Source organism: Billgrantia pellis (genome assembly GCF_008297955.1).
GTDB lineage: Bacteria > Pseudomonadota > Gammaproteobacteria > Pseudomonadales > Halomonadaceae > Halomonas > Halomonas pellis.
Genome location: NZ_VTPY01000001.1, coordinates 223865 through 339207 on the forward strand (window position 1 = coordinate 223865; position 115343 = coordinate 339207).

Below are 115343 nucleotides of genomic sequence, written 5' to 3' on the forward strand. Positions count from 1 at the left end.
ATCACCTCGACGAACTGGCGGTCGAGGATGGCGCGGGCGGTGTCGGCGTCAAGCGGAACATTGAAGGCGATGATGCCGCCGAAGGCGCTGGTGGGATCCGTGGCAAAGGCTTTGTCGTAAGCTTCACGAGGCGTGGCGCCGACCGCCACGCCACAGGGGTTGGCGTGCTTGACGATCACGCAGGCCGTTTCGGTGAAGCTCTTGACGCATTCGAAGGCGGCATCGGTATCGGCCACGTTGTTGAACGACAGGTCCTTGCCCTGCAGCTGGCGCGCAGTGGCGACACTGGCCTCGCGGGCGTCGGCCTCGACGTAGAAGGCTGCGCTCTGGTGTGGGTTCTCGCCGTAGCGCATGGCCTGCTTCTTGACGAACTGCACGTTGTAGGTGCGCGGGAAGCCGTCCTCGCCGCCGGAGACTTGGCTGCCCAAGTAGTCGGCGATGGCGGCGTCATAGCCTGCGGTGTGCTCGAAGGCCTTCACTGCCAGGTCGAAGCGGGTCTCGGCACTGACGGCGCCATTGTGCGCATCGAGGTCGGCCACCACCCGCGCGTAGTCGCCGGCACTGACCACGATGGTGGTGTACGCATGATTCTTGGCGCAGGCGCGTACCATGGTCGGGCCGCCGATATCGATGTTCTCGATGGCGTTCTCGAGCGTGCAATCCGGGCGAGCCACGGTCTGGGCGAAGGGATAAAGATTGACCACCACCATGTCGATCGGAGCAATACCATGCGCGATCATGACGTCGTCGTCCTGACCGCGACGGCCGAGAATGCCGCCATGAATCTTGGGATGCAGCGTCTTGACCCGGCCATCCATGATTTCGGGAAAACCGGTGTGCTCGGAGACTTCCGTCACGTCGATACCGTTTTCCTGCAATAGCCGGAAGGTACCGCCGGTGGAGAGCAGTTCGATTCCCCGAGCCTGGAGGCTGCGGGCGAAGTCCACGACACCTGACTTGTCGGAAACGCTGATCAGGGTGCGGCGAACCGGTTGGGGAGCGGAAGTGTCGGCCATGGTGGGGAGCCACTCTGTATCGAAGTTGAAAGGAAAGGGTGACCGATGCGCATGACGCATCGGTGGGCTGCGTTAGATCAGGTCGTGCTGCTTCAGCTTCTTGCGCAGCGTGCCTCGGTTGAGGCCCAGGATCTCGGCGGCTCGGGTCTGATTGCCCTGGGTATGGTCCATGACGGCGGTCAGCAGCGGCGCCTCGACCTCGGCCATCACCATGGCGTAGAGGTCGGTCACGGTACCCCCGTCGAGGTGGGCGAAATAGCGTCGCATGGCGGCATCCACAGCGGCACGCAACGGCTGCTCCGCCAGGCTGGAAGGCGTGACGCCGGGCAGTGGCTCAGCCCCGCCGAGGTCCGACATTTCGCTGCAGGGTCCGCTGTCGAGACCCGACAGGTCGGCATTCGGGTTGAAGACTTCTCGGTTCATGCGGCACTGTTTCCATTGGTTGCCCACGGCGAGGGAACATCGCTCCCGGGGCGGAAAAGATCGTCGATGAAGTGATATTGATCGTCCGGTCGTTCCAAGGCGTTGAAGGCTGCCCTAAGCTCGCGCTGTCGGCCAGCATCGAAACGGCTGTCGGAAGCGAGATACCAGCCGAGATGCTTGCGTGCGATTCGCACCCCCATGTAGGCGCCGTAGAACGCATGGAGTTCGTGCAGGTGACCCTGCAGCACGTCGGCTCGTTCACTGGCATTGGGTGGGGAGCAGGGCCTGCCGTGGCGCAGATAGTGGTCGATCTCGCGAAAAATCCAGGGATTGCCTTGGGCGCCGCGGCCGATCATCACCGCATCCGCACCAGTATAGTCCAGAACCCGGGCGGCCTTCTGCGGCGAATCGATGTCGCCGTTGGCAAAGACCGGGATATTCACCGCCTGCTTGATGGCAGCGATAGTGTCGTACTCGGCCTCGCCGGAGTAGCGCTGCTGCCGGTGGCGGCCATGCACCGCCAGAGCCTGGATACCGGCCAACTCGGCGAGTCGGGCCACCCGCACGCCATTGTTGCTCTGCGCACACCAGCCGGTGCGGATCTTGAGCGTGACGGGAACCCCCACGGCGGCCACTACCGCTTCGAGAATGTCTGCCACCAGCGATTCGTCACGCAATAGCGCCGATCCGGCGGCCTTGTTGCAGACCTTCTTGGCCGGACACCCCATGTTGATATCGATGATCTCGGCGCCCTGTGCGACGTTGAGCCGGGCCGCCTCGGCCAGCATGGCAGCATCCCCGCCAGCGATCTGCACCGACCGTGGGCCGGGCTCGCCCCGGTGATCCATGCGCTGGCGCGATTTGCGCGTATGCCATAGCGCGGGGTCCGACGTCACCATTTCGCCCACCACCAGGCCTGCGCCCAACCGTCGGCAGAGCTGGCGAAAGGGGCGATCGGTGACGCCGGCCATGGGGGCCAGGATGACCCGGTTGGGCAGGCGGTGACGGCCGATCTGTGGCAGCGGGCGGCTATCGGGCATAGGGCGGACTAGTGGGTTCGGGGCTGCATATCATACGCCCCCATGGCAGTGGGGTGAAGGTATCCATTGGCGTGGTTCAGGCAGGCGGACGACGGCCGCTGAGCCGGACCCAGCCCTCGCGCGTCTCGGGCTCGTCCATGATCATGCCCAGGGCGCGGTAGGCCTCCAGCACCTCATCGGCCTGACGCTCGAGAATGCCGGAGAGCGCCAGGTGGCCGCCCGGCGCCACGTGGCCGGCGATCATCGAGGCCAGCTCGATCAGCGGACCCGCGAGAATGTTGGCCACCACGACGGGGAAGACATGCCCGGCCTCGAGCTGCTCGGGATAGCAGAGCGTGAAGGCGCTCTCGTCGATCCCGTTGCGTTCGGCGTTGTCGCGGCTGGCCTGTAGCGCCTGGGGATCGATGTCGGTGCCGGTGGCGTGGCTCGCTCCCAGTTTCAGAGCGGCAATAGCAAGAATGCCCGAGCCACAGCCGACGTCGAGGACTTCGCAGCCGGTCAGCCCATCCGTCAAGGCCAGAGCATCGAGCCATTCGAGGCACAGCGCCGTGGTGGGGTGGGTGCCGGTGCCGAAGGCCAGTCCCGGGTCCAGGTGCAGGTTGATCGCGTCGGGCTCGGGTGGGCGGTGCCAACTGGGCACGATCCACAGACGCTGGCCCATGCGCAGCGGCTGAAAGTCCTCCATCCACTCGCGCTCCCAGTCGCGATCGGCAAGCAGCTCGTGCTGGATCTCGGGGCACGGCTCGCCCGGCAGCGTTTCGGCCCAGGCCGCCGCCAGGCGCTCGAGCATGCCCTCCAGTCCTTCCAGGTCGTCATACAGGCCGGTCAGGATCGTTTCGTTCCATAGCGGCGTGGTGCCTCGCTCGGGCTCGAATACCGGATCATCGTGGGCGTCCTGTAGCGTGATGGCGGTGGCGCCTTCGGCCAGCAGCAGCTCCTCAAGCAGCTCGGCCTGCTCGGGGATGATGCGTGCCGTGAGTTGCAGCCAGGGCATGGAAACCTCCGTGCGAACGCAGACGGGGTGGCCGTGGCCACCCCGCCGGGAGCGAAACTCGGCTCAGGAGCCGAGCTTTTTCTCCAGGTAGTGAATGTTGACCCCGCCCTGCTGGAAGTGCCCGTCACGAACCAGATCCTTGTGCAGGTCGGTGTTGGTCTTGATGCCTTCCACCAGCAGCTCGTCGAGGCCGTTGCGCATGCGCGTCAGCGCAATGTCACGGCTGTCGCCCCAAGTGATCAGCTTGCCGATCAGCGAGTCGTAGTGGGGCGGTACCGTATAGCCGGTGTAGAGGTGCGAGTCCATGCGTACGCCGAGACCGCCTGGCGGGTGGTAGAGGGTGACCTTGCCGGGAGAGGGCATGAAGGTGCGTGAATCCTCGGCGTTGATGCGGCACTCGAAAGCATGGCCGTTGAGCTTGATGTCCTCCTGGCGAAGCGCCAGGGGCAAGCCCGAAGCGATACGCAGCTGCTCGCGTACGATATCCACGCCGGTGACCATTTCAGTGACGGGATGCTCCACCTGAACGCGGGTGTTCATCTCGATGAAGAAGTACTGACCGTCTTCGTAGAGAAACTCGAAGGTACCGGCACCGCGGTAGTCGATCTCGATACAGGCTTCGCGACACGCTTCGAGCACCTTGGCCCGGGCTTCCGGATCGATGCCCGGAGCCGGTGCCTCTTCCAACACCTTCTGGTGGCGCCGCTGCAGCGAGCAGTCGCGATCGTAGAGATGAATGGCATTGCCCTGACCGTCTGCCAGCACCTGAACTTCGACGTGGCGCGGGCGCTCCAGGAACTTCTCCATGTACACCGTACCGTCACCGAAGGAAGCGTGCGCCTCGGTCCGGGTCACGTTGATCGCCGACAGCAGATGCCCCTCGGTATGCACCACACGCATGCCGCGGCCGCCACCGCCGGCAGCGGCCTTGATGATGACCGGATAGCCGATGCGCCGGGCGATGGCGATGTTCTCGTTCTCGTCATCCCCGAGAGGGCCATCCGAGCCGGGCACGGTGGGTACGCCGGCCTTTTTCATCGCTTCGATGGCGCTGACCTTGTCGCCCATCAGACGAATGGTTTCAGCACGTGGGCCAATGAAGACGAAGCCGGAGCGTTCCACCTGCTCGGCGAAGTTGGCATTCTCCGAAAGAAAGCCATAGCCAGGATGAATGGCACTGGAATCGGTGACTTCCGCTGCGCTGATCAGCGCGGGGATATTGAGGTAGGACTGGGCCGAGGGCGCCGGTCCGATGCATACGGCCTCGTCGGCCAGGCGCACGTGCATCAGCTCACGGTCGGCCTTGGAGTGAACCGCGACGGTCTTGATGCCCAGTTCCTTGCAGGCGCGCAGGATTCGCAGGGCGATCTCGCCGCGATTGGCGATGAGAACCTTGTCCAGCATAGGGAGTCCGCCAGTGTCGGGTGAAAGATCAGGTGATGATGAGCATCGGCTGGTCGAATTCGACCGGCTCGCCGTCCTCGACCAGTATCGCCTCGATCACGCCATCACGGTCGGCCTCGATCTGGTTCATCATCTTCATCGCTTCGACGATGCACACCGTCTCGCCCTTCTTGACGCTCTGTCCCACTTCGACGAAGGGCTTCGAGCCGGGCGCCGGGCTACGGTAGAAGGTACCGACCATGGGCGAGGTCAGTGCATGGCCCTGGAAGCTTGACGGGGCCTCCTCGGGCTCAGCGGCCGAGGCCGGCGCCGGCTGGCTCGGGGCAGGCGGTGGCGTGGCATATTGGGGCATGGGGGCTTGTGGCCAGCTCACTCCGTTGGGATGCCGGCTGATGCGCACCGATTCTTCGCCTTCCTGAATCTCGATTTCGCTGATATTGGATTCTTCGAGCAGCTCGATCAGTTTCTTGACCTTGCGGATATCCATGTTACGTCTCGATCGGTGGGTAGAGGGCGATGGTCCGGGCGCTGTCAACCCGGACCAACTTCAGATAGATCACGGCAAGATGACGAACATTGCCGACGCTATCGGCCTTGATAGGCGTTGTTGGCGGAGTGTGCCTAAAAACCCGGGGGATGTCCAGCCGGTCGAGAACGGTGTTCGAGCCGGTCAGGAGCGGGCCAGCGTGGCGATGTCCGCCTCGCTTGGCGCTTCGGTCTCGAACCAGTCGAGCAGGCGATGCAGATGGTCGGCGAACTCGGTAGCACCGACCTCGCCCTGGATGCGAGCCTCACGGATCTCCTCTTCACCGCTGAAGAATAGCAGGCTCGGCGGACCGAACAGGCCGAAGTGATCGAGCAGCTCACGAGTGGCGGCGTCGGTGCGCGTGACGTCGACATTGATGCGTGCGAAGCGCTGCAATGGCTCGGCCACCTGGGGGGCGGGATAGACCTGGCGCTCCAGTTGCTTGCACGAGACGCACCACTCGGCGGTGAAATGGACGAAGGTGGGGCGTTGCCCATCGGCTTCACGCAGTGCGGCACGTAGTGCCTCGAGGTTGGCGACGGTGGTGATCTCGCTGGCCTCGGGGGCTACCGAGCGGGTCAGGCCGGGAGCCAGGGGGCGCAACGGATCGCTGCCGCCCATCGCAGCCCCGATGACCAGGGTGATGCCCCAGGTCAGCAGCATCAGGCCGACAGCCTGGCGTAGCCGGGGCCAGCCCTGGCCCAGGTTGAACGACAGTGCATCCAGGGTCAGGGCGCTGCCGATCGTCAGCGCCGCCCACAGCAACAGGCTCACGGAAGGAGGTAGCAAGCGCTCGACCAGCCATACCGCCACGCCGAGCAGCAGGATGCCGAAGGCGATCTTGACGCCATTCATCCAGGCACCGGAACGCGGCAGGGCGGTAGCGCCGAAGGTGCCGACCAGCAGCAGCGGCACTCCCATGCCGATTCCCAGGGCGAGCAGCGCGGCGCCGCCCATCAGAGCGTCGCCGGTGGAAGAGATAAACACCAGGGCGCCCGCCAGCGGGGCCGACACGCACGGCGAGACGACCAGTACCGAGAGCGCCCCGGCACCGGCCAGGCCGAACGGACCGCTGCGCTGGGCACGAGCCTGCCAGGTGTCGACGTGTGCGGCCAGGCGCGGCGACAGACGCAGGTTGAAGGCGCCGAACATGACCAGCGCGAACAGAACGAAGAGCAGGGCGAAGGCGATCAGCACCGGCGGCGCCTGCAGGTGCGCCTGCAGGTTCAGCCCCGCGCCGAACAGACCCATCAGGACGCCGGTCAGCGCATACGTCAGCGCCATGCCGGCAACGTAACTGGTCGAGAGGGCGAAGGCGCGCGGTCGAGTCGGGTTCTGGCCGACGATGATCGAGGACAGGATCGGCACCATCGGCAGAACGCAGGGGGTGAAGGTCAACCCCAATCCGGCGAGGAAGAACAGGCCCAGCGCCAGCGGAAGACTGGCCTCGTCGATCAGTCTACTGAAGCGGCCGTCTTCGCTCTGCGGGGCCGAGGAGGCGATACCGGAGGCGGCCAGCGCCGAACCCGCTTCCGTGTCTTCGCTCTGCCCATTCGGCTCGTCGGAGAAGGCCGTCGGTGCCGCCCCCTCGGGAGCCTGGAGCGCTACTTGCTCCGGCGGGTAGCAGAGCCCGGCATCGGCGCAGCCTTGGAAACGGACCGATACGTCGAGCGGTCCCTCGGCGCCCTTGACGAGCGGTGTCTCGAAGACCACGCGATCGTAGAAGACATAGACGTCACCGAGAAACTCGTCGCGCTTGAAATGGCCTTCGGGCAGGATGGGGTCGCCCAGTTCGACGCCTCCGTCGTGACTCTGGACATTGAATTGGTGGCGGTAGAGGTAGTACCCCTCGGCGTTCTCGAAGCCGACGTAGAGCGTCTCGCCATCGTGCCAGGCGCTGGGCTGGAAGGCTTCGTGCACCGGCAGAAACGTGTCCGGCTGGTTCGAAGAGGAGAACCACTGGGCCTGGGCCGCCATGGGCAGCCACAGCAGCAGGGCGAGCAGCAGTCGACGGGCGAAGCGGAGGTGGGTCAATGCAGTCATCCCTCTGACGAGCGAGAGCGCCTCCCGATGGACCGGCTGCGACGTCCCGGGTTCCGAGTGGGGTAGGCGACACCCGGGTTTGTGCTAGCGTACCTCAGGTGCAGGGAGGGGTGAACCGGCAGGCGTGGGCAGGGCTGCGCCGCTTTGTCGCATGACCAGCCTGGCCTTGGGCGTTGTTGGGGGGCGGACCGCATGAAGCGGCCCGCGGCGGGATCTCAGGCTTTGTCGTAGGCGGACACGGCTTTTTCGATGGCCTTGCGGGCGGCTTCGACGCCCTCCCAGGATTCCACCTTGACCCACTTGCCCTTCTCGAGATCCTTGTAGTTCTCGAAGAAGTGGGCGATCTGCTGACGCAGCAGCTCCGGCAGATCGGTCACTTCCTGTACCTCGTCGTAGAGCGTGGTCAGCTTGGCATGGGGCACGCAAACCAGCTTGGCATCCTCGCCGGCCTCGTCGGTCATGTTCAGGATACCGACCGGGCGGGCACGGATGACGCTACCGGGCTGGACCGGATAGGGTGTGACCACCAGCGCGTCGAGCGGATCGCCATCATCGGCCAAGGTGTGCGGAATGAAACCGTAGTTGGCCGGATAGAACATCGGGGTGGCCATGAAGCGATCTACCAGTAGCGCCCCCATGTCCTTGTCGATCTCGTACTTGATCGGTGCGTGATTGGCGGGGATCTCGATGGCGACGTAGACGTCGTTGGGAAGGTCCTTGCCGGCGGGGATATGGTCGAAATTCATCGTCGCTTCCTTCGTTGGCCAAAAGTGGAATCACCGCAAAATGCGCCGAATTATACGGAGCCGGTCGGATGTTTACCAATGCGACATAGGTGACGGGCGCCGAGGCTGGTGCAACCGTCGACGCGGTTTTGGCTTTGGTTGACAGGTGGCGTGTCCGACAACCGTGTATGATGGCCGACGCCAGAGTGTTCGACCAGCCAACCGGAGCGAGTGGGTGATCAGCGGCGAAATCATTAAGGAGCGTGTCTTGCCATCCAACCGACTGTCGTTGAGTGTCGGCCAGGCCTTCGTGGCGCCGGATCGTTGCAACCATCGCAGCTCCATGTCGGTTCGCGTGGCCGAGGAACCGGGGCAGCTCGCCGCCAAGGGCGCCTGTGCGCTGATCAGCGATACCAGCTCGCGCAATGCCATCGCCAAGCAGGCCGGCGATCTCAGTGTGCGCGGTTTTCTGGCCGACTATTTCTCGACTCCCGATCACTGGGACGTCAAGACCTCCGCGACGCGAGTGCTGCGCGCCCTCAACGGCTGGTGCTACAGCCAGAGCACCTTCGTCGAGAACGGTAGCTACGTGGCATCGCTCTCCGCCATGGTCTATCGCGGTCGCGAAGCGCATTTGTTCCACATGGGCGATACCCTGGTGTTCCGCCTGCGCGGTGCGGAATTCGAGCAACTCTCGCGCGATCATATCACCGACCTGGGTGGCTATCGCTACCCGTCACGTGCACTGGGCCTGGATGGCAGTATCGATATCGATTACTTGTGTCTGCCGCTGAAACAGGGCGATATCTTCTTGTTCACCACCCAGGCGGTGCGCGGCACGTTGATGCCCTCCGATTACGTGCGATTGATTCGCCAGGACGCCAGCGATCTCGACGCGGCCTGCGAGCGGCTCGCCGCGGCGGCCCGTGAGCGGGCGCAGGAGCGAGGCTACGGCGCCGACCAGTTCTGCTTCCAGCTGGTTCGCATCGACCAATTGCCGGAAGAGGAGCGCGATCACCCGGGCCGCATCTACGGCGACCTACCGATTCCGCCCGAGCTGTCGCCAGGGGAGCGAATCGATGGGCTGGAGGTGCAGGAGGTGCTTTCGCGCACCGCGCAATCGAGGGTCTATCGGGTGCGCGACACGCACAGTGAGCGTGAGATGGTAATGAAGGCGCCAAGCCCCGAACTATCCCATCGCAACGCCTATATGGAGCATTTCCTGCTGCAGCAATGGGTGGTGGAGCGAGTCAAGTCGCCATTCGTCGCCCGCGTCATGGAGCCTTCGCGTCCGCGCCGTTACCTTTATTACCTGATGGCCTACGTCGAGGGCGTCACGCTGACCGAGTGGGCCCGTCGCCATCCCCAGGCCAGCCTGGCCCAGCGGCTGGACATTGCCGCCCAACTGGGCAAGGCGGTACAGGCGCTGCACCATCGCGATCTGCTGCATCAGCGCATCCACCCCGACAACATCCTGATCGACCTGCACGGCCAGGTGGTGCTGACCGACTTCAGCGCCTGTGGCATGCGTGATCTGGAAGGACATCGCCGATCGCGTGAACTGGCACGTCAGACCGGGCTTTCCGAGCACAGCGCCCCGGAATACGCGCTGGACGACAGCGTCGGGCGGCGCAGCGATCAATATTCGCTGGCGTCGACCATCTACTGGCTGGTGACTGGCGAGCTGCCCTACGAGCTGACACCGGATCGCCTGCGTAGCCACACCGACCTCGAACGACTGAGCTATCGCAGTGCACGCCTGTTCAATCCCGAAGTCTCACCGCAGCTAGACGATACCTTGCGGCGTGCGCTCGATCCTCAGCGTTCGCTGCGTTTCCGACGCATGACGGAGTTGCTCTACGCACTGCGCCAGGATAGCCGCCCCGCTGCCGTACGCCGTGATCCTCGGCGCCTGCTGCGCGAACCGGCCAACTTCTGGCAGGGCGTGGCAGCCATTCTCCTGTTGTTGCTCGTGCTTTCCTGGCTGTTGAGATGAGAACGGGCGTCCTTGCAAACGAGAAGCCCGGCCATGGCCGGGCTTCTCGTTCAATCGCGCAGTGCGTCAGATCTTGAAATCCGGCAGCTTGCGTTCGACCTTGGTCAGCTTCAGGCGGGCAACCCGGGGCAGTCCATTCTCGAAAGGCGGAAACTCTTCGCCTTGGATCAGCGGGGCGAGGTAGCGGCGGCAGGCATCGGTAATGCCGAAACCGTCCTCGCGGATGTAGTCGCGGGGCATGAATTTCTCGCGGTTGGCCACCTCGGCCAGCGGCGCGGGCTCGATACGCCATTCGTAGGGCGTGTCGCTGACGCGCCTGATGGCCGGCATCATGGCGTTCTGGCCGGCAACGGCCAGTTCCACGGCGTGCTGGCCGACGGCATAGGCCTGTTCCACATCGGTGCGTGATGCCAGATGACGTGCGGCTCGCTGCAGGTAGTCGGCCACCGCCCAGTGGTACTTGTAACCGAGGTCCTGCTTGACCATGCCGGCCAATGTCGGCGCCACGCCACCCAACTGGCGGTGGCCGAAGGCGTCGGTATTGCCCGAGTCGGCGAGGAAGGTGCCGTCTTCGTAGCGGGCGCCTTCGGAAACCACGATCACGCAGTAGCCGTAGCGCTCCACGCACTCCTCGACGCGCGCCATGACCTTGGTCCGCTCGAACGGTACCTCGGGAAAGATCACCAGATGAGGCGGTTCGCCTTCGCCGCTTCCGGCCAAGGCGCCCGCGGCGGCGATCCAGCCGGCATGGCGACCCATCACCTCGAGCACGAACACCTTGGTCGAGGTGGCACACATGGAGGCGATATCCAACGAGGCCTCGAGGGTGGAGGTGGCGATGTACTTGGCGACGCTGCCGAAGCCCGGCGAGTTGTCGGTGATCGGCAGGTCGTTGTCGACGGTCTTGGGCACATGGATGGCGGTCAGGGGATAGCCCATCTTCTCGGAGAGCTGGGAAACCTTGAGGCAGGTGTCGGCACTATCGCCGCCGCCATTATAGAAAAAGTAGCGGATGTCGTGGGCCTTGAAGACCTCGATCAAGCGCTCGTACTGGGCGCGGTGGCTCTCGATGTCCTTGAGCTTGTAGCGGCACGAACCGAAGGCGCCACCGGGAGTATGGCGCAGGGCGGCGATGGCCTCGTCCGATTCCTGGCTGACGTCGATCAGGTCCTCGGTCAGGGCACCGATGATGCCGTTGTGTCCGGCATAGACCTTGCCGATATGATCGGCGTGTTGACGGCAGGCTTCGATCACGCCGCAGGCGCTGGCATTGATCACGGCGGTGACACCGCCAGACTGGGCGTAGAAGGCGTTATGCTGGGCCATGGGGCTTGCGTGCTCCTGGTCTCGTGCGGGGGAAGGTTCCGTTTCAAACTTCACGACAAGGCGAAATATTTTAGCCGAAAGGCGGCGAGCCTGCACGCCGCTGGAGGGCCGCCACCGGGCCGTGCTAGTCTGCCGCTTTCTCGGCGGCGGGCGGCAAACGCCTGCATTACCTGGTGAAAGGGTCGAAATTTCATGCACCTTCACATTCTCGGCATCTGCGGCACTTTCATGGGCAGCCTGGCGCTGCTGGCGCGAGACCTGGGGCACACCGTCACCGGGTCGGATACGGGTGTCTATCCGCCGATGAGCACCCAGCTCGCGGAGGCCGGTATCGACTTGTGCGATGGCTACCGTGCCGACAATCTGTCGTCGCGCCCCGATCTGGTAGTGGTGGGTAATGCCCTATCGCGCGGCAATCCGGAGGTAGAGGCGGTGCTCGACATGGGGCTGCCCTATGTTTCCGGCCCCCAGTGGCTGGCCGAGCATGTTCTGCCGGGCAGGCGGGTCATCGCCGTGGCGGGCACCCACGGCAAGACCACCACGGCGAGCCTCACTGCCTGGCTGCTGGAGTCGGCGGGTCGGGCACCGGGCTTTTTGATCGGGGGCGTGCCGCGCAATTTCGGCGTTTCGGCGCGTCTCGGTGCGCCTGGGTCGCCGTTCGTGATCGAGGCCGACGAGTACGACACGGCATTCTTCGACAAGCGCTCCAAGTTCGTCCATTACCGCCCTGAGATCGCGGTGCTGGGCAATCTCGAATTCGACCATGCCGATATCTTTGATAACCTGGCGGCCATCGAGCGGCAATTTCATCATCTGGTGCGCACCGTGCCGGGCCGGGGGCGGTTGTTGGTCGCCGATGCCGAGCCGGCCCTCGAGCGGGTGCTGGCCATGGGTAGCTGGACGCCGGTGGAGCGCTTCGGCAGCGAGGCGGCGAGCCCGTGGCGCATCGAACTCGAGCGCGACGACGCCTCACGTTTCCGGGTCATTCATCAGCGGGGCGAGGTAAACGAAGACGCTGTGGTCGACTGGAGCCTGACAGGAGCCTACAACGCGCGCAACGCGCTGGCCGCGCTGGCGGCGGCGCATGCCTGTGGAGTCGACCTGGCGCGTGGCTGTGCGTCAGCGTCCCGCTTCGAGACGCCGCGGCGACGCCAGGAGCTGCGCGGCGAGGTGGCCGGCATTCAGGTGATCGACGATTTCGCTCATCATCCCACCGCAATTGCCGCCACCCTGGAGGGGCTGCGCGCCGCCACGCCACGCGGCCGGCTGCTGGCGGTCATCGAGCCGCGCTCCAACACCATGCGCCTAGGCACGCTGCGCGACAGGCTCGCGTCGAGCGTGAGCGCCGCCGATACGGCATTCTGGTACCAGCCGCCGGGGCTCGACTGGTCGCTCGATCCGGTGCTCGAGGCGAGCCCGGTACCGGCCAGGCTCGAGCAGGACATCGGCGCCCTGGTGGCGGCGCTGGTGGCCGAGGCGCGCCCCCTTGACCGCATCGTGATCATGTCCAACGGCGGCTTTGGCGGCATACATGCAAAATTGCTCGCCGCGCTAGAGGTGGCGCATGGCTGAGGCGAGTTCCGGGCCGATGGGCGAGACGGTCTTCCAGCCGCCGGTTACGGTGGCGATCACCGGCGCCTCCGGTGCTCAATACGGGCTGCGTCTGATCGAGGCGCTGGTGGCTGCTGACCATGCGGTATGGGTGATGATCTCGAAGGCCGCCCATCTGGTGATCGACACCGAGACCGATGCCGCCTTGCCGGCCCGTCCCGAGCGGCTGGCCGTGGCGCTGGCGGAGCGCTGCGGTGCGCGCGCCGGGCAGATCCGCTGTTTCGGGCGCGAGGACTGGATGGCACCGGTGGCATCCGGGTCCGGGGCGCCATCGTCCATGGTGATCTGCCCCTGCAGTACCGGCACACTCTCGGCGGTTGCGACAGGGGCCAGTAACAACTTGATCGAACGAGCCGCCGACGTGGCGCTCAAGGAGCGGCGCCAGCTGATCCTGGTGCCACGCGAGACGCCGCTATCGGCGATCCATCTCGAGCATATGCTTGCGCTGACCCGTATGGGAGCGGTGATCCTGCCGGCGGCGCCGGGCTTCTATCATCGGCCGGCGACGGTGAACGACCTCATCGACTTCATTGTGGCGCGCATTCTCAATCAGCTCACCATCGAGCACCGGCTCTTGCCGCGTTGGGGGGAGTGAGGGCGGCGATGCTCGCAAAAGGTGTCATACCTCTCTCATCGCATCCTGGCAGGCTCGGCGGACACGAACGAGGCCAACCCGCATGATCAAGCTATCGCTGATGTCGGTCTTCGTGCCGACATTCCTGTTCGTCTCGCTGACGCCCGGTATGTGCATGACGTTGTCCATGGTGCTGGGCATGACGCAAGGCGTACGTCGTACCTTGTGGATGATGGCGGGTGAGTTGGTCGGGGTGGGCTTGGTGGCCGCTGCCGCCGGTGCCGGCGTGGCCACGCTGATGTTGCGCCAGCCCGAGCTCTTCGCCCTGTTCAAGTGGGTGGGCGGCGCCTACCTGGCCTATCTGGGCGTGATGATGTGGCGTTCACGTGGACGCATGGCGATCCCGCTTGAGCGTATGGAGCTGGCGCCGGCGTCGCGCGGTCAACTGGCGCTGCAAGGGTTCGTCACCGCCGTGGCCAATCCCAAGGGGTGGGCATTCTTCGTTGCGTTGTTGCCGCCCTTCCTCGACCCCGCGCAGCCTCTGAGCGGTCAGCTCGCAATGCTGATCGCGGTGATCCTCTCCATCGAATTCGCATGCCTTCTGCTGTATGCCGCCGGCGGGCGAGGCCTGCGCCGTCTGCTGGGCGAGAGCGACAACGTGCGGTTGCTCAACCGCCTTGCCGGCTCGCTGATGCTCGGCGTTGGCGTCTGGCTGGCCTTTGGCTGATCGGAGTCGACACGGCTAGATCGGCGGCAGCCAGATCACGCGGGCACTCAGCAGTGTCAGCGAGGTGACGCTCAATAACCGCCAAGGGCAGGGGGAGAGCGGCGTGCGCGGCTTGCTTTGCCAGGCCAGACGCACGAGGGCACAGACCACCAGCCCGAGCAGGCCGCCGCCGATGAGGTCGGTGAGCCAATGCACGCCGATGACCAGACGCGACAGCGCCATGGGAAGAATCAAGGCGATGGCCAGCCAGTAAGCCCAGACTCGTCTCTGCTGGGGGAGTTCGCTCGCGATGAAGGCTGCTGCGAGGCCATACACCACCACCGCCGATGAGGCGTGGGCACTGGGATAGGCCAATGAGCCGAGCAGATAGTCCGGCGTGTCGGGGCGAGGGCGCGCGATGAGAGCCTTGCCCAGGATATTGAGCACGGCGATGGCCCCGAGCCCGGTGGCGATATGGACGAAGGCGGCTAAATGACCTCGAGCCAGGAGCCATGCGCCCCAGGGCAGGACCAGGGCAAGGATGCCGGCGAGGTCGCCGACCTTGGCCAGCAGTTGGCCGGCTTCAGGCAGCAACGGCACGATGAGCGCCGTGAACAGGGCATACACATGCAGATCGATGGGAAAGGGGCCATCCTGCCGAATCACTGCGATGGTCAGCCCCGAGAGGCCGCCCAGCGAGAAAATCAACAGCAACCAGCTCGCCAGAGGCACTTCCCCCTGACCGCGCCAGCTCTGGTTCAACCATAGCCGCCGGAGCAGGGGGCGCTGGCGCGCGCTTCGGGCCAGCAGGCGATAGATACGTCCGCTGCGGCTGACCTGATAGCGTAGCCAGGAGAAAGCCACGATCAACGCTACGATCAACAACGCCAGCACCACGAGCAGTTCCTCGAGCCCGGAGGGAACGTCGAGCAGCTGCTGCCAGGTCTGGCCCAGCAAGTAGCCGGGCAGCACATAGGCGGGCGCCCATAGCGCGGCCGATATCAGGTTCGCCCACAGGAAGGAGCGTGGCGCCATGTGCAGCATTCCCGCCGTCAGAGGCACGATCGGCCGCACGGGACCGACGAAGCGGCCGAGGAAAACCGACAGGCCGCCGTACCGCTGAAAGAATCGGGCGCCACGGGCCAGCCATTCGGGGTGACGCGAGAGCGGCCATATCCGGCTCACTCGCTCTCGCTGGGTATAGCCCAGGGCGAAGCTGATGCCATCGCCCAGCACGGCGCCGACGAATGCCGCCAGGAGCAAACCGGTCAGCGCCATATCCTGGTGGCCGGCGAGGGAAGCGACTGCCGTGATCAGCACCACACCGGGCAGCAGCAAACCGATCAGTGCCAGCGATTCGACCAGGGCGATGGCAGCGATGAGCAGCAACAGCGTCTCGGGCGTGGGGGCGAGCTGCTGAAGAAACTCGGTAGGGCTCAAGCATCGACTCCTTGTATATGCAGCGTGCCGTCAGGGTTCGCTGAGCTGCCGGGTCAGGGCCAGCAGGCGCTGCTCGAAGCGCGGCCAGCTCTCGCCCGCCAGGCGTTGGCATAGCGCGCTGGGCACGCGTAGCGGGCCGGTATCGACGAGCACTGTCGTCTCGACGGTCTGGCCGATGCGCTGCTGCACCATCTGGGCTCCGCTCTCGCTGGTGTCCGGCAGCACCAGCCAGAAGGTGGCCGGACTCTGCCGGCCGAGGAAATCGTGGCGCCTCGAGCAACGGCTGACCGATTGGCAGAGAGCGTCGAGCAAGGCTTGGCGTGCCCGGCTCCCGAACTGTTCGCTGGCCATTTCCAACTGCGGCAGGTGGAGCACCAGTACGGCAAGCGGCTGGTCCAGCTTCTGTGTGCGCTGGTATTCGCTGGCCAGCAATTCATGCAGCGCTTCACGGACCAGCGCGTTGCAGTGCGGATCGCGGGGGTCGGTGGCGTTGAGCAGCGCTCGCTGGCGTTTTTGCTCCCAGGGTATCAGGGCGGCCACCAGCGTCATGGCCAGATAGCTGATCGTCAGGTGACTGTCCACCGTGGTCTCGCCAAGCAGTACCAGCCACACGGGGGCCAACAGCAGGTTGAGCAGCATGGCTGAGGCCAGCGGCAGCAACAGGACGGTCAGCAATGGCGGCAGTCCGAGCCACATGATGCCCGATTCGTCCAGACGAGGCAGCTCCAGCGCCAGCATCAGGTAGCCTGCGATCAGAGCCAGATAGGACGACAGGCGGGCCTGGCTGGCGCTCGATAGGCGCAACAGGCAGGCCACCAACATGACCAGGGCCAGAGCGGCGGGCGGCAGGATACGATCGTACTCGCCCATCAGATAGTGCCAGGCCGCATAGCCACCCAACAGCAGGGCAGCGATGGCGTAGGCAACGATGAAGCGCATCGCGCGGTCGCGGCTGTCATCCATGCGCACTCTCCGCTTCGATTTCGAAATCGCTGGATTGACGCTCGAATCGCTTCAACAACTCGCCGAGCGCCCCGACCGCATTCAGCGCGGTGAAGCGTACCTTGGCGCTGGGGCGCAATCCCTTGAGCAGAGCGCGACGGCGTTTCTGCGCCTGGTGAACGTCGCGGCTGAGCAGCAGTACCGCCAGGGTGCGGTGGTCGAGGCGGTAGCAGTTCTCGAACTGATGGGTCAGGCGACACAGGTCCTGGGCCAGCGTCCAGAACTGATGGCGCGGCGCGCGCAGCAGCATCAGTTCGCCATACACGCCCTCACGGCGACAGCGGGCGCGTTCTCGGCGCAAGTCGATCGCGAGCCGCTGGGCGCTCCACAGCGGCAGACCGGGGATTAGGCGTACACGTTGACGTGCCGCCGCACGGGCCGGCAACAAGTGCCGATTGCGAGCCAGGCCGAGCAGCATCAACGACAGCAGCACAAGGCCCGAGAAGAGCGTCTGCTCGATGCCGAGCAAGTCCGCCAGTGACCACCAGGTGATGCCGGCCAGTACGCAGGAAAGGGTGAGGATCCAGCCAGGCTGGGGCAGCATCAGCAGCGCCGGCCAGGCCCATAGCCAGAGGGCGTGGCGCTCCGGATCCACCCAGAGCAGCCCTGCCAGCAGCAGGCTCGGTAATATTTGCCAGGGCACCGTGGCGGGGCGCCGATGACTGAACTCCAGCAGGGCCGCGGTGAGCGCCAGCCAGGCGCTGGCCAGCCCCAGCAGCAGCGCGCTGGAGAGCGGCTCCGAGAGATAGGCCAGCAGGGCCAGCAGCGCCGCCGCGGCCCATAGGTTCAGGCGCATCAGCCTGACTTTGTACTTGCTCTGCATGGTGCCTTACTATGAGGGTTCGACGCGGTGTCGCGCCAGTATAACGTTCGCAGCGCCATGTGGCGCTCAGTCCAGGAGACTCTCGTTCCGCATGATCGCTAACGCCTCCCGTACCGAACGCGCCGATGCGCATGACATCGGCGACGTCGCCGCCTACATGACCACGCTGGGTCAGGCGGCCCGCGCCGCCGCCACGCAAATGCGGCGTGCCAGTACTTCCGACAAGAACCGCGCCCTGCTGGCCATGGCCGATCACCTGGCGCGTCGCCGGGACGAGGTGTTGGCCGCCAATGCCGCCGACCTCGTTCGCGGTCGCGAGACTGGCCTCGATACTGCCTTGCTGGATCGCCTGGCACTCGACGAAGCCCGCTTCGACGCCATGATCGAGGGGCTGCATCAAGTCGCGGGGCTGCCCGACCCCGTCGGCGAAATCGATGGCTTGCGGTCACGCCCCAGCGGCATCCAGGTGGGCCAGATGCGAGTGCCGCTGGGCGTGATCGGCATCGTCTACGAATCGCGGCCCAATGTGACCCTCGAGGCCGCCAGCCTCTGCCTCAAGTCCGGCAATGCCTGCATTCTGCGCGGCGGCTCCGAGGCGCGCGACGCCAACGCTGCGATCGCCACGTGCATTCGCGAGGGACTGCTGGAGGCCGGCCTGCCCGGCGCGGCGGTGCAGGTGGTGGCCACCACCGATCGAGCTGCCGTGGGTCACCTGATCTCCATGCCGGAGTATGTCGACGTGATCATTCCGCGCGGCGGCAAGTCGCTGATAGAGCGGATATCCCGCGAGGCGCGCGTGCCGGTGATCAAACACCTCGATGGCGTATGTCATGTCTATGTCGATGCCACGGCCGACTTCGACAAGGCACTGGCCATTGCGGTCAATGCCAAGACCCAGCGCTACGGCACCTGCAACACCATGGAAACGCTGTTGCTCGATGCGCCGGTTGCCGACACCTTGCTGCCGAAGCTGGCCGCGGCCTATGCCGAGCATGGCGTCGCGCTGCGCGGCTGCGAGCGTACCCAAGCCATCCTAGGCGGTATCGCCGCCGCCACCGAGGAGGACTGGCATGCCGAATACCTGGCGCCGATTCTGGCGATTCGCGTGGTCGATGGCATCGAGGCGGCCATCGAGCACATCGAGCGCTATGGTTCGCACCACACCGATGCCATCGTCACCGAGCACTACGGGCTGGCGCGGCGCTTCATGGCCGAGGTCGACTCCAGCTCGGTGATGGTCAATGCCTCGACACGCTTCGCCGACGGTTTCGAGTACGGCCTGGGCGCGGAGATAGGCATTTCCACCGACAAGCTTCACGCTCGCGGCCCGGTGGGGCTCGAGGGGCTGACCACGCGCAAGTACATCGTGCTGGGCGATGGTCAGGTTCGGCAGTGAGCGAAGCGCCCGGACGCGGCTCGCCAGCGCCGAACCGGCCGCCGCGCATCGCCATGCTCGGCGGCACCTTCGATCCGGTGCATCTCGGTCATCTGCGCAGCGCCGTGGAACTGCGCGAGGCCTTGGGGCTCGATCGCGTGCACATGGTGCCCGCCAAGGCTCCGCCCCTGCGTGGGCAGCCTCGTGTGTCGCCCCGGGAACGTCTCGCGCTGCTACGCCTCGGGATTGGCGACACGCCGGGGCTGGTTGCCGATCCGCGCGAACTCGAGCGCGACGGACCGTCCTACAGCGCCGACACCCTGACGGATCTGCGCCATGAGTATGGCCCCGAGGCACGCCTGGTCATGGCGCTGGGGCACGACGCCTTTCTACGCCTGGCCGATTGGCATTCGCCGACGCGACTCTTCGAACTGGCACATCTGGTGGTCATCGACCGCCCCGATTTCGACGCCCCGCTGTCGCCGCCGCTGGGTGAACTCATTGCAGGGCGCGAGGTCGATAGCGGCGACATGTTGTGGCGGCGGCCCGCCGGGAGCTTGCTACGCCTCGCTCTGCCCACCCGGATGGCGATTTCGGCCACGGAGGTGCGGCGTCGGCTGGCGGAAGGGAGCAGCGTTCGATACCTCCTGCCCGAAGCGGTGGAGGCACGTCTTCTTGCCGATTCACTGTATCGGCGCAGCTAGGCATGTTTGGCGCCGGCAGGCGCGACGCTACCGCCGTGAGGCGCTACAATGGCAGCGACCAAGACTTCCCGTTGACGAGGGGCTATGCACAACGATTCGCTCAAGACTCTGGTGGTGGACGCTCTGGAGGATCTCAAGGCCAAGGACGTGGCTCTGCTCGACGTATCCCGGTTGACCAGCGTGACCGACCTGATGGTTGTGGCCAGCGGCACATCCACTCGGCACGTGACCGCTCTTGCCGACAGTGTCATCGAGAAAGCCAAGGCCAACGACATCCAGCCGCTGGGGGTGGAGGGGCAATCGGGCTCCGACTGGGTGTTGGTGGATCTCGGCGATATCGTGGTACATGTCATGCTTCCCGAGACGCGCCAACTCTACGATCTTGAGCGGCTGTGGGCCGACCTGCCCAGCGACAGCGAGCTGCAGCAAGGGCATAGCGGCGCATGAAGGTCCGCCTGATGGCGGTCGGTACGCGCATGCCCGGCTGGGTGAGCGAAGGAGTCGAAGAGTACCGCAAGCGGCTACCGCGCGATTTTTCCCTGGAGGTCGAAGAGATCGCTCCCGGACAGCGCGGCAAGAATGCGGATGTCGCACGTGCCGTGGCTCTCGAGGCGCAGCGTATCCGGGAACGTCTCCGCGGTGACGAGATCACGGTGGCATTGGAAGTCGAAGGGCAGGCCTGGAGCACCCGGCGCCTGGCTCGGGAAGCCGAGGAGTGGCGGCTTGCGGGGCGTGATGTGGCCCTTCTGATTGGCGGCCCCGATGGCCTCTGTCCCCAGCTCTCGGCCAGCGCCGACAGGCGCTGGTCGCTATCGCCTCTTACCCTGCCGCACCCGCTGGTGCGGGTGATCCTGGCCGAGCAGCTTTATCGCGCCTGGACACTGCTGGTGGGGCACCCCTATCACCGCTGAGTGGCGGCTACACAAGAACCAGCGAGATCATTGCCGGCATGCGAGATCGCCGTGACACCCTCAAGAATCCTGAGCAAGAACTGCGTATCTTTCGTATGCGGGCGCTGCTGGCGGCGTTGATCGTCCTGCTCCTGACCGGACTGCTGGTGGGGCGCCTCGGCTACCTGCAGATCGTTCAGCATGAGGTCTACAGTACGCGCTCCGAGAAGAATCGCGTGCGCGTGGAGCCGCTTCCGCCCACCCGGGGACTGATCTACGATCGCAACGGCGTGCTACTGGCCGAGAATCGACCCACCTACAACCTGACCCTGATCCGCGAACGCGTCGAGGATCTCGACGCGACCCTCGATTTGCTCGAGGAGTTGCTCGAACTCTCGGAGGAGGAGGCCGAGGGGTTTCGCCTCCGGGCCCGCCAGCCGCAGCGGCCGTTCCAGCCGTCGCTGCTGATGAGTGAACTCGACGAGAGGCAAATTGCAAGGCTGGCGATCAATCGTCATCGTCTGCCCGGTGTCGAAGTCGAAGCGCAACTGCTGCGCTATTATCCCGATGCCGACATCATGGCGCATGCCCTGGGTTATGTGGGGCGGATCAATGCCGAGGAACTCAAGAACCTCGATCCGGGGCGCTATGCCGGTACCCATTTCATCGGCAAGACCGGCGTCGAGCGCTTCTACGAGGACGTATTGCATGGCCAGGCAGGCCTGCGCCAGGTGGAAACCAATGCCCGCGGGCGCGTTCTGCGCGAACTGGGGCGTACCGACCCGATACCGGGACGGAATCTGACACTGACGCTCGACAAGGAACTGCAGGCGCTGGCCTACGAGCTACTCGACGGCCGCCGCGGCTCCATCGTCGCCATCGCACCCAAGACCGGCGAGATCCTGGCCATGGTGTCGGCACCCGGGTTCGACAGCAACAGGTTCGTCACCGGTATCGACTTCGCCTCCTACCGTGCCCTACAGGAGGATATCGACCTGCCGTTGTTCAACCGCGCTATTCGGGGTCAGTATCCGCCGGGCTCGACGATCAAGCCGTTCCTGGCCCTCGCCGGGCTTGCGGAAGGGGTCATCACGCCCGAGCGAACCATTAACGATCCAGGCTTCTATCAATTACCCAACGATAGCCGCCGCTACCGCAACTGGCTGCGTTGGGGGCATGGGCGCGTCGACATGGAGCGCTCCATCGCGGTCTCCAACAACACCTACTATTACTCGCTGGCCCATGACATGGGCATCGACCGGCTACATGCGCAGATGAGTGCATTCGGTTTCGGTCAACGCGTCGGTCACGACGTGTTCGGCGAGAGTGCTGCGCTGATGCCCTCAAGGGAGTGGAAACGCGGCCGCTTCAACCAGCCCTGGTACCCGGGCGAGACGCTTTCGGTCGGTATCGGTCAGGGGTACTGGCAGGTTACGCCGCTGCAGCTCGCGACCGCCACGGCGGTGCTGGCCAATCGTGGAGAGTGGGTCAAGCCGCGCCTGGCACGGCGGATCGACGACGAGCCGGTTCCGCAGGAACTTCCCGATACGCCCGACGATATCACCATCGCCAACGATGCCTGGTGGGATCGCATCTTCTCGGGCATGGAAAAGGTTCTCAGCGGCAGCGAGGGTACTGCCCGGCGTACCGGGGTGGGACTGGAATATCGCATGGGAGGGAAATCCGGCACCGCCCAGGTCTTCTCCTTGGGACAGGATCAAAAGTACAACGCCGAGGAGCTCGCCGAGCGGCTGCGGGATCATGCGCTATTCATGGCATTCGCTCCGTTGGAGGACCCGCAGATCGCCGTGTCCGTGATCGTCGAGAACGCTGGCGGCGGCAGCACGCATGCGGCGCACCTGGCGCGAGCGATTACCGATGCCTGGCTGCTTGAGGAGGAGGCACCCGACGTCGAGGAAGTTCGCGAGACGCTGGAAAATGACACCGGCACCGTGGCGGGGAACTGAGCGATGGCCATGAATGGATTGACCCGGGCCCTGCGGGGCCGACCTACGCGAGCCCCGGAGAGCGGGATATCGCGGCGCAAGGGTATTTGGGAGAGGGTGCATCTCGACCCCTGGCTGCTGCTGCTGCTGCTGGTACTGTTGATGGCGGGGCTTGGAGTGCTCTACAGCGCCAGCGGCCAGCGCATCGAGGTCGTTATCGCCCAGGGCACACGCTTCCTGGTGGCTCTCGCTACCATGCTGGTGCTGGCGCAAGTGCCTCCCGCCACGCTAATACGGTGGGCGCCGCCAATTTATGGCATCGGCGTGCTGATGCTGGTGGCGGTCGAGTTGGTGGGCGACATGGGCATGGGCGCGCAGCGCTGGCTCGAGATACCCGGCGTGATCCGCTTCCAGCCGTCGGAACTGATGAAGTTGGCCATGCCGCTGATGCTGGCGGCATGGCTGAGTCGGCGACAATTGCCGCCGCGCTGGAAGGATCTGCTGATGTGTGCCGCGCTGTTGGGACTGCCGGTGGTACTGATCGCCAAGCAACCCGACCTGGGGACTTCCCTGCTGGTCGCTTGTGCAGGCATTTTCGTGGTACTGCTGGCGGGGCTCTCCTGGCGCTTTATCGTCTTTCTTCTCGTCGCTGCGGCCGCAGCGCTACCGCTTTTGTGGATTAACCTGCACAACTACCAACGCCAGCGGGTGCTGACCTTCCTCAATCCCGAAAGCGATCCGCTGGGCTCTGGCTGGAATATCATTCAATCGACCACGGCGATCGGCAGCGGCGGTTTATGGGGCAAGGGGTGGTTGCAGGGCACCCAATCCCAGTTGGAATTCCTGCCCGAACGGCATACCGATTTCATCGTCGCGGTACTGGGCGAAGAACTCGGGCTGGTGGGCATGTTGGTGCTGCTGCTGCTCTATCTGCTGATCATCCTGCGTGGCTTGTGGTTGTCGATGGCCGCTCATGACACCTTTGGTCGCTTGCTCGGCGGTAGCATCATCCTCACGTTCTTCATTTACGTTTTCGTCAATGTGGGCATGGTCAGCGGCATCCTCCCGGTGGTCGGCGTCCCCTTGCCATTGGTCAGCTATGGAGGGACCTCCAGCGTGACCTTGCTGGCGGGATTCGGTATTCTCATGTCCATTCATGGGCACCGTCGTCTGCTGCCGCGTTGACGTACGGCGACGCACGGCCCAGGCGAAGAGGCCCCAAGTAGGGAGTGCATGATGCCATCGAAGAAGTGGATGGGGGCCGGCGGTGCCGCGTTGACGGTGGCGGCCCTTTGGTGGCCGACGCCGGGATTGCATGCTGCGGATTTCGACCCGTCCCGGCACGAGGAGGCGCGAGCGCTGGTGGAAGAGCTTGCCGAGCGCGAAGTGCCACGTGACTGGCTGGAGGCGGCGCTGCGCGATGCGGATTTCCAGCAGGGGGTGCTCGATGCCATGGCGGGAGCGGCCGAGCGGCACCTGCGCTGGGACCAGTATCGCGATATCTTTCTCAAGCCCGAGCGTATCAGCCGCGGAGTTGCCTTCATCGAAGCCCACGCCGACGCTTTCGCACGTGCCGAGGAGAGGTTCGGCGTGCCGGCAGAGGTGATTGCCGCGATCATCGGCGTCGAGACCAGCTATGGTCGCTATACCGGCAGGCATCGTGTGCTCGATTCCCTGGCGACACTGGCCTTTCATCATCCCGAACGCGGCGGTTTCTTCCGTGGCGAGCTGGCCGCTTTTCTCGAGATTGCCCACGAGCAGGGAGTGGTTCCCGGTAGCCTGAAGGGCTCCTACGCCGGTGCCATGGGCTACCCGCAATTCATTCCCACCAGCTATCGTGCCTACGCCGTGGATTTCGACGGTGACGGGCTGCGCGATCTCTGGGCCAATCCGGTAGACGCCATCGGCAGTGTGGGCAATTACTTCGCCGAGCATGGCTGGCGCCGGGGCGAGCCCACCTACCACGAGGCCACCGGCCCCGAGACACCTCCCGACGTTATCGCCTTCAACCGCACGCAACGGCCCTATGCGACCCTGGGCGAACTGGCTGCAGCGGAGGTGCATGTCGAAACCCCGCTCGACGAGGCAACCAAAGTGATTCCGCTGGCGCTGGAACGGGACGAGCAGGCTTGGCGCTATCGAGTCGGTCATGACAATTTCTACGTCATCACGCGCTACAACCATAGCCATCTCTATGCCATGGCCGTGACGGAGCTGGCCGAGGCGATCGCCGAGATGCGTGAACTCGAGCCTTTTCCGCTGGCCTCGCGGGGCGATGGGGCGGAGGACGAATCATGAGGAGGCTGTTGGTGGTATTGGTGGCGTTCGCGCTGCTGACGGGATGTGCCGGCAGTGGCTCCGGCACGTCGGGACAGCGCGAAGCCTCGTCGCAGGCACCTTCCGGTGGCGGGGCGCGCTACGCCTTGAGCGGTGACGCCTACCCGCAGGATCCGCCCGACGTCAGCGAGATTCCCGATGCGGTGCCACGTATCGAAGAGCCATCGCGTGGCGGCAATCGGCCGGTCTATGAGGTCTGGGGCAAGAGCTACCGCGTGTTGCCCGACGCCAGAGGTTACGTGCGCCAGGGAACCGCTTCCTGGTACGGCGAAAAGTTTCACGGCTACGCCACGTCCAATGGCGAAATTTATGACATGTACAAGATGAGCGCCGCGCATCGCTCCCTGCCGCTACCGACGTTTGCCCGGGTGACCAACCTGGACAACGGACGTTCGGTCATCGTGCGGGTCAATGATCGTGGACCCTTCCACAACGACCGCGAGATCGATCTCTCCTATGCCGCGGCGGCGCGTCTGGACATACTTGATCGCGGTACCGGCCGGGTGAAAGTCGAAGCGATCGACCCCGAGGCATGGTTGGCCGAGAATGGGCGTGGCGGGGCGAACCAAGAGGTATCGCGTGCTGCTCAACCGGCGCCCGCGGAGGCCGCCGCAAGACCGGCTCCTCGCACTGAGAGCGCGGCTATAACCGAGCCTTCAGCGTCGCCTCGCGTCGCTTCGGCCGGAAGCGGTGCTACCGACGGCCAACCCATTTACCTGCAGATCGCGGCGCTGGGGTCTGCCGACAATGCGCGTGCGCTCAAAGCGCGGCTGGAGAGCGAGTTGTCGCATCCCGTGCGTGTCTCGGATGCCACCGGCATGTACCGTGTCCAGGTCGGCCCCCTGGCTCATGCGGGGCAGGTGGAACCCGTGCGCGACGAGCTCAGGCGGGCCGGCTTCGACCAGGCCTTTATCGTCAACGGCGCCGACTGATCGGCGCCTTCCCTTGATCCTCTCGACGTAGCGATGACATCCATGCCCATGCAAGTGCTATTCCGTTGTTTCCCTCTACGATTGATGCCGGCGTTATTGACGTGCCTGCTGCTGTTCGTTTCCCAGGCCCTGGCCCAGTCGGCACCGACACCGCAGGCCATCGTACCCTCGCCGCCGCAGATCGCCGCCAAGTCGTGGATACTCATGGATGCCAACAGTGGCAAGGTGTTGACGGAGCACAACGCCGATGAGCGCCTGCCGCCTGCCAGCCTGACCAAGTTGATGACCGCCTACTTGGTCGAGCGCGAACTGGACCGAGGCAACATCGCGCTGGACGACATGGTGCCGGTCAGCGAGAACGCCTGGCGGACGGGAGGCTCCAAGATGTTCATCGAGGTGGGCAAGCAGGTATCGATTCGCGACCTGCTCTACGGCATCATCATCCAGTCCGGCAACGATGCCAGCGTCGCCGTGGCCGAGCATCTGGCTGGCGGCGAGGGCCCCTTCGCCGACATGATGAACCAACACGCTTCCCGGCTCGGCCTGAACAATACCCACTTCGTCAACGCCACGGGCCTGCCGCATCCTGAGCACTATTCCTCGGCTCGGGATCTGGCGCTGTTGTCCCAATACATCATCGGCGACTATCCCGAGCACTACGCCATCTACGCAGAGAAATACTTCACTTTCAACGATATCAGGCAACCGAACCGAAACCGGCTGCTTTGGCGCGATGCGTCGGTGGATGGTTTGAAGACCGGCCATACCGACGAGGCGGGGTATTGCCTGGTGGCATCGGCCGAACGCGATGGCATGCGTCTGATCTCGGTGGTGATGGGAACCAGTTCCGAGGAGGCGCGTGCCCAGGAGACCCAAAAGCTGCTCAGCTACGGTTTTCGCTACTACGAGACGATGAAACTCTACGATCAGGGAGCGGTGCTCAATTCGCCCCGCGTCTGGGGCGGAGAGAAGAACGAACTGCGCCTGGGGGTCGACCAGGAGGTCTACATGACCCTGCCGCGGTCGCGCAGTGAAGAGTTGAACGCACGGCTCGACATCCGACCGGACCTAACGGCACCGATCAATCTCGGTGAGCGCGTGGGCACCCTGGAAGTGCGTCTGGGTGAAGAAGTGGTCGGCGAGCAGCCCCTGGTGGCGTTGGAGGCGATCGAGGAGGGCGGCCTGTTCAAGCGGCTGTTCGACCAGGTGCGCCGCTTTTTCGCCAACCTGTTGGGCGGTTGGTTTTAAAGCGCTCTGAATCTCTACGTTCGTCGCCTCGTGCAACAACCCGGCGATCGCCTTGGTTGCCGGGGAAAGGTTGAGTAGAATACTCGGAAATTGCCTTCGGCAGAGAATCATGAGCGACAAGACACTGCGTGACATGCGACAGACGAGGGCCGCGCGGACCGTCGGCCCTGCCCCTACGATCACCTTCCCCTGCGATTATTCGATCAAAGTGGTGGGGGATGCCGCCGATGACTTTCCCGCCACCGTGTGCCAGGTGGTATCGCGCCACGATGCCGACTTCGATGCCACTCGCCTGGAGGTGGTTGCGAGCCGCAACGGGCGTTTCCAGTCGGTGCGGCTGACGCTACGAGCCACGGGCGAGGCTCAGCTCAAGGCACTGTTTGCCGAACTCAAGGCCACTGGCCGCGTGCATATGGTGGTCTGATGGGCGCCGCCTCGCTCGCACCGATCGTGCTCCATCGCCTGGGACAGCGTGATTATATGCCCGTCTGGCAGGCCATGCGCACGTTCACCGATAACCGCGATACCGGCACCTCCGATCAGTTCTGGCTAGTGGAGCATTATCCGGTGTTCACCCAGGGGCAGGCGGGCAAGCCCGAGCACCTACTGTTGCCGGGCGATATTCCGGTGGTGCAGACCGATCGGGGAGGGCAGGTAACCTATCATGGGCCCGGCCAGGTGGTGCTCTATCCGCTGCTCGACGTGCGTCGCGCACGTCTCGGCGTTCGCGAACTGGTCACCGCTCTGGAAAATGCGGTGGTCGTGCTGCTGGGCAAGTATGGCGTTCGCGCTCATGCGCGTTCCGATGCACCCGGCGTCTATGTGGGCGAGACCAAAATCGCCTCGCTGGGATTACGCATTCGCCGAGGGGCGAGCTTTCACGGTGTGGCGCTCAACGTAAACGGTGACCTGGCTCCGTTTTCGCGGATCAATCCCTGCGGTTATGCCGGCATGACGATGACGCGGCTCGCCGATCTGATCGTTGACTGTCCCGGCGTCGAGACGGTGGGGGCTCGGCTAGCGCACTGCCTGGCCCGCGAGCTGGGGCGTGTGCTGGTCGAAGCCGATACCGCACACCCGCACGCGATAGGCGAGACATCGATCTCTTGAGCGTGGTGGCGAACAACCGGTAGGCGGGATTCGATAACGCAAGAGGCGGCCGCGAACGGGTCGCCTCTTGCGCTGGGGCTGAGTGGGTCGATCAGCCGACGTTGATGGCGTCGATGCGGTTGGGATCGGGGGTCTGTCCCGGTATGTCAGCGGGAGCGGCGAGGCCCAGGTTGTTCTTCTCGAACACCCGATCGGCACGGTAGCTGGAACGTACCAGCGGGCCCGAGGCCACTTCCATGAAGCCCTTCTCCAGACCCAGGCGACGATAGCGCTCGAATTCCTCGGGCGTGACCCAGCGCTCCACCGGCAGGTGGTTTCGGGTGGGGCGCAGGTACTGGCCGAGGGTGACGATATCGACGCCGATCTCGCGCAGGTCGTCTAAGGTGGCCAGTATTTCCTCGTCGGTTTCGCCGAGCCCCAACATCAGGCTGGTCTTGGTCAGCACCCCGGGCTTGTGGCGCTTGGCGTGGGCCAGGACATTCAGCGTCTTGCGATAACCGGCGCGCGGGTCGCGCACGGTGTGCGTCAGACGTTCCACCGTTTCGACGTTCTGGGCGAAGACTTCCAGCCCCGAATCGACCACGCGCTCGATGGCCGTCGGGTCGGCATCGAAGTCGGGAGTCAGCGCCTCGACGACGACCGCCGGCGTATTGGACTTGATCGCACGAATGCAATCGGCGTAATGGCCGGCGCCGCCGTCGGGCAGATCATCCCGATCGACCGAAGTCAACACGACGTAGCGCAGCCCCATCAGCTCGACCGACTTGGCCGTGTTGGCCGGCTCCTCGTGGTCGAGCCAGCCGCGCGGATTGCCGGTATCGACCGCGCAGAAGCGACAGGCGCGTGTGCATACCGAGCCCATCAACATGATGGTAGCGGTGCCGTTGCTCCAGCACTCGCCCATGTTGGGACAGTGGGACTCGGCACAGACGGTGCTCAGCCGGTGCTCGTTGACGTTACGCTTCACCGCCTCGAAGCGGTCGCCTCCGGGGATCTGGGCGCGCAGCCATTGCGGTTTGCGGTGCGTCTCCGGACGCTCCTCGACCTGCTTGCGCTGCTTGATGCCATCCTTGATCACGGCCATGCCGTGTTCGTTGCGGAATTTTTCCCCGCTCGGCACACGTTTTGAGGCGTTGTCGCTCATAGGGTGTGAGCCCCTCCACTCGGCGCTGCCAGACCATGTCGCCTTGCCCGAGGCGTCCGAGACGGCCACATGGTATGCAGATTGATACGTTGGTCGCAGGCCATTAATCTACCATACCCCGTTCACCGGGGGACAGACGACCACGCCCTATGCGGGCGGTATCGGCAGGCAGATCACGCCATGATCGGGCATCGGCTGCGGCGGCGCCCGAAAGTGGGCGTCGATTTCGCCGAGTCGCTCACGCACGAAGCGCAGGAACAGTTCGGTCACCGGGGTGGGAAAGCGATCGCGGGGGTAGACCGTGCACCAAGAGCGGCGCAACGGGAATCCCGGCAGCGCCAGCTCGGCCAGCAGCCCCGCACCGAGCTCCAGACGCACGGCCAGTCGCGGCAGAACCGCGACGCCGAGGTGGGCCATTACGCCCTGCTTGATGGCCTCGTTGGTACCGAGCTCCATGGTGTGGTGAAGCGCGACATCCTGCTCGGCGGCTAGCTGTTCGAAGGCGGTGCGCACGCCCGAGCCCGGCTCGCGCATCAGGACATAGTGGCGAGCCAGATCCTCCAGTGTCGGCGAGCGTGCCTCGAGCAGCGGGTGACCGGGCCAGACCACCGGGATTAGCTCGTTGTCGAGGAACGGCATGAAGACGAGGTTGTCGTCGTCCTCGGGCACCATGGCCATGATCACCAGATCGTCGCGGCGGGCGGCAAGGCGCTCGAGTGCCTGGCTGCGGTTGCAGACTTGCAGCCGTACCTGCACGTTGGGATAGCGGGCCCGAAAAAGTGCTATCAGGTGAGGTACCACATACTGGGCGGTGGAAACGGCTGCCAGGTTGAGCTCGCCCGAGATGGTTCCGGACATGTCCGACAAGGCCATCTGAAGGTTCGAAAGTTGGCCGAAAATGGCTTGTGTCGAAGCGGCCATGGCGTCGGCGGCAGGCAATACATGAAGCGTCTTGCCGGCATATTTGAACAGCGGCTGCCCCAGTGCCTGTTCGAGCTGACGAATCTGGGCGCTGACCGCCGGCTGGGTCAGGCCCAGTTGTTCGGCCGCTCGCGAATAGGACTGCTGGCGGTGTACGGCCTGGAAAACCTGGAGCTGGCGAAAGGTCAGGCGATTCAACAGCCTTGGCGTCGTCATCGGTCGATCCGCTGAAGGGCGCAGCGCGCCCGGTGGAGGCAACTCACTTCATGCTATCACCGCCGCCGGCCGTGGTCATGCCGAGCGCCGCGGTGGCAAGGAGACTGGCGGCATGCAAGCCGACGATAACGATTCGGGACATGTCTTGGGTTGGCAGCGCGTGATGCTGGCCGGAAACGGCCTGGCAACCCTGCGCGCGGAGCAGGCCTGTACGGAGCTCGGCCTGGCCTGGCGCAACGCCGTGGATGGCGAGGAGCTCGTGGAGCGCGCCCTACGGCTCGGCTGCAGGGCAGTGCATCCCGGCGAGGAGGCGACCGAAGCTCAGTGGCACCTGGCACGCGCCTGCCGCCTGGCCGGCCTGGCCTTTGTCGGCCCACGAGAATCGCTGATCGCCGCCATGTGCGACGAGGCCGCCAGCCGACAACTGATGCGCGAGGCAGGGCTGCCGTTGGGTGACTCCCGCTATCGGGCACCCTGCGTGCATTTGCCGGTATTGGCCGATACCCGAGGGCAGGCACTGGCGCTGATCGAACATGAGGTGCTCGATGATACCCTTGCCGTCGCCCCCAGCGAGCGGCTCACGCCGGAGCAGCGCGCCTATCTCGGGCAGCTTGCCATCCAGGGGGCGCGTGCCGTGGGGCTGGTGGGGCTGGCGACGCTGAGCTTCACTCTGGTCGGTAATCGTCTCGGTTTCGTTGCCATGCGGCCGGGGCTGACCGGCTTTGAAGGGCTCGCCGAAGTGCTGACCGGCCTCGACCTGTCGATCGAGCTGATGCGGCTGGTGGCGGGGGAGCGCCTGAAACGGCCCCGGGTCGGGCCGATGGGGCATGGCCCGGGCCGCCCCGGTCAGGCGCGCTGGCGACGACTCGTTCACGGTGCGGGACAGTTGGGAGGCGGTCCGGGCGTCAGGCTGGATCGACCCGTATCCGCCGTGGCAACCGAAGCGCGGCTACTGGTCTGGGGGCGTGATGTCGCCGAGGCGAGGCGACGAGAGCGGCGCGCGCTGGTGGAATGGGGTGGCGAGTTGGGAACGACCGCTAACCCAGGCGACCCTCGGGAATGAACGCCGCCATAGCGACAGACACAAAAAAACCACAAAAACGGCTGCGTCCTAACGGCGCAGGGCGTACTATGCTTGTTGCAGCGCAGCAAAACAGTGTCTTCCCGATGTCGAAACGCTCGACGTCGGCGAACCTTTGGAGTCGAACATGAACTCACTGATGCCGACACCGCCTACCGAGGCGCTCAGTTTCCTTGATCCTTTCGGTATCGGCCGTGCCGCCTTCGACTATTGGCGCGATGCCGTCGAACGCAGTGTGCTTTACATGGACGTGATGCGTGAGCGGGGCAACCAGTATCTCGAACACATCGAGAAGACCAAGCCCAATGTACTCGGTTTCGACGCCGAAGTCGTAATGGATGGCCGCGCGTTGCCGCGGCCGGTCAATTACGAGCTGATGAAGATTCTTCCCCCGGCGGGAGTCGAGATCGACCCCCGGTCGCGCCCCTTCGTCGTGGTTGATCCGCGAGCCGGCCACGGGCCGGGCATCGGCGGCTTCAAGCCGGACAGCGAGATTGGTGTCGCTCTGCGCGCCGGCCATCCCTGTTATTTCATCGGTTTCTTGCCTTACCCCGAGCCGGGGCAGACCGTCGAAGACGTGGTCGAGGCGGAAATCGCCTTTCTGCGTCGTGTCGTCGAGCTGCATCCGGAATCCTGCGAGAAACCCATGGTCGTGGGCAATTGTCAGGCCGGCTGGCAGATCATGATGGCGGCCTCGCTGGAGCCCGATGCGTTCGGGCCGATCCTGATTGCCGGCGCGCCGCTCTCCTACTGGGCCGGCGAGCGGGGGCGTGCGCCGATGCGCTACACCGGCGGCATGACCGGCGGTAGCTGGATGACGACGCTGGCCAGCGATCTGGGCAGCGGGCTGTTCGACGGTGCGCTGCTGGTTCAGAACTTCGAACGCCTCAATCCGGCCAATACGTGGTGGGACAAGCAGTATCGGCTCTATGCGAACGTGGATAGCGAAGCGGAGCGCTACCTGAATTTCGAACGCTGGTGGGGCGGTCATGTGGTGCTGGGCGGCGAAGAAATCCAGTACATCGTGGACAACCTGTTCATCGGCAATCGACTCTCGACCGCCCAACTGGTCACCTCCGACGGCCGCCGCATCGACCTGCGCAACGTGCGATCGCCGGTGGTGGTGTTCTGCTCCCAGGGAGACGACATCACGCCGCCTCCCCAGGCGCTGGGCTGGGTGCGCGACCTTTACGATGGCATCGACGACATCATCGCCAACGAACAGACCATCGTCTACTGCGTGCACGACAGCACCGGTCACTTGGGCATCTTCGTGTCGAGCAGCGTATCGCGCAAGGAGCATGCCGAATTCACCGCCAACATCGATTATATCGATGTGCTGCCGCCGGGACTCTACGAGACCTCTGTGACCAGTGCCGCCGAGCGCGACGACGCCGAGCTCCTGGAGCGGGATTACCTGCTCGAATTCAAGCCACGATCGATCGAGGGGCTCAATCGCGACGTTCTGCATCACCGCGAGGACGATGACACTCGCTTTGCCACGGTGGCACGAATCTCGGAGATCAATCTGGGACTCTACCGCCTGTTCTGGCAACCCTGGATTCGTGCCGTGATGACTTCCGAGGCATCCCGCCTGATACGCCGTCTCCATCCGATTCGCCTCGGCTACAAGCTGCTTTCCGATCGCAATCCACTGTCGGTTCCGCTCCCGGTGCTGGCGGACTGGGTGCGCCAGGACCGCCATCCGATCGACGAAAACAACCTCTTCCGCACGCTGGAGAAAACCGTTTCGTCGCAGATCAGCCATGGACTGGATACGTGGCGCGAGATACGCGACCAAAGCATCGAGCAGGCATTCCTCACCGTGTATGGACAGCCTCTGCTGCAAACGATGGTGGGGTTGGGCGGTGACGCTCATGTGCATCGTCGCCGTCCGGGCAGCGAACCGGAGCATCGCCGCTTCATCGAGCGGCGTCAGGACGAGTTGCGCCATCGCGTGGCGGAAGGGGGTAGCCATGAGGCGGTAATGCGTTCGGTCATCCATGTGCTGGGCGGTTCGCCCACGACGGACGAGCGCAACTTCAAGCGTCTTCGTGCATCCCGCGCCGAGCTGGAGCCCAGCAGCAGCCTTGCGGATTTCAAACACTTGGTGCGTGAACAATTCTTCATTCTCAAGCTTCATCGCGAGGAGGCGCTCGATGCCATTCCCGCCCTGTTGAAAGGGGAGAGTGCAGAGGCGATCCGCGACTATCTCGCCCATATCGACCATGTGCTGGCCGCCAGTGGAGAGCTATCCGAACGATCCAGCAAGCGCTACGAGCATATCCGGGCGCTGTTCGCGCAGGCGATCGAGCGAGCCGATCCGGCGGAGCGTCGCCAGGCCTTGGCCGATCTGCACGATCGGGTCGAGCGCGGGGCCAAAGCCGAGGTCGCGGCACGCGATGAGGTCGAGAGGCTGCTGGCCGCACCGCCGGCCCGAAAGAGCGCCGCCGAATCGAAGGAGCACCAGCCGCGGCGCAACGGCGGCAAGCGGACCTCGCGCCGATCTGGCAAGAAAGACTGATTCCACGCTGGCCCGACCCCTCCGCGCCCCCGCCGGTCCCTCCGGCGGGGGCGTAACCGTTCGGAACGCTGGCATTGGCCCGACGCGCCTATGACGCTACCTTGATGCTACGTTCTCGATGTGGGATTGACTCCGCCGCAGCGGTCGTGACTGGCGCGAAGCAGGTGGCTGGGGTAGGGTAAGCGGATTTTTCACCCCGCGAGGATCGTCCGCCGAAGCACCGGTGGACCGGAACCGTTCAGGTGGGGCTCAGAACCCCGCCGTGCAGAATGTGGAGCACTATGGGCAAGTCATTGGTCATCGTCGAGTCGCCGGCCAAGGCCAAGACGATCAACAAGTACCTCGGCAGCGAGTTCATCGTGAAGTCGAGCGTGGGTCATATCCGTGACCTGCCGACCAGCGGCTCGGGCAAGGCGGCTTCCGATCCCAAGGAGCGCGCGCGACAGGCGGCGGCGACACGCAAGATGTCGCCCGAAGAGAAGGCCGAGTACAAGAAGCACAAGGCCAAGGATCAGCTCATCCGACGCATGGGCATCGACCCGGAGCATGGCTGGAAGGCTCACTACGAGATTCTGCCCGGCAAGGAGAAAGTGGTTGCCGAGTTGCAGAAGCTGGCCGAAAAGGCCGATGCCGTCTATCTCGCCACCGATCTGGACCGTGAGGGGGAGGCCATCGCCTGGCACCTCAAGGAAACCATCGGTGGCGATGACGGACGCTATCGCCGCGTGGTGTTCAACGAGATCACCAAGAACGCGATCAAGGAGGCGTTCAAGGAACCCAGCAGTCTCAATATTCCCCGTGTCGAGGCCCAGCAGGCGCGGCGTTTCCTCGACCGCGTGGTGGGGTTCATGCTGTCGCCCCTGCTGTGGGCGAAGATCGCCCGCGGTCTTTCGGCCGGCCGGGTGCAGTCGGTAGCGGTGCGCCTGATCGTCGAGCGTGAGCGCGAGATTCGCGCCTTCGTGCCCGAAGAGTTCTGGGACGTTCATGCCGATCTCGTCTCGAGCGATGGCGAGCCGGTGCGCTTCGAGCTGGTGCGGCAGGACGGCAAGCCCTTCCGCCCCACTTCGGAAGCCGAGACACTCGAGCGTATCGAACGCCTGCGCAAGGCAAGCCTTGCCATCACGGCGCGGGAGGACAAGCCCACCCGTTCGAAGCCGAATGCGCCCTTCATCACCTCGACCCTGCAGCAGGCCGCCAGCGGGCGACTCGGCTTCTCGGTAAAGAAGACCATGACACTGGCCCAGCGCCTCTACGAGGCGGGCTACATCACTTACATGCGTACCGACTCCACCAACCTGTCCCAGGATGCGGTGGCCATGGCGCGCGACCATATCGAACGGGAGTACGGCAAGCGCTACCTGCCCGAGTCGCCCAATCGCTACTCGAGCAAGGAGGGCGCCCAGGAGGCGCACGAAGCGATCCGTCCTTCCGATGTCAATCGCATGGCCTCCGACCTGGCGGGTATGGAGCGTGACGCCGAGCGCCTGTACGAGCTGATCTGGCGCCAGTTCGTAGCCTGCCAGATGACCCCGGCCGAATACCTCTCCAGCACACTCACCGTGGAAGCCGACGGTTATGAGCTCAAGGCCAAGGGGCGGGTGCTCAAGTTCGACGGCTATACCCGGATCATGAAGCCGGCCGGCAAGAACGAGGACCAGGCCTTGCCGGATCTCGCCGAAGGCACGCCGATGCGTCTCGAGGCGCTCGATCCGCAGCAGCACTTCACCAAGCCGCCTGCGCGCTACACCGAGGCGAGCCTGGTCAAGGAGCTGGAAAAGCGCGGCATCGGTCGTCCCTCCACTTATGCCTCGATCATCTCCACCATCCAGGATCGCGGCTACGTCAAGCTCGAGAACCGGCGCTTCTACGCCGAGAAACTCGGCGACATCGTCACCGAGCGGCTCAAGGAATCCTTCCCCGACCTGATGGATTTCTCCTTCACCGCGCGCATGGAAGATAGTCTCGACGAGGTCGCCGAGGGCGAGCGCAACTGGCGTGAACTGCTGGATGCGTTCTATGCGGAGTTTCGCGAAGAACTCGAAGCGGCCGAAAGCGAGGAGGGCATGCGGCCCAACCAGCCGGTGCCCACGGATATCGACTGCCCCACATGCGGGCGCAAGATGCAGATCCGCACGGCCTCCACCGGGGTCTTCCTGGGCTGTTCGGGCTACAACCTGCCCCCCAAGGAGCGTTGCAAGACCACCATCGACCTGCTGCCCGGCGACGAGGCGGTACCTGCCGATGCCGGTGAGGAGGCCGAGACCCAGGCGCTGCGCGCCAAGCACCGCTGCCCCAAGTGTGGCACGGCGATGGACAGCTACCTGATCGACGAGACGCGCAAACTGCATATTTGCGGCAACAGTCCCGACTGCGAAGGCTACGAGATCGAGCCCGGCAAGTTCCGCATCAAGGGCTACGACGGGCCGACCATCGAGTGCGACAAGTGCGGCAGCGAGATGCAGCTCAAGTCTGGGCGTTTCGGCAAGTACTTCGGCTGCACCAACGAGGCGTGCAAGAACACCCGCAAGCTGCTGCGCAACGGCGAGGTGGCCCCGCCCAAGATGGACCCTATTCCGATGCCGGAGCTGACCTGCCAGAAGGTGGAAGACCACTATGTGCTGCGCGACGGTGCCAGCGGCCTGTTCCTTGCCGCCAGCAAGTTCCCGCGCAATCGCGAGACGCGCCCGCCCTTGGTGCGCGAATTGCGGGCGCACGCCGACGAGCTGCCCGAAAAGTATCGCTACCTGCTTGATGCGCCCAGCGAGGATCCGGAAGGTCGCCCGGCGCAGATCCGCTTCTCGCGCAAACAGAAGGAGCAGTTCGTGATGACCGAAGAGGAGGGCAAGGCGACCGGGTGGAAGGCGTCCTACGCTAACGGTAGGTGGCAGATAGAGGACAAGCGCAAGTGAGCCCGCGAGCCCGTACCAACCAGTTGCTCTATCAGGCAGAGCTGATCCTCGATACCGCGCCGGGCGACGACGAACATGCCGAAGCCCGGCGCATGGCCGCCGAAGAGGCCGCACTGGCCCTGACCGAGCTGGCGCTGGAGTCGTTGCTGCGTGAAGTCACCGAACATGCGCGCTTCGCACGTCACGAATGGCGAGAGCTGCTTGGTCCGGAAGGGGCCGGCATCGCTGAACTGCATCGTCTGCGCGAGCTGGCGACGCGCCCCGGGAGTTGGTTGGCCTGGCTGCTCGTACGCATCGAGGCCCTGCATGGCAGTGACGGCGTGGCACGCCGGAAGAACGCTGCCCAGCCGGGACTCATCGCGGTGGGCAGTGGCGCGGCGTTGAGCGAAGAGATGCGGGCCTGCCTGCAGGAGGCCAAGCGTGAGATTGCCACACTGCGCGAAACCAGCCAAGAATGGTGAGGGGGCCTGGTCTCGATCCGGTAGCGGGAGCGGACCTAACGCATGCCAATTGCCAGGCGGTCGCTCGAAGGTCGTGGCGTTTATGTGCCAGACTGCAGTAGGTGACTCAGAGCAAGGAGACCGCCATGCCGGAAAGATCCACGATGAGCGATAGCTCCAGTGTCTTTCTTTCTCCCGAAATGCTTGGCTATTGGGATGAGGATTCATTGCGCGAGGTACCGGATGACGCCGGTATCTACTGCGTTTTTCGTGCGACCCGGGGTTCTGAATCGCAGGAAAGGGAGGTGAAGCAACTTCTCTATGTGGGCGAACACCGCAATGTACGCTACGCCCTGCAGCACCACCCCGACAAGGAGACGTGGCGTGACGTCCTCGAGCCGGGCGAGACGCTCTGGTACTCGATGGGGCTTTGCAGCCATGCGAACCGTGAGCGCCTGCTGGCGGCCATGATCCATGCGCACAAGCCGCGCTTCAACGGTACGAGCGAATACCTGGATCGCTTCCCGTTCCCCGAAACGTCGGTACATCTCTACGGCAAGAAGGACAAGCTGTTAAACATTTTTACCGTCGAACAGAAGGAATAGGCGGTAAAGGCTGGGCTAGACTGCTTCCATCGACCACGCTTCGGTCCGCCGGAGCGTGGATTCTTCACGGAGGAAGCGATATGCCCGATAGCCAAGACACCTACCGCTCCCACCTGATGCCGGCATTGCGCCCGCTGCTCGAAGCGGCGCCGGCCCCCGGCAGCAATGCCCTGGAAGCCCACGCATTGCTCGACGATGCCCTGCGGGCCAGGGCGACCGATGTCCATCTCGACCCCCTCCATGACGGCTACCGTATTCGCCTGCGCATCGATGGACGCATCGTCGATGCGCTGCGCATCGAGTCCGGCCAGGGGGCGCGCCTGGTCAACCAGTTCAAGGTGCTGTCGGGGCTCAATCCGGTGCCTTCGCTGGCCACCGCCGAGGGCAGCTTCAGCTGGGCATTCGAGCCAGGGACAGAAGCGCTCTACATGCGGGTCACGGCGGTGCACTGCGTGGCGGGAGAGAAACTTGCGGTGCGTTTCCTGGCGCCGCCGCAGACCTTCGACGATACCGCCTCACTGGGCATCGGTGAGGAAGGGGCGATGGGGATACGCCGTTGGATGGATGCCACCGGCAGCATGCTGCTGGTGGCCGGACCCACCGGAGCCGGCAAGACCACGACGCTCTACACATTGCTCAACCAACTGCGGCTGACCGACAGTCACGTGGTGACTCTGGAGAATCCCGTGGAATACGGGATATCGGGTATCAACCAAGTCCAGGTGGACAAGGATCATGGGTTGAATTTCGAAAGCGGGACCCGCTCGCTTCTGCGCCTGGACCCTGACTACGTGCTGATTGGCGAGATCCGCGACGTCGAGTCGGCCCGTGCGGCGCTGAGCGTGACCAGCAGCGGTCGCTCGCTGATGGGCACCCTGCATAGTCGCGATGCCGTGGGCGTCGTCACGTCAATGCGCCAACTGGGACTTTCCGACAGCGAGATCGGAGCCAATCTCGGGCTGGTGATCGCTCAGCGCCTGGTGCGTCGCCTGTGTCAACACTGCCGTGTTCGGCAGCCGCCGGAACGTTCCGACAGCGAGTGGCTGCAGGCCATCGGGCTGTCGATGCCGGAGCTGACCTGGAGCGCTCCGGGCTGCACGCAGTGCGACGGCCTGGGTTACCGCGGCAGGATCGGGGTATTCGAGATCTGGCAGCTCACCCCGGAGGACTATGCTCGAATACTGCGCCATGCCGACGAGTCCGAGCTTCGCCGCGCCTTGCTCGAGCGGGGCGAGGCGCTGATGCTGTCCGACGGTCTGTCCAAGGCAGGGGCGGGCATCACCTCGCTGCGCGAGGTGTTCCGCATGGGGGCGATTCTCACGGCATGAAGACATCCAAACCTCCGGAATGAAAATCGCAAAGGCATGTCCGACGCGGAGTTACGCCAAGACGACAGACATGGGAGGCTGGAATGCGTTATAACTCGCCGAGCCTCGTATCGATTCAGTCCGCATGAGGAGCCGATGATCTCCATCACCCGCCGTCGCTTCGGCCAGCTTGCGCTGCTTACCCCTTTCACACTGCTCCTTGCCGAGCGGGCCAACGCCAACCTGATCGAGACGCTACTGGCGCGCGCCGATACTCCGCGTCACGCCGACGAAGTCTGGGTGCTCGTCGATGACGTCGAGGCGTCATTGAGTGTCTATCGCGGCAATCTCCGCCTCGAGCGATTCGCGCCGATCTCGCTGGGGCGGGGCGGGGCCAGCGTAGAGCGCACCGAAGGAGGCAATGTCACGCCGAAGGGGGAATTTCGTGTCAACCGATTCAACTGGGAGAGTCAGTGGCGTACCTTCATCGGGCTCGACTACCCGACGCCATTGCATGCGCGCATGGCATTGAAATCAGGGCTTTACACGGAGCAAGATTACGATGATTATTTCGCCTACTACCGGCGCCATGGTTATCCACCCCAGCGCACCGTGCTGGGAGGCTATATCGGTATCCATGGCCTCGGTAGGGCAGACCCGGAAGTACATGCCAACTATCACTGGACTCAGGGTTGCGTGGCGGTGACGGATTCGCAGATCGACAGGCTTTCCGAGCTAATCGGCATTGGCACTCGCGTCGTCATCCGCTAGGCTCTAGATACGCAAGGGACGTTTCGAGCTATGGACAAGCGCCGTAGGGTATTATAAAACAGCGTTTGACTCCTGTGCTTGGCAGCAGTCGCTGCAAGAATCCTGCATTGAGCAGGATAGCCTGATCTCAGGCTTCATTAACGCCGCTGTACCAACGTGTGCAGTACCAAGGAAGACTCAAGGAGAACACCATGACTCTGAAGACCACCCTGAAGCTGACCGCCGCTGCTGCTTCCCTGGCCATCCTGGCCGGTTGTGCCTCCAACGCTGCGCTGGACGAAGTCCGCCAGACTGCCGAAGCGGCTCAGGCCGACGCTGCCGAAGCACGCAGCATCGCGACTCAGGCGCAGAACACAGCCAACCAGGCGCAGCGTGACGCCCAGGCGGCTCTGCAGATGTCCGAGCAGAACCGCGAAGAAATGAACCGCATGTTCCAGCGTTCCATGCAGAAGTAATTCTGCCGGAACGCCGCATTGCCTTAGTGGCAGTAGCGGTTCTGCAACAGGAAAACCCCGCCTAGGCGGGGTTTTCTCGTTGGTTCGGATCGAGGCTCACCACAGCGGAGAATGGCAGGACGTCGTCCGCCGTGGCGGCAGCCAGGTCAGAGGTGGCTGACCTCGAGTTCCGAGAACAGCTCCGGCTGCTGGCTGATTTCCAGTTCGGAGAACAAGCCGCCGCCGAGCGCTTCCTCGCTTCCCTCCGAGAGAGGCTCCTCCTCGGCCACCCGGAGCAGCGAAATCAGGCGGCCGTCGGGCTGTTCCACCACTTGGCGCAGTTGGCCGTAATCGATCGGCGCGGGGTCCTCTCCGAAGGAGCCGGCCACGATTTCCATGGCGTTGAGGATCGGCTCGAAGGTGCCGAGGTTTTCCTCGAGCTGGGGGAACGATTGCGCGTAAAGAATCCCGTCGGCGGACCAGGCAACCTTGAACGGCTGGTCGATGATGTTCACCGGGGTGCCGCTCGGGACGCGCTCGTAGAGCGACTCGATATCCTCGGGGAACATGCGGATGCAGCCGCGGCTGGCACGCATGCCGACGCCGTCGGGACGGTTGGTGCCGTGGATCAGATAGCTTGGCAGACCGAGCAGGATGGCATGACGACCCAGTGGGTTGTCGGGGCCAGGCGGTACGATGGAGGGGGCCGGTTCGCCGCGTGCGGCGGCTTCCTCACGCATCGAGCGCGGTGGAGACCAGTGGGGGTCCTTCACCTTGACCGTGGTCCGGGTGACTCCGACCGGCGTGGCATAGCCGTCGCGACCGATGCTGATCGGATACGTCTCGACGATGCCCGGGCGTGAGTAGTAGTACAGACGCAGCTCGGAGAGATTGACCACGATGCCTTCGCGCGGGGCATCGGGTAGGATGTGCTGCGAGGGGATGACCACCTCGGTACCCGGACGAGGGGCCCAGATGCTGACCTCGGGGTTGGCCATGCGCATTCCCTCGTAGCCAACGTTGTGTCGGCGTCCGATATCGAGCAGCGTTTCGCCTTCCTCGACGGTCACGGTATAGACCTCGCCGATCACGTTGCCCTCTTCCGGCAAATGATAGTGGCCACGGGGCAGGGAGGCGCGCTCTTCGGCGCCTTCCTCGGCGATGGCGGGAGAGGCTAGCAGAGTCACCAGGCCCAGCAGGGCGGCACCAAGGCCGTGTCGCACGGCCAGTGTCGGATTCTTCATCAACGTTGCTTTCTCGTCATTGGGTCGTCTGCCGGAGGGACGCTTCCTGGCATCCGGTACCGTTCAGCACGACGATCAAGCGCCACTGCAAGGTGGCGCCGGGTGTGTCGATCTGCGATAAGACATTTGCGCATAGTATAGCGTTCTGCGGCGCGGGGGGAGCCCCGGCACCGATGAGACCGGTCAGGCGGCCTCGGTCTTGCGGTTTAACGTATCGAGGAGCTCCTCGACGACATGGAAGCGGGCCTCCTCGTTGCCCATGTCGGCCTCGAAGCGAAGCGTATCGGCACCGTCGAGGCGATAACGCTTTGGGGCCCCCTGGATCAACTTGACCAGGACCAGCGGATCGACGCGAGTCTGGGTGCCGAAGATCACGCGTCCGCGTTCGGTGCCGGCCTCGAGGCGCACGATTCCGAGCCGCTCGGCGCGCTGACGCAGCCGAGTCTGGCGCATCAGGGTCTTGACCGGTGCGGGCAGCAGGCCAAAGCGATCGATCATTTCCACCTGCAGCTCCTTGAGTTCTGCCTCGTCGCTGGCGCTGGCGATGCGCTTGTACATCACCAGGCGTTGCTGTACGTCGGGCAGATAATCGTCGGGAATCAGCGCCGGCAAATTGAGGCTGACTTCGACGCCCTCGTTGAGCGGCGCCTCGATGTTGGGCATCTTGCCGGCACGAATGGCGGCCACGGCGCGGTCGAGCATTTCCATGTAAAGGGTATAGCCGATGGCCTCCATCTGGCCGCTCTGCTCTTCGCCAAGCAGCTCGCCGGCGCCACGTATCTCCATGTCATGGCTGGCCAGGGTGAAGCCGGCGCCGAGATCCTCGGCGGCGCCGATCGCCTCAAGGCGCTTGACGGCGTCCTTGGTGATCGCCCGCGGCGGCGGGGCGAGCAAGTAGGCATAGGCCTGATGATGGCTGCGCCCTACGCGACCGCGCAGCTGGTGCAACTGGGCCAGGCCGAACTTGTCGGCACGCTCGATGATGATGGTATTGGCGCTGGGGATGTCGATGCCGGTCTCGATGATGGTAGAGCAGACCAGCACGTTGTAACGCTTGTGGTAGAAGTCCGACATGACCCGCTCAAGCGCCCGTTCGGGTAACTGGCCGTGGGCGACCGCCACTCGCGCTTCCGGCACCAACGCGCGGACCGTCTCGGCAGCCGTCTCGATGGTCTTGACTTCGTTGTGCAGGTAGTAGACTTGACCGCCACGCAGAATTTCGCGAAGGATCGCCTCCTTGATGATCGATTCGTCGCGCTGCTGGACAAAGGTCTTCACCGACAGGCGGCGGGCCGGCGGCGTGGCGATGATCGAAAGGTCGCGGATACCGCTCATGGCCATGTTGAGCGTACGTGGAATCGGCGTGGCGGTGAGGGTGAGGATGTCCACCTCGGCGCGTAGTTCCTTGAGACGCTCCTTCTGGGCGACGCCGAACCGGTGCTCTTCGTCGATGATGAGAAGTCCCATCTTGGATAGCTTCATTGATTTCGAGAGCAGCTTGTGGGTGCCGATCACGATGTCGGCCTGGCCGCTCTCGATGCGCTTGAGCGACTCCGCCTGGCCCTTGCCGGCGGTGAAACGCGAAACCAGCTCGATCTGCACCGCGGTATCGGCGAACCGGTCGCGAAAATTCTCGTAGTGCTGTCGGGCGAGCAGGGTGGTCGGTACGAGTACCACCACTTGGCGTCCTGAATGCACGGCGAGAAAGGCGGCGCGCATGGCGACTTCGGTCTTGCCGAAACCGACATCGCCGCAGACGACGCGATCCATGGGGCGCGGTGCGGTCATGTCACCGATCACCGCGGCGATGGCGGCGCGCTGATCCGGGGTTTCCTCGAACGGAAAACGGGCGGCGAAGCGGGCATACTCTTCGTCTGGCGGTGGGCAGGCGAAACCCTCGCGCGCTTCGCGGCGTGCGTAGACGTCGAGCAGTTCGGCGGCGGTATCGCGAATCTTCTCGGCGGCGCGTCGCCGGGCCTTGTCCCACTGTTCGGATCCGAGGCGATGCAGCGGGGCGAGCTCGTCGTCGGTACCGGCATAGCGTGAAATGAGATGCAGATTATCCACCGGCACGTAGAGCTTGGCGCCCTCGGCGTACTCGAGCGCCACGAATTCCGCAGCCTGGCCGCCGGCCTCGAGTCGCTCCAGGCCTCGGTATCGCCCCACACCGTGGGTCTGGTGGACTACCGGCGCTCCCGGGCGCAGTTCCGAGAGATGGCGGATCGCCAGTTCGCCAAGGTCCGTCGCCTTCTCCCGGCGTCGACTCTGGCGCACCACGTCACCGAAAAGTTCCGTCTCGCTGATGACGACGAGCTTGGGGTCCTCCAACCATAAACCGGCGTCGATCTCGCCTTCGGTGATGGCCAGGCGCATGTCGCCGGCGAGGAAGGTGGCGAAATCTTCGACGTGGGGGAGGGTCAAGGGCAGTGGGGCGAGGGTTTCCTCCAGGGCCTCGCGGCGCCCTCGCGATTCGGCGACGAAAAGCACTCGGGTCTCGCCGTGTTCTTCCAGAAAGCGCGCCAAAGTTGCCAGTGGCTGCTTCGCACGGGCGTTCACCGCCACGTCGGGCAATGCGCGGGCGGCAGGTATCTGGGCATGGCGCCGTTCCGGGTCGGCGACCAGTTCGACGCGGGGATGGCGCTTGATGGCGCCGAAGGCTTCGGCCACCGGCACGAAGGCGCGGTGCGGTGGCAGCAGCGGCCGGGTGGGATCGACGCCGAGATTCTCGTAGCGGCTCTCGATGGCCGCCCAATGATGCTCGGCGGCGGGATAGGTCTCGGGAAGCAGTGCGACCCGAGTGCCTTCGGCCAGATGGTCGAATAACGTCGCCGTCTCTTCGAAGAACAGGGGTAGGTACTGCTCCAGGCCGGGGGAGGGAATGCCCTTGAGGGCGTCCACGTAGAGCGGGCATTGGCGCGGGTCGACGTCGAACAACGTCTCGAAGCCCTCACGGAAGCAGGCAATGGCCGAGCGCGACAGCGAATATTCGTGGGCGGGCAGCAGCTCCACGCGCTCGACCTTATCCTGGCTGCGCTGGGTATCGGGGTCGAAGCGGCGCAGGCTGTCGATTTCGTCGTCGAACAGGTCGATGCGCAGTGGGCCGTCGCTGCCCATCGGAAAAAGATCGATCAGTGCCCCACGCAGAGCGTACTCGCCTGGTTCGTAGACGGTCTCCACGGCGCGATAGCCGGCCCGGGAAAGGCTTCCGCGGAATCCTTCGCGATCCAGCGATTGTCCCACCTCGAGCGTCATCACGCGCCCGGCGATATAGTCGACTGGGGGGAGTCGTTGCATCAGGGTATTGATCGGCACCAGCACGATGCCATGCTCGCCATTCTGTAGCCGGCGCAGCGTGCGCAGGCGCTCCGAGACAATGTCCTGATGCGGCGAGAAGCTGTCGTAGGGCAGGGTTTCCCAATCGGGAAACGGCAGAACCGGCACCGTGGCGAAGAAACGCAGGTCGTTCTCGAGACGCTGGGCGGTCGCGGTGTCGGGAGTGACCACCAGCAGCGGCGCATCGTCGGCGAGATGGGCCAACGCCAGGGCGGCTGCGCTGCCGGGCGGCATGTGCCAGTAGAGCGTGTCACGGACGCCCTGGGGGCGTGGCGGTTCGAGTGGCGAAAAGTTGGGCATGGTGTCGTCAGGCCATGTCGTGTGTCGTGGAATGCGGGCCGTCGGGGCCGGTTGCGCCGCCGGTCGAAGAGCATCTGCGCAGAGTGGAATGGCATCATACCAGCCCCACACGACGCTTGTAGTCAAACTCTGTTTCCTGTAATCCCCCTACAGCGCGTGCGACTATCCTTCGATTGCCCCACCGAAGCGCGGACGGGATAATGATAGGGAATTCCCGACTATGAGAGAGGCTTCACGTGAGTCAGCAACCCCTCGAGACCGTCTTCCAGGAGTGGCACGACAACCAGGCGCTCGCCGAGCAAATGATCCCGCTGATCGGCAGCCTCTACCGCCACAATAACGTGGTGACCACGCTCTACGGGCGCTCGCTCTTCAACCGCTCGGTGATTCGCATCCTGAAGGATCACCGCTTCGTCAGGAAGGTCGAGGGAACCGAGCTCTCCGTACGGGATACCCTGCCGCTGGTCCAGGCCATGACCGAGCTGAACCTGGGGCCGGCCCATGTCGACGTAGGGAAGCTGGGCGTGGCGTTCAAGAAACGCGGGGATGGCGACGTCAAGGCCTTCCTGCGTGAAGAACTCGCCGAGATCGTCGATGCGCACGATCCGAACGGTAACAACGGCCGGTCCAAGGACGTGGTGCTTTACGGTTTCGGCCGAATCGGCCGTCTGCTGGCCCGGGTGCTGGTGGAGAAGGCCGGTGGCGGCAACCTGCTGCGCCTGCGTGCGATCGTGGTGCGCGGCCGTGGCGACATCGCCAAGGATCTCGAGAAACGGGCCAGCCTGCTGCGCCGCGATTCCGTACACGGCCCCTTCGACGGCACCATCCACGTCGATACCGAAGCGCGTACCATTACCGCCAACGGCAACGTCATTCATGTCATTTATGCCGACAAACCCAGCGACATCGACTATACCGCGTACGGTATCGACAATGCCGTCGTGGTCGACAACACCGGCATCTGGCGTGACGAAGAGGGCCTCGGCCAGCATCTGCAGTGCAGGGGCGTGTCCAAAGCGCTCCTGACCGCTCCGGGCAAGGGTGGCATCAAGAACATCGTCTTCGGCATCAACCACGGCGATATCGAAGAGAACGACACCATCCTCTCGGCGGCGTCATGTACCACCAACGCCATCGTGCCGGTGCTCAAGGTACTCAACGACGAGTATGGCATCGAGTGCGGGCACGTGGAAACGGTGCACGCCTACACCAACGACCAGAACCTGATCGACAATTACCACAAGGGCGACCGCCGCGGCCGCAGTGCGCCGCTCAACATGGTGCTGACCGAGACCGGGGCGGCCAAGGCGGTGGCCAAAGCGTTGCCGGAGCTGACCGGCAAGCTGACCGGTAACGCCATCCGCGTGCCGATCCCCAACGTGTCCATGGCCATCCTCAACCTGACCCTAGGGCACGAGACCGACGCTGCGTCGCTTAACGACTACCTGCGTCGCATGTCGATCGATTCCGCCTACCAGAAGCAGATCGACTTCGTCGATTCGCCCGAGGTGGTCTCGTCCGATTTCGTGGGCAACCGGCATGCCGGCATCGTCGACGCCAAGGCGACCATCGCCAGTGGCAAGCAGGCCGTGCTCTACGTATGGTACGACAATGAGTTCGGTTACAGCTGCCAGGTGGTGCGTATTCTGCAGCACATCTCCAACGTGAACTTTCTGAAGTTGCCCCGCGCTCAGGGCTAGCTGCGAGGCAGCGTACGTTTCCGACCCGGCAGGGTCGGAAATGGCGGATCCAAGCATCTTCACGCTATCCGGGCCGACGTCTTCGGACGGTCGGCCCGCTCCATCGAGGCCTTCCCAACCCCTGAAACGAGTGCCTTTCAACGCCTATTGAACCCAGCCGAAGCCGCTTGACAGGCGGTTTTCTACCCCTTATTGCGACCTTAGGCCGTGTGGTCTTTGGTCGCGCTTGTCTTTATAATACTGTGGATTTTTTCGGGGTGGCCCGAAACGTTTCGGGCCTGACTGGTAACGTACTGACTCAACAAGAATTCGAATCCATTCGAACCCCTTTCCTTCGTATATCCGATCCATCAACTGGGCGAGACTATGATCGAAGTCAAGAAAGGCCTGGATCTCCCCATCATGGGGGCGCCCGAGCCGAGCATCGACGATGCCCGGCCCGTGCGTCACGTGGCTATCCTGGGCACCGACTACGTCGGTATGAAACCGACCATGGAGGTCCGGGAAGGGGACAAGGTGAAACTGGGCCAACTCCTCTTCACCGACAAGAAGAACGAAGGCGTGCGCTTCACGGCTCCGGCGGCCGGTGAAATCGTCGCCATCAACCGTGGCGAGAAGCGCAAGTTGCTCTCGGTCGTCGTCAAGGTCGACGAGAACGAGGAGGCGGTGGAGTTCACCGCTCATGGTCGCGACAAGCTTGAAAGCCTCGAGCGCCAGGTGGTCGTCGAACAACTGGTCGAGTCCGGCCTGTGGACGGCGCTGCGCACGCGCCCTTATTCACGCACGCCGGCAATCGACAGCGAGCCGGCGGACATCTTCGTCACGGCCATCGACACCCACCCCTTGAGTGCCAATCCCGCCGACGTCATCGCCGAGCAGCCCGAGGCGTTCGAGGACGGCCTCAAGGTGCTCGCGCGGCTGACCCAGGGCAAGGTCTTCCTGTGCACCGCACCCAACGCACCCATTCCCGGCGGCAACGTGGCGGGTGTGCAGCTCGAGACCTTTGCCGGTCCGCACCCGGCAGGCCTGGTCGGCACGCACATTCACTTCCTGTCGCCGGTCGCCCTGCACAAGCATGTCTGGCACATCGGCTACCAGGACGTGATCGCCTTCGGCAGGCTGTTCACCGAAGGCAAGCTCGATATGTCGCGAATCGTCGCCGTGGGAGGGCCGCGTGCCGAGAAACCGCGCCTGTTGCGAACGCGGATCGGCGCCAGCACCGAGGAACTGTTGGCGGGGGAAATCCTCCAACCCGAAGATACGCGCGTGATCTCCGGTTCGGTGTTCTCGGGATTCACCGCGGAGGGCAGCCTGCGTTATCTGGGGCGCTTCCACAACCAGTTCAGCCTGCTCGAAGAGGGCAACAAGCGGAGCTTCCTGGGCTGGTTGTCGCCGGGCAACAATCGCCACTCCGTGCTTGGCATCTACCTGTCGAGGTTCATGGGGCTCAACAACTATGCACCCAACACCTCTACCAACGGCTCCGAGCGCGCCATGGTGCCGGTGGGCGTTTATGAGGAAGTGATGCCGTTGGACATTCTGCCGACCCAGCTGCTGCGCACGCTGATCGTCGGTGACATCGAGGTGGCTATGCAGCTCGGATGCCTGGAGCTGGATGAAGAGGACCTGGCGCTGTGCACCTACGTGTGCCCGGGCAAGTACGAATACGGTCCCATCCTGCGTGAAAACCTCACCATGATCGAGAAAGAGGCCTGATGATGGGTATCCGACAGACACTCGACAATCTCGAACCTCATTTCCACAAGGGGGGGAAGTACGAGAAGTGGTATCCGCTCTTTGAAGCGGTCGACACCATCTTCTATTCGCCGCCCAGCGTGACCAAGACAACGGCTCATGTACGCGACGGCATCGACCTGAAGCGCATCATGATCACCGTGTGGCTATGTACCTTCCCGGCCATGTTCTTCGGCATGTGGAATGCCGGCTGGTTGGCCAACATGGCGATCGCCGACGGCTACGAGGCGCTGGGCGGGTGGCGCGAAGCCGTGGTGATGCTACTCGCGGGTAGCCACGATCCGGGCAGCATGTGGGCCAATTTCGTGCTTGGCGCCACCTACTTCCTGCCGATCTATCTGGTGACCTTCGTCGTCGGTGGCTTCTGGGAGGTGCTGTTCGCCATCAAGCGCGGCCACGAGGTCAACGAGGGCTTCTTCGTCACTTCCGTTCTGTATGCCCTGATCCTGCCTGCGACCATTCCGCTGTGGCAGGTGGCGCTGGGCATCACGTTCGGTGTCGTGATCGGCAAGGAAATCTTCGGCGGCACCGGCAAGAACTTCCTCAACCCGGCACTGACTGGCCGCGCCTTCCTCTACTTCGCCTATCCGGCGCAGATATCGGGCGACGAGGTGTGGGTGGCGGCCGATGGCTATACCGGCGCGACGCCTCTCTCCATCGCTTTCCAGGAAGGCATGGTGGAACTGACCTCCCAGTACAGCTGGTGGGATGCCTTCATTGGCTACCTGCCCGGCTCCGTCGGTGAGGTCTCGACCTTGGCCATCTTCATCGGCGCCGCGGTGCTGCTGTGGACCAAGATCGCCTCCTGGCGAATCATGCTGGGATGCCTGCTCGGCATGGTGGGGACGAGCCTGCTGTTCAATTTGGTCGGCTCCGAGAGCAACCCGATGTTCGCCATGCCCTGGTACTGGCACCTTGTCATCGGCGGCTTCGCCTTCGGCATGGTCTTCATGGCGACCGATCCGGTGTCTGCCTCGATGACGAACCCCGGTCGCCTGATCTTCGGCATCCTGATCGGTGTGATGACCGTACTGATCCGCGTAGTGAACCCGGCGTTCCCGGAAGGCATCATGCTGGCGATCCTGTTCGCCAACCTATTCGCTCCGCTGATCGACCACTTCTTTGTTCAGGCCAACATCAAGCGCCGCATGCGGCGTGTGGGTGTGCCGGCCGAGGAGACTGCCTGATGGCACAGAGCAATAACTCCATCAAGAAGATTCTCACGGTGGCGTTCGCACTCTGCATCGTGTGTTCGGTCATCGTGTCGACCGCGGCGGTGGCGCTGCGACCCAAGCAACAGCTCAACCAGGAGCTTGATCGCAAGACGAATATCCTGAGCGTGGCCAACCTGTACGAGCCGGGCATGGACGTCGAGGAAGCATTCCGCGAGGTGACGCCACGCGTGGTCGACATGCGCACGGGCGAGTACACCGATGAATTCGATCCGGAAACTTTCGACCACTTCCAGGCGGCACGCGATCCGGCCATGGGGCGTACCCTGTCGGGCGATCGCGACATCGCCGGTCTGAGCCGCGTCGAGAACTTCGCCACCGTCTATCTGGTCGGTGACCCCGAGGATCCGGATCAGGTCATCCTGCCGATCCGCGGCCAAGGGCTGTGGGGGTTGATGCGTGGCTTCATGTCGGTGGAAGGTGACGGAAACACCATCGTCGGTATCACCTATTACGAACACAGCGAGACGCCAGGGCTGGGTGCCGAGGTCAACAATCCACGCTGGCAGGCTCAGTGGGAAGGCAAGAAGATCTTCGCCGACGAGGAAGATCTGGCCCCGGCCATCCATCTGACCAAGGGCGGTGCCAGCGGCGAGACCGAAATCGATGCCCTGTCCGGCGCTACCCTGACCAGCAACGGCGTCACCAACATGCTGCAGTTCTGGTTGAGTCCGGAGGGGTTCGGCACCTACTTGGCACGCTTCCGTAGCGGAGTCGACCAGGAACAGGTGCAGGAAACCGACGTCGAACTCGAAGCTGAAGCTTAAGGAGCCTGAACATGTCCGCTGCGACTCCCAAGGGCGTCCTGATGACCCCGATCTTCAACAACAACCCCATCGCCTTGCAGGTCCTCGGTATCTGCTCGGCGCTGGCGGTGACGACCAGCATGAGCGTTTCGCTGGTCATGGCGCTGGCCGTTATTTCGGTAACGGCATTCTCCAACCTGTTCGTGTCGCTGATTCGCCACCATATTCCGTCCTCGATTCGCATCATCGTGCAGATGACCATCATCGCCTCGCTGGTGATCGTGGTGGATCAGGTGCTCAAGGCGTTCGCCTACGAGATGTCCAAGCAGCTCTCGGTGTTCGTCGGCCTGATCATCACCAACTGCATCGTGATGGGGCGTGCCGAAGGCTTCGCCATGCAGAACACGCCTGGCCTTTCCTTCTTGGACGGTGTCGGCAACGGGCTGGGCTACGGCTTCATCCTGATGACCGTGGGCTTCGTTCGTGAACTGCTCGGTTCGGGAAGCATCTTCGGTTTCACCGTGCTGCAAACGGTGCAGGATGGCGGCTGGTATGTGCCCAACGGCCTGTTGCTGCTGCCGCCGTCGGCGTTCTTCATCATCGGCCTGATCATCTGGGCGCTGCGCGAGACGCATCCGGAGCAGGTCGAGAGGAACGAGTTCGTGATGAGAAAGAACAGCATGCCGAAGGAGGCCGTGTAACATGGAGCACTACATCAGCCTTTTCGTTGCCTCGGTGTTCGTCGAAAACCTGGCGCTGGCGTTCTTCCTGGGCATGTGTACCTTCCTGGCGGTATCCAAGAAGGTGTCGGCCGCCATTGGTCTCGGTATTGCGGTGATCGTGGTGTTGACCATCTCCGTGCCGGTCAACAACGTCATCTTCAATGCGCTGTTGGCGGAAGGCGCCTTGACCTGGACCGGTATCGAAGGTGCCGAGAACATCGATCTGTCGTTCCTGGGTCTGCTCTCCTATATCGGTGTCATCGCCGCCCTGGTGCAGATTCTCGAGATGTTCCTCGACAAGTACGTCCCGGCGCTTTACAACGCGCTGGGCGTGTTCCTGCCGCTGATCACCGTGAACTGCGCCATCCTCGGTGGCGTGCTGTTCATGGTCGAGCGTAACTACGGTTTCGGCGAATCCGTGGTCTACGGGCTGGGCTCCGGCGTGGGCTGGGCCTTGGCCATCACCGCGCTGGCGGGGATTCGCGAGAGGCTCAAGTACAGTGACGTGCCGGCTGGTCTGCAGGGCCTGGGGATCACCTTCATCACCGTGGGGTTGATGTCGCTGGGCTTCATGTCCTTCTCGGGCATACAGCTCTGAGCCAGGGCACGTTTCCGGCGGCGTTCGCGCCGCCGGAAAACAGGTTACACAGCAAATAGGAAACCGACATGGTTGGAACATCTATCATCTTGCTCGGTGTGTTCATGTTCACCGTGGTCGTCATCGGCCTCGTCGTGGTAATCCTGGCGGCCCGCAGCAAGCTCGTCAGCACCGGCGACGTATCCATCGAGATCAACGGCGACCCGGAGCACACCATTACCACCCAGGCTGGCGGCAAGCTGCTCAACACGCTGGCGGCCAATGGCATCTTCCTCTCCTCCGCCTGCGGCGGCGGCGGTTCCTGCGCTCAGTGCAAGTGCCGGGTGGAAGAGGGGGGCGGCTCCATTCTGCCGACCGAAGAGTCCCATTTCACCCTGCGCGAGAAGAAGGAGGGGTGGCGCCTCTCCTGCCAGGTGCCGGTGAAGCAGGACATGAAGATTGAAGTGCCGGAGGAGGTTTTCGGCGTCAAGAAGTGGGAGTGCGAGGTCATCGCCAACCCCAATGTCGCCACCTTCATCAAGGAGCTGAACCTGCGCCTTCCCGAGGGCGAGGAAGTGGCCTTTCGTGCGGGCGGTTACGTCCAGCTGGTAGCGCCGCCCTACGACATCACGTTTTCCGACTTCGATATCGAGGAGGAGTATCGCGGCGACTGGGAGAAGTTCGATCTGTTCAAGATCTCCCACAAGAACGACGAGGAAGTCATTCGCGCCTACTCCATGGCGAACTACCCCGAAGAGAAGGGGATTCTCAAGTTCAACATCCGTATCGCCACGCCGCCTCCGGGTACCAGCCATCCGCCGGGCCTGATGTCGACCTATGTCTTCAACCTGAAGCCGGGCGACAAGGTGACCGTGATGGGCCCGTTCGGCGAGTTCTTCGCCAAGGACACCGACGCCGAGATGGTCTTCATCGGCGGTGGTGCGGGGATGGCGCCGATGCGCAGCCATATCTTCGATCAGCTCAAGCGTCTCGACTCCAAGCGCAAGATCAGCTTCTGGTACGGTGCGCGCTCCTGGCGCGAGACCTTCTACAATGAAGAGTACGACAAGCTGGCCGAGGAGCATCCCAACTTCGAGTGGCATCTGGCTCTTTCCGACCCGCAGCCGGAGGACAACTGGACCGGGCCGACCGGATTCATCCACAACGTGCTGTACGAGAATTACCTCAAGGACCATCCGGCTCCCGAGGATTGCGAGTACTACATGTGCGGACCGCCGATGATGAACGCCTCGGTGATCAAGATGCTGCTCGATCTTGGGGTAGAGCCAGAGAATATTCTGCTGGATGACTTCGGCGGATGATACCCCTCGCCCCAGGGCGATTTTCAGGGCTGACCCGCATCGGGTCGGCCCTGTTCATGTTCGTCGTAGTGCTGCCCATGGCACTGAGCGCCTGTCGCCATCCATTCGGCGAGCACCATCTCCAGGGCGCGGCCCTGGGAACGGGATACCATATCACCCTGTATGCCGATCTGGATGACGCCTCGCTCCTGGCGCTGGAGACCGGCATACAAGGTGAACTGGAACGCCTGCAACGCAAGCGCGGGCTCTACGTACGCGCGCTCAATGCCGCTTTCGCTCGGGTTGGGATGCCGGCGCCGGCCGTCTTGTTGGGTGAGATGGATCGCGTGGTTCATGCCCTGGCCGTTGACCGCGTGACCGAGTGGTTGGACGCCCACGAGGAGATCGCTGCGTTGGTCGAGATGGGCGGCGTAATGCGCGCGGCGGGGGCTCCACCGGATGGCGGTTGGCGCCTGTCACTGGAGCGCGCTGGACTGCCCAAGCGAGTCGAAGAGCGTTACCTCTACCTGCATGATGCCGCGCTGGTGCATCGTTTCACGGAACTGGAGGCGTCTCCGCTGATATCGCTCCCAACGCCACTGGGCGTCAGCGTCGTGGCCGATACGGCGAGCGAGGCCATGCGGCAAGCCAACCGGATGATGCTTGCCAGGCCGGACGACGCCATGGCTTATGCCGAGCGCACGGATAGAGCGGCCAGGCTTGTTGTCAAGACACCACAAGGAATCGTCATTCATCAAACGGCGGCGCTCGAACCTTGGTTCGAGAAATAGCCGCAAGGAGCATCTCCATGACCACTTTCCTCGTCGTTCTGGGTTTCATGCTGCTGATCATGGCCGCCATGGCGATCGGCGTGATCGCAGGACGCAAGCCCATCGCCGGTTCGTGTGGCGGCCTCAACAAGCTCGGCCTCAAGGAAGGCTGCGATATCTGTGGCGGCAAGGACGAAGTTTGCGAGGAGGAGAGCCGCAAGCGCAACGAGTCCAGCGCTCGCCGTCGCAGCGACGAGAGCCGCGGCGCCGATCTTGGCTATGACGCCACCAAGCGCTGAGCGCAGGAGCCCCGACGACGACATCACAAGGGATAGGAGACGCGAGAGCCCATGGCAGTGCACAACTACGACGTGGTGGTGATTGGTACCGGACCGGCCGGCGAGAGCGCCGCGATCAACGCCGCCAAACATGGCAAGCGAGTGGCAGTCGTCGAGAAGCAGCCGGTACTTGGCGGCAACTGCACGCACTGGGGCACGATTCCCTCCAAGGCGCTTCGCCACCAAGTCAAGCAGATCATGCAGTTCAATACCAACCGCATGTTCCGCGATATCGGGGAGCCTCGCTGGTTCTCCTTTCCCAGGGTGATGGATCGTTCGCGCATGACCATCGACCAGCAGGTCGAGATGCGCACCAAGTTCTATGCACGCAACCGCATCGACCTGTTCAGCGGTGTGGCTCGCTTCAAGGACGAGCATACGTTGCTGGTACGTGACCGGCAGGAGGCGCTGGAAGAACTGGTGGCCCAGAAGGTCATCATCGCCACCGGTTCACGCCCTTATCGGCCGGCCGACATCAATTTTCGACATCCACGCATCTATGACTCCGATACCATCCTCAGCCTGTCGCATACGCCACGTACCCTGATCATCTTCGGCGCCGGTGTGATCGGCTGTGAGTACGCCTCGATCTTCTCGGGGCTTGGCGTCAAGGTCGATCTCATCAACAGCCGGGATCGGTTACTGTCTTTCCTGGACGATGAAATCTCCGATGCGCTCTCCTATCATTTGCGCAAGCATGGTGTGCTGATTCGCCACAACGAGGAGTACGAGCGCGTAGAAGGCGATGAATCCGGGGTCGTGGTCTACCTCAAGTCGGGCAAGAAGCTGCGCGCCGACGCCTTCCTATGGGCCAACGGGCGCACCGGTAACACTGATGAGCTCGGGCTCGAAAACATCGGTCTCGAGGCCAACGGCCGCGGCCAGCTGCAGGTCGACGATCACTACCGCACAGGGCTTCCGCACATTTATGCTGCTGGTGACGTGATCGGCTGGCCAAGCTTGGCGAGTGCCGCATACGACCAAGGGCTCAATGCATGTGACGAACTGCTCGATCGCGATTACCGCTTCGTCAGCGAAGTACCGACAGGCATCTATACCATTCCCGAGATCAGTTCTTTCGGCCGCACAGAGCGTGAGCTGACCGAGGCCAAGGTGCCCTATGAGGTCGCTCAGGCCTTCTTCAAGGATACCGCCCGTGCCCAGATCACCGGCGATACGGTGGGCATGCTCAAGATTCTCTTCCATCAGGATACGCTGGAGATCTTCGGTATTCATTGCTTCGGCGACCAGGCCTCGGAGATCGTCCACATCGGTCAAGCGATCATGCAGCAAAAAGGCGAGGCCAATACGCTCAAATATTTTGTCAATACCACGTTCAACTATCCCACCATGGCCGAGGCCTATCGGGTCGCTGCTCAGAATGGTCTGAATCGGGTGTTCTGAGCTCTTCCTTTCTTCGTTCGCTTCATTGCCGATGTACCATGACCTGCTCTCGTAAGAGAGCAGGTTTTTTCTGTATCCAGCTTAATTGCGATAAGCCGTCCAAGACGTTATTCCGTAAGAAAGACTAATAGCAAAGTAGTAGATTTTTAATCGGATCAGGAAACCCCTTCCGGCAGGATGAGGCTGCATGAAAACAGGGTATGGCAAAAACCAACTACGCAAACAGTAAGTACGTTTAGTAACATGCCGAAGGAAAACATAACAATGGAAGCAATCCTACTGGAACGGAAAAGGAGATCCACCATGAACTCCTCTGGCGGTAGCGTGGCCTGGAATAATCCACCCTGAAATTTTTTTACTAACGTTTGATATAAAAGAGCGAGGTGTCTATGACACGCATTTTAGTTTAAATAATTCGCATCGAGGGCACAATGACGACTCACTATAGGCCTGAGGTCGATGGGCTAAGAGCCGTGGCCGTTATACCCGTTATACTATTTCATGCTGGTTTCGAAAGCTTCAGTGGCGGGTATGTTGGCGTCGATATATTCTTCGTAATAAGTGGATATTTAATTACTGGAATAATCTATAACGAAATAGTCGAAGGAAAATTTTCGATCGCGAATTTCTACGAACGGCGTGCGAGGCGGATTCTTCCGGCACTTTTTTTCGTCAGTATCGTTTGCATGGCCGTGGCATGGGTGTGGATGCTTCCGGATGAGTTCGCGAGTCTGAGCCAGAGCTTGATTGCCGTCAATTTGTTCATTTCCAATATCCATTTCTGGCAGGATATGGACTATTTTGCCGGTCCGGCAGAAATGAAGCCTTTTCTGCATACCTGGAGCCTGGCCGTAGAAGAACAGTTCTATCTGTTTTTTCCTCTTTTCATGCTATTGGCGGGCTGGATTCGGAAAGGGGTACTCATAAGTGTTTTGGCGCTGGGCTTCTTCGCCAGCCTGGCCCTTTCGGAATACGCTTCCACGCATCACCCCTCAGCCAACTTCTATCTGCTGCCGACCCGGGCCTGGGAGCTGCTGGCTGGGGCCATTGTTGCCGTTTATCTACATCGGCACAGAGCGCAGCCCCCTCTATGGGTGAGTCACTTGGGAGGAGTGGCTGGAATGGCGCTACTCCTCTATGCGATTTTCACCTTCGACCAGAGTATCCCTTTCCCCGGCCTGTGGGCGCTGATACCTGTGCTTGGAACCGTTCTGATCATACTCGTTGCCGGCGAGAAAGACATTGCAGGAAGAGTCCTGTCCCTTAAGCCAATGGTCGGGATCGGTCTGATCAGTTATAGCGCCTATCTTTGGCACCAGCCGGTATTTGCCTTCGCCAGGGAGCGTAGCTTTGGGCCTATCTCCGATGTCGACTTCATCTTGTTAAGTATACTCTCCCTGCTGCTGGCCTGGTTCTCCTGGCACTATATCGAACTACCGTTCCGAAACCGAAATCAGTTCACTCGGCCTCAAATCTTCAAGGGGGCCCTGGCTATGTCTTGCCTGATGATAGGCGTCGGTTTCTACGGTACTTACTCTCAGGGTATTCCCTGGCGCTTCAATGGCGAGATTGAAAACCTGGTGATGGTGCGTTCTCAAAAGCACATTAATTCGACCTGCCAGAGCACGCCGGGAAACATGCGACCACTTGAAGAAGCGTGCGTATACAACGAAAGCGGGGATAGGACGGTTGTGGTATGGGGGGATAGCCAGGCAACGCCATTGGTCGGCCCGGTAGCCGAGCGAGTCGATGCGCTAGGTATGAAAGTCAAACAATTCGTTTACACCAATTGTCTGCCTATCGCGGGTTATACCCGAAGCGACGAGCCGGAATGTGGCCGCCATAACAATCAGGTTCTGGAGTACATACTGGAAGATGACAGTGTTGAAATGGTCATCATGCTGGGCCGTTATCCGCTTCAATTTGAGGGTGTTTCGTTCAACAACGGCGAAGGGGGCGTCGAGCACGACGAAGCCGTGCGTGCCGTTCCCATGGACCGCCTCGATATTGAGGATGAAGAACTTCGCATAGACGTGGTTGGGTCGCTGCTTCAGGAAACCGTCGAAAAAATGGCCAACGCGGGAAAGCGGGTCATCCTGATCTATCCGGTGCCCGAGGTGGGATGGGATGTGCCCTATTTGCTGGTCAAGGAAAAAATATTTGGTATCGAACGATTCGCCCCTCTCTCGACCAGCTACGATATCTTCAAGCAGCGCGCGGCAACGGCCTACGAACAAATTTCCAGGATCGTCGAGCACGATAATCTATTGAAAATCGAGCCAGCCAGCATTTTCTGCGATACCTACTTGCCCAGTCGGTGCGCAACCCAGATCGAAGATGAACTTCTCTATTATGACAATAACCACTTGAGCGTATCCGGAGCCTCGATGCTGGTTGCGAGAATATTTGAAGAGATGGAAAGCAAAGGGTGGATGAGCGAGGAGGAGCTTAAGCTGAGCATGCTGAGCGGCGGTTCACATGCAATACAACATGACGAATCTGAATTTCTGCAAAGGGAGGCGAGATAATGAGAATATTGATCATGGGGAACATGGGGTATGTTGGGCCCGCCGTCGTAAAGGAGCTAAAGCGGCAACATCCTGAGTCAGTGTTGCATGGCTACGACAATGCCTATTTTGCTCATTGCCTGACGGGAGTAGAGCGAGTTCCGGAAAGTTACCTGGAAAGGCAATACTATGGAGACATTCGCCATCTTCCAGATGGCATGCTGGAAGGCTATAACGCTGTGGTACAGCTTGCGGCCGTTTCCAATGACCCCATGGGCAATCGCTTCGAGACCGTTACCCAAGAAATCAACCAGCAAGCTACCGTAAGCATTGCCAGACAGGCGGCGCAGTCCGGCGTGAGCCATTTCGTTTTCGCGTCGAGTTGTAGCGTGTATGGGCTCGCTAGCGGGGAACCCCGCAAGGAGGCCGACCCTCTCGCGCCGATGACCGCTTATGCCAGGTCAAAGATCGGTGCCGAAGATGCGCTTGCTGGCATCGAAGGGGAAATGGTCATCACCAATCTGCGGTTTGCGACCGCCTGTGGCATGTCGGCACGCCTTCGTCTGGATCTGGTGTTGAATGACTTCGTTGCCTGTGCCCTCTCACAGAAAAAAATCACCGTGCTCAGCGATGGAACACCGTGGCGGCCTTTGATTGATGTCCGTGACATGGCGAGAGCGATCGACTGGGCCGTTCAGCGGCAGGTGAGCAACGGGGGGCGCATTCTCAGCGTCAATACCGGTTCCAATCGCCGCAATCACCAAGTGCGCGACCTGGCTGAGGCCGTCGCAGGTGCGATTCTCGGGACGACCGTGCACATCAATGAGACAGAAGCCGTCGATAGCCGCTCTTACAAGGTGGACTTTAGCCTTTTCGAGGAATTGGCCCCTGACCATCAACCCCAGATGACTCTTCAGAATTCCATCCAAGGCTTAGTGGAAGGGTTATCTCGCATGCGCTTCTCGGATGTAAAGTTCCGGGATTCCCATCTAATGAGGCTGAAAATCTTGCAAGCTCATGTCGAGCAGGGACGCCTGACAGAGAACCTGGAGTGGACAGGGAAATAGAACGCAGCTTGAGCACTTACCATAAGAAACAATTGAGTGTCTAGAGGGAGAGTTTTTATGAAAGTCGTAATTCTTGCTGGTGGCTTCGGAACCCGCCTGAGTGAGGAAACATCCATCCGTCCCAAGCCAATGGTAGAGGTGGGTGGGCGACCCATCCTTTGGCACATTATGAAACTTTATTCCCATTATGGGTTCAAGGATTTTGTGATTCTAGGCGGTTATAAAGTTGACTACATTCGTAATTATTTTCTCAATTATCGTGGCAGGCAGACCGATTACACGATCGATTTGAAAACGGGGCGCGTCGAATGGCTAAACGGCGTAAGTGAGGACTGGAACGTGACGGTCCTAGACACCGGCGCAGACTCGCTGACGGGGGGCAGGATAAAGCGGGCCAAACATCTCATCGACGGTGAAACTTTCTGCCTGACGTATGGAGATGGTGTCAGCGATGTGGATATCGGAAAACTGGTCGAAAGCCACAAGACTTCAGGTTGCTGGTGCACGCTGACGGCGGTTACCCAGCCGGGACGCTATGGTGCACTCAGGTTGGACGAGAGCAGCAATCACGTCATGGCATTCCGTGAAAAGGGAGCCGTGGACGGAGGCTTGATCAACGGTGGTTTCTTCGTCTGCGAGCCCGAAGTGCTGGATTTGATCGACGATGATCGAACGACCTGGGAGAACGAGCCCATGGAGCGCATGGTTCAGATGGGAAAGTTGGGTTACTACCATCATGAGGGCTACTGGCAAAGCATGGACTCGCTGCGTGACAAGATGGTACTCGAGGCGGCATGGGCCGACACGCCTCCGTGGAAAGTTTGGAAAGACTGATCGGACAGTTTTCCTAAGCGTCTTCAACCATCAGCCAGGATGCAAAAAGACCGATGATCATCGTAGATACGGCTTTAGCCAAACGAGAAGCAGACAACAAACCGATACGTGTCGGCATGATCGGCGCGGGTTTCCAGGGAAAGGGCATCGGGTTGCAGATCCTGACCGCGACACCTGGCATGACCCTCTGCGCCATCGCGAATCGGCACATCGAATCGGCCGTCAGGGTATACGAGCAGGTAGGGATCGACCCTGAGCGATGCGATACGACGGCGAGTATCGAATCGGCAATCGCCAGAGGCCAGCCCGTAGTGACGGAAGATGCCAAGGCAATGGCCGCTTCGGATGGCCTGGATGCCATCATCGAGGTCACGGGCTCTATCGAATATGCGGCCGAGGCCGTGTTGACTGCCATCGCCAGCGGCAAACACGTCATCCAGATGAATGCGGAGCTCGATGGAACGATCGGTCCCATCTTGAAGCGCAAGGCAGAACAAGCCGGTGTGATCTATACCTTTTCGGACGGTGACCAGCCGGGGGTACAGATGAACCTGCTTCGGTTCACTGAAGGACTGGGGATCAAGCCTGTGCTGTGCGGGAACATCAAGGGATTGCATGATCCGTACCGTAATCCCGAAACGCAACGTGCGTTTGCGGAGCGATGGGGCCAAAAGCCTGCGATGGTCGCCTCCTTCGCTGATGGCACGAAGATTTCATTCGAACAGGCGATCGTGGCGAATGGGACGGGAATGCAAGTCGCGCGCCGCGGTATGCTCGGCCCCGATTTCTCGAATGGCGATCCTGGCTCACCGCTGGTCCCCATCGAAGAGACGCTATCCCGCTTCGAGCCTTACCTGGATGCCTCGGGACCCGGGCTCGTCGACTACGTGGTGGGCGCGCGGCCAGGCCCAGGCGTCTTCGTCATCGGAACCGTGTCCGATCCGCGAAAGCAGCACTATCTCGAACTCTACAAGCTGGGAAAGGGGCCTTACTACTGCTTCTATACACCCTACCACCTCTGTCATTTCGAAGTGCCGACCTCGGTCGCACGAGCCGTGTTGTTCAATGATCCAGTACTCACCCCGCGTGGCGCACCGACGGTCGGAGTGATAGCCATGGCGAAGAAGGATCTCAAGGAGGGAGCACACATTGGGGAGTTTGGCGGTTTCGAAGTGTACGGAGTCGCCGAGAACATGGACGTCATCCGCAGAGAGAGGCTTTTGCCCATTGGCCTGGCACTCGATTGCGTAGTAAGGAAGCGCATAGAAAAGGATGCGCCGTTGACTGTCGATGATGTCCAGTTCCCCGAGGGGCGCCTAATTGACCGGTTGTATCGCGAGCAGGAACATATTTTCTTTGGGAATAGCGGAGAAGAAAGGGGGAAGTTATGAGGTTTATCCCGACAGACCTCAAGGATGCCTACCTGGTGGAACTTGAGCCTCGTGGTGACGATAGGGGTTTCTTTGCAAGAACCATGTGCCGAGAAGAATTTTCCGTGATTGGGATTGAAAGTGATTTCGTTCAGCAAAACATCTCCTACTCGGCCCAGCGAGGCACGCTTCGTGGCTTACACTTTCAAAAATCTCCGCATGGGGAGGATAAGCTGATTCGTTGCATCAGCGGAGCCATCGTTGATGTTATCGTCGACATCCGGCAGGATTCTCCCACTTATATGCAGCACCAAATGTTCGAACTGACCAGTAGGAATAGGCTGCAGCTTTTTGTGCCCAAGGGGTTTGCTCACTCTTTCATGACACTGGAAGAAAACGTCGAAGTCAGTTATCTCGTAACAACTCGCTATACACCTTCATCCGAAGACGGACTAAGGTATGATGACGAGGCCCTCGGTATCGAATGGCCTCTGCCGGTTTCGGTCATCTCTGACAAGGATGCCAATTGGCCATTGATAAGCCAGCGTGACGGTCGGCTTTATTAAGGAAAACAAATTTAAAGCGATGATCGCAGGGAGAACATCATGGCAAGCAAAGTGATCGGCGTTATCCTTACGTATAATCGAAAGGAGCTGCTCGAACTCTGTCTCAAGGCCGTTCACTCCCAGACCCGTCCTTGTGACATGGTCCTGGTCATCAATAACGCCAGCACCGATGAAACGCTGGAGTTCCTGAAAAGCGGTAAGTACCCGGACATTAAAGTTTACACTCTAAAGCGAAATGTGGGTGCGGCAGGAGGTTTCAACGCTGGATTTCGGTTGGCCTACGATAATGGCGCAGACCATGTCTGGATGATGGATGATGACGTTATACCTGAACCAGAGGCACTGGAGAAGTTACTGAATGCTGATGAATTTCTTGAAAAAAGAGGTATGAGAAGGAGCTACCTGCTTTCCACTGCCTATACAGAACATGGCCAGATAACCAATACGCCACAGGTCAGCAGCGCAAAGAACAGGGCAGGCTATTTTGATTGGCCTGAGCAATTGGAGAATGGCTTGGTAGCAGTCGGAAGCGGTACCTTCGTCTCAATTCTTGTTCCTCGAACTACATTGGAGAAATACGGACTTCCCATCTCGTCGATGTATATTTGGGGGGAAGACGCCGAATTCACCTTGCGGATTACCCGCGAAGATCCAGGATATCTGGTAGGCACCAGTCATGTTGTTCACTTACGACATGGAGGTGGCACGATAAGTATTGTTACCGAGTCTAACCCTACGAGGATAGGGTATTACAAGAATTTCATTAGAAATAATTTGTATATATCTAAGAATTACAAGACGAAGCGCAGGACAATCTCTATTTTCTTCAATAATTTCGTGCTTGCCTTGAAGATGTTGGTTAAGAAGCGACCCTACAAGGCATGGGTCATCATGCTGGGGCTGATGAAAAGTTTTGGTTTTAAACCAAAAGTGGAATACGTGGACAGTGATTACGACTATTCAAATGTCGAGGTGTCATTTCCTGAAATTAGCCTTGATGCGTCTAATAGTACAAAAAAAGTTCGTATGGAAGATATTTCTCAGTTGGGATATGTGCGACCAACTTAACGATTGCTAGCGAAAAGGTAAGGGCAAGGAGATACGCCGCGGCTAAAGACACGCTCAATGTCTAAATTGGAGCCGCTTATTGTAGCAAACGGCATAAAGGAATAACTCATGCTGAGAAGGCTAAAGGATCTGTACTTATTATTGACGAAAGAGCAGCGTAAAAAGCTTCTTAAGCTGCAGGGACTTATTATTGTAATGTCCTTTGCCGAGATAGCAGGCGTCATGTCAATTGGACCCTTCATGGCATTAGTCGGTGACATGACCTTACTGGAAAAATCCGAGGGTATCGCCTCGACGTTGTATCGTATGAGTGGCGTTGAATCCCCTAGAGACTTCCTTTTCTGGCTGGGTATCATGGTCCTGGTAGTGCTGGCAGCGGCTTCCTTCGTTTCGATGTTTACGGTCTGGCGATTGTCGCTTTACGGAGCCAAAGTGGGCGCAGAGTTGGGGAACAGACTATATCGTTTTTATATGTATCAACCTTGGCTGTATCATGCAAATACTAGCAGTAGTCATCTTACCAAGCAGATTTCTCAAGAAACCTTGAGGATGACGAACTTCGTTATTAACCCATTGCTGCATATGAATGCCAAGTTGGTCATGGCTTTTTTAATGGCTGTGGTTATTTTCCTCTACGACCCCATGGTAGCCATAATCGGTATCTCTATTTTCGTGGCTTCTTACTATCTTCTCTTCGTGACGGTGCGACGGCGGCTCGTCCAGAACGGCAAGGCAATTTCCGAGACGCAATCACAGCGTTTCAAGCTGATGGCCGAGGGATTTGGCGGGATCAAGGACGCGCTGTTGCTGGGCCACCAAAAAACATTTATCGATCGATTCGAGAAACCCAGCCTGCAGTTTGCACAAGCGGCTGGCAGCAACCAAGCCATCAGTCAAGTCCCGCGATATGCCATGGAACTCGTAGCCTTTTCCAGTGTGATCTTTCTGGTGCTGTATTTGCTGGCCACACACAATGGCAACCTGGGAACCATTCTGCCGGTACTTTCCATATACGCGATGGCGGGTTTCAAGATCTTGCCAGCGCTGCAGAAGGTCTATTCCAGCATGTCGCAGATACGCGGCAACCTGGCGTCCTTCGAAGCCGTGAGGGACGATCTTTATGAAAGCTCTGAGCCAAGGGAACAGGAGCGGGGGCTGGTCGTAAGAGAATCTATGGAGGAAAATCTCATCCCCCATGATGTCATTCGACTCGATAATATCGTATTCAGCTATCCTGGTACCCGCGAATTCGCACTTAATGGCGTCGACATGGAGATTCCTGCGAATCGCATGATTGGGATCGTAGGCGCCTCGGGATCGGGTAAATCTACCATCATTGATATTCTGCTTGGTCTCATCGATCCGGATCAGGGAGAAATCAGCATCGATGGTGTCAGTGTCGAAAAGCATAATAAACGACAGTGGCAGAATACCCTCGGATTTGTGCCGCAGAGCATCTTTCTCGCGGATGCCAGCATTCGGGAAAACATTGCTTTTGGCGTAGCGCCTGAAGATATCGACGAAGATGGCGTCAGGCGCGCCGCCGGCATGGCAAACCTCCATGAGCTTCTCGAGGAGCTGCCCAATGGCCTAGAGACTTGCGTAGGCGAGAGAGGCGTTCAGCTTTCAGGGGGACAGCGCCAACGTATTGGTATCGCCCGGGCCCTTTACCATGATGCTGAAGTCCTCATTCTGGACGAAGCAACCAGTGCTCTGGATGGTATTACAGAAAAACTGATCATGGAAGGCATTCACGAGATCATGGGTAAGAAAACGATCATCATGATTGCGCATCGACTCGCAACGGTTCGCCAATGCAATCGAATCTATCTTATGAAGGAGGGGAGGGTGATTGATTCGGGAAGCTATAGCGAGTTATCCAATCGCAATGAAATCTTCCAGCGCATGGCGGCACATAGCTGACCCCGCTGGGTAAATGAAGGAGGTCGGTGCATGTCACTTGGATCAGTTGGAGACGTATCCCATCCTTTTCAAGCTACCTCGGCCGCTGGCAGGCGAGCCGCAGCCAATGACAGAACAGGCAGCATGTCCCGGAGAGCCAAGTGCAGACCCGGCAGCATCACGACCAGCGAAATGGACATGGCACCTTCGGGCGACCCCATCCGTGACCAGCAGCAGCTTCAGACTTTCCTGGATAACATCGCCACTGATGGCATCGTCGGTATTATCGAGGCGGGCCATTGGTTTCTTTACCGAAAACTGCGCTTGCATGACGGAACTCGGCTCTGTGGGCAAGGCATGGAAAGAACCCTTCTAGAAGCTCGGCTCGAAGACTGGCGTCAGGACGATTATGTCGCCATGCACTTGGACGTTAGTGATAGCCTCCACCCGCATGGTGTTTTCCTGTCGGACTTTTGCGTGATCGGCGCTGACAAGCATGCCACCGACAACGGCCCGCTGATTCGCCTCGAGGGGATGTCGGATTTCTTGATTGAACGAGTCAGAACTGAGGACGCATCGAGTTATGGAATCTTCGTGACGGGATATGGTATCGGCCGCTTCACCAACGATATACGTAGTAGCTTCTGGAATTCGACTCATCGAGGCATTATCCGTCAGTGTCGCGCTCTACGAGGGCAAGTCGGAATAGGATGCGAAGGAGGGGCTCAAAATATTCTGATCATGGGTAATCACACTGATGGTCAGGTGCTCCATGGGTTCCGCCTCGCCTCGGCCTATGACACTCAGCTCATAGGAAATAGTGCGAGAAATACAAGAAACGCTTACTGGATCGACCGGCATCGAGGCATTCACGTTCTGCATAATACGGCAGACCAAGTTGAGAGAGGGTGTGTCTACGGGGGATTTCACAAAACTCGTGACGGTGAAATTTCGACTGGCTTATGGATAATGGGAAATCAATTCAAAACATCCAAGTCGGCAATAACAGATGCCTATCAGGGGAAAGCGGACAAATTTACCCGAATCGTGAAGATTAAGGACAATTACCTCCAAGGTGGCAATATCCGTCTTCTTTGGTCACGGCAGGTTGATGTACAAGGAAACGACGGCGATGGCGGCAATGCTATCGTAACCTCTCATGAGGTCACAGGCATGATAGGCAACAATTTCATGCGGCTAATTAACAGGGCAGACGGAATCGAAGATATTGGAAGGAATCTATCACTCGAATCATCGTGATCTCTTGCGGTCGCTATAGGGATTGTTGCGCAGAATTTTTGCCGAACGTCATCACCTGGTTCGAGCTAGTTAATTACCGGAAGATCCATCCAACCTGGCGTCTTCCTTTATCGGCTCACCTTGTTCCCATTAGCCATGCTGAGGAAGCCCTTGCCGCTGGTGAGTGCCTATTGCCTAATCTGCGAAACAAAAGCAATATACTACCGTCGCAGGATAAATAATAATGACTTATAGAAAAGATATAGATGGCCTAAGAGCTTTTGCGGTACTTTCAGTAATCGCTTTTCATACGGGGCTGGCTGTTTTTCCGGGTGGATATGTAGGAGTTGATATTTTCTTTGTTATCAGTGGCTATATTATAACTACAATGATTTGTAGTGAAATTAAGGATAAAAAATTTAGCTACCTGAGTTTTTACAAGAGAAGGATTGCCAGGCTTCTTCCATCCTTGATTATCACGCTTTTGATAGTCGCTTCCTTTGGTTTCTATTTTTACACTAATAAATCATTCGATAAGCTTGGAAAGGAGATGTTTTTTTCTTCCATTGGGGCGGCCAATATATTGTTTGCTCAAGGTGTGGACTATTTCGCTGAAGATGCTGCTTACCAGCCTTTGATGCATTTATGGTCACTTGGAGTCGAAGAGCAATTTTATCTTATCTGGCCTGCTTTTTTGCTGATTGCATTCAAGATGTCGCATGGTTCGGTGATACCCCTGACTGCCATGGCTCTTGTTACGACAACCATAATAGCCATCTCGGTAGTTAATAATGATGGTAGCAAAGCATACTTTTTGCTTCAATATCGGGCAAATGAGCTTTTGATCGGCTCCCTCACGGCACTGATATTGACGAAAGCCAGCAGTGAGAACGTGAGAGAGGAAGTCAAGAAAAGTATAAGTTACTTTGGTTTGGTGCTTATGGCTGCGCCAGTTTTTCTTTATGATGAAAATACGGTTTTCCCAGGATATAATGCACTATTCCCCTGTCTTGGTGTTGCGCTCATTATTGCATTCCCTAACACCGGGTGGGTTACAAGACTTTTGTCCCACAGAACGCTGGTCTTCGTAGGGTTAATTTCATACCCTTTATACTTATATCATCAACCGATCGTGTCGTTCATCTCTTACTTTGACTTTAAGCTTCCAGCCAGTGCGTTATTCATGACTGTAGCTTTGTTATCTTCCCTCTTGGCTTTGGTAACGTACCAGTATGTCGAGAAACCCATCAGAAATATTGCACGTATCGCTTCAAGAAAATCTATTGTGACAGTGGGCCTGCTCTGTTTTTCGATCCCTGCCTTAGCGGCCGCTGGTGCGGTTATCGCTAAAACCAATGGCTTGCCAGAGAGGTTTGAATTGTTAAATCCTTTTGCGTTGGAGGTAAGTGCGTCACACGCCTCCTCGTTTCATAAGCACTATGAACGTGGATTTGAAGTTTCAGAAAGTGAAAGCAGCAAGGCATTGTTTGTTGGTGACTCTGTATTGCAACAATACGTTTTGCCAATTAGTATTGCCCTCGACTTCGATGTAGACGAGGTGGATACAGTAACAAGGGGTGGCTGTGTACTTTTAAAAGGGGTGGATTTCAATGACAAATACGCAGACATATCGTGCAATGATATAAGGAATGATTTATATAACTCAGCTAAGACTTACGATTATGTCGTGATTTCTCAAGCCTGGGAATCGTATGAGGATTCGGTCACGAATTTCCCTGCTGGTGAAAATGTTTATGAAAGATGGTCTGGCTTCTTGAACCAGACGGTAGAGCACTTTTTACGATATTCAGAAAAAGTCGTTATAGTCGGCCCTCATCCAAGAGTTGCTGGAGTTAAGGGATTGCAACCTTCTATAAGGCTTACGAAAGAAACTTATCTGTTCGGCTTGCGGAAGCTGGAAGTAATTAATAACGAAAGCTTGAATTCAGCAGTTTCGGTTTTTAATGCGCTGGAAAAAAATCGCCGGATCATAGTGTTGGAGCCTCGCGAAATATTTTGTTCAGTCAGGTGTGTTCTTAGTAACGAAACGTGGTCTTATTACAGTGATGGTCAACATCTAACGAGCGCAGCCACGAGCTTTGTTGCCGAGCGAATCAGTAATATTCTCTCATTGAGAGCTAATATCTCCCCTTAAAGTCGTTGAGTATTGTTGATGGCAGGCTTATGAAGAAGTAGGAGGAATGAGTTGTCGAGATGAATGCGCTCGCTGAGCCCAACAATGCTCGATAGCTTATTTTTTTCATACTGGCGGGACAATGCAGCCGGCAAACTGGCGAAGGCAAGTCTGCAGTGAACGTGCGAAACGCGCGGGATCGTCTTTCAGCCGGTAGAAAATCTTGAAATAACAAAAACTTGTTCAAGTACCGCATGAATGGTCGCAAGTACGGGGTTTACCTCGACTCAACCTTCATGGATGAAAAAATCCATGCTCTTTCAGATTCGTATTCTATGTAATGTTGTGTAAGTATGATTTTATTCCTGTAACTTGGTGCTGGTCGGTTAGTGACCCAGGCTATCAGCTGGCGAAGGGGAGCAGGAAAAGGATACGGATCTAGCCATGCAGTAACCCTAGAGTCCGTCTGCTATCAGGGGATCGCATGCGTTAGGAAAAATCGGAAAGAGCACGCGGAATGTCTCGAAAGCAAGGGAGTAAATAATGAACAAGTTGACACGTGGTACCTGCTTCGCTGTTGCGCTGCTGCCATTGGGAGTGATAGGTGGGTGTGCCCTTGCGCCTGGGGGACATATAGATTATGAAGCCCAGGAAGTGTCCTTGGATGAGCAAGTGGACATCGTGTCGATCACCCCCGAACTGATATCGACATATCGCACGGACAACGGCACCAGCAAGGCACAAGGGGTCACACCGGAGTTAGCCAATGAACTTGAAAATTATGAGTATCGTGTCGGCCCTGGTGACGTACTGAATATTGTTGTCTACGAGCATCCAGAACTTACCATTCCGGCGGGTGGGGAGCGTAGCGCAGAAGAGTCAGGCAACATCGTTCATTCGGACGGAACCATCTACTACCCCTATATCGGTAACTTGAAGGTCGAGGGGCGTACTGTCGGCGAAATCCGGCAAATGATTACCAGCCGTCTAGCAACCTACGTCACAGAACCTCAAGTTGAGGTCAGAGTCGCTGCGTTTCACTCCAAGAAAGTCTACGTGAGCGGTGAGGTCAATGCGCCAGGGGCTCAGCCTATCACGAATGTTCCGCTGACTATCCTGGATGCGATCAGTGCGGCTGGCGGAGCAACGGAAAATGCGAACTGGCATAATATCACGCTAACACGCAACGGTCAGGAAAGAACTCTTTCACTTTACGAAATGCTTAAGAGAGGGGACCTTACACACAACTCTCTCCTACAGCCAGGTGATGTGCTTCATGTGGCCTCCGCCGAAAATCAAAATATATCGGTAATGGGTCAGGTAAGAAATCCAGGTAATATTACAACCGGCAGGGAGCGTATGAGTCTTACTGATGCTCTCGGGCGCGCGGGTGGTGTTGTCGAATCCAGGGCGGAGCCTTCAGGAATATTCGTGATTCGTGGTAATCCCCCGGGAAGTGAGAAGATGGCTACCGTCTACCAGCTCGACATTTCAAACGCCGTAGCGCTCAATATGGGCTCCTATTTCCCTCTCGAACCGCATGATGTGGTTTACGTAACATCGGCACCGCTGGCACGTTGGAACAATGTCATTAGCCTGCTTCTGCCATCCATCTCGTTGCCCGGTAATGTGGCGTCGACCTCCAACGAGGTTGGCGATCTCTAAACTGTCGGAGCTCTTGTCATTGGCGGGCACATTTCTTGAGCTGCTTAAGAAATTGTTGCCCGCCATGATTGAGGCATGAGTGAGAGTTAATCAACGCGCGTGTTCAGAGGGATGACTGACGATGAATAGCTTGAGTGCAAATAGTCCGGTAATGAATACCGGATCTGGCTCGGCGCCGGCCGCCAGCATGCCTCCTGGGGAAGAGAACGTTGACCTGGGCCGCATGCTGGGCATGCTTGTCGATAACAAATGGAAAATCATTTTCTTAACCCTTCTGTTCGGGGCGGCTGGCGTCATATATTCGCTGCTGGCAACACCTATTTATCAGGGCGATGCACTTGTGCAGGTCGAAAAGACGGGGCCTAGAACGGGGGCCGATGAGATTGCAGCGATGCTGCTGCAGGAGGAACCCATTACCGGAGCCCAGATTGAAATACTCCAATCACGACTCATAGTCGGACAGGCCGCCAATAGGCAGAAGCTGGATATCAGCGTGAGCCCTGTTGTCTTTCCGGTCATAGGCAATGCGATCATCCGTTACGATATACCACGGCCCGATATCGCACAGGGAAGGCCGGAAATTTGGGGAAGTGAACACATCTATGTCGAATCATTGAGTGTTGCACCTGAGCTTGAAAACAAGCCGCTAACGCTTGAAGTTGAGGAAAGCGGATATCGGATACTGGGGCCCGAGGGTGAGGAGTTGCTGTTTGGCCGGCCGGGGGAGCGCTCCGAGTCAAGTTATCCTTGGGTTGAAGTTTACGTAAGCGAAATTCAGGCGCCGCCTGGAGCCCAGTTTACACTCCGCAAGCGGAGTCAGCAGGCCACCATCGACTATCTCAGGAACCGTTTTGTCGTAAGCCAGAAAGGCGATCGAGATACCGGGGTTTTGCAACTGGTCCTGACAGGGCCTGATATTGATGAGGTCGAATCGTCTCTCAATGCGATTACCGAGGTCTATCTCGCTCAAAATATTGCCAGGCAGGCCGCCGAAGCGGAAAACAGTCTGGTGTTCTTGGATGAGCAATTGCCGAAAGTACGCGAGCAATTGGTGGAGGCGGAAAACCGGCTCAATGCCTACAGGATGGAGCAAGAAAGCGTGGATCTCACCGAAGAGACACGTAACATGCTCGCAGGCATGGTGGATATCGAGAGTCGCTTGAACGATCTCGAAATGCAGGAATCCGAATTGTCGCGTCGCTTTACACCCAACCACCCTGTCTATGCCGCCTTACTGGAAAAAAGGGCACAGCTCGAGCGCGAGCGTGCCAACCTGGAACAGCGTACCAGCAACCTGCCGGAAACCCAGCAGCAAATCCTGCGCATGACGCGCGATGTAGAAGTCACTCAGCAGATATACGTTCAACTCCTGAATCGTATGCAGGAGCTCAACATTGCGAAAGCCGCAACAGTCGGCAACGTAAGAATCATTGATTTTGCCATGACCCGGTCAAGCCCGATAAAACCGAAATCCGCCTTGATCGTCATTATCTCACTCCTGGTAGGATGCTTACTGGCCGTCAGTTGGGTATTGCTACGCGGTTTCCTAAGCAAAGGCGTAGAGAATGCTGAACAGCTCGAAGATATAGGATTGCCTGTCTACGCTACGGTTCCTCGTTCCGCCGACCAGATGAAACTGGTAAAGCGCATCAAGTATCGCAATAACCAGACAAGCCAACATGCCATTGGTAGCTTTCTCGCCAAGTTGTACCCGACGGATATGGCGGTCGAGGCCATACGCGGACTCCGCACCAGTCTTCACTTCGCCATGATGGACGCGCGCAATAACGCAATCATGATTACGGGTCCTAGTCCTGGTATTGGGAAAAGCTTCGTTACCATTAACCTTGCCTTCGTCTGCGCTCAAGCAGGCCAGAGAGTGCTCGTTATAGACGCGGATATGCGCAAAGGTAATATGCACTTTACTTTCAATGACAAATCGGAGAATGGCTTGTCGGAAGTCCTTTCTAGCAAGCTTCCAGTTGAAAAAGCGATCCGAAGATCGGATGTACCCGGCCTGCATTACATGACTCGAGGGGTGGCGCCGCCTAACCCATCGGAACTTCTGATGCGCCATAGCTTCGCTGACATGGTTGACCAGGTGGGTAAGAATTATGACCTCGTGCTCATCGACACACCCCCCATCCTGGCGGTTACCGACGCTTCCATCATTGGCAAGGTTGCCGGAACCTCACTTCTCGTCGCCCGATTCGGCGTCAATCCGGTAAGAGAAGTCAAGGTTGCTGCACGTCGTCTGGCAAATACGGGTGTCCATGTTCAGGGATGCATTCTAAACGCCATCGAAAAGACGGCAGCCATTAGTTATGGCTACGGTTATTACAGCTATTCCTATAAATAAGACGGCCCCGCCATAGCTTGATGGGAAACATCAAGTTCGTGGCGGGTAGTTTCGGAAGCTTATCGACTACAGACATGCTGAAGGTGGACGCCGTGAAGTACACGACCAAAACTGCCGATGTAGATAGCTTTCGCGGTGGGCTTCGTTATATACATGGGGTCACCTATGCGCACATTTGTTGGCTGACGCTATTCCTTTACCTCTACCTATTGAGCCCTTATTTCGACTTGCGAGCAGCCGTGCTCCACGGTGGGATGTTGTCGATTGTTCTATTCCTGGGAGCGCATCCGGCTATAACCTTGAAGGCCATACAGCAAATTCCACTAGTGTCGACTTTTGTCGGCCTTTGCCTCTTTTGTTTATATAACTTGACCATCTTCATTTTTCATACAGAGGTGTTTGCTACGACCTTTTTGACATACATGATCCAGGTCGCTCTATACATATTGCTAGGTTATGTGCTGGCTTTGTCATTGATGACTAAGTCGCTTGACATGGACCAAGTATTGACTCTGTGCTTCAAGCTCGTGGTGTTTATCGTGTTCGTCAACTCGTTGATCATATTGATAGAATATAATTTTCCGCCATTTCGCAATTTCGTTGAGTCAATGCTTTATCTGCCGGAGAATTCAAACATCGATTACCTGACGAGGGAGTTTCGTCTTCGAGGGATAGCTTCCGGCGGAGCGGCTAACCTGTCGCTGTTCCATGGTACGGTCTTGATATTGTTACAGGCACTATATATCAAGAAAAAGATAGGTTTTCTCTATTTTATTACCGCTTCAGTGACCATTTTTACTTCGCTTCTATTTATTGGGCGTACCGGCATTGTGGTGGCAATCATTGGGATTGCATTGTTTCACATGCTAAATTTTATCCTTTCCAAGGAAAAATTATCACTCCGTCGAATTCTTTTATACGCCTCTATCGCTGGAATCGTCATGGCGGTACCCCCTGTATTTGCCATTTTATTTCCTGAAAACGTCCTTTCCTATTCCATAACCTTTTTATATCGAGGCGTAGAGGGAGTTCAGCAAGAAGGCACTACGGCCGCTTTGGCGAGAATGATCAATATTCCTAACGAGTGGCCTAAGCTCTTGTTTGGAGTGGGCGTGCATAGCGGTGATTTTGACTTAAGAAGAAGCGTGGACCTTGGGTACATGCGCATGTTCACTGCACTGGGCATTCCCGTAGCTATCGCATTTTACGTTTTCGTGGCCTACCTCGGTAAATGTGTCTTAAGCGTCACCCATTACAAGAGCTTCTGGCTCGTCTTCATGATCATCATGTTCATTGCTGAATACAAGGAGCCTTTTATTTTTAAAGGTTATTCGGCAAGACTCATGTGGATGATTATTGGAGTGGGACTCTGCTACAGGTTCTCCGGATTGCATGCCTATTATAAAAGGTCTGCCACCGCTTAACACTGATTGCTTTTCTTGATATCAATCGTTGCATGCGTATAGGGAGATAATCATGCGCTCGCTCATTTCCATTGTGGTACCTGTATATAACAAAGAAAAATATATTTCTCGAGCGATTGAATCAGCACTGAACCAGACATACACGGAGTTCGAGCTGCTTGTCGTCAATGACGCATCCAGTGATCGCAGCATGGACAGGGTGGCAGAATTTCATGATCCAAGAATCCGTGTGCTGCACCGTTCGCAACCCGGCCCCGGAGGTTATGCCGCTCGCAATCATGGTATCAGTGAAGCCCGGGGGAAGTGGATCGCTCTGCTCGATGCCGATGATGCCTGGTTTCCCGAACACCTCGCTCAGTCGATGCGCATTGCCAGTGAGTTTCCGGAAATTCCCATTATCAGCGCCGCTCGTATGAGTGCGGTGGGCGGAATGGAAAAGCTTGATCCTTTTGCAAAGCGATTTATCTCGCAGGGCCCACAGATTCTTTACTTGTCCGACTACCTTGAGTTCGCTTGCAAAGGGTTGCGGGCCATGGGGACCAATTCAATGCTTATAAAGCGTGATTCGCTCTATCGAAACTCCATTTTTCCGGAGGGGCGTACCGAGCGGTCAGGCGACCTCTATACTTGGGTTGAACTCATAGCAAGAATGAAGCGCATGGTCTGGTCACCTCATGTTGCTTCTATTTCCTATCGCGATGCTTCCTTCGTTTCTCGCAATAGCGTTCCTTCGATGCAGCTGTTCCATGAAATGGTGGGCGACTTGCAGCCCTATGTCGAAGAAAGAGATATCGGGATTTTAAAAAAATATGCCAATAAAATGATGAAGTACGCTTGGGTTGAGAAAAAGAAACTCAATTCGACTATGGAGAATTCCGAACTTCGCCGGTCTTTCTATTGGGAGGATGACTTGGCCTTCTGTTTGAAGTGGTCCCTAATATCGCTGCTGCCGTTTGATCTTCTTGAATCTCTTCACAAACGTTATTCGGTAAGTCAGTGATTGTTGTCTTTAGGCGAATTTTTCTTGCGTGGGGTTCATGATGAAAACACTTTATCGATTTATTCCCGTTGGTCTTCGAGAAAGAGCAGCCTTCGTGCTACGCGCCGGTTATTATCCTCAGTTCAAGAATCCGGTTACCTATAACCAAAAAGTCAATTACCGAAAATTAAATTGGAAGAATTCTCTGTTCGTTACGTGTTCTGACAAAGTTGCCGTCAAGGAATATGTCGCGGAAATAATTGGGAAGGAGTACATCATTGAAAGTGTTTTCGTGGGCGATACGATCACGCCAGAGCAAGCCAAGCAGCTACTGGAGGTGTATGGGCCTCTGGTGATTAAGGCCAACCACAATTCTGGTCCCGTTCAGTTTCTCGATCCGGCCGACAACGATGAGAGAATTCATCACATCTGCCGCAATATCAATCAGCAGTTGTTGGAAAACTATGGAAAGATCAAGCAGGAGCCTTGGTACAGCCATATTAAGCCAAAGGTTCTTGTGGAACGTAAGCTTCGTATGGCGGATGGTTCTGATCCGTATGATTACAAGTTCCATGTATTTAATGGGCGCGATGGCAAAAAGCAGACGGTAATTCTGCAAATGGATTATGATCGTCATGGTATGTTGCATCGTTCTTTTTTTAATGAATCGCTCGAATGGTTGCCGTTTTCATGGAAGCAGCCCTGCTTGAAAACCAGTGCTGTTTGTCCCGCCGGATACGACAGGATGCTTGAGATAGCAAAACTTCTAGCACTTCCTTTTTCACATGCCAGAGTCGATCTTTACAACGTTGATGGCGCTATTTACTTTGGCGAAATAACGTTTGCCCATGCATCGGGTCGAGGTAGGTTTTCTTCTATTATTTATGACAAATGGATGGGAAAGTTATGGGAGCTGGATCCAGCCGTTTAGTCATGGGGGTTCCATTTACGACATGAAGGTAAGGTCCACTCATGCATATTCTACATGTTATTACGAGCCTGTACCCTGGCGGTGCACAATCGGCTTTGTGCCGACTATGCATGGGCGACAAGAATAACAAGCATACCGTCGTCGCCATGATTGGGGGTGGAGATCTAGAGAGGAGACTCGAAGAGCAGGGCATCGTTGTCGAAACGCTGGGATTCACTCGCCGGGATGGACTATTCAAAGGCTTTGTGACGCTTTGGAGACTACTAAGATCTTATCGCCCTGATCTCGTGCAAACCTGGATGTACCATCCGGACCTTATTGGTGGAATTTGCGCACGTCTTGCGGGGATTCGCCATGTCTGTTGGGGAATCCGCCATACCGAACTGGAATCGGGGAAGAGCTCACGCTCTTCAATATTGACTGCTCGTCTTTGCGCTTCGTTGTCCGGGACGGTTCCCGCCAGGATCGTCTGCTGTGCACGCGAAGCGGCACGAGTGCATGAGACACTTGGATACCGATCCGACAAGATGGTCGTGATTCCAAACGGTTTCGATCTTTCTGACTTTTATCCCTACGCAGAGCGCAAGGAATGCCGTCGCACCTTTCTATCTGATGACGAGTTGCATTTGCCCATCCTGGGAATGGTAGGCCGCTTCAATGCCCAGAAAGATCATATAAATCTTCTCAGAGCTTTGGCTGAACTTGAGTCGCGCGGTGTGGATTTTCGCTGCCTACTGGTGGGGGCCGATCTCGTTGCCGATAACGGCACGCTTGCTGCATGGATTGATGAGCTCGGTCTTCGGGGAAAAGTCAAATTGCTGGGATTGCGGTCGGATATCCCGGTGGTCATGAACAGTCTCGATCTTCATGTTCTCTCGAGTTCCTTTGGCGAAGCCTTCCCCAACGTAATTGCCGAGGCGATGGCTTGTGGGACTCCCTGTATCGGTACGGACGTGGGAGATACGTCATTGATCATCGGAAAATGGGGGTGGGTTGTTCCTCCCCGAGATTCTCTGCGGCTTGCCGATGCCATTCATGAAGCCATCAAGGAACGCGCAAGCTCCCCATCACATTGGGCCCAGCGTCGCTGTTCCGCAGCGGAGCATATAAGAAAACATTTCACTATCGACCGCATGGTGGCCGCTTTCGATAACGTATGGTCAGACTGCATGGAGGCGAGAAAATAATATGAAGTTTCTTATCGTTGCCGGCGCACCGGGATCGCTGATCAATTTTCGCGGCCAGCTCATCACGGATCTGATCAGTAGCGGACTCGAAGTACACGCTGCCGCACCGGATCTCAGCAATGACGGCCTGACTCGTATGAAACTCGAGAAAATGGGGGCAAGAGTACATGATGTTTATCTTAGTCGCACCGGTATAAATCCTTTTCACGATATGCGCACGTTGGTTGAACTCGTACGTCTCATGTGGGCCATAAGGCCTGACTATGTAATGGGTTATACGATTAAACCCGTTATATTTGGTATTTTTGCTGCTGTTCTGACACGCTGCCCCCGGCGTTTTGCTCTGATTACGGGGTTGGGCTATTGCTTCTCCAGTTATGGGCAAACCGCTAAAACACGCTTCATTGGCACTATTGCCGCCAATCTCTACCGGCACTCGTTGCGTTTTGCCAACAAGGTTTTTTTTCAGAACCCTGATGACCAGGCCTTATTTCGCGATCGGAACATAATCAATGGAACCGTCCCGTCCGTGGTCGTCAACGGATCCGGCGTTGATATCGATCACTTCATGCCGCGTGCCTACCCTCGGCAAGTCGTGTTTCTTCTGATTGCTCGACTACTGGTTGATAAGGGGATTCGCGAATACGCCGAGGCGGCCTATCGCCTCAAGACCGAATACCCCGATACTATTTTCACGTTGGTCGGCGATCTCGATAGCAATCCCAATTCCATTAGCGCTCAGGAGCTCGATCGCTGGGTGCAGGATGGTGTCATCCAGTATCTAGGTAAGCTGGATGACGTGCGCGACGCACTGGGTAACGCCAGCGTCTTCGTGCTGCCTTCCTTCTACCGCGAGGGAATCCCCAGAACGATCCTCGAAGCCCTATCAATGGGGCGTCCCATCATTACCACGGATACTCCTGGCTGTCGCGAGACGGTCATCGATGGGGAAAACGGCTACCTGGTGCCACCCCGGAATGCCACGGAGCTGGCGAACGCCATGCGCGCCTTCATTCAGTCGCCGCAGCTTATCGCCACCATGGGGGAGCGCTCACGGGAGCAGGCACTACGAAAATACGACGTATGCAAGGTCAACGCGGTCATGCTCAAGGAGATGGGGATTTCATGCTCAAACGTCTCTTCGATATCGGTGTTGCCGCGGTCCTGTTGACCGTCCTGTCGCCACTCATGCTCGCGATTGCCGCCTTGGTTAGATACAAGCTCGGCGCTCCCGTGCTGTTCAGTCAAGAGCGTCCTGGCCTGCTAGGGCGACCCTTTCGGATGTTCAAGTTCCGCACCATGCTCGATACGCGCGATATCGCTGGCGAGTTACTGCCCTCGGATAGGCGATTGACTCGTTTTGGCAAGACACTGCGTGCGACGAGTCTGGACGAGTTACCGGAGCTCTGGAACGTGCTCAAGGGTGAGATGAGCCTGGTCGGGCCCCGGCCGCTCCTCATGGAATATCTTCCGCTTTACAGTCCGGGCCAGTACCGTCGGCATGAGGTACGCCCGGGCATAACCGGCTGGGCTCAGGTCAACGGTCGGAACCGTCTGAGCTGGGAGGAAAAGTTCCGTCTCGACGTATGGTATGTCGAGCATCACTCGATGTGGCTGGATATCAAGATTCTCCTCCTGACCGTGGCCAAGGTATTGGCTCGTGACGGTATCTCCGCCAGAAGCCATGAGATCACCCCGCGCTTCAGCGGCTCTTGCGATGCCCGGTCATCGGAAAGAAACCCATGATGCGGTGCAACGTTCTCCTCCTCTCGGCAGGGCGTCGCGTCGAGTTGCTGGCGTCCTTCCGCAAGTCGCTGAGCCTTCATCTACCGCTGGCCAAGGTGCTCGCGGCTGATACCGCGTCTCGCTACTCTGCGGCCTGCCAAGTGGCGGATGCTTGCTTCGACTTACCACGAGTGTCCGATCCTGGTTATATCGACGCCTTACTGGCGCTGTGTCGGGAGCAGCAGATTGGGCTGGTCGTCCCAACGATCGATACCGAACTCATGGCCCTCTCACGGTACCGATACCGTTTTCTTGAGGAATCGAGCCAACCTGTGATCTCGGATGCCAGGCTGATTGCGTATTGCCGGGACAAGCGACTCACCGTCAAGGTGTTCAAGTCGATCGGGATCGATACGCCTGAGGTCTACCCACGTCACGCCCTGGCCTTCCCTTGCTTCTGCAAGCCGTACGATGGCAGCAGCGGCGAGGGCGCCTTCCTTGTTACCGGACCCGATCGCCTCAGCCGCTCCATGCTCAATGACGAGCGAAACATTTTCATGGAGTCGATCGGCGACGACTACGACGAGTATACCGTTGACGCTTACTACGACCGGCATGGCTGTATGCGATGCCTCGTGCCGAGGCAGCGACTCGAGGTTCGAGGCGGTGAAGTCAGCAAGGGAATCACCCGCAGGGGATACGTGTACGACTATCTTGCCAGGCGGCTCAAGCGACTGAACGGCGCTCGCGGTTGCATCACCGTGCAGCTCTTCTACCAGCCCGTGACTCGATGCATCAAGGCATTCGAAATCAACCCTCGCTTCGGAGGCGGTTTTCCGCTGGCCGATGCCGCAGGAGCCCATTACCCCGATTGGCTGATTCGCGAATATCTCCTGGGGCAAGCGATCGAGAACTTCGATCGCTGGCAGCAAGACCTCTTGATGCTTCGTTATGACGCCAAGGTATTGGTGCAGCTCGACAGGTAGCCGACTTCCGTCGGCATTCATAAAAGAAGGGGCATTTCTTATGTTGAAGACCCGTTTTTCCCCGTGGCCCTCCTTCACCCTGGAAGAAGCCAAAGCGGTCGAGCAGGTACTGCTGTCCAACAAGGTCAACTACTGGACCGGTGACGAAGGGCGGCTATTCGAGCAGGAGTTTGCCATGGCATCTGGCTGCGAGTACGCCATCGCGGTCAGCAATGGCACGGTCGCCCTTGAACTGGCGCTGCGTGGGCTGGGCATCGGCCCTGGTGACGAAGTCATCGTGACTTCCCGCACCTTCATGGCTTCTGCTTCCTGCATCGTTGCCGTGGGAGCGACGCCGGTCTTTGCCGACGTCGATCGCGATTCCCAGAACATCACACTCGCCACCGTTGCGGCCAAGATCACCCCGCACACACGGGCCATCATTGCGGTTCACCTGGCGGGGTGGCCTTGCGACATGGATGGCCTCATGGCACTGGCGCGCAACGGCATCGAGGTGATCGAGGACTGTGCACAGGCCCACGGAGCGCGCTATCGGGGCCGCGGTGTCGGCTCCATCGCGAAGGTTGGCTGCTGGTCCTTCTGTCAGGACAAGATCATGACGACGGGGGGGGAGGGGGGAATGGTCACGACCAACGACCCTGACCTCTGGCGGCACATGTGGTCCTACAAGGATCATGGCAAAAGCTGGGATGCCGTATACCAGGAACGGCATTCGCCCGGCTTTCGCTGGCTACATCACCACTTCGGCACGAACTGGCGTCTCACCGAGATGCAGGCGGCCATCGGCAGGCTTCAGCTGCGGCGTTTGGCGGAATGGTCGGAGAAGCGCCGACACAATGCACAACGCATCTGGGATACCGCCCGGCAGTGTTCGGGGTTGCGGGTGCCGACGCCTCCCGAGTACATTCAGCATGCTGCCTACAAATGTTACGTATTCGTCGAACCGGAGGCGCTGACGGAGGGCTGGGATCGGAATCGCATCATGGATGAGATCGTGTCCCGCGGTGTGCCTTGCTACAGCGGCTCCTGTTCCGAGATTTATCTGGAAAAGGCCTTTGACGGAACCGGTTGGCAACCGCCGGAGGGGTTGCCGGTGGCGAGGGAGCTGGGTCAGACCAGCCTGATGTTTCTCTGTCATCCCACGCTCACCAAGGCGGAGATGGATCTCACTTGCCGGGTACTGTCCGAGGTCATGTCGCTTGCCGTTGATTGAATTGGCAGCGCCCTTCGCTCTTCGCTTACAGGAGCTCCATGTTCTCCACTCTGAAGGAACTGATTGCTGTCTATGCGATGCCATTACCCCTCTTTCTCAGCCTTCTTGGCCTCGCCGCACTGCTGTTCTTCAGTGGCCGGCGGCGAGTGGGGCTTGGTACGGGAGTGGTGGCTACGGTCATGCTACTGTTGGCGGCCTGGAGTCCTCTGGCCGATCGGTTATTGGTCCCCCTCGAAAGTCGTTACCCGCCGTTGCGGATATCAAGTAGCGAAACGCGGGTGGAAACTATCGTAGTGCTGGGAGGAGGCTGGCAACCTGAGCGAGGGGGCTCCAGCCTGTCGCGCCTTAACGAAAGTTCACTCTATCGGCTAACCGAGGGGTTGAAGCTGCTGCAGGAATTTCCCCAGGCCCGCTTGGTGGTCAGCGGAGGCAGTCGGGTAGAGGGCTTGCCCCCTGTGGCGGAAGCTTATGCCGCGGCCGCCAACGAGCTTGGCGTATCTTCCGAGAGGCTGGTGGTTGTCGATTGGCCTACCGACACCGCAAGTGAAGCCCAGGCGGTACGCGACCTGCTCGATCGAGACAGTCGACTTTTGCTGGTCACTTCCGCCTCCCATATGCCCAGGGCCATGGCCCATTTTCGAGCCGTAGGTCTCGATCCCGTGGCGGCCCCAACCCATCGGCTGGTCAATCCCGGGATGGCATGGAACCTGGCTTACTGGCTGCCTACCAGTCAGGCGCTCAACAAGACCGAGCGGGCGCTCCATGAATACATGGGGCTGGCCGCATTGGCATGGGAGTACTGAAGGGAACCGCCACGTCTCGCCATGCCTGCCATTCCGACGGGGCAAACTGGGCGCGAGCCGCCCTCTGCGCCTGGCCTACCCCCGCCCAGGAGGAGCTCCCTTCACCCCTTCAGGGAAGTCGAGGATAGGTAAGCGGTGGGAGCGGTCGTACGGGTATCCGATGCCCTGGCCGGCCGGCTCCCGGTTTCCAGGGGGAGGTCCAGCGAGCGTTGCCTGGAGGAAGCGGCATTACGACCTAGCCACACCAGGTCGACGATCCCGTCTCGTGGAACATAGCCCGTGGGAGCCACCATCAGCAGCTCACGAATCCGCTCGTGCTGAAGGTACTCGACAGCCTGCAGTAGCTGACCCAGATAGGCTTCCATGCGTGACCAGGGCCAGTAGTGTTCCCTGGCGGTCCTGATGCGCGGGTGGGCGGTGGGCGCCTCGTTCTCGCCAATCAGCAGCTCCTCATAAAGCTTCTCGCCGGGTCGCAGGCCCGTATGACGAATCTCGATGTCACCTTCGGGATTCTCCTCGCTCAACACTTCCAGCCCCGACAGTCGGACCATCTCCGCTGCCAAGTCCGCAATGCGTACCGGCTTCCCCATGTCGAGGACGAAGACGTCTCCACCGCTACCCATCGCTCCCGCCTGAATCACCAACTGGGCGGCCTCCGGAATGGTCATGAAATAGCGGGTCACTTCGGGGTGGGTCACGGTAATGGGCCCCCCTCGGGCGATCTGCTCACGGAACAGTGGAACCACCGAGCCGGAGGAGCCTAAGACATTCCCGAAGCGGACCATGCTGAAGCGCGTCTGTGACTGATGGTCGGCCAGTGCCTGGCAGATCAACTCGGCGATCCGCTTGGTGGTACCCATCACGTTGGTAGGACGTACCGCCTTGTCGGTCGAAACCAGCACGAAGGTTTCCACCTTGCAGGCCAAGGCCGCCTGAGCCGTGGCCAAGGTACCGAAGACATTGTTGAGGATGCCCTGGGTCACGTTATGTTCCACCATGGGAACATGCTTGTAGGCGGCGGCGTGGTAGATGGTTTCCACGCCGAAGGTACGCATCACGGTATCCAGGCGCTGCCGATCCTGTACAGAGCCCAGCAGAGCCCTCACCGAAACCTCCAATCCCTGTTCCTGCATTCGCTGACGCAAAGCGCGCTCAATGGAGTAGAGCGCGAACTCGCAGAGCTCGAACAGCAGTAATTCTCTGGGTCCCTGCTGGAGCAACTGGTGGCACAGCTCCGAACCGATGGACCCCCCCGCGCCGGTGACCATGACCACCTTGCCGCGGACATTGGCATCCAGCAGTTCCTGGTTCGGTGGCACAGGGTCACGTCCCAGGAGATCCTCCACGGTGACATCGCGAATTTCGTTGAGACGTGCATGACCGGCGATCATGTCTTCCATGCTCGGCAGGGTCTGTACGGGGACGGATAAGGGTTCCAGGATGCGCAGGATTTCCCGTCGGCGGGAACGCGGTGCGCTGGGCATGGCCAGCAGGATCCGTTCGGCCCCGTAATGCTTGAGCAGACGCGGCAGCCTATCGGGGTCGTAGACTTGCAGCCCCTCGACGAAGGTGCCGTGCATTCCCCGCCAGTCGTCGACGAAGGCAACTGGCGCATATTCCGAACCTTGCCGAAGGATATTCACCAACTGCGAGCCTGCCGCTCCGGCCCCGTAGATGATGACCCTGGCCTTGTAGCGAATCATGCTATGCATGTTCAGCGAGCGCAGGAAATAGCGCACACCGCCTACGCTGAGCAAAGCCAGCATCGGATAGATCAGGCAGGTTGACCGCGGCAGAGAAATGGCGAGTAGGCTGGAGATGATCACGAGCAGAGCCGCGGAGCCCGAAATCCCGATCAGTAGCGTTTTCAGCGCCTTGGCACTCAGATAGCGAATTACCGCACGGTAAAACCCCAGCCTCGCGAATATTGCCAAGCTTATCGGCAGTACGGTCATCCACATCACCCAAGAGGCTGGGTTCAGCAGCGGTTCCAGGTTCTCGAGGCGCAACCAGATGGCCATGACGAAGCTGAGTGTCAGCAAGATGGCGTCGATGAAAAGCTGGATCATTCGCTTGTAGTGGCGAGGCAGGCGAAAAAGACGATAGAGAATCATCAACATGTCGAATCCTTTCTTCAAGTAATATCTAAAAAAGCTTGAAAAATAATGGCTGTCAGGTCTATGTAATTAGCGTCAAGCTCGCCGCTTTGTTAATGTATGTTACAAAGCATATGAAAGGAGGTAGGAATTCCCAAGTTGATTTTCCTAAACTTGGATTCGCTAGAAATGCCGCTGGTTACAGCGTAAAGAAGGCAAAATATAAAGCAGTGGTGAGGAGAAGCTTCGTCCTTCAAGGAGAGGGAAGGTAGGATCGGTTTGTCAGAGATAAAGCTGAGTGAATAGGTGTGACTGTCTCGCTTCTCTGTGCAAAGGAAGGTGAAAGTTTTAATGTTAGGGAGGAACGGGTGAGCGCGTTGCAGGCGCGATGCGGCTTACCACAACTGTCTTATGGTTGACCGACCGAAGCCTGGCCAATCCTGCCAATGACAACATCGAGGCGTTATGTTTCAACGGATCCTGATACTTTGCACCGGCAATATCTGTCGTAGCCCTGTCGCTGCGGCCATGTTGGAGGCTCGACTCCCCGACAAGCAGATCGAGACAGCGGGCCTGAACGCTCTGGAAGGCCAGGGGGTAGAACCCACGGCCCGATCCCTGGCCGAGGCCGAAGGTCTGGACGTCGGCGCCCACGAGGCACGCCAGGTCAGCCTGGACATCCTGTTCAAGGCCGACCTGGTGATGGTGATGTCCGATGGGCAGCGTCTTGCCGTCGGCCAGATGGCCCCTTCCGTACTGGGTAAGACGATGCTTTTCGGCCGCTGGCTGGATGGTGGCCAGGGACGTGAAATTCCCGATCCCTACCGCAAGAGCGCCGAGGCGTTTCGACACGTGCACCAGTTGCTTCGCGAGGCTGCCGATAGCTGGGTCGGCAAGTTATGAAGCGGGCCTAGGCGCGACGCGGAAGGTGCGAGACAGAACATGGCGGTGATCGGGGGCGTGGCGAATGTCGCAAGCAATGTCGGGACGGCAGGCGGTCGAGCGGGGCGACAGCGCTTGGCGATGGGTGAATACGATGCTGCTGGTCGCCTTCGTTTCACTATTGCTCCTGGTGCCCTGGGGATACAAGGCGGTGTCGTTGACGGCATTGATGCTGGCTCTCATGGGGGCAGTGCTACGCCGCGATCCGACAAGAGAACAGCCGGAGAGGCTGGATGCGGAGGACCGGCTCTGGCTGCTGGCTTTTATGGCTTTCTCGGGGCTGTGGTGCTTGGACCTCGCTCGCAGTGGCGTTTTACTTGGCTTGGAGCGGGGTAGTGAAGCGATGCCGTTATGGCCCTTGTTGACGGCAGGATTATTGATGTGGTGGCGCCGACATCCTCCCTTGCGGGCGGGCTTGTGGTTGGGCCTGGTGGTGGGGGGGACGGGCGCCGGTGTCATTGCCTTGTACGAACGCTTCTTGCTTGGCGCCTATCGCGCCGACAACGGTATGAATGCCATTCCCTTCGGTAATCTTTCCCTTCTGATTGGCGTGCTGGCGCTGGCGGCCATGCTGGGGCGCCTTTGCCGTCCCCCCCTTCCTTTACCCTGGCTCACCCCGGCCCTGGGGCTCTCCGCGATCGCCGGTCTTGCCGCCTCCTTTCTATCCGGTACTCGCGGCGGCTGGGTGGCTGTTCCTCTGCTGGCCTGGCTGAGCTACAGGGCCTTTCGTCCTTTTCTTCCACGGCGCCGGCTGCTGCAACTGGTTGGAGGGGGCTGGCTGCTGGTGATAGGGCTGGTAGCGATGACCGCGATCACGGACTACGGCGTGACCAAGCGAGTGGAGCGAGCCATTGACGATATTCGGCATTACGTGCTCGAGGGGGATGGCGGCAGTTCCGTGGGCCTGCGTCTGGAGATGTGGCAGGCGGGCGGACGGATGTTCAGGGAAAAGCCCCTGTTGGGATGGGGAGAAGGACGTCTCGAGGGGGCACGGGACATGATGGTCGAGAGCGGGGTATTGCACCCAGGCGCGAGGTGCCACGATCAACTGCACAGCGACCTCGTGGATACCGCAGCACGGCGCGGCCTGCTGGGGGTTGTGACGTTACTCGCTTTCTATGGGGTGCCGGCGGTACTGTTCGCGCGTCATTTACGCCGCGCCCACGATGCCCAGGCGAGGGTCCTGGCGTTATCAGGTCTGCTGGTCGTCATCGCCTTCATGGGATTCGGGTTGACGCAGTCCATGTTGAGAGACGTGAGGGGGCTGAGCGGCTACCTGGGATTGACAATGGCTTGCTGGGTGCTGCTGAGAGCACGCCTGATTGAGCTGGGGAGACAATCCAACATTGAGCCCGATGCAGCGCGTAAGGTAACGATGAGGGGGCGTACCGACGAGTCGCGGAAAACATGTTAATTTCTGTATCTGTGTTATGTTGTGTATTGAGATGGTCGTATCGAAACCTCTGTGGCTCGAGGAAATGACAGAGCCCTACGAGGATAAGAAGCTTTCGACTATTTCATTCACGAGAATGGATGCTGACAGGGGATCGCAGCATGAGATGTGTCATGATCGGGTAGGAAAAACGTCAGGCAAATGGCGGTTTGGTACACGCGGATGCTTCTTCTTTGTCTGATGAATTGAACGATCATTTCAACGCATTTTTTTGCTGCTGTCGCTGCTGAAAGCAACTCATCAAAAACCGGTTTTTCTGATGAGGCGCTTCAATGAATAAGATGAATACCGTACGCCTCCCCGTCGCTAGATCAACGAAGGAGCTGCGCAGGGAGATGTTGCGCGCCAATCGGTTCCTGGGGAGGCATCAGGCGTGGTGGGGGTTGGTGTTGACGCCCGTGGTTCTCTTTGCATTCGAGCTGTGGGTCGTCAGTGGCTGGCGTTGGTGGTGGCCTTTCTTCGCCTTCCTCCTGGCGTGGGGAGCTGTCGAGCTCTGTTTCCTTCCGCGTCGCCTGGCGATTCAGCGGCTCGCTGCGATGGAGAGCCGGGCCGAAGTGGTGAGGCTGGCCTGGATACATGGCGTCGCCTTGCGTGACGTCATGAGAGGGCGGCAGCGCACCGGTCATGAGTCGTGACCGTTCTGCCCATCCCGATCCAGCAATCCCAGGTAACAGGGTGGGGACGAGGGCGAGGTGTCCTCGGCGTCTTCCTGCTGCAGTGCGCCCAGTATTGCCTGACGCAGGAGGGGCAGGTGGGACGCTTCCAGGTCGCGCGTCGCAGAAAGCAACGTCAGCCTGCCCCGGCGGGCATGGCGCATGAGGGGGAACAGGTTGTCGGGGGCGTCGCGTAGCTCCCCCCGGTAGCGAACGGCAAACACGCTACCGCTGATCTCTCCCCTACGGAGTTGCCGGCTCAGACCGAGGGACGGCGAGGCATCGCGATACCAGTCGGTCAGCTCCAACCGTTCCCTCGGCATGCCGCGTGGCCAGAGCCTGTCGACCAGAATGCGGGCACCATCGCAGGTATCGGGCTCGGCATAGATTCTCTTCAGTGCAATGTCGTACGACATGGGCACCTCCAGTCCTTGTCCGGGATGACTAGTTTCGTCATTACTCCAGGTGGAGGCAACTCATACCTGATTCGTTGCCGCTGTCTCGTCGTGGGGATTCTCCCCGGCGTCGGCTTGGTTCCATTCCGATGACGCCCTCGGACAACGGCGAGACGGGGTTGGACGCCGCGATAGGGGTGAGGTGTACTGACATGGATTTCGTTAGGCACCGGCGTCGACGAACCCAATCCTTGGGTCATCGTCGGATCGCCATCGATGCGAGGGATTGTATGAGTGACTTCCTGTTCAGTTCCAGGCGTCTTCCCCCTGGGCGCCTCGCCGAGGAACTGGAATCGATTTACCTCGAGGATCCCGTCATTGCCCGAGAGTACCATGGCGACTGGGGATCCCTGGCCGTGACCCCGTCCCGCTATACCGGTTTCGCTCCGGTCGAGAGCGGAACCCATCTCTGTGTGGTCATCGGCGGCCCGGTTCTGTATTTCCAGGACAACCGCTTCTTGACAGGTGGCGACGACCAGGCGGGTACGAGGGCCATTTTCGCCCACTGGAAAGAAGGGCGGATGGATTGGAGCGAGGATCTCAGTGGTCCCTTCGCTATCCTGATCATCGACAAGGCCTCGCGTCGTGTCACCTGCATCACCGATCTCATGATGTTCATCCCCGTCTATCGTTACCAGCGCAAGTCCTGGCTGGCCTTGGGGACGCATGTCGATGCTCTGGCGGGAGTCTGCGGTCAGGAGGTGGATTTCGATGAGGCCTCGCTGGTCGATTTCGTTCTTCACGATGTCGTGACCTTTCCCTACAGCGCTTATCGTCAGATTCGTCAGTGCCATCCCGCCACGAAGCATGTGTACCGGCTGCGCCATGGTGAAACTCCTTGCCTCGAGCGTACCCCCTACTGGCTGCCCGAGGAGACAGCGCCGTTCCGCAACCTCGGGGAGGCGGCCGAAGCCTTGAGGGAGGGGCTCGACGGCTACATCGAGCGGGTCACGAGCCCGATGCGGCGGGTGGCCCAGTTCATTAGCGGTGGCGAGGACTCCCGGGTATTGGCCGCCATGCTACCGAAGCGCTTGGAGCGAGACAGCTTCATCTTTCTCAACAGCATGACCCGAGAGGGACGCATAGCGGAGAAGGTGGCATCCGCTTCGGGGGCTCGCTTTCTCCCCGACTATCGGGACACCCTGCACTATTTGATCATTCTTCCGGAAGCTTCGCGCCTGGTGGGGAGCGGGCACCAATACATCCATGCGCACGCCTTGGGTTTCCATCGTCGTCACGGGCTTGCGGACTACGAGGCCGTTTTTGGGGGATATGTCAGCGATACCCTGTTGAAGTCGCGCTCCGTGAGAAAGCCGCCATTGTCCAGTTATTTCAGTTTTTTGCCGCAGTGGCAGCTATCAGGCGAGACACGTACCCAGCCGGTGGAGAGCCGCCTGTTTCCCGACCACCTGCTGCAGGAGGTGACGCGCCGACGTCGCGAGCACTTTCACGAGGTGAGAGCCATGCGGCCGCAAAGCGCCCATGAGTGGTTCTCGCTGTGGCCGATGACGATGCGGCTTGGTATTTCCAATCTCTACAGCAATCGTCGCCTGTTCAGAAGCTATGAGGTATTCATGGCCAAGGAGGCGGTAAAGGTCAGCGCCGCCTGTCCCGCGCGCTGGAAGCTCAATCGGCGGCTGTTCCTCGCTGCGTTCGGGCCTTACCTGAAACGGACGCGCTTTTTGCTACATGCCGACGGTCGGCTGCCGGCTTTCCCCTGGTGGGCGAACTTTCCGTTGCACACACTCCTGTGGAGCGTGCGGGAGATGGCGAGACGCCTTGGATGGCAGAGGCGTTATCAGGGCTCCTGGGCCGACTGGAAGACGATAATGGCCAGTCCGGAGTGGGCCATGGCCAGGGATGGTGTGAAACCGGACAGCCTGAGGCTGCCGGCGCTGAGTGCCGCAATAGCGTCAGGCGCCCTACAGGAGCAAGGACTCGCCGTCCTCCAGCGTGTCAACCTCCTGCAAACCTGCCATCAGGTCGGCAACGCGAGCTTGCGCCGAAGGAAGGCGTGGCGGAACACCTCGGTTCGAGTGTTCTGAGCCAAGGGAAGCGCCGCGCTACGTTTCCAGCGCTTCCTGCGCGCGCTGCTGCCACGGCCCGGGCAGCTCCGCGGCGCGTGTCAAGGCTTGCCTGGCTTCCTCGGGCTTGTCGTGGGCTCGCAATAAAAGCCCCAGGTTCAACCACGCTGCACCGTGGTCATCGCGACGTGCGACGGCGTTGCGAAAGCCCTCGATGGCGCCCTCAGTGTCCCCTGTCGCGTGCCGGGCGTTGCCCAGGGCGAAAAAGCCCATGGCGGAATCGGGAAAGCGCTCGACGTAGGCCTCCCAGGCGGGAAGTGTTGCCTCGGCGCCCTGCACTTGCTCGAAAGTGGCGATCGCTTCCAAGGTGCGTCGCTCGCTGGCGGCATGAGGCAATTCGCCCGGCGGCAGGGCAATGAACGACCAGCGTCCGCTCCGGGCCCAGGTGGCGTCGAAGCGGCGGAACGACTCGATACGCTGAGCCTCTTCGCCGCTGTGTAGCGTCATCTCCTCGGTGTCCCGGTCGTAACCGATAGCGACGGCGTAGTGCCACATCGGCCAGGCAGGCAGCGATAGATTCTGCATCACGACGACGGGGTGGCCGGCGGCGATCTCGGTCAGCAGCGCATCGAACGAGTCGTTGAGTACGAAGGGAATGCGTCCGTGGCGTCGAACGGTTGCGAGCATCTCGGGTTGTACGCTGCCCTCGCGCCCAGGAATGAAGACCTGTGGAATGAGCGTCTCCATGGGCACGGCCACGCCCGATTGGTTGAGCACCATGGCCAGTGAGGCGGGCCCGCACTGGTAGTCTCGCTGAGCGTGGAACGGTACTCCCTCGATGAAGGCCTGACGTGGCAGCGTGCGTTCGCTGGTCTCGTTCAGGCGCGGCGTACTGGCACAACCAGCCAGTATCGACAGGAGCAAACCCAACAGCAGAACGCCCGCAGGGCGGGCGTTCGCAAAATATCGTGAAGGATGGCGAATCATGAGCCAGCCATCAGCGGGTGAAGGGGAAGACGTTGGTCAGGCCCAGAATGTCGGTCACCAGCAGGACAAGGAACACGACCAGCAGGGCGCCCACGACGCTGGCACCCGCGGGCAACTGGTCGAGTTGCTCGGCCATCTGGCGCGCCTCCTCGTCGGAAAGAGCCGCTACGCGTGCCTCGACTTCGTCGAGATCGACGCCCTGCGCGACCAACTGCTCCTGCACGTCGGCGCGAGAAAGAATCTCCTGGATGCGCTCGCGGTCGGCCGTGGCGCTCTCTGCGGATAGGGCGGCCTGGGTGGAGACCAGGTCGCTGGCCGGGAGAGGGGCGGCGGTAGCCGAGACGCTACCGAGCACGAGGGCCAGGATCAGCAGCGGGCTGAGAAAGCGGCAAAGTGTTTTCATGGCTTGGTTCCTTCTTTCTTGGGATGGACTTCCGGCTCTTGAATGATCCTACGCTCACCCGTCGGCGAGCTTTCGCGCTCCAGCGATGCCATGTAAGTATAAGCAGAAAGCGCTTGCGATTTCATGCCCTTGCATGATCGTTCCAGCGAAGGGACCGGAAAACGCTGGAGAAGGCCGCCGCTGCACCTGGCAGAGACTGGGTCGATTAGCCAATCCGGTACGACGCCGGCAGCTCGGCCAGCAGGCCGCGGCCCCCAGCCAACGTCAGGGCCAGGTCGTGCAAGCCCTCCCAGGGGGGAAGGGGATTGGCACCCTTGATTGCCAGATCCAGGCGCTGAGCGAACAGCAGCAGTTTGTGCAACCGCTTGCGCGGAAGCCGGGCGATGGCCTGCTGGTAGGCGGGGCGGCGCTTGTCGAAGATGGCCGGCTTCTGTGCCTTGCATGCCGACTCGAAGCTTTGGCCCTGATCGAGATGTTGGTGCAGCGACAACAGCGTGCGCAGTTCACGACTCAGTGCCCATAGCACGATGGGGCTTTCCACGCCTTCGCCACGTAGGCCCCGCACGATCCTCGAGGCCCGCTCGCGCTCCCCCTTGAGACAGGCCTCGGTCAGGTTGAAGACATCATAGCGGGCACTGTCCTCCACCCCGCCGGCAATCTGTGCCGGGCCGACGCGACTGCCGGGTGGCAGGAGCAGCGCCAGTTTCTGTAGTTCCTGATCGGCGGCGAGCAGGTTGCCTTCGGTGCGTTCGCCGAGCAGGCGGGCGGCATCGAGATCGAGGGAGAAACCGTGGCGCTCGGCGCGGTCGCGCAGCCAGAAGCCCAGCCGCGAGGCATCGACCGGCCATACCGGTACGAACAGGCCGAGCTTGTCGAGCGTCTGGAACCAGGCGCTTTTCTGTTGACGGAAGTCGAGCTTGCCCATGGCGATCAACAGCACGTTGTCGCGTAGACCGGGGGCGTCGGCATACTCCTTCAGCGCTCGCCCGCCTTCCTGCCCCAGGCTGTGGTTGCCCAGGCGCAGTTCGATCAGTTTGCTCGAGGCGAAAAGCGACAGGCTGGCCGCTGCCTCGTGCAGCTTTCCCCAGGCGAAATTGGCTTCCACGTGCAGCACCTCGCGCTCCTCGATACCACTCTCGCGCGCGGCGGCGCGAACGGCGTCGCAGGCTTCCATGTGCTGCAGCGGCTCATCGCCGGCCACGATCACCACAGGGGGCAGCTTCTTGGCGAGTGCCTCAGGGAGCTTATCGACAAAGATTTTCACGTATGCACCCACAGCGAGTCTTCATGGCGAGGCGTCTTCCAGCGCGCGCAGGCGTTCAAGCAGCTGGCGCAGCGCCTCACGGCGAAGCTCCTGGTGCGCCTCTTCGCGCAGATCGTCCTGGGCCAGCAGGTTGTCATCGTTGACGCTGATTCGAGTGGTTGCCTCGAGTCGCTGCTGCTGGAGATGGTAGGCGCCGTCGCGGCGCCGCTGCACCGAGAACGGCAGCGCCAGCGTTATCTCCAGTTCACGCGAGCCACTGTCGAGCACGCTCAACGAGCGCTCGTGCCAAGTCTCTTCGCCCAGGTTGAGCACCAGGGGAGCGTCATCGTGCACTCGCGTGCCCACGGCGCTGAGATGGGCTTCTGCCATGCGCAGGAATGCGCTATCGACCCCGGCCAGGGCGATCTCGTCAATGACCGGCCCTGAATCGTCGAAACCGCGCAAGCGAAAGCCGCAGCCGGCGAAGGCCAGGCTGGCGCCGCCGACCAGGGCAAGAGTGAGAAAACGGCGTCGATGCATGTGCGCTCCCGTCTCGAGGTGATTCATGCAACCACGATATTGACCAGCTTGCCAGGCACGACGATGACCTTACGCACTGTCTTGCCTTCGGTATGGCGCTGTACGTTCTCGGCAGAGAAGGCCTGAGCTTCGATGCTGTCCTTGTCGGCCTCGGCGTCGACCTCGATGCGAGCACGCAGCTTACCGTTGACCTGTACCACCAGCTCGATGCTGTCACGTGCCAGGGCGGCTTCGTCCACCGACGGCCAGGGCGCATCGATGACTGGCTCGACATGACCGAGTTCACGCCACAGGGCATGGCAAGCATGCGGGACGATCGGGGCGAGCAACAGTACGCAGGCTTCGATGGCCTCGCGGGCCACGGCCAGGCCTTGCGGCGAAGCGTCATCGAACTTCGACAGGGCGTTGGTCAGTTCCATCACCGCCGCGATGGCGGTATTGAACGTGGTGCGTCGACCGATGTCGTCGCTCGCTTTTCTGATCGTCTCGTGTGTCTTGCGTCGTAGATCCCGCTGAGCGTCATCGATTGACGCAACGTCAAGGATGCCCGGCTCGCCGGCCGACAGGTGCTCGGCTACCAGGCGCCAAAGACGTTTAAGGAACCGGTTGGCGCCCTCGACTCCCGAATCGGACCACTCCAGCGACTGTTCGGGAGGCGCGGCGAACATCATGAACAGACGCACGGTATCGGCACCGAAGCGATCGATCATCGCCTGTGGGTCGACACCGTTGTTCTTCGACTTCGACATCTTCTCGATGCCACCCATCTCCACCGGTTGACCGTCGCTGATCAGCACGGCACTCATCGGGCGGCCCTTCTCATCGCGCTTGACCTCGACGTCGGCGGGGTTGAACCACTGCTTGCCGCCGTTTTCGGTCGGACGGTAGAACGTCTCGGCGATCACCATGCCCTGGGTCAGCAGCTGTTGGAAGGGTTCGTCGGAATTCACCAGACCGAAATCGCGCATCAGCTTGTGAAAGAAGCGTGCGTAAAGCAGGTGCAGGATGGCATGCTCGATTCCGCCGATATAGAGATCGACCGGCAGCCAGTAGTCGGCGCGCTCGTCGAGCATGGCCTGACGGTTGTCGGCGCAGGCGAAGCGAGCGTAGTACCACGACGATTCCATGAAGGTGTCGAAGGTATCGGTCTCCCGCACCCAGCCATCGCCGAGATCGGAAAACGCCGGCATTTTCTTGAGCGGCGACCCCGAGGCGTCGACGGTGACTTCCATCGGCAGTTCGACCGGCAGCTCGTCATCGGTCAGCGGCACGGTCTGGCCTTGGGGGCCATACTTGACCGGGATCGGCGCCCCCCAGTAGCGTTGGCGCGCCACGCCCCAATCGCGCAGGCGAAAGTGAGTCTTGATCTCACCGTGCCCCTGCTGCTCGAGGCGTGCCGCGATGGCGTCGAACGCGGCCTGAAAATCGAGGCCGTCGAACTCGCCTGAATGGATCAAGGTGCCGTATTCGGTATAGGCGCCCTGGGAGAGATCCGGCGTCCGCCCCTGGGCGTCGGCGATCACCGGCTCGATCGGCAGGCCGTACTTGGTGGCGAATTCCCAGTCGCGCTGGTCGTGACCGGGCACCGCCATCACCGCTCCGGTGCCGTACTCCATGAGAACGAAGTTGGCCACGTAGACCGGCACCTCGCGCCCCGTGAGCGGGTGAACGGCGCGGTGCCCGGTGGGCATGCCTTTTTTCTCCATCACGGCCAGGTCGGCCTCGGAGGTGCCACCGCGAGCGCACTCCGCGGCGAAGGCGGCCAGCTCAGGATCGTCCTCGGCGGCCTGCTTGACCAGGGGGTGTCCGGCAGCGACAGCGACGTAGGTGACCCCCATCAGGGTGTCAGGGCGCGTGGTATAGACCCGCAGCGGCTCGAGGCTTTCACCCGCCTTGCCGGCGATGTCGAAGGCGAGCTCGATCCCCTTCGACTTGCCGATCCAGTTGCGCTGCATGGTCTTGACCTGCTCGGGCCATTCGACCTTGTCCAGGTCGGCCAATAGCTCCTCGGCATACTCGGTGATCTTGAGGAACCACAGCGGGATTTCCTTGCGCTCGACCAGGGCGCCGGAGCGCCAGCCACGCCCGTCGATGACCTGCTCGTTGGCGAGCACCGTCTGGTCGACCGGGTCCCAGTTGACGGTGGCCATCTTCTTGTAGACCAGTCCCTTCTCGACCAGCTTGGTGAAGAACCACTGCTCCCAGCGGTAGTAGTCGCTGTCACAGGTGGCGAACTCGCGGCTCCAGTCGTAGGCGAAGCCGAGCGCCTTCAATTGGCGACGCATGTAGTCGATGTTGTCGTAGGTCCATTTGGCCGGTGGCACCTGGTTCTGGATGGCTGCGTTCTCGGCCGGCATGCCGAAGGCATCCCAGCCCATCGGCTGCATCACGTTCCGGCCTTGCATGCGCTGGAAGCGCGACACCACGTCGCCGATGGTGTAGTTGCGCACGTGCCCCATGTGTAGCTTGCCGCTGGGGTAGGGAAACATCGACAGGCAGTAGAACTTCTCGCGGCTGGCGTCTTCCACCGCCTTGAAGCACTGGTTCGTATCCCAGAACAGCTGGGCGTCGCGCTCGATTTCAAAGGGGTTGTACTGTGCGTCCATCGGCTTTCGTCATGACCTTAGAGTGTTCGGGCACGGGGAGCGTGCGCTTCCGCTGGAATTGTCTGGCGTCAGTCAACGTCTGGATAAAGAGGATAAAACATTGATCCGACGGCGAGATGACGTCTAAATGGTAACCAAGGATACCCCAGTAGAGCAGGTCCGGCCATGCCCGGTCCTTGCCATGAGCCGCTTCGAGGAGATGATCATGAGCGAACGCCCCGACTCACATCGCGAACATCGGATGCGTGAAGGCTACGAGCGCATGCTGACCCGCCTGCGCGAGGGCGCGGGCGACCTGAACTGGGAAGCGTTGCAGCGGGAATTGGATGAGGCCGTGGAATTCGAAGCCGAGTTCGAGGAATTCACCAAGGACGAACTCGCGCTGCTCAGAGCCTGGGTAGAGCGTGATCTCCGGGACATGCGGCACTACCTTGCCGCCGGTGGGGAGGGGGTGGCGAGCTGGCTGGGCATCGACCTGACCGTGCTGTCACGCAAGGTGGTCGATTCACTGCTGTCGATCGCCGATCGCAGCATCGTCGAGAACGTCCGTTTCAACGAGGATCTCGAGGCCTCGCGCGCCGATTACTGCGAGGGTGAGATTGCCGCGCCGGGACGTATGGTCTGCGTGCACTGCGGTGCCGAGGTCAACCTGGAGGGAGTGGCACGCATAGAACCGTGTCATCAATGCGGCCACCGGTATTTTGCGCGTGCTCCGAAGTGACGCTCGGCATTGCCGCTACTGGACGGGGGGCTTCGTGCCAGGATGCCACTGGCTCCCCTCACGCCCTCTTTCGCCCATTCTGCCAGCTCGTTCATCCTGCCAGCGTTCGCCAGATGAACTTCAAATCTTCGGCAAGGCTCCACTCTCTCAGGTAATGCAAATTGATGCGGACCTTGTCCGGCCAGATGACGTTACGGTTGTAACCCTCCGGATCCGCCGCTTTGTCGAGAAGCGCTTCTTCATCCCGGTACTTGAGCGTGGCGGGGCCGGTGATGCCGGGACGGACGCGCAGTAACTGACGCTGCTCTCCTTCCAGGCTGTCGGCGAAACCCTCCACGTCGGGGCGGGGGCCAACGAAACTCATGTCGCCTTTCAGCACGTTCCAGAGCTGAGGCAGTTCATCCACCTTGGTCCGGCGCAGCAGATGTCCCAACGGCGTAATTCGTGGGTCCCGTGAGCAGGTCACCGTCGTGGTGACGCCCGGGGCATCCCGCATGGTCCGTATTTTGTAGAGCGTGAAGGCCCTGCCATTCATGCCGACACGTTGCTGCGTAAAAAGGCCATTCCGGCGGGTGTCGATCGTGGCGGCTATCCAGGCCAGACCGATCAGCCACCAAACGAGAAACAGTCCCATGGAGGCCAGGAGAATATCCAGCTTACGCTTCTTGCTACGTGATACGGGACGAAAGAGATTCACGGTGTCACTCCAGTAAACGTGATTATCGCATCCGGACTGGGGCATGGCGAAGCAGGAGGTCAGCCGGTTACCGTTCTTTCGCTTCGGTGTATCCGAAAGGAACGCCGTATGGCTTCCTGTTCCAGCAGCACAGTGAGCTTCTTCCATAACCTTCCCCGGGCCTGGCCGATTCGACGGCGGAAGGGAAAGAGCGCATGAATCACCGGCGACAGCAACGGAAAGTAGGCGACATGCAGCCTGGCGTAGGCCCTGCGAAACCCGAAGCGCTCGATGAGGAAATCGTGTATGCCGGTTTCGTGACTGATGTTTCTGGCCCCATCCGAGACATAGGCGAGTCCCCGCGCGTTGAGGTAGTGACGGTTCATATGATGGATCAACGCGTAAGATGCGTATCGCTTCAGCGCATCGGGAGTCACCCAGATGGAGAGATAGAAACAGGCCCCATCCATGACGAGATTCTCGCTGAAAGCCTCCATCTTCCCGCTTTTCCGATCGCGGACGGCCCAGAATTCGGTCTCCGTCGGCAGATCGTGGATCGCTCTGATGAAGTCGGTCTTCGACATCATGGGTTCGAAAGTCTCGTAGCGCTGGTAGGCGCTGCAGTAGACGTTATGCCCTTCCTCTAGGATATCGTCACGAGACGCCGGTTCGACGTGAAACTGTCGCTCTCCTCGCCGAACCTTGTTGCGGGTGTTGGCGCTGAGATCTTGCAGCTCCTCGGGTTTCGACTTGATGATGTGCCACCACTCCGTGGGAGCGTCGCTATCGAAGTCGGACTCCCAGCGAATCAAGAAGGCAGAATGCTTGGCCAGCAGCGCTATGGCCTGTGATTGGCGAAGCCCGGGATTTCGATGCGGCATGGATAAAGGAAGCAGGGCCCCCAGGTGTTTGCGCCAAAGAAAGCCGTTATTGCGAAAATAGTGGTACCCGATCATGAGCGCCTCAGGAAAAGTGCGTTCGCCAGCAAAGAGTGATGCGCCTGTGATTCGTCACGTAGTGTTACATGGCGGGGCGGGGCGTTCCTCCTGAAATTCTTCGCTGTGATGCATGAAATGCACAGGAGAATGGGCGCGAGGCAGGTTGGAATATTGTGCTACCGCAGCGTGTGATTTCTGGTCGTTCAGGGCCAGTATCGTCATGCAAACAGGGTCTAGGTCCCGGTGAGCAGGATGGCCGCTACCACCAATGTCGTCATCGCTGCGGCATAGACCAGGTTATGTCGCATCATGCGGTAGCCGCTGACGCCGTAACGCCCTTGCAACGACAGGTTGATCCCCGAGAGGGGGCCCACCGAAGTGCCCACTGCCCACGAGGCCAACCCGGTGAAGGCGAACAGTGTGGATTCGTTACCCGAAAGGTCGAGCATCGAGGCGAGTACCGAGACACCGATGATGGGGTGCAGGCCGGCCACGGCACTGGCAACGATCGCCAGGAAGCTCATCACGGCCTGAACGGGGCCGAAGTGGACGAACAGCGTCCACTCGCTGCCCGTCGCGGCGGAGACGAGCGTTGACAGCCCCAGGGTCAGCAGGCCTGCCGAGAGGAACAGCGCAATTTCGCCGCGCATCGCCGGCAACCGGGTCAGCGTGTGCTGGCGTACGCGACGCAGCGTCCAGCGAGGCCCCGCGGGCAGGTTGGTGGCGAGGGCCACCGCCGGCAGCAAGAAGGTGATGATGCTGACGATGCCGAGCTCGGGAGTGAGCTGAAAATGGAACAGCATGACCAGCACCGCCATCGAGACAGGCATCAGCAGGCTGCCGGGAGATAGTGAGAACCCGGCCACTTCGCTGAGGTCGAAGCGTCGCGACAGCTCCAGTGTGGACAGCAGACCGCTGAGCAGGGCCAGCGGCAGGCCGACGACCAGGATGCGGGAATAGTCCATGGCCGGGGCCAGTGTCATCACCACCCCCATCGAGGCGAAGAACGGAGACCAAAGTGCCGCGCTGGAAAGCCCACGATTGAGTGCCAGCAGTTGTGGGGTGGTCAGCGGGCCGCGCCGGGCCAGCCGGTCGCCGATCATGAACACCGTCGAAAGGTTGAGGATGGTGCCGAGCAGGTGCACGCCAAGCCAAGTTCCCGACGTTCCTCGCAATCCGGTGATCGGTCGGCCCAGCGCGCGCTTGGAGCCGCTGCGATTGCCGATCAGGCCGATGAAGCTGACTCCGACCAGCATTGCCACGACGTAAGTATTGCCACTGGTGATCGCCGGCCAGGCGATGTCGGCGGCGTAACGCCAACTCGCCAGGCTCAGTAGGCCCAGGCCGATCGCCGCCAAGGCCCCGGCCTGCCACCGGGTACGGCGCGGAATGTCGCGCCATAGCAGGAGCGTTGCCAGCCACAGTGAATAGCCAACCAAGGGGGGATACGGAGCGAGCTTGGCTAAACTCAGGATCTGCAGAGCGAGCCCGAGCAGAATCAGCGTGCCGGCCAGGGCATGCCGGAAGGATGTCGATAGCGTGTCGGGCGTGGCCACGGGGTTGCAGAGCTCCGTCGAGTCATTGTTGGCATTTATTCATGAGCAATCTAACAAATATTACCTCAGCGAGTTGCGGCCCGTCTCGTCGCGAGCTTCCTCCAGCAGGGCCAGCATGGCCCGGGTGGCATTGGAGAGCGTGCGGCTGCGATGCGTCAGGTAGCCCAGCGAGCGATGGATGGTCGGGTGTTCTACCTCCAGTTCATGCAATTCGCCGGCGACCAGCCGCTCCGGCAGTAGGCTCCACCCGAGGCCGATGGCGGCCATCATCTTGAGGGTTTCCAAGTAATTGGTTGAGAGCGCCACGGGCAGTTCGAGACCGGCTGCTGCGAAGCGTGACTCGATCAAGGTGCGGGTGAAGGTCATCGGCCCCGGAAGCACAGCGTCGAAAGCGCATAACTCGTGCAGCGTCAGCCGTCCTCGATCTGCCAAGGGATGATCGTGGGCGCAGACGAAGCACATCCGATCGTTCCACACCGGCGCCACATCAAGCTGTGGATCGGGGTGCGGTGCCAGCGTCACCACGGCGATCTCGAGCTCGCCATCGAGCACACCTTGATAAGCCTGCTCCGAATCGAGGAAGCGCAGATCCAGGCTCACCTCGGGGTGGGCCCGGGTATAGGCCTTGAGTAGCGGCGGCAGACGATGCAAGCCGATATGGTGGCTGGTGGCGAGGGTCAGGCTACCGCCGACATCCCCCGTCAGGTTGACCAGCGCGCGGCGGCTGTCGTCCACCATCACCAGGATCTGGCGGGCGCGGGGCAGCAGCACCTGGCCTGCCTCGGTCAAGGTGACGCGACGGCCGATGCGGTCGAACAGCCGCGCGCCGATCTGCTCCTCAAGGGTGGCGATGCGCTTGGAGACCGCCGGCTGCGTCAGGTAGAGCTGCTCGGCGGCGCGGGAAAAGCTGGCGCTGTCGGCCACGGCAAGGAAGGCTTGAAGACTTTGGGTATCCATCGATTCAACATCTATTCCTTAAGGGAATCCATTGAATAAATAACATGAATTGCTTTTATGAACGAGTCGCGCAAGACTTGATGACACCAAAGAGAGCCAAGTGAGAGTCATCCGTACCGATAGCTTGGCGGTTGCTGCAGCGTGAGCGGCGCCGGGGAAAGGCCGAAGAGGAGATCCGATGCCGTGGAGGGCATCGGTAGCGGACAAGGAAGTATTCACAGCGCCTCATCGGTCCGGCGCTCCGGGGCCTGTCGCCGTAACAGCCGCGGTGCTGGTGCAGCTCGGGACCGACCGCATGAGAACAGGGCCATAGCGCCCGGGAGAACGATATGGCAGGCCAGACGCTTTACGACAAGCTGTGGTCGCAGCACCTGGTGAAGGAGCGCGACGACGGTACCGCACTGATCTACATCGACCGCCAGTTGCTGCACGAAGTGACCTCGCCGCAGGCCTTCGAAGGGCTGCGCCTGGCCGGTCGCAAGCCGTGGCGGCTCGACGCCAACCTGGCCACGCCGGACCACAATGTGCCGACCACCGTAAAGGAGCGCGCGGAAGGCAACGTCGGGATCAAGGATCCCGTGTCGCTGATCCAGGTACAGACGCTCGACGACAACTGCGTCGAGTTCGGTATCGAGGAGTTCAAGATCAACGACCCACGCCAGGGCATCGTTCACGTGGTGGGGCCGGAGCAGGGCGCCACGCTGCCGGGCATGACCGTGGTCTGCGGCGACTCCCATACCGCCACCCATGGCGCCTTCGCTGCCCTTGCCCACGGCATCGGTACCTCCGAGGTGGAGCATGTGCTCGCCACCCAGTGCCTGCTGGCGCAGAAGATGAAGAACATGCAGGTGCGCGTCGAGGGCGAACTCGGCACCGGCGTCACCGCCAAGGACGTGGTGCTGGCCATCATCGGCAAGATCGGTACCGCCGGGGGCACCGGCTACGCCATCGAATTTGCCGGCAGTGCCATTCGCGATCTTTCCATGGAAGGGCGCATGACGGTGTGCAACATGGCCATCGAAGCCGGCGCCCGGGTGGGGCTGATCGCGGTGGATGACACCACCATCGACTATCTCGCCGAGCGCCCCTTTGCACCGAAAGGCGAGCAGTGGCAGGCCGCCGTGGCGGACTGGCGCAATCTGGTCTCCGACCCGGACGCCCGGTTCGACAAGGTGGTGACGCTGGACGCCGCCGAGATCGAGCCCCAGGTGAGCTGGGGCACCAGCCCCGAGATGGTCACCGGCATTTCCGGCGAAGTGCCCGACCCGGCCGAGCAGGGCGATGACACCGTCAAGCGCGGGTACACCCGCGCGCTGGAGTACATGGGGCTCGCGCCGAAGCAGAAGATTACCGACATCAGGCTCGACAAGGTGTTCATCGGCTCGTGCACCAACTCGCGCATCGAGGACCTGCGCGAGGCCGCCACGGTGGCGCGCGGCAAGAAGGTCGCCGACTCGATCAAGCTCGCCATGGTGGTGCCGGGCTCGGGCCTGGTGAAACGCCAGGCCGAGGCCGAGGGGCTCGACAGGATCTTCATCGAGGCGGGCTTCGAGTGGCGCGAGCCGGGCTGTTCCATGTGTCTGGCAATGAACGCCGACAAGCTCGGGGCCGGCGAACACTGCGCCTCCACTTCGAATCGCAACTTCGAGGGGCGTCAGGGCTACGGCGGGCGCACCCATCTGGTCAGCCCGGCCATGGCCGCCGCCGCTGCCATTGCCGGTCACTTCGTCGACGTTCGTCGTTTCGACGCCCAGCCCGTCGCAAAGGAGGCCTAAACCATGAGAAAGTTCGAACGCACCGCGGGCCTCGTTGCACCGCTTGACCGGGCCAACGTCGACACCGACCTGATCATTCCCAAGCAGTTTTTGAAGTCGATCAAGCGCACCGGCTTCGGCGTCAACCTGTTCGACGAACTGCGCTACCTCGACGAGGGGCAGCCCGGTCAGGACGTTTCCCAGCGCCCGCTGAATCCCGATTTCGTGCTCAACCAGCCACGTTATCAGGGCGCAAGCGTCTTGCTGGCGCGGCGCAACTTCGGCTGTGGCAGTTCCCGCGAACATGCGCCCTGGGCATTGGAGGACTTCGGCTTTCGTGTGGTGATCGCGCCGAGTTTCGCCGACATCTTCTACAACAACGCGTTCAAGAACGGCCTGCTGCTGGTCACCCTGCCCGAGGAGACGATCGACCGGCTGTTTGGCGAAGTGGAAGCCAACGAAGGCTATCGCCTCGATGTGGACCTCGAGAGCCAGCGCGTGATCACGCCAAGCGGGGAGATCCTCGAATTCGAGGTGGATGGTTTCCGCAAGCACTGTCTGCTCGAGGGGCTCGACGACATCGGCCTCACCCTGCAGGACGAGGACGCCATTCGCGCCTTCGAGCAGCGCCATCGCGCCGAGCGGCCGTGGCTGTTTCGCGAGTCCGCCCAGGCCTGACGCGCTCACCCTGCATTCGCCTTCTGCATCTGCCGGAGGCAGCGGGGCTGATCCGGGACAAGTTGACTAACCGAGAATGGAAGGGCGTGGGGGACAGGCCGAAGAGGAGGTCATGCCATGGATGGCATCGGTAGCGTACAGGGAAGTATTACAGCGCCTCCTCTCAGGCCTGTCGCCGTACAGCCCGCCGCCATTCGCTCGAGGATGGCATGGACGAGGATGGAACAACATGACACGCAAGATTCTGGTACTGCCGGGTGACGGCATCGGCCCCGAGATCACTGCCGAAGCCAGCCGCATCCTGGCTGCCTGCCAGGCCCGTGGGCTCGACGTCGAGGTGGAGGAGGCGCTGGTGGGTGGTAGCGCCTATGACGAACATGGCGAGCCGCTGCCCGCCGTCACCCTGGACAAGGCCAAGGCCGCCGATGCCATCCTGCTCGGCGCCGTGGGCGGTCCCAAGTGGGACAAGCTCGAGGACCTGTCCAAGCGCCCCGAGAAGGGCCTGCTCGGCCTGCGCAAGAACCTCGGCCTGTTCGCCAACCTGCGCCCGGCCATCACTTACCCGCAGCTGGCTTCCGCTTCTAGTCTCAAGCCCGAGTTGGTGGCGGGGCTGGACATCATGATCGTGCGCGAGCTCACCGGGGGCATCTATTTCGGCCAGCCCCGCGGCATCGAGGCGCGCGACGGCCAGCGGGTCGGCTTCAATACCTACGTCTACTCCGAGAGCGAGATCGAGCGCATCGGCCGAGTCGCCTTCGAGCTGGCGCAGAAGCGGGGCAAGCGTCTGTGCAGCGTCGACAAGGCCAATGTGCTCGAGGTCACCATTCTGTGGCGCGAAGTGATGGACCGGCTGGCGCCGGAGTATCCCGATGTCGAGCTCTCGCACATGTACGTCGACAACGCCGCCATGCAACTGGTCCGTGCCCCCAAGCAGTTCGACGTGATGGTCACCGGCAATATGTTCGGTGACATCCTTTCTGACGCCGCCGCCATGCTGACCGGCTCCATCGGCATGCTGCCCTCGGCCTCGCTCAACGAGAGTGGACAAGGCATGTACGAGCCTTGCCACGGCAGCGCGCCGGACATTGCGGGGCAGAACATGGCCAACCCGTTGGCCACCATCCTCTCGGTGGCGATGATGTTGCGTTATTCGCTCGGTGAGCCCGGGTTCGCCCAGCGCATCGAGGGCGCCGTGGGGAAAGTGCTGGACGACGGTTTGCGGACCGCGGATATTGCCTCAGAAGGAACTCGTACCGTTTCCACCCGTGATATGGGGGATGCCGTGCTGACGGCCTTCGAGGCGGCCTGAGCGCCAGCTCCCACCCCTGCCGTTACCTGGGCCCGGGCTCGCCTGCGAGGTGAGGCCGGGTCATGTATACTATGGGCCTCATTCTTTCCAGGAGGACTTCACATGTTGAAAGTCGGTTTCGTTGGATGGCGCGGCATGGTGGGCTCGGTGCTCATGCAGCGCATGGTGGAAGAGGGAGATTTCGACGGCATCGAGCCGATCTTCTTCTCCACTTCCCAAGCCGGTCAGCCCGGCCCCGACGTCGGCGTGGACGTGCCTCCGCTCAAGGATGCCACCGACATCGAGGCGCTCAAGGCGCTCGATGTGATCGTCACCTGCCAGGGCGGCGACTACACCAAGCAGGTCTACGGCGACCTGCGTGGAGGCGGCTGGAAGGGCTACTGGATCGACGCCGCCAGCACCCTGCGCATGGAGGACGAGGCCACCATCGTGCTCGATCCGGTCAACCGGCATGTCATCGACGACCAGTTGGCCCGCGGCGCCAGAACGTTTGTGGGCGGCAACTGCACCGTCAGCCTGATGCTGATGGGCTTGGGCGGGCTGTTCGAAGCCGATCTGATCGAGTGGATGACTTCCATGACCTATCAGGCAGCCTCCGGCTCCGGCGCCAAGCACATGCGGGAACTGCTCAATCAGATGGGGGCGCTGCGCGACGTGGTCAAGAGCGAGCTCGATAATCCCTCGAGCGCGATTCTCGACATCGATCGCAAGGTGGCCTCCGCCATGCAGGGACAGGGTTTTCCCATTGAGAACTTCACCGCGCCGCTGGCCGGTAGCCTCCTGCCGTGGATCGATACCAAACTCGACAACGGCCAGAGCCGCGAAGAATGGAAAGGCAGCGTCGAAAGCAACAAGATACTCGGTCTGCAGGACAACCCCATTCCGATCGATGGGCTCTGCGTTCGAATCGGCGCCATGCGTTCCCACAGCCAGGCTTTCACCATCAAGTTGAAAAAGGACGTGCCGATCGATGAAATCGAGGATCGCCTGGCCAAGCACAACGAATGGGTCAAGGTGATCCCCAACGACAAGGAGGCCACCATCGCCGGACTGACGCCAGCCGCCGTCACCGGGACTCTAAGCGTTCCGGTGGGCCGCCTGCGCAAGCTGAACATGGGGGGCGAATATCTCTCGGCTTTCACTGTCGGCGACCAGCTACTGTGGGGGGCTGCCGAACCGCTCAAGCGTATGCTGAGGATTCTGCGCGAGCAGTGATCCGCTACCCGCGGTGATGGCGGGGCATCTCCTTCGGGAGATGCCCCGCTTTCGTATCCGGCATAGGAGATGCGGCGTTCTGCTTGCCGCAGCGGTCGAGGCGGGCACGTCATACCGGATTTGTGATACATATTTCCTATAAGGCCTCTCATCCATTTCGGTGAATCCGGATCGACTGGCTGCATAACGGCAACGCAAGGGAATTCAATGAGACGCAAGCTGACCATTGCCATGCTTCTGTCGCTATCGACAGCCGGTTCGCCCCTGGCGCTGGCTCTCGGCGTGGGTGAGGCCAACGTGCGCTCCACGCTCAACGCACCGCTGCGGGCCGTCGTTCCGCTCACCGATACCGCGGGCCTCGACCCCGAGCGGCTCAAGGTGAGTGTCGCTGATGCACGAGAGTTCGAATCCGCCGGACTGGCCCGTACGTCACTCGCGGCCAGCGTGCGTGCCGATGTCGACGTGCGCCAGGGACAATGGGTGGTCACGCTCGCCAGCGAGCGGGCGGTACGCGAACCGTGGATGGATCTGCTGCTGCGCTTCGATTGGCCGGATGGTCGTCAATACCGCGAACTCACCTTGCTGGTCGACCCGCCCGGCTATGAACAGTTGCCGGTGCTTGTCAACGGTACGACCGCCTCGCGTCGCGCAGCGAGCGAGCGTGACGCGGCCGAGGGCGCTTCGACCCCTGGCACCGTGGCGGCCGCGCGCCAGCCGGTATCGAGCGGGCACGGTGACCCCGCCTGGGTTGGCAGTGGCGATACGCTGTGGTCGGTGGCCGGCCGGCTGCGGCCCGATAGCGCTATCGACATGGACCAGATGATGGTGGCACTGGTCGAAGCCAATCCCGAGATATTCCCTTCGGGCAACATCAACGCCATGAAAGCGGGACATACCCTGGTGGTGCCATCCCGCGACGCCATCGCCTCGCGCTCGCCGGCGGAAGCCGAGCGTATCGTCCAGGCCATGAACCAGGTCTGGGCCAGTCGAGGCAGTGGCGCCCCCGCTCGCGTACCGCTAGGCACGTCCGCGAGCGCATCTGGCGAACCGGAATCGGTCCCGGCGGTTCAGGCGATTGCCCCCGAACGGACGCCCTCCGCGGCGGCTTCCTACGAGACATCCCCAGCCACGTCGGAAGTGAGCGCCGACGCATCCGCTTCGAGCGCCGAGCCGCCACGCCTGACGTTGTTGAGCGATGCCGAACTGGCAGCGGAGGCCGCCCTGGACATGGCCAGTGGCGAAGGGGTTTCGTCAGGGGACAATCCGCGGATCGATGCCCATGTCCTGGCGGCGCTGGGTGCCGGCAACCTGGCATGGGAGCGAGGCAATACGGAACGCGACCGGCTCGCGCAGCCATGGCGGGAGAACCGGGCGGCGTTCGCGGAGATCAAGGCTGAACGCGATGCCATGGAGCGGGAGCTAAGCGCGCTGCGCGGCGAGGTCGACGCCATGCGTGACCAGTTGGCTGCGCTGTTGGCCAACAGTGAGGACACGGAGGAGGGCGCCGGCCTGGGGCGCACCCTCCCCCAGGAGTCGCATTCCGAAACCTCGCCCTGGTGGGGGGCGCTGTATCCGGGCAGACTCGATCCGAGCCTGATACTGGGTGGAGCGGGGCTGGTTGCGCTGCTCGCTCTATGGCTATGGGGGCGCCGACGCCGCCAGCAGGAGGCTTCGTCATCCCAAGGGTTCTCGTCCATGTCTAACGTGATTCACGGCATGCCGTCTCCCGCCGACGCCATGCCGCCGTCCACGGCCGGCACCTCGGTGCTTCCCATGACGGCGGGCATGACCGTCGGCAGCGCCGAACCCGGGGAGACGCCGCACAGGCGCGTCACGACGCCTCAGGCCGAAGCCATCAGCGAGGCGGATATCTTCATGGCCTATGGGCGCTACGATCAGGCGAGGGAATTGCTGGAGGCCAGCCTCGAGCACGAGCCGGAGCGCCATGACCTGCGCCTCAAGCTGCTCAACGTGCAAGTGGAGCAAGGGCATTGGGAAGCCGCCGAGGGGGAAGTGCAGAAGCTGGCCGAAGCGGGCGATTCCGCCCTGCTGGCCGAGGCCGGCCGGCTGATGGCCCGGCACCAGGCGGCGCGTGCCGGTACCGAAGGGGCTAAGGGCGAAGGCGAAACGAGAGCCGTGCCGACGGATACGATCGAGCCGAAGGACGAAAGGCTTCCGGTCCAGGAGGGCGGCATGCCTGCCGACATGGCGCGTGGACTCGAGGCGGAGGACGGGAGTGCGAGCGAAGCCATGCCGTCTCAGGCAGAATCGGCGAGCGAGATGCCAGGGGAAGAAGCGGACGTCGTCAGGCAGGAGATCAACGAATCGAATGACGCCAATGGCGAAGGGAAGGCGGAACCCTCCGACGAAGCGACGCACCGGGTTACCCGGAGCCTGGCGGCCGAAGCGGGCATGGGGCTGGCGCCGCCCGAGCAGAGCGGGGCGGTGGAATGGGACGTGATCGATTATCAGCCTCCATCGCTCGACCCCGAGCCGCCGCAGCGAGTGGAGACGCCGATGCAGCCCCGTGTCGAGTTTACCCTGGTAGAGTCGGGGAGCGGGCGGATGGCCGAAACGGGGGCGTCCGACGTGACCGGAACGGGCGGCTTCACGCCCGAAGGCGGCCAGGAGCGTGACAGCGTGGCGCCTGAGCCCGATTGGGAGGTGGAGGAGGTAGCCTTTCCGCCGCTGGATCAGGATAATGACGGGTTCCCTGACCAGGATGAACGGCAGCGGGAACTCGAGTGGGCTCGGCGTCTGCTCGAGGACGGCGAGCCCGAGCGTGCTCGCCCGATGCTGCGGCGGCTGGCTGACGAAGGTGATCAACGGCTGCGCGACCAGGCTCAGGACCTGATCACCCACTACCGACTCTGATGGCCGCATGACCCTGTTTCGACTCCTTGACGATCACCATCCCTTGAAAGGCCGTCTGGCGCTGGGGGTGGAATATGACGGCAGCGCCTATTGTGGCTGGCAGCGCCTGAAGCACGCCCCCTCAATCCAGGCCGCATTGGAGCGGGCGCTATCCAAGGTCGCCAGCCGGCCGGTGACGGTGCATGCCAGTGGGCGCACCGACTCTGGGGTACATGCCACTCGGCAGATCGTCCATTTCGACGTGCCTTCGCCTCGCTCGCAGAAGGCCTGGGTGTTCGGCGTCAATGCCAATTTGCCGCGGGACATCGCCGTGCGCTGGGTGCGCGAGGTGCCGGACGATTTTCATGCCCGCTTCAAGGCGCTGGCGCGTCGCTACCGCTACATTATCCTCAATCAGCCGAGTCGTCCGGTGCTGGAGCGGGCCAACGCCACCTGGTGTCGCGACCCGCTCGACGCCGAGGCGATGCATCGCGCCGCTCAGGTGTTGGTGGGCGAGCACGATTTCTCTAGCTTCCGCGCGGCCGGCTGTCAATCGAAGACGCCCTGGCGCCACTTGCACTTCATCGAGGTGCATCGGCATGGGCCGCTGATCGTGATCGACGTGCAGGGCAACGCTTTCCTGCACCATATGATTCGCAACATTGCCGGCGCGCTGGTCACCGTGGGACGCGGTGAGCGCGGCGACGATTACCTGGCCGAGTTGCTGGCGCTCAAGGACCGCACTCGCTCCGACGTTACCGCCCCGGCCTGTGGGCTGCACTTCGTCGATTCGCTCTACGACGACTCCTGGGGACTCCCGCGCGAGCCGCTGGGGCCAAACCTGCTGGCCTTCCTCGGTGAATGGACCGGCGAGCGCGAACTGCCGAACTGTCCCATGGTCGAATTTCGTCGAGGTCGCCCCGTGACCGAGACGCGTGCAAGCGATCCCCAACTGGAGGAGAAGTCCTCATGACGATGACCGGCACAGCGGGGCGTACCCGCATCAAGTTCTGCGGCCTGACCCGCGAGCGGGACGTGGACGATGCCGTGGCTGCCGGTGCCGATGCCCTCGGCTTCGTGCTCTGGCCCGGCAGTCGCCGCTACGTCGACGAGGATCGCCTCGCCGTGCTGACCGCCCAGGTGCCGGCCTTCGTCACTCGCGTGGGGCTGTTCGTCGACGCGTCGCCCGAACTCGTACTACGTGCGAGCCGTCACCTGGATCTGCTGCAGTTCCATGGCGACGAGACACCGGCGTACTGTGCCGGTTTCGAACGGCCCTGGATCAAGGCGCTGCGCATGCGCGACGGCCTCGATCTGAGTGCCGCTGCCGACGCCTACGATGGCGCCCAGGCGCTGCTGCTGGACGCGTATCGCCCGGGGGTGCCGGGAGGTACCGGGGAAACGTTCGATTGGTCGCGAATCCCCGCAAGCCTGGCAAAACCTGTTATTCTCGCCGGTGGGTTGACGGCGGACAATGTGGCCGATGCCATCGTGCGCGTGCGCCCCTTCGCGGTGGATGTCTCCGGCGGGGTGGAGATTGCGCCCGGCCACAAGGATCCGCAGCGACTGGTGGCGTTTGCCCACGCGGTGAACGCCACCGACCGGTCGCGCGGCTGAGCCCGTGCCGCTACCTCGTCTTCCCGATCTTATCCTGTTCCTTCTGGCGATCCTGTGAGGTGTCTTTCGTGAGCAAGTTCAGTGACCTGACCCGACTGCCGGATACCCGCGGGCATTTCGGCCCCTATGGCGGCCGGTTCGTCTCGGAGACCCTGAGCTTCGCCCTGGACGAACTGGAGAAGACCTACCTGAGTCTTCGCGACGATCCGGATTTCCAGGCCGAATTCGACTATGACCTGGCCCACTATGTGGGCCGTCCGTCACCGCTCTATCATGCCGAGCGATGGTCGAAGCAGCTCGGCGGGGCACAGGTCTGGCTCAAGCGCGAGGACCTCAATCACACCGGTGCGCACAAGGTGAACAACACCATCGGCCAGGCCCTGTTGGCCAAGATGAGTGGCAAGCCGCGAGTGATCGCCGAAACCGGCGCCGGCCAGCATGGCGTGGCCACCGCCACGGTGGCGGCGCGTCTCGGTCTCGCGTGCGAGGTCTACATGGGTGCCGAGGATGTCGAGCGCCAGAAGCTCAACGTCTATCGCATGCGCTTGCTCGGCGCCACCGTGATACCGGTGACCTCGGGCACGCGCACCCTCAAGGACGCCATGAACGAGGCGCTGCGCGATTGGGTGACCAACGTCGACGATACCTTCTACATCATCGGCACCGTGGCTGGGCCGCACCCCTATCCCATGCTGGTGCGCGACTTCAACGCCGTGGTCGGGCGCGAGGCGCGCCGCCAGTCGCTGGAGGAGTTCGGCAAGCTGCCCGACGCGCTGATCGCCTGCGTTGGCGGCGGCTCCAACGCCATGGGGTTGTTCTATCCCTTCGTCGAGGATGACGAGGTTGCCATGTACGGCGTCGAGGCCGGCGGCGACGGCGTCGATACCGGGCGCCATGCCGCGCCGCTGGCGTCGAATGCGCCGCGCGGCGTGCTGCACGGCAACCGCACCTACCTGATGTCCGACGAGGGCGGCCAGGTCTCGGATACCCATTCGATCTCGGCCGGCCTGGACTACCCCGGCGTGGGTCCCGAGCATGCGCTGTGGAAGGACGTGGGCCGAGTCAATTACGTGGCCGCCAACGACGACGCCGTGCTCGAGGCGTTCCGCGAATTGACGCGGGTAGAGGGCATCATGCCCGCACTGGAATCGGCCCATGCCCTGGCCCATGCCAAGGTGCTGGCGCCGACCATGCGGCCCGACCAGCATATCGTCGTCAACCTCTCGGGGCGCGGCGACAAGGACATCATGACGGTCGCCAAGATCGACGGGCTGGAGTTTTGAGAATGAATCGAATCGACCGACGCTTCGCCGAACTCAAGGCTCAGGGCCGCCGGGCACTGATTCCCTACATCACCGCCGGCGACCCCGCACCGCAGTACACCGTCGGTTTCCTGCACGCGCTGGTGGCAGCCGGTGCCGATGTGCTCGAGCTGGGTGTGCCATTCTCCGATCCCATGGCCGATGGCCCGGTGATTCAGAAGGCCTGCGAACGGGCGCTCAGGCACAACGTACGCCTGAGTCAACTGTTCGAGATGGTGCGGGAATTTCGCCAGACCGATCGCGACACGCCGATCGTGCTGATGGGCTACCTCAACCCTGTCGAGCGCATCGGTCTCGAGGCCTTTGCCGATCAGGCCGCAGACGCCGGTATCGACGGCGTGCTGACCGTCGACATGCCGCCCGAGGAGGCCGATGAGTTCGGTCCGATCCTCAAGGCGCGCGGACTCGCCTCGATCTTTCTCGTCGCCCCTACCACTTCAAGGGAACGGGCCGCTACAATATGCGCCCATGGCGAGGGCTACCTCTACTACGTCGCGCTCAAGGGCGTGACCGGGGCCGCAACGCTCAACGCCGATGACGTGGCAAGCCACCTGGCGCCCCTGCGTGGACTGACCGATCTGCCGTTGTGCGTCGGCTTCGGCATTCGCGACGGCGCCTCGGCCGCCGAGGTCGGCAAGGTGGCGGATGGCGTCATCGTCGGTAGCGCCCTGGTCGGGCGCATTGCCGAGCATGCCGAGCATCCGGAGACGATTGCAGGGGAGCTGTCGGCGGTGCTCGCCGAGATGCGCCAGGCTCTGGATGCGCTGCCGCCGCGCTAGGCTTTGTCCGAATCGTTGCCCTTGCCCAAGGTTATGACTCACGACGCCCGGTCCTACCGGGCGCAACAGCATACGGATGCCTTCTGACATGAGCTGGCTCGACAAGATTGTTCCCTCGATGGGACGGATTCAGCGCAAGGACCGCCGGGCCAGCGTGCCCGACGGCCTGTGGCGCAAGTGCCCCAAGTGTGAGGCGGTGCTCTACCTTCCCGAGTTGGAGAAGCACCACAACGTCTGTCCCAAGTGCGACCACCACCTGCGCTTGACCGCGCGCAAACGCCTCGACTGGTTCCTCGACAAGGAGGGGCGCGAGGAAATCTCGGCCGATCTCGAGCCGGTCGATCGTCTCAAGTTCCGCGACTCCAAGAAGTACAAGGACCGCCTCAATGCGGCCCAGAAGGAGACCGGCGAGAACGATGCCCTGGTCGCGATGCGCGGCACGCTGAATGACCTTCCGGTGATCGTCGTGGCCTTCGAATTTACTTTCATGGGCGGCTCCATGGGCGCCGTCGTGGGAGAGAAATTCGTCCGCGCCGCGACCCTGGCGCTTGAGGAGCGCATTCCCTTCATCTGCTTCTCCGCTTCGGGCGGCGCACGGATGCAGGAAGCGCTGTTCTCTCTGATGCAGATGGCCAAGACATCGGCCGCCCTGGAGCGGCTGCGTGAGGCCGGCATTCCCTACATCTCGGTCCTGACGGATCCCGTATTCGGCGGTGTTTCGGCGTCGTTGGCCATGCTCGGTGATCTCAATGTCGCCGAGCCCAACGCCCTGATCGGCTTCGCCGGGCCGCGAGTGATCGAGCAGACGGTACGCGAGAAGCTTCCTGAGGGTTTTCAGCGGAGCGAGTTTCTGCTTGAGCACGGCACGGTGGACATGATCGTTCACCGCGGCGAGATGCGCGATCGCCTGGGTGCGATACTGCGCAAGCTGACCCATCAGCCACCCAACGGCATCGAGGACTCCATGCTGTTCGAGCCCGACCTGGTCGACGAGGCCGAGCGCGTGGAAGCGGCGGAAGGCGAATACGAGCCGGCTCCCGAGCAGGCTGCGCCGGAGGAGGAGAACACCTCCTACGCCGACGACGAGGATGCCGATCGTTCCGATTCGCCGCGCTGACGCCCGTGCCCCCTTCTGACGCATCGCGCCTCGACGCCTGGCTGGCGTATCTGGAGCAGGTCCACCCGGTGGGGATCGACCTCGGCCTCGACAGGGTCGCCGAGGTCGCTCGCCGCATGGGGGTGTTGCAGACGCGCCCGGCCGGGTGTGTCATTACCGTCGCCGGTACCAATGGAAAGGGGTCCACGGTAGCCATGCTCGAAGCCGTGGCGCGCGCTCATGGCGTGACTACCGCCGCCTACACGTCTCCCCATCTCTTGCGTTACAACGAACGGCTGCGATTGAACGGTAGCGAGGCGGACGACGCCACGCTGATGGCCGGCTTCGAAGCCGTTGAAGCTGCGCGACTGGACGGTGAGCCGGTCAGCCTGACCTATTTCGAAGCGGGAACGCTGGCTGCCCTATGGGCGATTGGCCGTCAACGACCCGATGTCGCCATTCTTGAGGTTGGGCTGGGTGGACGCCTCGATGCGGTCAACGTAATCGACACCGACGTGGGGGTCGTCACGACCATCGCTCGAGATCATGCCGCCTTTCTGGGCGACGATCTGGAGGGTATCGGCCGCGAGAAGGCCGGTATCTTGCGTGCGGGCCGTCCAGCCGTGCTGGGCAGTCGGGCGCTTCCTGCCAGTGTGCGAGACGGCGCTGTCGCCCTTGGCGCGCCTGTGGTGGCGCTGGGCGAAGCGTTCGACTGGCATCGTGCGGTGCCTGGCCGCTGGGAATGGAACGGCTTGGGCCGCGATGGCGCCTGCCTCAGCCTGACCGATTTGCCCGATCCGGGCTTGCCGCTGGACAATGCGGCCACGGCCCTGCAGGCACTGGCATCGGCCGGCATTGCGCTGGAAACGACAGCCTGTCGACACGCGCTGAGCGCCGTGCAGCTGCCGGGCCGCATGCAGTGGTTGGGGCCATGGTGTCTCGACGTCGGTCACAATCCCCATGCCGCCGCTTATCTCGCCGGGCAGCTCAGTGTCAGACCCAGCCGCGGTCGCACCTGGGTACTGCTCGGCATGTTGGGCGACAAGGACGCCGACGGCGTGATAGCGGCGTTGAATAGAGTGGCGGACGGCTGGGTGGCGGTATCCCTGGATGGCGAGCGCGCACGCAGTGCCGAGGACTTGGCCGCGCGGATCGAGGCGCAGGGCGGGCATGTCGCCTATCGGGGGGAGTCGCCCGAAGCCGGTGCGCGATGGTTGGCCGAGCGCCTGGGGCCCGATGACCGTGTGCTGGCGTGCGGCTCCTTCTTAACCGTTGCGGCCATATTGACATGGAAACAGGCGCAGATGGCCTAGCCTGGGGCAGGAGGGCATATGAAGTACGGGATGCGTGAACGAATCAGCGGGGCAGTCATCCTGGTCGCGCTGGCGGTGATCTTCGTGCCGATGCTGTTCGACGAGCCGGCGCCGCGCGATGAGAGGCCGCAGCCGAAGCTCACCATCGAACAGCCGGTACAGGTGGAGCGCCGTGACGTGCCCGACCCCCAGCCGCCGGAAAGCCTGGGACAGATTCGCCCGCCCGAGACACAGGCCCCCCGGGTCGAGCCGCCCGCGTCACTGGAAGAAGAGCCGGGGGCTGAATCGTCGCCAGGGATCGAGGTGCCGCCCGTGGTCGCGTCGCCGTCTTCCGGTGGCGAGCCCAATGCGTCGTCTACCGCCGCCGAGACGCCGCGGGAGGATCCGATTGCCGAATTGGCCCAGGCAGCTTCCGAGCGTATCGATAGCGAGCGGCAAACTGACGAGTCCGGCCGCTCCCCCGTATCCGCTACGCCCGATGGTGAGTGGGCCGTTCAAGTCGGCAGCTTCGGCGAAGTGGGCAACGCCGAACGCCTGCAGGCACGGCTGCAGGCGCAAGGGTTTTCGGTCTACAGCCGTCGTCGGGACAATGGCATGACGACGGTTTACGTGGGACCCTACGCCAGTTCCGATGCGGGTGAACAGGCCATGAGCGAGGTCAAGGAGCAGGCCAACCTGCAGGGCCTGCTGGTTCGGGTAAGAGAGTGAGTCGATGACGCTGACCTGGATCGACTGGGGTTTTCTGGCGCTTCTGTCCGTCTCGACCTTGGCTGGTTTCCTGCGTGGCCTGGTGCGCGAAGGCCTGGGGCTGGCCGCCTGGATCATCGCATTGCTGGCGGCGCGCCTGCTGGCCGAGCCGGTGGCCGACCTGCTCGCGGGGGTGATCGACAATCCCGATGGGCGGCTGGTGCTGGCGTTCGTGCTGGTCATTCTGGGCGTAGTATTGCTATGCGGCATTGTCATTCGCATGGTTCATGCGGCCGTGGAATGGGTCGGCATGGGGTTCTTCAACCGCGTGGCTGGCGCCTGCTTCGGAGCCGCGCGCGGCGCGGCGGTACTGGTGGTAGCCACGATACTCATCAGCCTGACGCCACTCGCTCAGTTGCAGGCGTGGCAGCACGCGCAGCTGCGGCCGGCCTTCGAGCAACTGCGAGACTGGGCAGTCGATCAGCTCGAGGGCTGGGAGGGGCGTGTGCCTCAGGCGGAAAGGTGGCGTCAACTTCCGCTCCCCGA

Annotated in this window: 98 protein-coding genes (2 of these 98 running past the window's edge); 71 read left to right on the forward strand and 27 right to left on the reverse strand. The window is 60.9% G+C overall.

Annotated elements, in window-relative coordinates; all coding sequences use genetic code 11:
- From purH to ppa, 8 genes are all read right to left on the reverse strand, one after another.
- Window positions 1-1016 carry the 5' portion of a bifunctional phosphoribosylaminoimidazolecarboxamide formyltransferase/IMP cyclohydrolase gene (purH, locus tag F0A17_RS01110; RefSeq protein WP_149326499.1) on the reverse strand. The gene continues 568 nt to the left of window position 1, outside the view, so the window shows 1016 of its 1584 coding nt (coding positions 1-1016); its start codon is at window positions 1014-1016; its stop codon lies beyond the left edge, outside the window.
- A 72-nt stretch (window positions 1017-1088) separates the two neighbouring features.
- Window positions 1089-1373: a DNA-binding transcriptional regulator Fis gene (gene fis / locus F0A17_RS01115; RefSeq protein WP_149326951.1), complete on the reverse strand. Its 285-nt coding sequence runs from the start codon at window positions 1371-1373 to the stop codon at window positions 1089-1091.
- Window positions 1374-1435: 62 nt separating this feature from the next.
- The gene (gene dusB, locus F0A17_RS01120) at window positions 1436-2479 is read right to left on the reverse strand and encodes a tRNA dihydrouridine synthase DusB (RefSeq protein ID WP_149326500.1); all 1044 of its coding nucleotides are present in this window, start codon (window positions 2477-2479) and stop codon (window positions 1436-1438) included.
- A gap of 76 nt (window positions 2480-2555) precedes the next feature.
- A complete protein-coding gene (gene prmA, locus F0A17_RS01125) occupies window positions 2556-3473 on the reverse strand; it encodes a 50S ribosomal protein L11 methyltransferase (protein ID WP_149326501.1) in 918 nt (305 codons plus the stop codon).
- Window positions 3474-3536: 63 nt separating this feature from the next.
- On the reverse strand, window positions 3537-4877 hold the full coding sequence (gene accC, locus F0A17_RS01130; protein WP_149326502.1) for an acetyl-CoA carboxylase biotin carboxylase subunit: 1341 nt from the start codon (window positions 4875-4877) through the stop codon (window positions 3537-3539).
- A 28-nt stretch (window positions 4878-4905) separates the two neighbouring features.
- Complete coding sequence (gene accB / locus F0A17_RS01135) at window positions 4906-5364, reverse strand: acetyl-CoA carboxylase biotin carboxyl carrier protein (protein ID WP_149326503.1); 459 nt, start codon at window positions 5362-5364, stop codon at window positions 4906-4908.
- Window positions 5365-5547: 183 nt separating this feature from the next.
- Window positions 5548-7380, reverse strand: coding sequence for a protein-disulfide reductase DsbD (gene dsbD, locus F0A17_RS01140; protein WP_422670312.1), 1833 nt, complete (start codon window positions 7378-7380; stop codon window positions 5548-5550).
- A 281-nt stretch (window positions 7381-7661) separates the two neighbouring features.
- A complete protein-coding gene (gene ppa / locus F0A17_RS01145) occupies window positions 7662-8192 on the reverse strand; it encodes an inorganic diphosphatase (protein WP_149326505.1) in 531 nt (176 codons plus the stop codon).
- A gap of 322 nt (window positions 8193-8514) precedes the next feature.
- On the opposite strand from ppa, the gene F0A17_RS01150 reads away from it, so the two are divergent.
- Window positions 8515-10167 carry a protein kinase domain-containing protein gene (locus F0A17_RS01150; protein WP_422670313.1) on the forward strand — a complete coding sequence of 551 codons (1653 nt, stop codon included), beginning with the start codon at window positions 8515-8517 and terminating at the stop codon, window positions 10165-10167.
- 66 nt (window positions 10168-10233) lie between these two features.
- On the opposite strand, the gene F0A17_RS01155 is transcribed toward F0A17_RS01150, so the two are convergent.
- A complete protein-coding gene (locus F0A17_RS01155) occupies window positions 10234-11493 on the reverse strand; it encodes a 6-phosphofructokinase (protein WP_149326507.1) in 1260 nt (419 codons plus the stop codon).
- A gap of 192 nt (window positions 11494-11685) precedes the next feature.
- On the opposite strand from F0A17_RS01155, the gene mpl reads away from it, so the two are divergent.
- The 3 genes from mpl to F0A17_RS01170 all read left to right on the forward strand — a co-directional run bounded on the left by mpl (window position 11686) and on the right by F0A17_RS01170 (window position 14405).
- The gene (gene mpl, locus F0A17_RS01160; RefSeq protein ID WP_149326508.1) at window positions 11686-13065 is read left to right on the forward strand and encodes a UDP-N-acetylmuramate:L-alanyl-gamma-D-glutamyl-meso-diaminopimelate ligase; all 1380 of its coding nucleotides are present in this window, start codon (window positions 11686-11688) and stop codon (window positions 13063-13065) included.
- Window positions 13058-13699 carry a flavin prenyltransferase UbiX gene (locus tag F0A17_RS01165; RefSeq protein WP_323849399.1) on the forward strand — a complete coding sequence of 214 codons (642 nt, stop codon included), beginning with the start codon at window positions 13058-13060 and terminating at the stop codon, window positions 13697-13699. The genes mpl and F0A17_RS01165 overlap by 8 nt, the downstream gene beginning before the upstream one ends.
- Window positions 13700-13781: 82 nt before the next feature.
- On the forward strand, window positions 13782-14405 hold the full coding sequence (locus F0A17_RS01170) for a LysE family translocator (RefSeq protein ID WP_187774585.1): 624 nt from the start codon (window positions 13782-13784) through the stop codon (window positions 14403-14405).
- A 15-nt stretch (window positions 14406-14420) separates the two neighbouring features.
- On the opposite strand, the gene F0A17_RS01175 is transcribed toward F0A17_RS01170, so the two are convergent.
- Genes F0A17_RS01175 through F0A17_RS01185 form a run of 3 tightly spaced genes read right to left on the reverse strand, consistent with a single transcriptional unit; the run spans window position 14421 to window position 17649 of the window.
- Window positions 14421-15824, reverse strand: a complete 1404-nt coding sequence (locus F0A17_RS01175) for a bifunctional DedA family/phosphatase PAP2 family protein (protein WP_149326509.1) — start codon at window positions 15822-15824, stop codon at window positions 14421-14423.
- A 30-nt stretch (window positions 15825-15854) separates the two neighbouring features.
- Window positions 15855-16787, reverse strand: coding sequence for a diguanylate cyclase domain-containing protein (locus F0A17_RS01180; protein ID WP_149326510.1), 933 nt, complete (start codon window positions 16785-16787; stop codon window positions 15855-15857).
- Window positions 16780-17649 (reverse strand): hypothetical protein, encoded by an 870-nt coding sequence (locus tag F0A17_RS01185; protein ID WP_149326511.1) that lies wholly within the window; start codon window positions 17647-17649, stop codon window positions 16780-16782. The genes F0A17_RS01180 and F0A17_RS01185 overlap by 8 nt, the downstream gene beginning before the upstream one ends.
- Before the next feature lie 91 nt (window positions 17650-17740).
- Between F0A17_RS01185 and F0A17_RS01190 the strand changes: the two genes are divergently transcribed.
- The 11 genes from F0A17_RS01190 (at window position 17741) to lipB (ending at window position 28191) form a co-directional block, all read left to right on the forward strand.
- On the forward strand, window positions 17741-19045 hold the full coding sequence (locus F0A17_RS01190) for a glutamate-5-semialdehyde dehydrogenase (protein WP_149326512.1): 1305 nt from the start codon (window positions 17741-17743) through the stop codon (window positions 19043-19045).
- A gap of 53 nt (window positions 19046-19098) precedes the next feature.
- Window positions 19099-19728, forward strand: coding sequence for a nicotinate-nucleotide adenylyltransferase (gene nadD, locus F0A17_RS01195; RefSeq protein ID WP_149326954.1), 630 nt, complete (start codon window positions 19099-19101; stop codon window positions 19726-19728).
- Window positions 19729-19812: 84 nt separating this feature from the next.
- Window positions 19813-20175: a ribosome silencing factor gene (gene rsfS, locus F0A17_RS01200; protein WP_149326513.1), complete on the forward strand. Its 363-nt coding sequence runs from the start codon at window positions 19813-19815 to the stop codon at window positions 20173-20175.
- Window positions 20172-20639, forward strand: coding sequence for a 23S rRNA (pseudouridine(1915)-N(3))-methyltransferase RlmH (gene rlmH / locus F0A17_RS01205; RefSeq protein WP_149326514.1), 468 nt, complete (start codon window positions 20172-20174; stop codon window positions 20637-20639). Before rsfS ends, rlmH begins: the two co-directional genes overlap by 4 nt.
- Before the next feature lie 38 nt (window positions 20640-20677).
- Window positions 20678-22585: a penicillin-binding protein 2 gene (mrdA, locus tag F0A17_RS01210; protein WP_149326515.1), complete on the forward strand. Its 1908-nt coding sequence runs from the start codon at window positions 20678-20680 to the stop codon at window positions 22583-22585.
- A 9-nt stretch (window positions 22586-22594) separates the two neighbouring features.
- Window positions 22595-23749, forward strand: a complete 1155-nt coding sequence (gene rodA / locus F0A17_RS01215; protein WP_422670309.1) for a rod shape-determining protein RodA — start codon at window positions 22595-22597, stop codon at window positions 23747-23749.
- A 51-nt stretch (window positions 23750-23800) separates the two neighbouring features.
- On the forward strand, window positions 23801-24862 hold the full coding sequence (mltB, locus tag F0A17_RS01220; protein WP_228716767.1) for a lytic murein transglycosylase B: 1062 nt from the start codon (window positions 23801-23803) through the stop codon (window positions 24860-24862).
- A complete protein-coding gene (locus tag F0A17_RS01225) occupies window positions 24859-25833 on the forward strand; it encodes a septal ring lytic transglycosylase RlpA family protein (RefSeq protein ID WP_149326517.1) in 975 nt (324 codons plus the stop codon). Before mltB ends, F0A17_RS01225 begins: the two co-directional genes overlap by 4 nt.
- An 84-nt stretch (window positions 25834-25917) precedes the next feature.
- Entirely contained in the window at window positions 25918-27081 is a 1164-nt protein-coding gene (locus F0A17_RS01230; RefSeq protein WP_149326956.1) for a D-alanyl-D-alanine carboxypeptidase family protein, read from the forward strand.
- Between the two features lie 109 nt (window positions 27082-27190).
- Entirely contained in the window at window positions 27191-27505 is a 315-nt protein-coding gene (locus tag F0A17_RS01235; RefSeq protein WP_149326518.1) for an HP0495 family protein, read from the forward strand.
- A complete protein-coding gene (gene lipB / locus F0A17_RS01240) occupies window positions 27505-28191 on the forward strand; it encodes a lipoyl(octanoyl) transferase LipB (protein ID WP_149326519.1) in 687 nt (228 codons plus the stop codon). The genes F0A17_RS01235 and lipB overlap by 1 nt, the downstream gene beginning before the upstream one ends.
- Before the next feature lie 91 nt (window positions 28192-28282).
- Here the strand turns inward: lipB and lipA are convergent, their stop codons facing one another.
- Window positions 28283-29335 carry a lipoyl synthase gene (gene lipA / locus F0A17_RS01245; RefSeq protein ID WP_149326520.1) on the reverse strand — a complete coding sequence of 351 codons (1053 nt, stop codon included), beginning with the start codon at window positions 29333-29335 and terminating at the stop codon, window positions 28283-28285.
- Window positions 29336-29482: 147 nt separating this feature from the next.
- Window positions 29483-30472: a LysR family transcriptional regulator gene (locus F0A17_RS01250; RefSeq protein WP_149326521.1), complete on the reverse strand. Its 990-nt coding sequence runs from the start codon at window positions 30470-30472 to the stop codon at window positions 29483-29485.
- A gap of 112 nt (window positions 30473-30584) precedes the next feature.
- Between F0A17_RS01250 and F0A17_RS01255 the strand changes: the two genes are divergently transcribed.
- The 8 genes from F0A17_RS01255 to F0A17_RS01290 all read left to right on the forward strand — a co-directional run bounded on the left by F0A17_RS01255 (window position 30585) and on the right by F0A17_RS01290 (window position 40564).
- Window positions 30585-31535, forward strand: a complete 951-nt coding sequence (locus F0A17_RS01255) for an ATP-binding protein (protein WP_149326522.1) — start codon at window positions 30585-30587, stop codon at window positions 31533-31535.
- A 145-nt stretch (window positions 31536-31680) separates the two neighbouring features.
- Window positions 31681-34077: a DUF3141 domain-containing protein gene (locus F0A17_RS01260; protein WP_149326523.1), complete on the forward strand. Its 2397-nt coding sequence runs from the start codon at window positions 31681-31683 to the stop codon at window positions 34075-34077.
- A gap of 281 nt (window positions 34078-34358) precedes the next feature.
- Window positions 34359-36986, forward strand: a complete 2628-nt coding sequence (topA, locus tag F0A17_RS01265) for a type I DNA topoisomerase (protein WP_149326524.1) — start codon at window positions 34359-34361, stop codon at window positions 36984-36986.
- Window positions 36983-37447: a DUF6586 family protein gene (locus F0A17_RS01270; protein WP_149326525.1), complete on the forward strand. Its 465-nt coding sequence runs from the start codon at window positions 36983-36985 to the stop codon at window positions 37445-37447. The genes topA and F0A17_RS01270 overlap by 4 nt, the downstream gene beginning before the upstream one ends.
- A gap of 125 nt (window positions 37448-37572) precedes the next feature.
- Window positions 37573-38031, forward strand: coding sequence for a hypothetical protein (locus F0A17_RS01275; RefSeq protein ID WP_149326526.1), 459 nt, complete (start codon window positions 37573-37575; stop codon window positions 38029-38031).
- Window positions 38032-38111: 80 nt separating this feature from the next.
- On the forward strand, window positions 38112-39359 hold the full coding sequence (locus F0A17_RS01280) for a GspE/PulE family protein (RefSeq protein ID WP_149326527.1): 1248 nt from the start codon (window positions 38112-38114) through the stop codon (window positions 39357-39359).
- A 135-nt stretch (window positions 39360-39494) separates the two neighbouring features.
- Window positions 39495-40109, forward strand: coding sequence for a L,D-transpeptidase family protein (locus tag F0A17_RS01285; RefSeq protein WP_149326528.1), 615 nt, complete (start codon window positions 39495-39497; stop codon window positions 40107-40109).
- A 191-nt stretch (window positions 40110-40300) separates the two neighbouring features.
- Window positions 40301-40564: an Lpp/OprI family alanine-zipper lipoprotein gene (locus F0A17_RS01290; protein WP_149326529.1), complete on the forward strand. Its 264-nt coding sequence runs from the start codon at window positions 40301-40303 to the stop codon at window positions 40562-40564.
- Window positions 40565-40710: 146 nt separating this feature from the next.
- Here the strand turns inward: F0A17_RS01290 and F0A17_RS01295 are convergent, their stop codons facing one another.
- A complete protein-coding gene (locus tag F0A17_RS01295; RefSeq protein WP_149326530.1) occupies window positions 40711-41787 on the reverse strand; it encodes a L,D-transpeptidase family protein in 1077 nt (358 codons plus the stop codon).
- A gap of 183 nt (window positions 41788-41970) precedes the next feature.
- Window positions 41971-45420, reverse strand: coding sequence for a transcription-repair coupling factor (mfd, locus tag F0A17_RS01300; protein ID WP_149326531.1), 3450 nt, complete (start codon window positions 45418-45420; stop codon window positions 41971-41973).
- 236 nt (window positions 45421-45656) lie between these two features.
- Between mfd and F0A17_RS01305 the strand changes: the two genes are divergently transcribed.
- The 30 genes from F0A17_RS01305 to F0A17_RS01450 all read left to right on the forward strand — a co-directional run bounded on the left by F0A17_RS01305 (window position 45657) and on the right by F0A17_RS01450 (window position 81924).
- Window positions 45657-47120 (forward strand): glyceraldehyde-3-phosphate dehydrogenase, encoded by a 1464-nt coding sequence (locus tag F0A17_RS01305; protein ID WP_149326532.1) that lies wholly within the window; start codon window positions 45657-45659, stop codon window positions 47118-47120.
- Between the two features lie 366 nt (window positions 47121-47486).
- Window positions 47487-48836, forward strand: coding sequence for a Na(+)-translocating NADH-quinone reductase subunit A (locus F0A17_RS01310; protein WP_149326533.1), 1350 nt, complete (start codon window positions 47487-47489; stop codon window positions 48834-48836).
- Entirely contained in the window at window positions 48836-50062 is a 1227-nt protein-coding gene (locus F0A17_RS01315; RefSeq protein ID WP_149326534.1) for an NADH:ubiquinone reductase (Na(+)-transporting) subunit B, read from the forward strand. The genes F0A17_RS01310 and F0A17_RS01315 overlap by 1 nt, the downstream gene beginning before the upstream one ends.
- Entirely contained in the window at window positions 50062-50874 is an 813-nt protein-coding gene (locus F0A17_RS01320; RefSeq protein WP_149326535.1) for a Na(+)-translocating NADH-quinone reductase subunit C, read from the forward strand. Before F0A17_RS01315 ends, F0A17_RS01320 begins: the two co-directional genes overlap by 1 nt.
- Window positions 50875-50885: 11 nt before the next feature.
- Window positions 50886-51554, forward strand: a complete 669-nt coding sequence (locus F0A17_RS01325; protein ID WP_149326536.1) for an NADH:ubiquinone reductase (Na(+)-transporting) subunit D — start codon at window positions 50886-50888, stop codon at window positions 51552-51554.
- Window position 51555: 1 nt separating this feature from the next.
- A complete protein-coding gene (gene nqrE / locus F0A17_RS01330) occupies window positions 51556-52173 on the forward strand; it encodes an NADH:ubiquinone reductase (Na(+)-transporting) subunit E (protein ID WP_149326537.1) in 618 nt (205 codons plus the stop codon).
- A gap of 68 nt (window positions 52174-52241) precedes the next feature.
- Window positions 52242-53474 carry an NADH:ubiquinone reductase (Na(+)-transporting) subunit F gene (gene nqrF / locus F0A17_RS01335; protein ID WP_149326538.1) on the forward strand — a complete coding sequence of 411 codons (1233 nt, stop codon included), beginning with the start codon at window positions 52242-52244 and terminating at the stop codon, window positions 53472-53474.
- Window positions 53471-54244, forward strand: coding sequence for an FAD:protein FMN transferase (locus F0A17_RS01340; RefSeq protein WP_149326539.1), 774 nt, complete (start codon window positions 53471-53473; stop codon window positions 54242-54244). Before nqrF ends, F0A17_RS01340 begins: the two co-directional genes overlap by 4 nt.
- Before the next feature lie 17 nt (window positions 54245-54261).
- Window positions 54262-54522 carry a (Na+)-NQR maturation NqrM gene (nqrM, locus tag F0A17_RS01345; protein ID WP_149326540.1) on the forward strand — a complete coding sequence of 87 codons (261 nt, stop codon included), beginning with the start codon at window positions 54262-54264 and terminating at the stop codon, window positions 54520-54522.
- Window positions 54523-54573: 51 nt separating this feature from the next.
- The gene (sthA, locus tag F0A17_RS01350; RefSeq protein WP_149326541.1) at window positions 54574-55965 is read left to right on the forward strand and encodes a Si-specific NAD(P)(+) transhydrogenase; all 1392 of its coding nucleotides are present in this window, start codon (window positions 54574-54576) and stop codon (window positions 55963-55965) included.
- 431 nt (window positions 55966-56396) lie between these two features.
- The gene (locus tag F0A17_RS01355; protein ID WP_149326542.1) at window positions 56397-58493 is read left to right on the forward strand and encodes an acyltransferase family protein; all 2097 of its coding nucleotides are present in this window, start codon (window positions 56397-56399) and stop codon (window positions 58491-58493) included.
- Window positions 58493-59539, forward strand: a complete 1047-nt coding sequence (locus F0A17_RS01360) for an NAD-dependent epimerase/dehydratase family protein (RefSeq protein ID WP_149326543.1) — start codon at window positions 58493-58495, stop codon at window positions 59537-59539. The genes F0A17_RS01355 and F0A17_RS01360 overlap by 1 nt, the downstream gene beginning before the upstream one ends.
- A 57-nt stretch (window positions 59540-59596) precedes the next feature.
- Window positions 59597-60373 (forward strand): glucose-1-phosphate cytidylyltransferase, encoded by a 777-nt coding sequence (gene rfbF / locus F0A17_RS01365; protein WP_149326544.1) that lies wholly within the window; start codon window positions 59597-59599, stop codon window positions 60371-60373.
- Window positions 60374-60426: 53 nt separating this feature from the next.
- A complete protein-coding gene (locus tag F0A17_RS01370) occupies window positions 60427-61764 on the forward strand; it encodes an NAD(P)H-dependent oxidoreductase (protein ID WP_149326545.1) in 1338 nt (445 codons plus the stop codon).
- Window positions 61761-62309 (forward strand): dTDP-4-dehydrorhamnose 3,5-epimerase, encoded by a 549-nt coding sequence (rfbC, locus tag F0A17_RS01375; protein ID WP_149326546.1) that lies wholly within the window; start codon window positions 61761-61763, stop codon window positions 62307-62309. Before F0A17_RS01370 ends, rfbC begins: the two co-directional genes overlap by 4 nt.
- A gap of 39 nt (window positions 62310-62348) precedes the next feature.
- Complete coding sequence (locus tag F0A17_RS01380; protein ID WP_149326547.1) at window positions 62349-63377, forward strand: glycosyltransferase family 2 protein; 1029 nt, start codon at window positions 62349-62351, stop codon at window positions 63375-63377.
- 108 nt (window positions 63378-63485) lie between these two features.
- Entirely contained in the window at window positions 63486-65300 is a 1815-nt protein-coding gene (locus F0A17_RS01385) for an ABC transporter ATP-binding protein (protein WP_149326548.1), read from the forward strand.
- A 30-nt stretch (window positions 65301-65330) separates the two neighbouring features.
- Window positions 65331-66539, forward strand: a complete 1209-nt coding sequence (locus tag F0A17_RS01390) for a right-handed parallel beta-helix repeat-containing protein (RefSeq protein WP_149326549.1) — start codon at window positions 65331-65333, stop codon at window positions 66537-66539.
- 223 nt (window positions 66540-66762) lie between these two features.
- Window positions 66763-68673, forward strand: coding sequence for an acyltransferase family protein (locus F0A17_RS01395; protein ID WP_149326550.1), 1911 nt, complete (start codon window positions 66763-66765; stop codon window positions 68671-68673).
- 522 nt (window positions 68674-69195) lie between these two features.
- Entirely contained in the window at window positions 69196-70317 is a 1122-nt protein-coding gene (locus F0A17_RS01400) for a polysaccharide export protein (protein WP_149326551.1), read from the forward strand.
- Window positions 70318-70438: 121 nt separating this feature from the next.
- A complete protein-coding gene (locus F0A17_RS01405; RefSeq protein WP_228716768.1) occupies window positions 70439-72676 on the forward strand; it encodes a polysaccharide biosynthesis tyrosine autokinase in 2238 nt (745 codons plus the stop codon).
- Between the two features lie 74 nt (window positions 72677-72750).
- Window positions 72751-74100, forward strand: coding sequence for a hypothetical protein (locus F0A17_RS01410; RefSeq protein WP_149326552.1), 1350 nt, complete (start codon window positions 72751-72753; stop codon window positions 74098-74100).
- Between the two features lie 52 nt (window positions 74101-74152).
- On the forward strand, window positions 74153-75100 hold the full coding sequence (locus F0A17_RS01415; protein WP_149326553.1) for a glycosyltransferase family 2 protein: 948 nt from the start codon (window positions 74153-74155) through the stop codon (window positions 75098-75100).
- Window positions 75101-75137: 37 nt separating this feature from the next.
- Window positions 75138-76010 carry an ATP-grasp fold amidoligase family protein gene (locus F0A17_RS01420; RefSeq protein WP_149326554.1) on the forward strand — a complete coding sequence of 291 codons (873 nt, stop codon included), beginning with the start codon at window positions 75138-75140 and terminating at the stop codon, window positions 76008-76010.
- A 41-nt stretch (window positions 76011-76051) separates the two neighbouring features.
- The gene (locus F0A17_RS01425; protein ID WP_149326555.1) at window positions 76052-77197 is read left to right on the forward strand and encodes a glycosyltransferase; all 1146 of its coding nucleotides are present in this window, start codon (window positions 76052-76054) and stop codon (window positions 77195-77197) included.
- 1 nt (window position 77198) lies between these two features.
- A complete protein-coding gene (locus F0A17_RS01430; protein ID WP_149326556.1) occupies window positions 77199-78368 on the forward strand; it encodes a glycosyltransferase family 4 protein in 1170 nt (389 codons plus the stop codon).
- The gene (locus F0A17_RS01435) at window positions 78323-78943 is read left to right on the forward strand and encodes a sugar transferase (RefSeq protein WP_149326557.1); all 621 of its coding nucleotides are present in this window, start codon (window positions 78323-78325) and stop codon (window positions 78941-78943) included. Before F0A17_RS01430 ends, F0A17_RS01435 begins: the two co-directional genes overlap by 46 nt.
- A complete protein-coding gene (locus tag F0A17_RS01440) occupies window positions 78940-79908 on the forward strand; it encodes an ATP-grasp domain-containing protein (protein WP_223111485.1) in 969 nt (322 codons plus the stop codon). Before F0A17_RS01435 ends, F0A17_RS01440 begins: the two co-directional genes overlap by 4 nt.
- Before the next feature lie 40 nt (window positions 79909-79948).
- Entirely contained in the window at window positions 79949-81121 is a 1173-nt protein-coding gene (locus F0A17_RS01445) for a DegT/DnrJ/EryC1/StrS family aminotransferase (protein WP_149326558.1), read from the forward strand.
- A gap of 38 nt (window positions 81122-81159) precedes the next feature.
- Complete coding sequence (locus F0A17_RS01450; RefSeq protein ID WP_149326559.1) at window positions 81160-81924, forward strand: YdcF family protein; 765 nt, start codon at window positions 81160-81162, stop codon at window positions 81922-81924.
- A 101-nt stretch (window positions 81925-82025) separates the two neighbouring features.
- On the opposite strand, the gene F0A17_RS01455 is transcribed toward F0A17_RS01450, so the two are convergent.
- Window positions 82026-84044, reverse strand: coding sequence for a polysaccharide biosynthesis protein (locus F0A17_RS01455; protein ID WP_149326560.1), 2019 nt, complete (start codon window positions 84042-84044; stop codon window positions 82026-82028).
- Between the two features lie 441 nt (window positions 84045-84485).
- Here F0A17_RS01455 and F0A17_RS01460 point away from each other — a divergent pair, with 441 nt between their 5' ends.
- The 3 genes from F0A17_RS01460 to F0A17_RS01470 all read left to right on the forward strand — a co-directional run bounded on the left by F0A17_RS01460 (window position 84486) and on the right by F0A17_RS01470 (window position 87050).
- On the forward strand, window positions 84486-84923 hold the full coding sequence (locus F0A17_RS01460) for a low molecular weight protein-tyrosine-phosphatase (RefSeq protein ID WP_149326561.1): 438 nt from the start codon (window positions 84486-84488) through the stop codon (window positions 84921-84923).
- A 133-nt stretch (window positions 84924-85056) separates the two neighbouring features.
- On the forward strand, window positions 85057-86376 hold the full coding sequence (locus tag F0A17_RS01465; RefSeq protein ID WP_187774587.1) for an O-antigen ligase family protein: 1320 nt from the start codon (window positions 85057-85059) through the stop codon (window positions 86374-86376).
- 311 nt (window positions 86377-86687) lie between these two features.
- On the forward strand, window positions 86688-87050 hold the full coding sequence (locus tag F0A17_RS01470) for a hypothetical protein (protein WP_149326563.1): 363 nt from the start codon (window positions 86688-86690) through the stop codon (window positions 87048-87050).
- Here F0A17_RS01470 and F0A17_RS01475 read toward each other — a convergent pair.
- Entirely contained in the window at window positions 87038-87484 is a 447-nt protein-coding gene (locus tag F0A17_RS01475) for a DUF488 domain-containing protein (protein ID WP_149326564.1), read from the reverse strand. The genes F0A17_RS01470 and F0A17_RS01475 overlap by 13 nt on opposite strands.
- A 269-nt stretch (window positions 87485-87753) precedes the next feature.
- Between F0A17_RS01475 and F0A17_RS01480 the strand changes: the two genes are divergently transcribed.
- Window positions 87754-89568, forward strand: a complete 1815-nt coding sequence (locus F0A17_RS01480) for an asparagine synthetase B family protein (protein ID WP_149326565.1) — start codon at window positions 87754-87756, stop codon at window positions 89566-89568.
- Between the two features lie 18 nt (window positions 89569-89586).
- Here the strand turns inward: F0A17_RS01480 and F0A17_RS01485 are convergent, their stop codons facing one another.
- The 5 genes from F0A17_RS01485 to leuS form a co-directional block, all read right to left on the reverse strand.
- Window positions 89587-90477 carry a PA2778 family cysteine peptidase gene (locus F0A17_RS01485; RefSeq protein ID WP_323849400.1) on the reverse strand — a complete coding sequence of 297 codons (891 nt, stop codon included), beginning with the start codon at window positions 90475-90477 and terminating at the stop codon, window positions 89587-89589.
- Between the two features lie 67 nt (window positions 90478-90544).
- Complete coding sequence (locus F0A17_RS01490; protein ID WP_149326567.1) at window positions 90545-90937, reverse strand: PA2779 family protein; 393 nt, start codon at window positions 90935-90937, stop codon at window positions 90545-90547.
- Between the two features lie 205 nt (window positions 90938-91142).
- On the reverse strand, window positions 91143-92201 hold the full coding sequence (holA, locus tag F0A17_RS01495) for a DNA polymerase III subunit delta (protein ID WP_149326568.1): 1059 nt from the start codon (window positions 92199-92201) through the stop codon (window positions 91143-91145).
- A 21-nt stretch (window positions 92202-92222) separates the two neighbouring features.
- Entirely contained in the window at window positions 92223-92720 is a 498-nt protein-coding gene (locus F0A17_RS01500) for an LPS-assembly lipoprotein LptE (RefSeq protein WP_149326569.1), read from the reverse strand.
- 23 nt (window positions 92721-92743) lie between these two features.
- Window positions 92744-95326 carry a leucine--tRNA ligase gene (leuS, locus tag F0A17_RS01505; RefSeq protein ID WP_149326570.1) on the reverse strand — a complete coding sequence of 861 codons (2583 nt, stop codon included), beginning with the start codon at window positions 95324-95326 and terminating at the stop codon, window positions 92744-92746.
- Between the two features lie 205 nt (window positions 95327-95531).
- Here leuS and F0A17_RS01510 point away from each other — a divergent pair, with 205 nt between their 5' ends.
- Complete coding sequence (locus tag F0A17_RS01510) at window positions 95532-96047, forward strand: zinc ribbon-containing protein (protein ID WP_149326571.1); 516 nt, start codon at window positions 95532-95534, stop codon at window positions 96045-96047.
- A gap of 91 nt (window positions 96048-96138) precedes the next feature.
- Here F0A17_RS01510 and F0A17_RS01515 read toward each other — a convergent pair whose 3' ends face one another.
- The 4 genes from F0A17_RS01515 to F0A17_RS01530 form a co-directional block, all read right to left on the reverse strand.
- A complete protein-coding gene (locus F0A17_RS01515; protein ID WP_228716769.1) occupies window positions 96139-96744 on the reverse strand; it encodes a sugar transferase in 606 nt (201 codons plus the stop codon).
- A 59-nt stretch (window positions 96745-96803) separates the two neighbouring features.
- Entirely contained in the window at window positions 96804-97679 is an 876-nt protein-coding gene (locus tag F0A17_RS01520; protein ID WP_149326572.1) for a hypothetical protein, read from the reverse strand.
- A 215-nt stretch (window positions 97680-97894) separates the two neighbouring features.
- Entirely contained in the window at window positions 97895-99217 is a 1323-nt protein-coding gene (locus tag F0A17_RS01525; RefSeq protein WP_149326573.1) for a hypothetical protein, read from the reverse strand.
- Window positions 99218-99277: 60 nt separating this feature from the next.
- Entirely contained in the window at window positions 99278-100174 is an 897-nt protein-coding gene (locus F0A17_RS01530; RefSeq protein ID WP_149326574.1) for a LysR family transcriptional regulator, read from the reverse strand.
- Between the two features lie 329 nt (window positions 100175-100503).
- Between F0A17_RS01530 and leuC the strand changes: the two genes are divergently transcribed.
- The 13 genes from leuC to F0A17_RS01595 all read left to right on the forward strand — a co-directional run.
- A complete protein-coding gene (gene leuC / locus F0A17_RS01535; protein ID WP_149326575.1) occupies window positions 100504-101949 on the forward strand; it encodes a 3-isopropylmalate dehydratase large subunit in 1446 nt (481 codons plus the stop codon).
- Between the two features lie 3 nt (window positions 101950-101952).
- Window positions 101953-102606 (forward strand): 3-isopropylmalate dehydratase small subunit, encoded by a 654-nt coding sequence (gene leuD / locus F0A17_RS01540; protein WP_149326576.1) that lies wholly within the window; start codon window positions 101953-101955, stop codon window positions 102604-102606.
- 229 nt (window positions 102607-102835) lie between these two features.
- Window positions 102836-103915, forward strand: coding sequence for a 3-isopropylmalate dehydrogenase (leuB, locus tag F0A17_RS01545; protein ID WP_149326577.1), 1080 nt, complete (start codon window positions 102836-102838; stop codon window positions 103913-103915).
- A 102-nt stretch (window positions 103916-104017) separates the two neighbouring features.
- Window positions 104018-105130 (forward strand): aspartate-semialdehyde dehydrogenase, encoded by a 1113-nt coding sequence (gene asd, locus F0A17_RS01550; protein ID WP_149326578.1) that lies wholly within the window; start codon window positions 104018-104020, stop codon window positions 105128-105130.
- A gap of 207 nt (window positions 105131-105337) precedes the next feature.
- Window positions 105338-108004, forward strand: a complete 2667-nt coding sequence (locus F0A17_RS01555; RefSeq protein WP_149326579.1) for a FimV/HubP family polar landmark protein — start codon at window positions 105338-105340, stop codon at window positions 108002-108004.
- A 7-nt stretch (window positions 108005-108011) separates the two neighbouring features.
- Entirely contained in the window at window positions 108012-108956 is a 945-nt protein-coding gene (gene truA / locus F0A17_RS01560; protein WP_149326580.1) for a tRNA pseudouridine(38-40) synthase TruA, read from the forward strand.
- A gap of 2 nt (window positions 108957-108958) precedes the next feature.
- Complete coding sequence (locus F0A17_RS01565; protein ID WP_187774613.1) at window positions 108959-109600, forward strand: phosphoribosylanthranilate isomerase; 642 nt, start codon at window positions 108959-108961, stop codon at window positions 109598-109600.
- A 68-nt stretch (window positions 109601-109668) separates the two neighbouring features.
- Entirely contained in the window at window positions 109669-110883 is a 1215-nt protein-coding gene (trpB, locus tag F0A17_RS01570) for a tryptophan synthase subunit beta (protein WP_149326582.1), read from the forward strand.
- A 2-nt stretch (window positions 110884-110885) separates the two neighbouring features.
- Window positions 110886-111701 (forward strand): tryptophan synthase subunit alpha, encoded by an 816-nt coding sequence (gene trpA / locus F0A17_RS01575; RefSeq protein ID WP_149326583.1) that lies wholly within the window; start codon window positions 110886-110888, stop codon window positions 111699-111701.
- Between the two features lie 88 nt (window positions 111702-111789).
- Window positions 111790-112818 carry an acetyl-CoA carboxylase, carboxyltransferase subunit beta gene (accD, locus tag F0A17_RS01580; protein ID WP_149326584.1) on the forward strand — a complete coding sequence of 343 codons (1029 nt, stop codon included), beginning with the start codon at window positions 111790-111792 and terminating at the stop codon, window positions 112816-112818.
- A gap of 5 nt (window positions 112819-112823) precedes the next feature.
- Window positions 112824-114110, forward strand: coding sequence for a bifunctional tetrahydrofolate synthase/dihydrofolate synthase (gene folC / locus F0A17_RS01585; protein ID WP_149326585.1), 1287 nt, complete (start codon window positions 112824-112826; stop codon window positions 114108-114110).
- Between the two features lie 18 nt (window positions 114111-114128).
- The gene (locus tag F0A17_RS01590) at window positions 114129-114818 is read left to right on the forward strand and encodes an SPOR domain-containing protein (RefSeq protein WP_187774588.1); all 690 of its coding nucleotides are present in this window, start codon (window positions 114129-114131) and stop codon (window positions 114816-114818) included.
- A 4-nt stretch (window positions 114819-114822) separates the two neighbouring features.
- On the forward strand, window positions 114823-115343 hold the 5' portion of the coding sequence (locus tag F0A17_RS01595; RefSeq protein WP_149326586.1) for a CvpA family protein. It continues 40 nt past the right edge of the window; the window shows 521 of its 561 coding nt (coding positions 1-521); the start codon lies at window positions 114823-114825; the stop codon falls past the right edge of the window.

Excerpts from the sequence above, each read along its gene's own strand:
- fis (WP_149326951.1), bottom strand. The coding sequence starts at position 1,373 with ATGTCGGACCTCGGCGGGGCTGAGCCACTGCCCGGCGTCACGCCTTCC.
- dusB (WP_149326500.1), bottom strand. The coding sequence starts at position 2,479 with ATGCCCGATAGCCGCCCGCTGCCACAGATCGGCCGTCACCGCCTGCCC.
- prmA (WP_149326501.1), bottom strand. The coding sequence starts at position 3,473 with ATGCCCTGGCTGCAACTCACGGCACGCATCATCCCCGAGCAGGCCGAG.
- accC (WP_149326502.1), bottom strand. The coding sequence starts at position 4,877 with ATGCTGGACAAGGTTCTCATCGCCAATCGCGGCGAGATCGCCCTGCGA.
- accB (WP_149326503.1), bottom strand. The coding sequence starts at position 5,364 with ATGGATATCCGCAAGGTCAAGAAACTGATCGAGCTGCTCGAAGAATCC.
- dsbD (WP_422670312.1), bottom strand. The coding sequence starts at position 7,380 with ATGGCGGCCCAGGCCCAGTGGTTCTCCTCTTCGAACCAGCCGGACACG.
- ppa (WP_149326505.1), bottom strand. The coding sequence starts at position 8,192 with ATGAATTTCGACCATATCCCCGCCGGCAAGGACCTTCCCAACGACGTC.
- F0A17_RS01150 (WP_422670313.1), top strand. The coding sequence starts at position 8,515 with ATGTCGGTTCGCGTGGCCGAGGAACCGGGGCAGCTCGCCGCCAAGGGC.
- F0A17_RS01155 (WP_149326507.1), bottom strand. The coding sequence starts at position 11,493 with ATGGCCCAGCATAACGCCTTCTACGCCCAGTCTGGCGGTGTCACCGCC.
- mpl (WP_149326508.1), top strand. The coding sequence starts at position 11,686 with ATGCACCTTCACATTCTCGGCATCTGCGGCACTTTCATGGGCAGCCTG.
- F0A17_RS01165 (WP_323849399.1), top strand. The coding sequence starts at position 13,058 with ATGGCTGAGGCGAGTTCCGGGCCGATGGGCGAGACGGTCTTCCAGCCG.
- F0A17_RS01170 (WP_187774585.1), top strand. The coding sequence starts at position 13,782 with ATGATCAAGCTATCGCTGATGTCGGTCTTCGTGCCGACATTCCTGTTC.
- F0A17_RS01180 (WP_149326510.1), bottom strand. The coding sequence starts at position 16,787 with ATGGATGACAGCCGCGACCGCGCGATGCGCTTCATCGTTGCCTACGCC.
- F0A17_RS01185 (WP_149326511.1), bottom strand. The coding sequence starts at position 17,649 with ATGCAGAGCAAGTACAAAGTCAGGCTGATGCGCCTGAACCTATGGGCC.
- F0A17_RS01190 (WP_149326512.1), top strand. The coding sequence starts at position 17,741 with ATGATCGCTAACGCCTCCCGTACCGAACGCGCCGATGCGCATGACATC.
- nadD (WP_149326954.1), top strand. The coding sequence starts at position 19,099 with ATGCTCGGCGGCACCTTCGATCCGGTGCATCTCGGTCATCTGCGCAGC.
- rsfS (WP_149326513.1), top strand. The coding sequence starts at position 19,813 with ATGCACAACGATTCGCTCAAGACTCTGGTGGTGGACGCTCTGGAGGAT.
- rlmH (WP_149326514.1), top strand. The coding sequence starts at position 20,172 with ATGAAGGTCCGCCTGATGGCGGTCGGTACGCGCATGCCCGGCTGGGTG.
- mrdA (WP_149326515.1), top strand. The coding sequence starts at position 20,678 with ATGCGAGATCGCCGTGACACCCTCAAGAATCCTGAGCAAGAACTGCGT.
- rodA (WP_422670309.1), top strand. The coding sequence starts at position 22,595 with ATGAATGGATTGACCCGGGCCCTGCGGGGCCGACCTACGCGAGCCCCG.
- mltB (WP_228716767.1), top strand. The coding sequence starts at position 23,801 with ATGCCATCGAAGAAGTGGATGGGGGCCGGCGGTGCCGCGTTGACGGTG.
- F0A17_RS01225 (WP_149326517.1), top strand. The coding sequence starts at position 24,859 with ATGAGGAGGCTGTTGGTGGTATTGGTGGCGTTCGCGCTGCTGACGGGA.
- F0A17_RS01230 (WP_149326956.1), top strand. The coding sequence starts at position 25,918 with ATGCCGGCGTTATTGACGTGCCTGCTGCTGTTCGTTTCCCAGGCCCTG.
- F0A17_RS01235 (WP_149326518.1), top strand. The coding sequence starts at position 27,191 with ATGAGCGACAAGACACTGCGTGACATGCGACAGACGAGGGCCGCGCGG.
- lipB (WP_149326519.1), top strand. The coding sequence starts at position 27,505 with ATGGGCGCCGCCTCGCTCGCACCGATCGTGCTCCATCGCCTGGGACAG.
- lipA (WP_149326520.1), bottom strand. The coding sequence starts at position 29,335 with ATGAGCGACAACGCCTCAAAACGTGTGCCGAGCGGGGAAAAATTCCGC.
- F0A17_RS01250 (WP_149326521.1), bottom strand. The coding sequence starts at position 30,472 with ATGACGACGCCAAGGCTGTTGAATCGCCTGACCTTTCGCCAGCTCCAG.
- F0A17_RS01255 (WP_149326522.1), top strand. The coding sequence starts at position 30,585 with ATGCAAGCCGACGATAACGATTCGGGACATGTCTTGGGTTGGCAGCGC.
- F0A17_RS01260 (WP_149326523.1), top strand. The coding sequence starts at position 31,681 with ATGAACTCACTGATGCCGACACCGCCTACCGAGGCGCTCAGTTTCCTT.
- topA (WP_149326524.1), top strand. The coding sequence starts at position 34,359 with ATGGGCAAGTCATTGGTCATCGTCGAGTCGCCGGCCAAGGCCAAGACG.
- F0A17_RS01275 (WP_149326526.1), top strand. The coding sequence starts at position 37,573 with ATGCCGGAAAGATCCACGATGAGCGATAGCTCCAGTGTCTTTCTTTCT.
- F0A17_RS01280 (WP_149326527.1), top strand. The coding sequence starts at position 38,112 with ATGCCCGATAGCCAAGACACCTACCGCTCCCACCTGATGCCGGCATTG.
- F0A17_RS01285 (WP_149326528.1), top strand. The coding sequence starts at position 39,495 with ATGATCTCCATCACCCGCCGTCGCTTCGGCCAGCTTGCGCTGCTTACC.
- F0A17_RS01290 (WP_149326529.1), top strand. The coding sequence starts at position 40,301 with ATGACTCTGAAGACCACCCTGAAGCTGACCGCCGCTGCTGCTTCCCTG.
- F0A17_RS01295 (WP_149326530.1), bottom strand. The coding sequence starts at position 41,787 with ATGAAGAATCCGACACTGGCCGTGCGACACGGCCTTGGTGCCGCCCTG.
- mfd (WP_149326531.1), bottom strand. The coding sequence starts at position 45,420 with ATGCCCAACTTTTCGCCACTCGAACCGCCACGCCCCCAGGGCGTCCGT.
- F0A17_RS01310 (WP_149326533.1), top strand. The coding sequence starts at position 47,487 with ATGATCGAAGTCAAGAAAGGCCTGGATCTCCCCATCATGGGGGCGCCC.
- F0A17_RS01315 (WP_149326534.1), top strand. The coding sequence starts at position 48,836 with ATGATGGGTATCCGACAGACACTCGACAATCTCGAACCTCATTTCCAC.
- F0A17_RS01320 (WP_149326535.1), top strand. The coding sequence starts at position 50,062 with ATGGCACAGAGCAATAACTCCATCAAGAAGATTCTCACGGTGGCGTTC.
- F0A17_RS01325 (WP_149326536.1), top strand. The coding sequence starts at position 50,886 with ATGTCCGCTGCGACTCCCAAGGGCGTCCTGATGACCCCGATCTTCAAC.
- nqrE (WP_149326537.1), top strand. The coding sequence starts at position 51,556 with ATGGAGCACTACATCAGCCTTTTCGTTGCCTCGGTGTTCGTCGAAAAC.
- nqrF (WP_149326538.1), top strand. The coding sequence starts at position 52,242 with ATGGTTGGAACATCTATCATCTTGCTCGGTGTGTTCATGTTCACCGTG.
- F0A17_RS01340 (WP_149326539.1), top strand. The coding sequence starts at position 53,471 with ATGATACCCCTCGCCCCAGGGCGATTTTCAGGGCTGACCCGCATCGGG.
- nqrM (WP_149326540.1), top strand. The coding sequence starts at position 54,262 with ATGACCACTTTCCTCGTCGTTCTGGGTTTCATGCTGCTGATCATGGCC.
- sthA (WP_149326541.1), top strand. The coding sequence starts at position 54,574 with ATGGCAGTGCACAACTACGACGTGGTGGTGATTGGTACCGGACCGGCC.
- F0A17_RS01355 (WP_149326542.1), top strand. The coding sequence starts at position 56,397 with ATGACGACTCACTATAGGCCTGAGGTCGATGGGCTAAGAGCCGTGGCC.
- F0A17_RS01360 (WP_149326543.1), top strand. The coding sequence starts at position 58,493 with ATGAGAATATTGATCATGGGGAACATGGGGTATGTTGGGCCCGCCGTC.
- rfbF (WP_149326544.1), top strand. The coding sequence starts at position 59,597 with ATGAAAGTCGTAATTCTTGCTGGTGGCTTCGGAACCCGCCTGAGTGAG.
- F0A17_RS01370 (WP_149326545.1), top strand. The coding sequence starts at position 60,427 with ATGATCATCGTAGATACGGCTTTAGCCAAACGAGAAGCAGACAACAAA.
- rfbC (WP_149326546.1), top strand. The coding sequence starts at position 61,761 with ATGAGGTTTATCCCGACAGACCTCAAGGATGCCTACCTGGTGGAACTT.
- F0A17_RS01380 (WP_149326547.1), top strand. The coding sequence starts at position 62,349 with ATGGCAAGCAAAGTGATCGGCGTTATCCTTACGTATAATCGAAAGGAG.
- F0A17_RS01385 (WP_149326548.1), top strand. The coding sequence starts at position 63,486 with ATGCTGAGAAGGCTAAAGGATCTGTACTTATTATTGACGAAAGAGCAG.
- F0A17_RS01390 (WP_149326549.1), top strand. The coding sequence starts at position 65,331 with ATGTCACTTGGATCAGTTGGAGACGTATCCCATCCTTTTCAAGCTACC.
- F0A17_RS01395 (WP_149326550.1), top strand. The coding sequence starts at position 66,763 with ATGACTTATAGAAAAGATATAGATGGCCTAAGAGCTTTTGCGGTACTT.
- F0A17_RS01400 (WP_149326551.1), top strand. The coding sequence starts at position 69,196 with ATGAACAAGTTGACACGTGGTACCTGCTTCGCTGTTGCGCTGCTGCCA.
- F0A17_RS01405 (WP_228716768.1), top strand. The coding sequence starts at position 70,439 with ATGAATAGCTTGAGTGCAAATAGTCCGGTAATGAATACCGGATCTGGC.
- F0A17_RS01410 (WP_149326552.1), top strand. The coding sequence starts at position 72,751 with ATGCTGAAGGTGGACGCCGTGAAGTACACGACCAAAACTGCCGATGTA.
- F0A17_RS01415 (WP_149326553.1), top strand. The coding sequence starts at position 74,153 with ATGCGCTCGCTCATTTCCATTGTGGTACCTGTATATAACAAAGAAAAA.
- F0A17_RS01420 (WP_149326554.1), top strand. The coding sequence starts at position 75,138 with ATGATGAAAACACTTTATCGATTTATTCCCGTTGGTCTTCGAGAAAGA.
- F0A17_RS01425 (WP_149326555.1), top strand. The coding sequence starts at position 76,052 with ATGCATATTCTACATGTTATTACGAGCCTGTACCCTGGCGGTGCACAA.
- F0A17_RS01430 (WP_149326556.1), top strand. The coding sequence starts at position 77,199 with ATGAAGTTTCTTATCGTTGCCGGCGCACCGGGATCGCTGATCAATTTT.
- F0A17_RS01435 (WP_149326557.1), top strand. The coding sequence starts at position 78,323 with ATGCTCAAACGTCTCTTCGATATCGGTGTTGCCGCGGTCCTGTTGACC.
- F0A17_RS01440 (WP_223111485.1), top strand. The coding sequence starts at position 78,940 with ATGATGCGGTGCAACGTTCTCCTCCTCTCGGCAGGGCGTCGCGTCGAG.
- F0A17_RS01445 (WP_149326558.1), top strand. The coding sequence starts at position 79,949 with ATGTTGAAGACCCGTTTTTCCCCGTGGCCCTCCTTCACCCTGGAAGAA.
- F0A17_RS01450 (WP_149326559.1), top strand. The coding sequence starts at position 81,160 with ATGTTCTCCACTCTGAAGGAACTGATTGCTGTCTATGCGATGCCATTA.
- F0A17_RS01455 (WP_149326560.1), bottom strand. The coding sequence starts at position 84,044 with ATGTTGATGATTCTCTATCGTCTTTTTCGCCTGCCTCGCCACTACAAG.
- F0A17_RS01460 (WP_149326561.1), top strand. The coding sequence starts at position 84,486 with ATGTTTCAACGGATCCTGATACTTTGCACCGGCAATATCTGTCGTAGC.
- F0A17_RS01465 (WP_187774587.1), top strand. The coding sequence starts at position 85,057 with ATGCTGCTGGTCGCCTTCGTTTCACTATTGCTCCTGGTGCCCTGGGGA.
- F0A17_RS01470 (WP_149326563.1), top strand. The coding sequence starts at position 86,688 with ATGAATAAGATGAATACCGTACGCCTCCCCGTCGCTAGATCAACGAAG.
- F0A17_RS01475 (WP_149326564.1), bottom strand. The coding sequence starts at position 87,484 with ATGTCGTACGACATTGCACTGAAGAGAATCTATGCCGAGCCCGATACC.
- F0A17_RS01480 (WP_149326565.1), top strand. The coding sequence starts at position 87,754 with ATGAGTGACTTCCTGTTCAGTTCCAGGCGTCTTCCCCCTGGGCGCCTC.
- F0A17_RS01490 (WP_149326567.1), bottom strand. The coding sequence starts at position 90,937 with ATGAAAACACTTTGCCGCTTTCTCAGCCCGCTGCTGATCCTGGCCCTC.
- F0A17_RS01500 (WP_149326569.1), bottom strand. The coding sequence starts at position 92,720 with ATGCATCGACGCCGTTTTCTCACTCTTGCCCTGGTCGGCGGCGCCAGC.
- leuS (WP_149326570.1), bottom strand. The coding sequence starts at position 95,326 with ATGGACGCACAGTACAACCCCTTTGAAATCGAGCGCGACGCCCAGCTG.
- F0A17_RS01510 (WP_149326571.1), top strand. The coding sequence starts at position 95,532 with ATGAGCGAACGCCCCGACTCACATCGCGAACATCGGATGCGTGAAGGC.
- F0A17_RS01520 (WP_149326572.1), bottom strand. The coding sequence starts at position 97,679 with ATGATCGGGTACCACTATTTTCGCAATAACGGCTTTCTTTGGCGCAAA.
- F0A17_RS01530 (WP_149326574.1), bottom strand. The coding sequence starts at position 100,174 with ATGGATACCCAAAGTCTTCAAGCCTTCCTTGCCGTGGCCGACAGCGCC.
- leuC (WP_149326575.1), top strand. The coding sequence starts at position 100,504 with ATGGCAGGCCAGACGCTTTACGACAAGCTGTGGTCGCAGCACCTGGTG.
- leuD (WP_149326576.1), top strand. The coding sequence starts at position 101,953 with ATGAGAAAGTTCGAACGCACCGCGGGCCTCGTTGCACCGCTTGACCGG.
- leuB (WP_149326577.1), top strand. The coding sequence starts at position 102,836 with ATGACACGCAAGATTCTGGTACTGCCGGGTGACGGCATCGGCCCCGAG.
- asd (WP_149326578.1), top strand. The coding sequence starts at position 104,018 with ATGTTGAAAGTCGGTTTCGTTGGATGGCGCGGCATGGTGGGCTCGGTG.
- F0A17_RS01555 (WP_149326579.1), top strand. The coding sequence starts at position 105,338 with ATGAGACGCAAGCTGACCATTGCCATGCTTCTGTCGCTATCGACAGCC.
- truA (WP_149326580.1), top strand. The coding sequence starts at position 108,012 with ATGACCCTGTTTCGACTCCTTGACGATCACCATCCCTTGAAAGGCCGT.
- F0A17_RS01565 (WP_187774613.1), top strand. The coding sequence starts at position 108,959 with ATGACCGGCACAGCGGGGCGTACCCGCATCAAGTTCTGCGGCCTGACC.
- trpA (WP_149326583.1), top strand. The coding sequence starts at position 110,886 with ATGAATCGAATCGACCGACGCTTCGCCGAACTCAAGGCTCAGGGCCGC.
- accD (WP_149326584.1), top strand. The coding sequence starts at position 111,790 with ATGAGCTGGCTCGACAAGATTGTTCCCTCGATGGGACGGATTCAGCGC.
- F0A17_RS01590 (WP_187774588.1), top strand. The coding sequence starts at position 114,129 with ATGAAGTACGGGATGCGTGAACGAATCAGCGGGGCAGTCATCCTGGTC.